The sequence below is a fragment of the Pectobacterium sp. PL64 genome (assembly GCF_022477975.1).
GTDB lineage: Bacteria > Pseudomonadota > Gammaproteobacteria > Enterobacterales > Enterobacteriaceae > Pectobacterium > Pectobacterium jejuense.
In genome coordinates this window covers 692055-807397 of record NZ_CP092070.1, presented here as the reverse complement: position 1 = coordinate 807397, position 115343 = coordinate 692055, and the positions used below count along the sequence as shown (strand labels likewise).

At 52.6% G+C, this 115343-nt stretch carries 89 protein-coding genes, 1 other RNA gene and 6 pseudogenes (1 of these 96 only partly in view); 45 read left to right on the top strand and 51 right to left on the bottom strand.

The genetic code is table 11. The annotated features are described in order from the left end of the window. From HP572_RS03475 to HP572_RS03450, 6 genes are all read left to right on the top strand, one after another. A protein-coding gene (locus HP572_RS03475) for a MotA/TolQ/ExbB proton channel family protein (protein WP_240584787.1) crosses the window boundary here: on the top strand, positions 1 to 413 show its 3' portion. Its footprint begins 328 nt before the window's first position; only the last 413 of its 741 coding nucleotides appear in the window; its start codon lies beyond the left edge, outside the window; its stop codon occupies positions 411 to 413. 12 nt (positions 414 to 425) lie between these two features. Beyond that, positions 426 to 848 carry a biopolymer transporter ExbD gene (locus tag HP572_RS03470; protein WP_205552675.1) on the top strand — a complete coding sequence of 141 codons (423 nt, stop codon included), beginning with the start codon at positions 426 to 428 and terminating at the stop codon, positions 846 to 848. Positions 849 to 1007: 159 nt separating this feature from the next. Further along, positions 1008 to 2375: a metallopeptidase TldD-related protein gene (locus HP572_RS03465; protein WP_240584786.1), complete on the top strand. Its 1368-nt coding sequence runs from the start codon at positions 1008 to 1010 to the stop codon at positions 2373 to 2375. A 34-nt stretch (positions 2376 to 2409) separates the two neighbouring features. After that, positions 2410 to 3855: a metalloprotease TldD gene (gene tldD / locus HP572_RS03460; protein ID WP_240584785.1), complete on the top strand. Its 1446-nt coding sequence runs from the start codon at positions 2410 to 2412 to the stop codon at positions 3853 to 3855. 70 nt (positions 3856 to 3925) lie between these two features. Next, on the top strand, positions 3926 to 5191 hold the full coding sequence (gene trxA / locus HP572_RS03455) for a thioredoxin (RefSeq protein WP_240584784.1): 1266 nt from the start codon (positions 3926 to 3928) through the stop codon (positions 5189 to 5191). Between the two features lie 187 nt (positions 5192 to 5378). Then, on the top strand, positions 5379 to 5750 hold the full coding sequence (locus tag HP572_RS03450) for a hypothetical protein (protein WP_240584783.1): 372 nt from the start codon (positions 5379 to 5381) through the stop codon (positions 5748 to 5750). A gap of 33 nt (positions 5751 to 5783) precedes the next feature. Here the strand turns inward: HP572_RS03450 and HP572_RS03445 are convergent, their stop codons facing one another. The 7 genes from HP572_RS03445 to HP572_RS03415 all read right to left on the bottom strand — a co-directional run bounded on the left by HP572_RS03445 (position 5784) and on the right by HP572_RS03415 (position 12816). Further along, entirely contained in the window at positions 5784 to 7868 is a 2085-nt protein-coding gene (locus tag HP572_RS03445) for a tRNA(Met) cytidine acetyltransferase TmcA (protein ID WP_240584782.1), read from the bottom strand. A 17-nt stretch (positions 7869 to 7885) separates the two neighbouring features. Next, positions 7886 to 8338: a DUF441 domain-containing protein gene (locus HP572_RS03440; protein ID WP_010286516.1), complete on the bottom strand. Its 453-nt coding sequence runs from the start codon at positions 8336 to 8338 to the stop codon at positions 7886 to 7888. Between the two features lie 218 nt (positions 8339 to 8556). Then, positions 8557 to 9270, bottom strand: a complete 714-nt coding sequence (purC, locus tag HP572_RS03435; protein WP_010286515.1) for a phosphoribosylaminoimidazolesuccinocarboxamide synthase — start codon at positions 9268 to 9270, stop codon at positions 8557 to 8559. Between the two features lie 147 nt (positions 9271 to 9417). Next, the gene (bamC, locus tag HP572_RS03430) at positions 9418 to 10455 is read right to left on the bottom strand and encodes an outer membrane protein assembly factor BamC (RefSeq protein ID WP_240584781.1); all 1038 of its coding nucleotides are present in this window, start codon (positions 10453 to 10455) and stop codon (positions 9418 to 9420) included. Between the two features lie 16 nt (positions 10456 to 10471). Beyond that, positions 10472 to 11350: a 4-hydroxy-tetrahydrodipicolinate synthase gene (gene dapA / locus HP572_RS03425; protein ID WP_010286511.1), complete on the bottom strand. Its 879-nt coding sequence runs from the start codon at positions 11348 to 11350 to the stop codon at positions 10472 to 10474. Between the two features lie 214 nt (positions 11351 to 11564). After that, positions 11565 to 11927, bottom strand: coding sequence for a cupin domain-containing protein (locus HP572_RS03420; RefSeq protein ID WP_240584780.1), 363 nt, complete (start codon positions 11925 to 11927; stop codon positions 11565 to 11567). Positions 11928 to 12003: 76 nt separating this feature from the next. Next, positions 12004 to 12816 (bottom strand): AraC family transcriptional regulator, encoded by an 813-nt coding sequence (locus tag HP572_RS03415; protein ID WP_205594585.1) that lies wholly within the window; start codon positions 12814 to 12816, stop codon positions 12004 to 12006. Positions 12817 to 12975: 159 nt separating this feature from the next. Between HP572_RS03415 and HP572_RS03410 the strand changes: the two genes are divergently transcribed. The 4 genes from HP572_RS03410 (at position 12976) to arsC (ending at position 16096) form a co-directional block, all read left to right on the top strand. Then, positions 12976 to 13527: a glycine cleavage system transcriptional repressor gene (locus HP572_RS03410; RefSeq protein ID WP_010286503.1), complete on the top strand. Its 552-nt coding sequence runs from the start codon at positions 12976 to 12978 to the stop codon at positions 13525 to 13527. 75 nt (positions 13528 to 13602) lie between these two features. After that, entirely contained in the window at positions 13603 to 14070 is a 468-nt protein-coding gene (bcp, locus tag HP572_RS03405) for a thioredoxin-dependent thiol peroxidase (RefSeq protein WP_039356343.1), read from the top strand. 197 nt (positions 14071 to 14267) lie between these two features. Then, entirely contained in the window at positions 14268 to 15704 is a 1437-nt protein-coding gene (locus HP572_RS03400) for a M48 family metalloprotease (protein WP_371745317.1), read from the top strand. Between the two features lie 14 nt (positions 15705 to 15718). Continuing rightward, positions 15719 to 16096, top strand: coding sequence for an arsenate reductase (glutaredoxin) (gene arsC, locus HP572_RS03395; protein WP_240584778.1), 378 nt, complete (start codon positions 15719 to 15721; stop codon positions 16094 to 16096). Between the two features lie 64 nt (positions 16097 to 16160). On the opposite strand, the gene hda is transcribed toward arsC, so the two are convergent. The 3 genes from hda to upp all read right to left on the bottom strand — a co-directional run bounded on the left by hda (position 16161) and on the right by upp (position 19237). Beyond that, a complete protein-coding gene (gene hda / locus HP572_RS03390; protein ID WP_005976214.1) occupies positions 16161 to 16868 on the bottom strand; it encodes a DnaA inactivator Hda in 708 nt (235 codons plus the stop codon). A 100-nt stretch (positions 16869 to 16968) separates the two neighbouring features. Then, positions 16969 to 18258: a uracil permease gene (uraA, locus tag HP572_RS03385; RefSeq protein ID WP_010286494.1), complete on the bottom strand. Its 1290-nt coding sequence runs from the start codon at positions 18256 to 18258 to the stop codon at positions 16969 to 16971. Between the two features lie 352 nt (positions 18259 to 18610). Next, the gene (gene upp / locus HP572_RS03380) at positions 18611 to 19237 is read right to left on the bottom strand and encodes a uracil phosphoribosyltransferase (protein WP_010286492.1); all 627 of its coding nucleotides are present in this window, start codon (positions 19235 to 19237) and stop codon (positions 18611 to 18613) included. Positions 19238 to 19574: 337 nt separating this feature from the next. On the opposite strand from upp, the gene purM reads away from it, so the two are divergent. From purM to speG, 5 genes and pseudogenes are all read left to right on the top strand, one after another. Further along, entirely contained in the window at positions 19575 to 20612 is a 1038-nt protein-coding gene (gene purM, locus HP572_RS03375) for a phosphoribosylformylglycinamidine cyclo-ligase (RefSeq protein ID WP_240584777.1), read from the top strand. After that, positions 20612 to 21251 (top strand): annotated as a pseudogene (purN, locus tag HP572_RS03370) (phosphoribosylglycinamide formyltransferase). Before purM ends, purN begins: the two are co-directional and overlap by 1 nt. A 281-nt stretch (positions 21252 to 21532) precedes the next feature. Next, positions 21533 to 22639 carry an ABC transporter substrate-binding protein gene (locus tag HP572_RS03365; RefSeq protein ID WP_240584776.1) on the top strand — a complete coding sequence of 369 codons (1107 nt, stop codon included), beginning with the start codon at positions 21533 to 21535 and terminating at the stop codon, positions 22637 to 22639. After that, entirely contained in the window at positions 22632 to 24773 is a 2142-nt protein-coding gene (locus HP572_RS03360; RefSeq protein ID WP_240584775.1) for a TonB-dependent siderophore receptor, read from the top strand. Before HP572_RS03365 ends, HP572_RS03360 begins: the two co-directional genes overlap by 8 nt. 168 nt (positions 24774 to 24941) lie before the next feature. After that, on the top strand, positions 24942 to 25517 hold the full coding sequence (speG, locus tag HP572_RS03355; RefSeq protein WP_039288008.1) for a spermidine N1-acetyltransferase: 576 nt from the start codon (positions 24942 to 24944) through the stop codon (positions 25515 to 25517). A 397-nt stretch (positions 25518 to 25914) separates the two neighbouring features. Here speG and ybbP read toward each other — a convergent pair. Together ybbP and ybbA are read right to left on the bottom strand one after the other, a co-directional pair. Then, positions 25915 to 28348: pseudogene (ybbP, locus tag HP572_RS03350) on the bottom strand (putative ABC transporter permease subunit YbbP). After that, positions 28345 to 29076, bottom strand: coding sequence for a putative ABC transporter ATP-binding protein YbbA (ybbA, locus tag HP572_RS03345; protein ID WP_010284146.1), 732 nt, complete (start codon positions 29074 to 29076; stop codon positions 28345 to 28347). The pseudogene ybbP and the gene ybbA overlap by 4 nt, the downstream one beginning before the upstream one ends. On the opposite strand from ybbA, the gene tesA reads away from it, so the two are divergent. The 3 genes from tesA to HP572_RS03330 all read left to right on the top strand — a co-directional run bounded on the left by tesA (position 28999) and on the right by HP572_RS03330 (position 31452). Further along, on the top strand, positions 28999 to 29682 hold the full coding sequence (gene tesA / locus HP572_RS03340) for a multifunctional acyl-CoA thioesterase I/protease I/lysophospholipase L1 (protein ID WP_095701874.1): 684 nt from the start codon (positions 28999 to 29001) through the stop codon (positions 29680 to 29682). The two genes, ybbA and tesA, sit on opposite strands and share 78 nt — an antisense overlap. Positions 29683 to 29710: 28 nt before the next feature. After that, the gene (locus HP572_RS03335) at positions 29711 to 30481 is read left to right on the top strand and encodes an SDR family oxidoreductase (RefSeq protein WP_109411882.1); all 771 of its coding nucleotides are present in this window, start codon (positions 29711 to 29713) and stop codon (positions 30479 to 30481) included. Between the two features lie 110 nt (positions 30482 to 30591). Next, entirely contained in the window at positions 30592 to 31452 is an 861-nt protein-coding gene (locus HP572_RS03330; protein ID WP_039516482.1) for a co-chaperone YbbN, read from the top strand. A 488-nt stretch (positions 31453 to 31940) separates the two neighbouring features. Here the strand turns inward: HP572_RS03330 and HP572_RS03325 are convergent, their stop codons facing one another. Then, complete coding sequence (locus tag HP572_RS03325) at positions 31941 to 33134, bottom strand: nicotinamide mononucleotide deamidase-related protein YfaY (RefSeq protein ID WP_240584774.1); 1194 nt, start codon at positions 33132 to 33134, stop codon at positions 31941 to 31943. Positions 33135 to 33355: 221 nt separating this feature from the next. Here HP572_RS03325 and tyrP point away from each other — a divergent pair, with 221 nt between their 5' ends. Further along, positions 33356 to 34564, top strand: a complete 1209-nt coding sequence (gene tyrP, locus HP572_RS03320; protein ID WP_039312270.1) for a tyrosine transporter TyrP — start codon at positions 33356 to 33358, stop codon at positions 34562 to 34564. Between the two features lie 356 nt (positions 34565 to 34920). On the opposite strand, the gene HP572_RS03315 is transcribed toward tyrP, so the two are convergent. Next, entirely contained in the window at positions 34921 to 35460 is a 540-nt protein-coding gene (locus HP572_RS03315; RefSeq protein WP_039494163.1) for a YfaZ family outer membrane protein, read from the bottom strand. A gap of 249 nt (positions 35461 to 35709) precedes the next feature. On the opposite strand from HP572_RS03315, the gene HP572_RS03310 reads away from it, so the two are divergent. Next, positions 35710 to 35922 carry a catalase gene (locus HP572_RS03310; protein WP_240584773.1) on the top strand — a complete coding sequence of 71 codons (213 nt, stop codon included), beginning with the start codon at positions 35710 to 35712 and terminating at the stop codon, positions 35920 to 35922. Position 35923: 1 nt separating this feature from the next. Here the strand turns inward: HP572_RS03310 and menE are convergent, their stop codons facing one another. The 6 genes from menE to menF all read right to left on the bottom strand — a co-directional run bounded on the left by menE (position 35924) and on the right by menF (position 43256). Further along, positions 35924 to 37408: an o-succinylbenzoate--CoA ligase gene (gene menE, locus HP572_RS03305; RefSeq protein ID WP_240584772.1), complete on the bottom strand. Its 1485-nt coding sequence runs from the start codon at positions 37406 to 37408 to the stop codon at positions 35924 to 35926. Continuing rightward, on the bottom strand, positions 37396 to 38367 hold the full coding sequence (menC, locus tag HP572_RS03300; protein ID WP_240584771.1) for an o-succinylbenzoate synthase: 972 nt from the start codon (positions 38365 to 38367) through the stop codon (positions 37396 to 37398). The genes menE and menC overlap by 13 nt, the downstream gene beginning before the upstream one ends. Next, positions 38367 to 39224 (bottom strand): 1,4-dihydroxy-2-naphthoyl-CoA synthase, encoded by an 858-nt coding sequence (menB, locus tag HP572_RS03295; RefSeq protein WP_010284115.1) that lies wholly within the window; start codon positions 39222 to 39224, stop codon positions 38367 to 38369. Before menB ends, menC begins: the two co-directional genes overlap by 1 nt. A gap of 5 nt (positions 39225 to 39229) precedes the next feature. Then, a complete protein-coding gene (gene menH, locus HP572_RS03290) occupies positions 39230 to 39991 on the bottom strand; it encodes a 2-succinyl-6-hydroxy-2,4-cyclohexadiene-1-carboxylate synthase (RefSeq protein ID WP_240585682.1) in 762 nt (253 codons plus the stop codon). A 41-nt stretch (positions 39992 to 40032) separates the two neighbouring features. Continuing rightward, positions 40033 to 41715 (bottom strand): 2-succinyl-5-enolpyruvyl-6-hydroxy-3-cyclohexene-1-carboxylic-acid synthase, encoded by a 1683-nt coding sequence (menD, locus tag HP572_RS03285; RefSeq protein WP_240584770.1) that lies wholly within the window; start codon positions 41713 to 41715, stop codon positions 40033 to 40035. A gap of 218 nt (positions 41716 to 41933) precedes the next feature. Then, positions 41934 to 43256 carry an isochorismate synthase MenF gene (menF, locus tag HP572_RS03280; RefSeq protein ID WP_240584769.1) on the bottom strand — a complete coding sequence of 441 codons (1323 nt, stop codon included), beginning with the start codon at positions 43254 to 43256 and terminating at the stop codon, positions 41934 to 41936. Between the two features lie 342 nt (positions 43257 to 43598). Here menF and HP572_RS03275 point away from each other — a divergent pair, with 342 nt between their 5' ends. The 3 genes from HP572_RS03275 to rcsB are packed head-to-tail and all read left to right on the top strand — an operon-like array spanning position 43599 to position 48128. Then, complete coding sequence (locus HP572_RS03275; protein ID WP_205552721.1) at positions 43599 to 44768, top strand: MFS transporter; 1170 nt, start codon at positions 43599 to 43601, stop codon at positions 44766 to 44768. 16 nt (positions 44769 to 44784) lie between these two features. After that, positions 44785 to 47469: a phosphotransferase RcsD gene (gene rcsD, locus HP572_RS03270; RefSeq protein ID WP_240584768.1), complete on the top strand. Its 2685-nt coding sequence runs from the start codon at positions 44785 to 44787 to the stop codon at positions 47467 to 47469. Between the two features lie 8 nt (positions 47470 to 47477). Next, the gene (gene rcsB, locus HP572_RS03265; protein ID WP_005976164.1) at positions 47478 to 48128 is read left to right on the top strand and encodes a response regulator transcription factor RcsB; all 651 of its coding nucleotides are present in this window, start codon (positions 47478 to 47480) and stop codon (positions 48126 to 48128) included. Positions 48129 to 48172: 44 nt separating this feature from the next. Here rcsB and rcsC read toward each other — a convergent pair whose 3' ends face one another. Both rcsC and gyrA read right to left on the bottom strand, forming a co-directional pair. Then, on the bottom strand, positions 48173 to 51019 hold the full coding sequence (gene rcsC / locus HP572_RS03260) for a two-component system sensor histidine kinase RcsC (RefSeq protein ID WP_240584767.1): 2847 nt from the start codon (positions 51017 to 51019) through the stop codon (positions 48173 to 48175). Between the two features lie 115 nt (positions 51020 to 51134). Next, entirely contained in the window at positions 51135 to 53774 is a 2640-nt protein-coding gene (gene gyrA, locus HP572_RS03255; protein ID WP_240584766.1) for a DNA topoisomerase (ATP-hydrolyzing) subunit A, read from the bottom strand. A gap of 268 nt (positions 53775 to 54042) precedes the next feature. On the opposite strand from gyrA, the gene ubiG reads away from it, so the two are divergent. The 6 genes from ubiG (at position 54043) to HP572_RS03225 (ending at position 60426) form a co-directional block, all read left to right on the top strand. After that, entirely contained in the window at positions 54043 to 54762 is a 720-nt protein-coding gene (gene ubiG / locus HP572_RS03250) for a bifunctional 2-polyprenyl-6-hydroxyphenol methylase/3-demethylubiquinol 3-O-methyltransferase UbiG (protein ID WP_240584765.1), read from the top strand. Positions 54763 to 55111: 349 nt separating this feature from the next. Continuing rightward, positions 55112 to 57397, top strand: coding sequence for a class 1a ribonucleoside-diphosphate reductase subunit alpha (gene nrdA / locus HP572_RS03245; RefSeq protein WP_240584764.1), 2286 nt, complete (start codon positions 55112 to 55114; stop codon positions 57395 to 57397). 123 nt (positions 57398 to 57520) lie between these two features. After that, positions 57521 to 58651 (top strand): class Ia ribonucleoside-diphosphate reductase subunit beta, encoded by a 1131-nt coding sequence (gene nrdB / locus HP572_RS03240; RefSeq protein ID WP_014700796.1) that lies wholly within the window; start codon positions 57521 to 57523, stop codon positions 58649 to 58651. Between the two features lie 3 nt (positions 58652 to 58654). After that, positions 58655 to 58915, top strand: coding sequence for a class I ribonucleotide reductase maintenance protein YfaE (gene yfaE / locus HP572_RS03235; protein WP_240584763.1), 261 nt, complete (start codon positions 58655 to 58657; stop codon positions 58913 to 58915). A gap of 141 nt (positions 58916 to 59056) precedes the next feature. After that, on the top strand, positions 59057 to 59971 hold the full coding sequence (locus tag HP572_RS03230) for an SPFH domain-containing protein (protein WP_240584762.1): 915 nt from the start codon (positions 59057 to 59059) through the stop codon (positions 59969 to 59971). After that, on the top strand, positions 59971 to 60426 hold the full coding sequence (locus tag HP572_RS03225) for an NfeD family protein (RefSeq protein ID WP_014914568.1): 456 nt from the start codon (positions 59971 to 59973) through the stop codon (positions 60424 to 60426). The genes HP572_RS03230 and HP572_RS03225 overlap by 1 nt, the downstream gene beginning before the upstream one ends. Before the next feature lie 38 nt (positions 60427 to 60464). Here the strand turns inward: HP572_RS03225 and cueR are convergent, their stop codons facing one another. Further along, the gene (cueR, locus tag HP572_RS03220) at positions 60465 to 60872 is read right to left on the bottom strand and encodes a Cu(I)-responsive transcriptional regulator (RefSeq protein ID WP_205552735.1); all 408 of its coding nucleotides are present in this window, start codon (positions 60870 to 60872) and stop codon (positions 60465 to 60467) included. 117 nt (positions 60873 to 60989) lie between these two features. Here cueR and copA point away from each other — a divergent pair, with 117 nt between their 5' ends. The 3 genes from copA to ybaK all read left to right on the top strand — a co-directional run bounded on the left by copA (position 60990) and on the right by ybaK (position 65253). Beyond that, complete coding sequence (gene copA / locus HP572_RS03215) at positions 60990 to 63710, top strand: copper-exporting P-type ATPase CopA (RefSeq protein ID WP_240584761.1); 2721 nt, start codon at positions 60990 to 60992, stop codon at positions 63708 to 63710. Positions 63711 to 63884: 174 nt separating this feature from the next. Beyond that, positions 63885 to 64703 (top strand): TraB/GumN family protein, encoded by an 819-nt coding sequence (locus tag HP572_RS03210; protein ID WP_240584760.1) that lies wholly within the window; start codon positions 63885 to 63887, stop codon positions 64701 to 64703. A gap of 70 nt (positions 64704 to 64773) precedes the next feature. Beyond that, on the top strand, positions 64774 to 65253 hold the full coding sequence (gene ybaK / locus HP572_RS03205; protein ID WP_014914564.1) for a Cys-tRNA(Pro)/Cys-tRNA(Cys) deacylase YbaK: 480 nt from the start codon (positions 64774 to 64776) through the stop codon (positions 65251 to 65253). A gap of 108 nt (positions 65254 to 65361) precedes the next feature. Here ybaK and HP572_RS03200 read toward each other — a convergent pair whose 3' ends face one another. From HP572_RS03200 to ushA, 9 genes and pseudogenes are all read right to left on the bottom strand, one after another. Continuing rightward, complete coding sequence (locus tag HP572_RS03200) at positions 65362 to 66744, bottom strand: glycoside hydrolase family 28 protein (protein WP_039466799.1); 1383 nt, start codon at positions 66742 to 66744, stop codon at positions 65362 to 65364. Between the two features lie 281 nt (positions 66745 to 67025). After that, on the bottom strand, positions 67026 to 68012 hold the full coding sequence (yjiA, locus tag HP572_RS03195) for a GTPase (protein ID WP_205552741.1): 987 nt from the start codon (positions 68010 to 68012) through the stop codon (positions 67026 to 67028). 16 nt (positions 68013 to 68028) lie between these two features. Continuing rightward, the gene (locus HP572_RS03190; protein WP_005976130.1) at positions 68029 to 68232 is read right to left on the bottom strand and encodes a YbdD/YjiX family protein; all 204 of its coding nucleotides are present in this window, start codon (positions 68230 to 68232) and stop codon (positions 68029 to 68031) included. 145 nt (positions 68233 to 68377) lie between these two features. Next, positions 68378 to 70532: pseudogene (locus tag HP572_RS03185) on the bottom strand (carbon starvation CstA family protein). Between the two features lie 527 nt (positions 70533 to 71059). Then, positions 71060 to 73198, bottom strand: a complete 2139-nt coding sequence (locus tag HP572_RS03180; RefSeq protein WP_205552743.1) for an SGNH/GDSL hydrolase family protein — start codon at positions 73196 to 73198, stop codon at positions 71060 to 71062. Positions 73199 to 73638: 440 nt separating this feature from the next. Beyond that, the gene (locus tag HP572_RS03175) at positions 73639 to 75636 is read right to left on the bottom strand and encodes a discoidin domain-containing protein (protein WP_240584759.1); all 1998 of its coding nucleotides are present in this window, start codon (positions 75634 to 75636) and stop codon (positions 73639 to 73641) included. 178 nt (positions 75637 to 75814) lie between these two features. Beyond that, a pseudogene (locus tag HP572_RS22975) lies at positions 75815 to 77653 on the bottom strand (discoidin domain-containing protein). A gap of 178 nt (positions 77654 to 77831) precedes the next feature. Beyond that, a complete protein-coding gene (locus HP572_RS03155) occupies positions 77832 to 79856 on the bottom strand; it encodes a discoidin domain-containing protein (RefSeq protein WP_240584757.1) in 2025 nt (674 codons plus the stop codon). A 210-nt stretch (positions 79857 to 80066) separates the two neighbouring features. Beyond that, on the bottom strand, positions 80067 to 81716 hold the full coding sequence (ushA, locus tag HP572_RS03150; RefSeq protein WP_240584756.1) for a bifunctional UDP-sugar hydrolase/5'-nucleotidase UshA: 1650 nt from the start codon (positions 81714 to 81716) through the stop codon (positions 80067 to 80069). A gap of 668 nt (positions 81717 to 82384) precedes the next feature. Between ushA and ybaL the strand changes: the two genes are divergently transcribed. Further along, positions 82385 to 84070: a YbaL family putative K(+) efflux transporter gene (gene ybaL / locus HP572_RS03145; protein WP_205552754.1), complete on the top strand. Its 1686-nt coding sequence runs from the start codon at positions 82385 to 82387 to the stop codon at positions 84068 to 84070. Positions 84071 to 84174: 104 nt separating this feature from the next. On the opposite strand, the gene hemH is transcribed toward ybaL, so the two are convergent. The 8 genes from hemH to HP572_RS03105 all read right to left on the bottom strand — a co-directional run bounded on the left by hemH (position 84175) and on the right by HP572_RS03105 (position 92817). Beyond that, positions 84175 to 85137, bottom strand: a complete 963-nt coding sequence (gene hemH / locus HP572_RS03140; RefSeq protein ID WP_107332486.1) for a ferrochelatase — start codon at positions 85135 to 85137, stop codon at positions 84175 to 84177. 418 nt (positions 85138 to 85555) lie between these two features. Beyond that, positions 85556 to 86200 carry an adenylate kinase gene (adk, locus tag HP572_RS03135; protein WP_205552759.1) on the bottom strand — a complete coding sequence of 215 codons (645 nt, stop codon included), beginning with the start codon at positions 86198 to 86200 and terminating at the stop codon, positions 85556 to 85558. Positions 86201 to 86462: 262 nt separating this feature from the next. Next, entirely contained in the window at positions 86463 to 88346 is a 1884-nt protein-coding gene (gene htpG, locus HP572_RS03130; protein ID WP_240585680.1) for a molecular chaperone HtpG, read from the bottom strand. Between the two features lie 181 nt (positions 88347 to 88527). Beyond that, positions 88528 to 89133: a recombination mediator RecR gene (gene recR, locus HP572_RS03125; protein WP_014914551.1), complete on the bottom strand. Its 606-nt coding sequence runs from the start codon at positions 89131 to 89133 to the stop codon at positions 88528 to 88530. Then, a complete protein-coding gene (locus HP572_RS03120) occupies positions 89133 to 89462 on the bottom strand; it encodes a YbaB/EbfC family nucleoid-associated protein (protein ID WP_010286242.1) in 330 nt (109 codons plus the stop codon). Before HP572_RS03120 ends, recR begins: the two co-directional genes overlap by 1 nt. Before the next feature lie 40 nt (positions 89463 to 89502). After that, positions 89503 to 91575: a DNA polymerase III subunit gamma/tau gene (dnaX, locus tag HP572_RS03115; protein ID WP_240584755.1), complete on the bottom strand. Its 2073-nt coding sequence runs from the start codon at positions 91573 to 91575 to the stop codon at positions 89503 to 89505. A gap of 74 nt (positions 91576 to 91649) precedes the next feature. Beyond that, positions 91650 to 92204 carry an adenine phosphoribosyltransferase gene (gene apt, locus HP572_RS03110; RefSeq protein ID WP_117590688.1) on the bottom strand — a complete coding sequence of 185 codons (555 nt, stop codon included), beginning with the start codon at positions 92202 to 92204 and terminating at the stop codon, positions 91650 to 91652. Between the two features lie 217 nt (positions 92205 to 92421). Further along, positions 92422 to 92817 carry a DUF454 family protein gene (locus HP572_RS03105; RefSeq protein WP_039551575.1) on the bottom strand — a complete coding sequence of 132 codons (396 nt, stop codon included), beginning with the start codon at positions 92815 to 92817 and terminating at the stop codon, positions 92422 to 92424. Positions 92818 to 93025: 208 nt separating this feature from the next. Between HP572_RS03105 and priC the strand changes: the two genes are divergently transcribed. Both priC and rsmS read left to right on the top strand, forming a co-directional pair. Then, positions 93026 to 93562 carry a primosomal replication protein PriC gene (gene priC / locus HP572_RS03100; RefSeq protein WP_205552763.1) on the top strand — a complete coding sequence of 179 codons (537 nt, stop codon included), beginning with the start codon at positions 93026 to 93028 and terminating at the stop codon, positions 93560 to 93562. A gap of 40 nt (positions 93563 to 93602) precedes the next feature. After that, positions 93603 to 93773 carry a pleiotropic regulatory protein RsmS gene (gene rsmS / locus HP572_RS03095; RefSeq protein ID WP_240584754.1) on the top strand — a complete coding sequence of 57 codons (171 nt, stop codon included), beginning with the start codon at positions 93603 to 93605 and terminating at the stop codon, positions 93771 to 93773. A 57-nt stretch (positions 93774 to 93830) separates the two neighbouring features. On the opposite strand, the gene acrR is transcribed toward rsmS, so the two are convergent. Further along, positions 93831 to 94472 (bottom strand): multidrug efflux transporter transcriptional repressor AcrR, encoded by a 642-nt coding sequence (acrR, locus tag HP572_RS03090; RefSeq protein WP_205552767.1) that lies wholly within the window; start codon positions 94470 to 94472, stop codon positions 93831 to 93833. Positions 94473 to 94637: 165 nt separating this feature from the next. On the opposite strand from acrR, the gene HP572_RS03085 reads away from it, so the two are divergent. The 6 genes and pseudogenes from HP572_RS03085 (at position 94638) to HP572_RS03060 (ending at position 100857) form a co-directional block, all read left to right on the top strand. Next, on the top strand, positions 94638 to 95831 hold the full coding sequence (locus tag HP572_RS03085) for an efflux RND transporter periplasmic adaptor subunit (RefSeq protein WP_205552769.1): 1194 nt from the start codon (positions 94638 to 94640) through the stop codon (positions 95829 to 95831). A gap of 28 nt (positions 95832 to 95859) precedes the next feature. Beyond that, positions 95860 to 98989, top strand: a pseudogene (locus HP572_RS03080) (efflux RND transporter permease subunit). Positions 98990 to 99222: 233 nt separating this feature from the next. Beyond that, positions 99223 to 99471 carry a type B 50S ribosomal protein L31 gene (locus tag HP572_RS03075; RefSeq protein WP_240584753.1) on the top strand — a complete coding sequence of 83 codons (249 nt, stop codon included), beginning with the start codon at positions 99223 to 99225 and terminating at the stop codon, positions 99469 to 99471. Between the two features lie 17 nt (positions 99472 to 99488). Continuing rightward, complete coding sequence (ykgO, locus tag HP572_RS03070) at positions 99489 to 99632, top strand: type B 50S ribosomal protein L36 (protein WP_005976091.1); 144 nt, start codon at positions 99489 to 99491, stop codon at positions 99630 to 99632. 598 nt (positions 99633 to 100230) lie between these two features. Continuing rightward, a complete protein-coding gene (tomB, locus tag HP572_RS03065) occupies positions 100231 to 100599 on the top strand; it encodes an Hha toxicity modulator TomB (RefSeq protein WP_010282247.1) in 369 nt (122 codons plus the stop codon). Positions 100600 to 100653: 54 nt separating this feature from the next. Beyond that, on the top strand, positions 100654 to 100857 hold the full coding sequence (locus HP572_RS03060; RefSeq protein ID WP_005976087.1) for an HHA domain-containing protein: 204 nt from the start codon (positions 100654 to 100656) through the stop codon (positions 100855 to 100857). Between the two features lie 441 nt (positions 100858 to 101298). On the opposite strand, the gene ffs is transcribed toward HP572_RS03060, so the two are convergent. Then, positions 101299 to 101395: signal recognition particle sRNA small type (gene ffs, locus HP572_RS03055), an RNA gene on the bottom strand. A 185-nt stretch (positions 101396 to 101580) separates the two neighbouring features. On the opposite strand from ffs, the gene HP572_RS03050 reads away from it, so the two are divergent. Continuing rightward, entirely contained in the window at positions 101581 to 101901 is a 321-nt protein-coding gene (locus tag HP572_RS03050) for an MGMT family protein (RefSeq protein ID WP_010282239.1), read from the top strand. 19 nt (positions 101902 to 101920) lie between these two features. Here the strand turns inward: HP572_RS03050 and HP572_RS03045 are convergent, their stop codons facing one another. Next, positions 101921 to 102502, bottom strand: a complete 582-nt coding sequence (locus HP572_RS03045; RefSeq protein ID WP_240584752.1) for a YbaY family lipoprotein — start codon at positions 102500 to 102502, stop codon at positions 101921 to 101923. Between the two features lie 212 nt (positions 102503 to 102714). On the opposite strand from HP572_RS03045, the gene tesB reads away from it, so the two are divergent. Beyond that, complete coding sequence (gene tesB, locus HP572_RS03040) at positions 102715 to 103578, top strand: acyl-CoA thioesterase II (RefSeq protein ID WP_205552777.1); 864 nt, start codon at positions 102715 to 102717, stop codon at positions 103576 to 103578. Between the two features lie 138 nt (positions 103579 to 103716). Here the strand turns inward: tesB and amtB are convergent. The 5 genes and pseudogenes from amtB to HP572_RS03015 form a co-directional block, all read right to left on the bottom strand. Then, a pseudogene (amtB, locus tag HP572_RS03035) lies at positions 103717 to 105004 on the bottom strand (ammonium transporter AmtB). Positions 105005 to 105043: 39 nt separating this feature from the next. Next, the gene (gene glnK / locus HP572_RS03030; protein ID WP_205552781.1) at positions 105044 to 105382 is read right to left on the bottom strand and encodes a P-II family nitrogen regulator; all 339 of its coding nucleotides are present in this window, start codon (positions 105380 to 105382) and stop codon (positions 105044 to 105046) included. A gap of 360 nt (positions 105383 to 105742) precedes the next feature. Further along, positions 105743 to 107521: a SmdB family multidrug efflux ABC transporter permease/ATP-binding protein gene (locus HP572_RS03025; RefSeq protein ID WP_240584751.1), complete on the bottom strand. Its 1779-nt coding sequence runs from the start codon at positions 107519 to 107521 to the stop codon at positions 105743 to 105745. Continuing rightward, positions 107514 to 109283, bottom strand: coding sequence for a SmdA family multidrug ABC transporter permease/ATP-binding protein (locus HP572_RS03020; protein ID WP_240584750.1), 1770 nt, complete (start codon positions 109281 to 109283; stop codon positions 107514 to 107516). The genes HP572_RS03025 and HP572_RS03020 overlap by 8 nt, the downstream gene beginning before the upstream one ends. Before the next feature lie 78 nt (positions 109284 to 109361). Then, positions 109362 to 109823 (bottom strand): Lrp/AsnC family transcriptional regulator, encoded by a 462-nt coding sequence (locus tag HP572_RS03015; protein WP_039511030.1) that lies wholly within the window; start codon positions 109821 to 109823, stop codon positions 109362 to 109364. A 368-nt stretch (positions 109824 to 110191) separates the two neighbouring features. On the opposite strand from HP572_RS03015, the gene HP572_RS03010 reads away from it, so the two are divergent. Both HP572_RS03010 and queC read left to right on the top strand, forming a co-directional pair. Further along, positions 110192 to 111268: a PLP-dependent cysteine synthase family protein gene (locus HP572_RS03010; protein ID WP_305852613.1), complete on the top strand. Its 1077-nt coding sequence runs from the start codon at positions 110192 to 110194 to the stop codon at positions 111266 to 111268. Between the two features lie 159 nt (positions 111269 to 111427). Then, positions 111428 to 112123: a 7-cyano-7-deazaguanine synthase QueC gene (queC, locus tag HP572_RS03005; RefSeq protein WP_240584749.1), complete on the top strand. Its 696-nt coding sequence runs from the start codon at positions 111428 to 111430 to the stop codon at positions 112121 to 112123. Between the two features lie 94 nt (positions 112124 to 112217). Here the strand turns inward: queC and HP572_RS03000 are convergent, their stop codons facing one another. The 3 genes from HP572_RS03000 to ppiD all read right to left on the bottom strand — a co-directional run bounded on the left by HP572_RS03000 (position 112218) and on the right by ppiD (position 115106). Then, positions 112218 to 112616 (bottom strand): thioesterase family protein, encoded by a 399-nt coding sequence (locus HP572_RS03000; protein ID WP_039485489.1) that lies wholly within the window; start codon positions 112614 to 112616, stop codon positions 112218 to 112220. A gap of 105 nt (positions 112617 to 112721) precedes the next feature. Beyond that, positions 112722 to 113087 carry a helix-hairpin-helix domain-containing protein gene (locus HP572_RS02995; RefSeq protein WP_014914531.1) on the bottom strand — a complete coding sequence of 122 codons (366 nt, stop codon included), beginning with the start codon at positions 113085 to 113087 and terminating at the stop codon, positions 112722 to 112724. Positions 113088 to 113225: 138 nt separating this feature from the next. Continuing rightward, positions 113226 to 115106, bottom strand: coding sequence for a peptidylprolyl isomerase (gene ppiD / locus HP572_RS02990; RefSeq protein WP_240584748.1), 1881 nt, complete (start codon positions 115104 to 115106; stop codon positions 113226 to 113228). Positions 115107 to 115343 lie beyond the last annotated feature (237 nt).

Genomic DNA, 115343 nt, shown 5'->3' with positions numbered 1-115343 from the left:
GCGGCCTGAGCAACACGCTGGACACTAACGCCGGGAAGCTGCAATCCGGCCTCGGAACGCTAGCATCCATCGGCAGCACCGCGCCGTTTATCGGCCTGCTGGGCACCGTATGGGGGATTTTCCACGCCCTGCAAACGATCAGTACCATCGGCCAGCCCGACCTGGCACAGGTGGCAGGCCCGGTCGGCGAAGCGTTAATAATGACGGCATTTGGTCTGTTTGTGGCGATCCCCGCCGTATTAGGGTTTAACGCCATCAACCGCCGCAACCGCATCGTGCTGCATGCCATGAACCGCTTTGCGCACGATCTCCACGCCTACCTGCTGACGGGCGCACGCGTCGACACCAGCCTGACCGACCTGAATAGCACTACGCGGTATGAACCCACTCACCCCGTTGAGCGATCCGCCTAAGAGGAACACGCCATGAGTATGTCATCCCCGTTTGAAAGTCAGGACGACGCGCTGCTTAACGATATCAACATGACGCCGTTTATCGACGTCATGTTGGTGCTGCTGATCGTGTTTATGATTACCCTGCCGGTGATTAACCACGCCGTCAAAGTGGATCTGCCGCGCGCCAGCGTCGAGAAAATCAAGAAAGATCCGCAAGCGGTGGATATCGCCATTACCGCGACCGGGCAGATTAACTGGAACAAAGAAGCGATTGATGATGCGCAACTGATCGCCAAACTCGATGCCGCTTCAGCAGAAGGCACTCACCCGAATATACGGCTGTTTGCCGATCAGGCCGTCGAATATGGTCGGGTGGCGTATGTCATGACCAGCGCCCAACAGCGTGGCCTGAGCAAAATCGATTTCGTCCTGCAACCCGTCAAAGCCCCCTGATCTCCCCTTCCGTACTGGTGCTGGTTCCATCGCCAGCATCAGCCCATAAAAAGCCGTGTCATATAAACATATAAACATATAAAAAAGTTTCGCCGCACGCTGACGCTTTTCTTTTCTCGTTGCACATCATGAGTAGAACACTGCCACACATGGATACCAATGATGCCTTCTCTTGATGAATCCCCCGTTCTTGCTACGCCACACATCGACACCCTTCAGTCGCTGGCCGGTGACGTGCTGGACTTCGCGGCCGCTAAAGGCGCGAGTCAGGCGGTTGTTAGCGTCTCGCAAGGAAACCGCCGTACGATCCGCGTCAGGAATGGTGATATTGATACACTGACGCAAAACCAAAGTCGCTTTCTGTCCGTCACGGTCTACTTCGGCCAGCGGGCAGGGAGTGTGTCCTCCACCTTATTTAGCCGCGAAGCCTTGCGGGATACAGTTGACGCCGCCAGCACGCTGGCTAAATACGCAGATGAAGATCCCTGTAGCGGCCTGCCGGAACCACAGCATTTCGCTCGTGATATTTACGATCTTGCGCTACACAGCACCGACGCGCTGACGGTTGAGCAAGCGCTGTCGTTGGCATTGCGTGCCGAGCAAGCCGCCAATACCACGCACGAACACGGTTACAGCGAAAGTACGGAAATCACCTCGCAGCAGGGTGACTTTATTCTGGCGAACTCCGCTGGCTTTTCCGCAGGCTACCCGACATCGCTGCACACGCTGTGGAGCCATGCGATTGCCCGCAGCGCCACGCAGCGTCAGCAAGGTTTTTGGCACACCGTTGGTCGTTCACCTTCACGACTGGCCGCGCCGGAAGCGATCGGACAAGCCGCAGCCCAACGCGCAACCGCGCAGTTAGGCGCACGAAAACTGTCAACCCGCCGCTGCCCGGTGGTATTTGAAGCCCCCGTAGCCCACAGTTTAATTCATCATCTGGTCAACGCCCTAAGCGGCGCGGCGCTCTATCGCTCCACATCATTTCTGGGGAAGTGCCTCGGCGACACCATCACCGCCCCACATCTCAGCCTGTATGAAAACCCGTTTATTTCTGGCGCACTGGCCAGCGCCTGTTTTGATACCGAAGGCGTCGCCGCAGTTCCGCGTCATGTCATCCACGACGGCATCGCACAAGGCTATTTTCTCTCAAGCTACAGCGCCCGACGATTGGGGCTAACCACGACTGGACACGCCGGTGGGGCTTATAACCTGAGCGTTAGCAGCAGCCAGAAGCACACCGAGGATGACTTGCCGACGCTACTGCGCCGTATGCACACAGGGCTGCTGGTTACCACGCTGCTGGGGCACGGGCTGAACCCCATGACGGGCGACTATTCTCAAGGCGTGGCAGGCTTTTGGGTCGAAAACGGCGACATTCAGTATCCGGTCGAAGAGATCACCATTGCAGGTAACCTGAAAACGTTGCTCCTGCAATGCGTGGCGCTCGGCGCGGACATCCACACGCAGGGCAATCTCTCCTGCGGTTCTCTATTGATTGAAGAGATGCAGATCGCCGGGCAGTAATCCCCCATCGCGTCACAGATACAGGATCACCATCATGGCAATACACGCCACCACGACATCAGTTTCATCGGTGCTATCGGAATTTTCGCTGGAAACGGCGGAGATATCGCATGCGCTGAACCACATCATGCAGCGTCAGGTGGACTATGCCGATCTCTATTTTCAGCGCCGCCAACAGGAAGGCTGGCAGGTAGAAAACGGCATTGTGCGCCCGACGGGGTTTAGCCGCGATCAGGGCGTTGGCGTCCGCGCCGTTAGCGGTGAGAAAACCGCGTTCTCCTACACCAACGACTTGCGCCCGCAGGCCATTCTTCAGGCCGCCAGTACCGTACGAGAAATCAGCCGTCAGGGGCAGAACGCCAGCGTGGCGTTACCCGCATCGCTACCGCCCAACGCCACGACGCTCTATCCGGCAGACAACCCTTTGCTTGCCGTCACAGAAGAACATAAACGCCAGCTGTTATTGGCTATCGATCGTCAGGCTCGCGCCCGCGATCCACGGGTAACGCAGGTCACGGCTTATCTGAACGCCTCGCATGAAACCATTCTCATCGCCCGACATGACGGCCAACTCGCCGCCGACGTTCGCCCGCTGGTGAATTTGGTCATCAATGTGGTGGTCGAGCAACAGGGTCGCCGTGAGAATGGCTCCAGCGGTGGCGGACGGCGGCTCGATTATGGATTTTTTACCGAAGAAACAGTCAGCCACTGGGTTAATCAGGCAGTCGATCAGGCGCTGAATAATCTGGATGCCAGCCCGTTTCCCGCAGGCACCTACAGCGTGATCCTCGGTGCAGGTTCACCCGGAATTCTGCTACATGAAGCCATCGGACACGGGCTGGAGGGTGACTTTAACCGTAAAGGCAGCTCCGCATTTTCCAGCTTATTGGGTGAACGGGTTGCCGCGCCGGGTATTACCGTCGTGGATGACGGCACGCTCGTGAATCGTCGGGGTTCGCTGCATGTGGATGATGAAGGCACGCCGTCGCAGTGCACGACGCTCATCGAGAACGGCATCCTGCGTGGCTATTTGCAGGACAGTCTCAACGCCAGATTGATGAATACCGCGCTAACGGGCAACGCACGTCGGGCGTCCTACTCCACGCTGCCGCTGCCGCGTATGACCAATACCTACATGTTGGCAGGACAGTACCCCGCCGAAGAAGTGATAGCGTCTGTCAAAAACGGGCTCTATGCCGTCGGCTTCGGCGGCGGGCAGGTGGATATCAGCAGCGGGAAGTATGTCTTCTCCACCACGGAAGCCTACCTGATTGAAAACGGGCGCGTCACCCGTCCGGTGAAGGGCGCGACACTGATTGGTCACGGACCGGAAGCGCTGCTGCACGTCGCCATGGTCGGCAACGATCTGACGCTGGATGACGGCAATATTGCATGTACCAAGGAAGGTCAATCCCTGCCCGTCAGCGTCGGCCAGCCAACGCTTCGCATCGACAACATGACCGTAGGCGGCTCGCAATAAGCCGTGTCGTTACGGTTCATAGCTCGCGCCTTGTTTATTTACTTACGACTTTTCTCTGAATGGAGACACCATGTCCGACGCCATTATCACTGCTAGCGATACCTCGCTGGAGGAATTACTCAATCATAACGACAAGCCCATTCTGCTTGACCTGTGGGCCCCCTGGTGCCAGCCGTGTAAAACACTGGCACCGCTGCTGGATACCATCGCGGATAACACGCCAGATAATCTGACCGTTGCCAAGCTGGATGTGGAGCAATATCCGGCATTGATGCAACGTTTTGGCGTTCGCGGCATTCCAACGCTGCTGCTGTTTAAAAACGGGCAGGAAATCTCCCGGCAAATCGGCGTAAAAACGCTGGCGCAGCTACGCGGCTGGTTGGAATCACACCAGATTACGATACAGAACACCGTCCAGCCGCTGGCAGATACCCGCGTGACGTGGGGGGCGTTCTATGGCGATGCGTCGCTACGCGATTTTCTCCACCAGCGGCTAAGTCAGCATGCGACAAACGGCGATATTGAACACGCCTTTTCCCCTTACTGGCAGGACAATAAGGGCTCGGTCTCTGCGGTACTGGCGCACAGTGCTGACATTCACATCTTCGAACGCATCAGTGGACTGCCAGCCGCACTCGGCCTACTGCTGGAAAAACTGCCGAGCACCACGCCAGCGCAGGTTGACGCCCTCTTTGCCGCCATCGCTCCCGGAAAAGCCGTAGACGGCGTCGCGCTACAATGGCTACAGCAGTGGTTAGATGACGCGGGCAATCCGTGGTCAGACTGGCTGGCAGATAGCACGGTAGACAGCCTGCGCCAACAGTGGATTAGCGCGATTTCGCGGTTGTTGGCAGGTGAAACCGTAGCGGAAAGCGTATGGACGACACTGCATCAGCAGGCGATCAGCTGGGAGGAGAAAGCCTCTGGTGAACTTGGTCTGGAAAAAAACATTGCGTCAATCATTGCCAGCCTATCGCCGCCACCTGCTGCGTCCGACGCGAATAGCTGGCAAAGCGTGAGTACCACTCTCGGCTTCGCGCTGGCGCAGATCCTGCAAATTGACGATGGATGGAGCAGAGAAGAACGGGCAACGCCTGACGAACGCTTCCGCTGGTTTAAGAAACAGGAAGAAGCAACACCCAACAAGCAACTCACGGATGAGCAAATTACTGCGCTACGTGAACAATGGCTTCAGGAGAACCCAGATTTTTCAGCGAAAGAGGACGCTTTTTATCAGCGCTATCCGCAGTTGTTAGAGCAGCAGACAATCCGCTTGCAAGAAACGCTGTGGGAATTGCTGCGCCGCGCGCCTGCTTTCAAATTCCAGTTAGACTAACACCGTAGCCTGCGTCTCAAGGATGAGACGCATCAATCGTTTGACCAGTATTCCTCCCCACTACCGCCAGCATTTCAGAAGCGATCTCTGGCAGCATCTCAAGCGATAACGGGCAAAGCCTGCTAGAATTCGCCGCTCGAACCCGATGGTGCAAAGTCGGACTGTTGCGAAAATAAGGACATCAGAGATGACGGATGACAGAGATGATATTTATCGGCTTGCGGGCGATCTATTAAGGGGCATCCAACATGGCGATCCCGCGACGTTATTGGATTTTGGTGTGAACCCTGCGATTTACGAAGAGATTCTTGAGGAGTTGGATAGCGCGGGGGAAAACCTGGCAGATTTGACCATTCCACCTTATGACGTTGCCTTTACCCCCGACAAAACAGGCCGGGTTCCTCTGTGCAGCTACGCAACAGACGCCGAACCTCAGCGCAAAAGAGTGGAATGTCAGCTCTGGTCTGGAAAACAAAAGACCGACCTCACGTTAATTGCCGACTATTCTGACAAACAGGGGAAAAACCCGCTGATTTTCCGACTGTTAGAGACACAGTAATCCGCCCATACTCAACGTGCCAATTGAGTATCCCTATGGCCGTCTTGGCACATCGAATACGTCATTCGGTGGTGTTAAAATTACAGCGCCCTTCACGCGCTCACACCGCTGCGAATCGAGATCGACCAGCGCAGCGGCAGTTTCTTCGCGCCAGCGCTTCAGAAGTGTTTTCCTGCCGGTCAGCCCCAATGTAGTCGCTATCTGTTCGCCTTCTACCGGCTTTTCCACCAGCAAGCGTAGCGCAGGCAGCGGCAACGAGGTGTGGATGTGCAGACGACAGATCGCAGCGAAGCTGGCCTCCATCGGCCGATGCGCAAACGCAAAACCCGCCAGCTCATGCCAGTCGTCTTCGTTCAGCTCGACATTTCCTGTCTGCGGCAGCGCGAGGTTCAGCGGAATCAGGCGCTGTAACCAACGCCAGTCACGCGCTAGCTGTTGGCTTCCCTGCTCCACCAGTTTATGCCCCGCTTCACTTAGCGGTAGTATCGCCATCGCGCTGTAACAGCCGCTGCTGGCTTCAAGATGGCTGCCGATGCGAACTAATTGAAACCCACACGACTGCCAGAACGCCCACAAGTCTGGCTGATAGCCAAAGCTAACCGACAGATAATCCAGCGCCTGTCGCTGTGCCTCGCGCATCTGTTCGGCAATGAGCGCCCGACCAATCCCCTGTCGGCGACATGACGATGCCACTGCAATCCGGCTCACGCGGCGCGCACGCAGCGTCGGCGCATGCCATAAACCCGCATGTGCCGCCAGCGACTGTGCCACCAGATTACCGCGTGGGCGCCGCCGTCCTGCCCACACCTCATGAGCCATCGAGGCTGACAGTCCGCCTTCCTCCACGAGCCACAGCACACCACACATCTCGCCCGCCACCTGTGCGCTGGCAATATGCATGCCCGGCGCATCCATCAGGCGGCGCAAATCCAGCGGCGAAGTACGGTAATGCGCGCTGCACAAAAGCGCGTAGCACCATGCCAGTCGCTCAGGGTGCGTCAGCCAGTCGTCGGCACGTTCGATTCGACTTTCCAGCGCAGAAGAGGGAATCAGTCGATCGGGCTGCTGCGGTGAATACAATGCTTCGGGCTCGTTAAATAACAGCGCCCGATCCAACACCCGTTCCAGCGGATCGTTCGCGACCCAGCGCAGAGGCTCGTCCAGCTTAAACGCCCGCCACTGCGGCAGCGTCGCACAAAACTTCAGTAGAAATCCCCGTCCGGTGCCTTCATACCCTTGCACCGTAGTGGTCATCAGAATACGGGGAAAATGCGGCAACAGCGCGGAGAGCACAGAAGACGGGATCGCCGCCGCTTCATCAATTAACAACCAGTCGATATTGGGTGAGCCATGAAGGCGACAGTGTGCCAGCAGCGCATCCGGTGCCCAAAACTGCGCAACAGCATGCGCGTGCTGTTGCAGAATATCCGCCGCCGCACGGGAAGGTGCCGTGATCCAGCAGGCTCCGCGACTGCGCTGCGTCAGCATTCCCGCCAGCGCTGATTTCCCCCGTCCGCGCGGTGCGGTAATCACAAACACACCAGATTCTGCGACATTCAGCTCATGAAGAATGTGCTGCTGCTGCGCTGTCGGTTCACCGTTCGCAGGCTGCCAGTCAGTGCGTTCGCCCAATGGACGAATCACGAATGTCTGATCTTGCTGCCAGAGAACAACGTCCTCATCGGCCAACAGCTGGCGCTGAAAATGTTGAATAAAGTGCGGGGTGGCAATCGGCTGTTCTTGTTCGCTCCAGCGCAGGCTGTCTTGATCCGGCAGCGTAGGCCATTGCTGCCACGACGGCACCAGCATGATCAGCCAGCTACCGACCTGTAGCGTGCCTGACAGCATCGCCAGCGCCTCGACGTCCACGCCTTTGCGCGCATCAAACACCGCGTGAAGAAACTCCCGCCCCAGTAGCGTCCGCACTCGACTAGCTGGCAGCGCGGTGACGGAATCAGGTGCGGACTCGCCGATCCACAGCCAGTCGCCAGACGATTGGCAGCTGAGCGCCAGCGCCTGTTCTTCACACCAGCTCGCCTCACCGCTTAGCACCAGTAATCGCCGGACGCCATATCGCTGCTGCTGGCGTTGGCTGTGGAGAAAATCACGCAACATCATCACACGCGCCGGATCAATCAAGTCTTGCCAATCAGCAGGGAAAGCAATCCTGCGGCGATCAGCGGCCCAACGGGAACGCCGCGAAACAGCGCCACGCCCATGACCGTGCCCACCAGCAGCCCCGCCACCACGGAGGGCTGATTGCTCATCAGCGACACGCCGCGTCCGCCAAGCCAGGACACGGCAACGCCAATGAGAATCGCCAGCAGAGATTTCCAGTGCAGGAAGGAATGCATGACTTCACTGGCGGTAATTTTTCCACTGGCAATCGGTGCCATCACGCCAATCGTCAGAATGACGATACCGATGCTCAGGCCGTATTTTTCTACCCACGGGAAATAGCTGTTCAACGGTGTGATGCGTACCGCCAGCAGAACCAAAATCGCCAGCGTGACGGTCATGTTGTGACTGATGATACCCAGCCCCGCCAGGACGAGCAGAATTAACAATGTTGGATCGAGATAGGTCATGGATGTGAGTCTGTCGAAAGTAGTCGGATTGAGCGTTAAGCAAACCGCGATGATAGCATTAATCAGGACCAGGGGCAGGAATCGAAGTCAGGGCCAAGTGAGCAAATCATTCGGCAGAGACGAGAAGAGAAAGGCAGCTTTTCGCGAGGAAAATAGGCAAAACATTCAGGCCGGCAGCCTATCGCCGACTGGCGACCTGAACGTAAACGATTGCGCAGTTAGTCTAATTTTACGCCGATACGGTGCGCAACTTCTTCATACGCTTCAATCAGGCCACCGAGGCTCTGACGGAAACGGTCTTTATCCATTTTGTTCAGCGTTTCTTTGTCCCACAGGCGGCTACCGTCTGGTGAGAACTCATCACCCAGCACGACTTCACCTTTAAACAGACCGAACTCCAGCTTGAAATCGACCAGAATCAGCCCGGCGTCACCAAACAGTTTGCTCAGCACGTCGTTCGCTTTGTAACTCAGCTCTTTCATGCGAGCCAGATTCTCTTCATTCACCCAGCCGAACGTCTTGCAGTAAGATTCGTTCACCATCGGGTCATGCATCTCGTCGTTTTTCAGGAACAAATCGAACAACGGCGGGTTCAGCTCGATGCCTTCTTCGATACCCAGACGTTTTACCAGCGATCCCGCCGCGCGGTTGCGCACGACACACTCGACCGGCACCATGTCCAGTTTCTTCACCAGCACTTCATTGTCAGACAGCAGGCTCACCATTTGGGTTGGGATTCCAGCTTCTTCCAGTTTGCTCATGATGAAATGGTTGAACTTGTTATTCACCATTCCTTTACGGTCAAACTGCTCAATGCGTGCACCGTCTCCTGCTGATGTATCATTGCGGAACTCCAGCACCAGTAGATCGGGATCTTCGGTGGTGTAGACGGTTTTCGCCTTTCCACGATACAGCTCAGCTAGCTTTTGCATCTTTAATTACTCCACACAGTGAGGGTCAACAAGTACGACCCGATATTTAACGCTTCCCCGAACGGTTGCCGATAGCGCCCGTCAATTCGGGTAGAGATTGTTGAATGAAGAAGGGCCGGATAATCCGACCCTTGGTTTACTTATGCGTTATTTACTGAACGCCGCCTGGAATACGGCCACCAGTGCATCGTTCTGAGACTGGGTTAGCGTATGCCCTTTGGAGTCGATAAATTGCAGACTGCTGCGGTTATCTAAATCGCCGACCTGCAATTTGTAATCGCCGTTAGGCAGTTCAGGATTTTTCGCACCCAGGTCATCCCAGGTTCCGCCGCTCGGCGCACGATACGTCACGGCGACAGAGCCCTGCGGACGGCTGCGATCGTTAACCTTCATGCCGATTTTGTCCAACGCGACAGGCAGACGATCCCACACCACGGTATACGGGCCACGCACAATCAGCAGTGGCAAGCCAGTGTCATCCGCCCCACTCTGCACATCCAGCGAACCAATAGTGCGGTTTGCCAGCGCGTTTTCGCGTGCGGTTGCCTGAGAATCCAGACCATTGCTAAGCGCATTCAGCATCAGGCCGGTGTAGCGCTGAGCCTGATCGCCCGCCGTCACCGGCTGACCGTTCAGCTGTAATCCCAGCAGTTTCACGACCAGTGCGACCTGATAACCCTGCTGCTGCACGGAAATCTGATAACGCCCTTGATACGGGACGTCTTCATCTTCACGCGGCCATGAGATCCAATCAGTCGTCAGCGTTTGGCTGGCATCCTGACGGCTAGCAATGGTGAACGCTTTGTCTTGCAACACGCGGATAACCTGAGACCAGAGCTGGCTGTTTTGCGAGCTGTTTTCTAACAACAGCGTTGCCGTATCTCCTGAGATCTGGGTACGGGAACCATTCAACAAAGCCAATGGCTGCACTGGAGGACGGATATCCAGCTCCTTGCCGACCGCACCATTCAGGGTAACTGGCGGTATATCATAATCCCCGTTCTGCACCGGTAAAATCATCCCGGCAGGCGTATTCAGCGCGTGCAGCGCCGGTGCCTTCAGATAGGATTCATCGCCACTGACCTGACGCTTATAGCGCTGATCGCTGGAACAAGCCGCCAGCAACATCACGAGTGATATGCCAACAACTTTCGCCACCATCGACTTTTGTAATGAATAACTCATTAAATCTCCCTAACGATTACAGCAAACCCGCTTGCTTAAGTGCTTGCCCCATCACCGTACGACCGGAATCGGTCAGCGGTGTCATCGGCAGGCGCAGCGTATCGGTCGCCATGAGTCCCAATTCCTTACAGGCCCACTTCACCGGAATAGGATTGGGTTCAACAAATAATTTCTGATGCAGTGGCATCAGGCGCTGATTTAAACGGCGCGCTTCGACAAAATTACCCTGCGCCGCCAGCTTGCAAAGTTCCGCCATTTCACGCGCAGCAATGTTCGCCGTTACGGAAATCACACCGTTACCACCAAGTTGCATAAAGTCCAGACCGCTGGCGTCATCGCCGCTCAGCAAAATGAAGTCTTCACTAACCAGCTCTTGGATCTGGCTTACCCGACTTAAGTTCCCCGTCGCTTCTTTAATTGCGACAATATTTTTCACTTCGGACAAACGGGCAACGGTTTCCGGCAGCATGTCACAGCCGGTGCGGGAAGGTACGTTATACAGGATTTGCGGCAGATCGGTATGCTCGGCAATCGCTTTGAAGTGCTGGTACAGGCCTTCCTGCGTTGGTTTATTGTAGTACGGTGTGACCGTCAGGCAGCCAACAACGCCAGTGCCATGAAAGCGTTTAGTCAGTGAAACACCTTCAGCGGTAGCATTCGCACCGGTTCCAGCGATGACAGGAATACGTCCGTCGCTCAGTTCCAGCGTCAGCAGCACGACATCGCCATGCTCGTCGTGGCTCAGCGTGGCGGATTCCCCCGTCGTGCCGACAGAGACAATCGCCGATGTACCGCTAGCGACATGATAATCAATCAGTTTTTTCAAGCTCGCCCGATCGACAGCGCCTTTGGCGTCCATCGGCGTAACTAGCGCAACAATACTTCCCGTAAACATTGGCCATCCCCTCCACAAACAAGTGCTTCATGGTACTTTTGACTTCTATGCAAAAGCAAGCGGACAAGGGCGTTGTAGGTGCCTGACGCAGGTTTTTTTATGACGCAGTAAACGAAATTAAAAATGCTTCTGATGTTTTGGTACAAAAGCAGCCCATTTACTGCGGCTTATCCGTCACTCGCGGGACGTTTCAGGTTGTTTTTTACTCAGCCGATCAAATCCAAATATCATTTTCAGCCGTCCGCTCGCCGCCTTCATGACCCGTATTCAGCACGCCTTTGGGTTCAATAAGCAGCATTTTTACTTCGTGTTCTGCATAAGGCTTATGTTCAACGCCGCTTGGGACAACGTACATTTCCCCAGCATTGATGTGCACATCGCCATCACGAAAATCGATTCTCAGTTGGCCTTCCAGCACGATGAACGTTTCGTCCGTTTCAGGATGGCAATGCCAGATGAAATCGCCCTGAATTTTAACGATTTTAAACTGATAGTCATTCATCTCAGCGATCACTTTCGGCTGCCAGCGATCGTCGAATAACGCTAACTTTTGGGCAAAATTAATGGATTTATACATATCGTCTCTCCTTATGATGACGCCCTCAGGCTAGCGAAGCAGAGTACCGATTGTATTGAACGATTGTGCAAACAGGCTAAAGCGCAGTGAACATGCGCTGCCAGTGACCGGGAGAAAGACCAAATGCCTTCACGAAATGGCGCGTCATATGGCTTTGATCGGCGAAACCGGCTTGAGCAGCAATATCGACAAGGCTGCCACCGGCCAGCATGAGCCGCCGGCAGTGTTCGAGACGGCGCATGGTGACGTAGCGGTACGGCGTCGTACCGAAGAGTGCGCGGAAATCGCGTGTCAGGCTCCAGCGGTCCCGACCGCTCACCTGTGCCAGCTCATCAAGCGTAATGGTTTTATCAAAGGCATCATGAATATATTCACGCGCCCGCTCGGCAGCATGATAGTCGAATAAACGCCGCGGATGCCGCTGCCCACCCACAGCCGATAGCGCCTGCGCCAGATCGTAAAGCACATCGTCTTCTTCCAGCTCATCAAACGCTTCTTCCATCGCTCTGAGCAGCGGTTCTGTTGCCGTAAACAGACGTGGATCGTTGGAGATACCGCCGTTAATGAAGGGCAAAGGTTTACCACCGAGTATTTTTTGAATCAGCGCAGGCTCAACGTAAATCATGCGGTACTGAAAGCCGTCGACAGAACCCGCTTCGCCATCATGAATCTCATCAGGATGAAGCACCAGCGTTCCCCCCGGCACGCTATTGCACAGGCTGCCGCGATAGTGAAAACGCTGCACGCCGGATAACGTCCGTCCAATCGCATAGGTATCGTGCCGGTGAGGATCGTAGCCATGACCACGGAAAAAAGCCTCAATTCGTTCGAACGAGGCGGGATGCTGAGCCTGTTTTACCCAGTCGTTATTTATTTGATGGCGTCGCATGATGAAAGGCGCTTATCTCCAATGACCAATGCTTACCTTAGCGCGGATTGTCCACAATCACGAAATATTGTCTGATATACCGCAAGCGGCGTTAAAAATTGCTCCAGGCAATTTTTTATGTTTACCATGTGATTAATGGGAAAAAAGACAGGAAGCATGATGTTGCCAAGCTCACAAGAACACTATCTGGTTATTACCGCGCTGGGAGTCGATCGCCCCGGTATTGTCAATGCGATTACCCGCCACGTCAGTAGCTGTGGCTGCAACATCGAAGATAGCCGTCTTGCTATGCTAGGCAAAGAGTTCACCTTCATCATGCTGCTGTCCGGTAGCTGGAACGCAATAACGCTGATTGAATCCACCCTGCCGCTCAAAGGCGCAGAGATGGATTTGCTGATCGTGATGAAGCGGACGGAGTCACAGGCCAGCCAGCCAACGCCTTCTACCGTCTGGGTGAAGGTTGACGTGGCCGACTCCCCTCACATCATCGAGCGCTTTACCGATTTGTTCGATTCTCACCAGCTAAACATTGCTGAGCTGGTTTCAAAAACCCAGCCTGCCGAGGGTGACAAGCCGCCGCAGCTGTATATTCAGATTGCCGCACACAGTTCTGCCACGCTGGATAGCTCAATTATTGAGCCAGCCTTTCATCAGCTATGTACAGAATTGCACGCACAAGGCAGTATTAGCGTCGTTAACTATGCCCAATAGCATAACGCTGCCATTATTATTGCAAGTAGCATGGGTATATCCACAGCATGAAGAGAAACAAGACGGAGAGTCGTGATGAACACACTGAAAGCCGGTGATATTGCACCGAAATTTAGCTTGCCCGACCAAGATGGCGAACAAGTAAATTTAACCGACTTCCAGGGACAGAAAGTGTTGGTGTATTTCTACCCTAAAGCGATGACGCCAGGATGCACCGTTCAGGCCTGCGGCCTGCGCGATAATATGGACGATTTGAAAAAACATGGCGTTGAAGTTCTCGGTATTAGCACGGACAAATCAGAAAAGTTGTCCCGCTTTGTCGAGAAAGAAGTCTTAAATTTCACGCTGCTTTCTGATGAGGATCATCAGGTTTCAGAAGGATTTGGCGTTTGGGGAGAAAAAACCTTCATGGGGAAAACCTATGACGGTATTCATCGTATCAGCTTCCTGATCGATGAAAACGGTAAGGTGGAGAAGGTGTTTGACGACTTCAAAACCAGCAACCACCACGACATCGTTCTCGATTATCTGAAAAGCGCCTGATTCACGGTTTTCAGATGTTCCACCGGCACCGTCATACGTGCCGGTTTTTCCCTGCCATTCTCCGTCTTCACCACGTTTTTCCCGCTCGGGCATTTCTTTGTCTGCCATCGCTGGCTAAGATAGTCAGCAGAATGTTTTCACGTTAGCTGTTGATAAGGTTATCTTCCGTTATGTCTATTCGGTTAAGAAAAACGGTCATGTCCGTCCTGTTTGGGGCGTTACTGGCTGGCAACCTGCTTCCTGCTCAGGCCGACACGCAGGATCGGCTGCCAGATATCGGCACCACCGCAGGCGGTACGCTCAGTATCAATCAGGAGCTGGCCATGGGCGATTTTTACGTCCGCCAGCTGCGGGCTGGTGCGCCGCTTATCAACGATCCGCTGCTGTCCAATTACATTAACCAGCTCGGCAACAGATTGGTCAAACAGGCTGATTCGGTGCGTACGCCGTTCCATTTTTACCTGATCCGTAATGACGACATCAACGCCTTCGCCTTCTTCGGCGGCAACGTAGTGCTGCATTCCGCGCTGTTCCGCTATGCCGATAGCGAGAGCGAGCTGGCCTCGGTGCTGGCGCATGAAATCTCTCACGTTACCCAGCGCCATCTGGCACGTAGCATGGAATCACAACAGCGTAGCGCCCCACTCACCTGGGTCGGCGCGCTCGGCTCGATTCTGCTGGCGATGGCCAACCCACAGATGGGGATGGCGGCGCTCAGCGGTACATTGGCGGGTGCGCAGCAGGGCATGATTACGTTCACGCAGTCGAATGAACAAGAAGCAGACCGTATCGGTATTCAGGTGTTGCAGCGCGCGGGCTTTGATCCGCAGGCCATGCCGAATTTCCTGCAAAAGCTGGCGGATCAATCTCGCTATGCCTCCAGACCGCCGGAAATGTTACTGACTCACCCCTTGCCGGAAAGCCGCCTGTCCGATGCCCGCAACCGCGCCAACCAGATGCGCTCCACGCCGGTACAATCTTCTCAGGATTTCCTGTTCGCCAAAATACGCACCTTTGGTATGTATGGTTCACCGGAGCGTCCGCTGAACAACGATCTGCTGGAGCAATGGGAAAAAGGCAACGTGCGGGAGCAGCTGGCCGCGAAATATGGCCGCGCGATACAGTTTTATCAGGCGAAGAAGTACGATGAGGCGCGTAATGTGCTGCAACCGCTGCTAAGCAGCGCGCCTGAAAATCCGTGGTTTCTGGATATGATGACAGATATCGATATAGGACAAAGCCGCGCGACACAGGCTATCGCCCGTTTACAAAACGTGCCTGGAATGCAGGCGAATCCAGTACTTCAGCTTAATCTGGCGAATGCTTATGTGGAAGGGAAACAACCTGCTGCCGCCAGCAAAATACTGTATCGCTACACCTACGCGCACCCTGACGATTCGAACGGCTGGGATCTGCTGGCACAAGCCGCAGCAGCACAAGGACAGCGGGCAGAAGAACTGGCTGCACGAGCGGAGAGTCTGGCACTCAGTGGTCAGCTCGATCAATCTATTCGGTTACTGAGCAATGCGAGTTCACTGGTTAAATTGGGGAGTCTGGAACAGGCGCGTTACGACGCCCGAATTGACCAGCTCCGCCAGTTGCAGCAGCGCTTCCGCCAGTACCAGAAATCCTGATAAGGAGCATGACGATGACACAGTCTTCACCCCAACCCGCCGTGACGATTTACCACAACCCACGCTGCTCCAAGAGCCGCGAAACGCTGGCGCTGCTACAGGAACACAATATTACGCCCGACGTCGTGCTCTATCTCGACACGCCGCCCGATGCTGCGACGCTGGCTCAGCTTATTAAGCAGTTGGGCTTGACTAGCGCGCGCGAATTGATGAGAACCAAAGAAGAGATTTATCAGCAGTTGGGGCTGTCCGACACTGCACTAACAGAAGCGCAGCTGATTCAGGCGATGATAGATAATCCGAAGCTCATCGAGCGCCCTATCGTCGTGGCACAAGGTCAGGCTCGTATTGGCCGTCCGCCGGAACAGGTGCTAGAAATACTGTCGTTGTAAAAAATAGCGGTAAACGATAGCCGTAAGCGATCCTCAACGACGATCTTTTAACAGCGATCGTCAACTACAGACCGAGGATCTCTTTCACAAAAGGAATGGTCAGCTTGCGCTGTGCAGTGATGGAAGCATGGTCTAGCTGATCGAGCGTCATAAATAACGTACGCATTTCCCGATCCAGACGCTTAAGCAGAAAACGGCTGACGTCTTCCGGCAATTCGAACCCGCGCAGTCTGGCACGCAGCTGTAGCGCTTCCCCTTTCTCGTCATCCGACAGCGGCTGCAGCTTGTAGATTTGTCCCCAATCAAGGCGAGAAGCCAGATCGGGCAGACGTAAATTCAGCTGACGCGGCGGACGATCGCCAGTAATCAACAGCCGGGCACGCCCTGTTTCCTGAATGCGGTTATACAGATTAAACACCGCCATTTCCCACTCTTCATCGCCCGCGATAGATTCGATGTTATCGATACACACCAGCGCCAGTTGCTCCATCCCTTCCAGCACATCTGGTACAAAGTAGGCACGTTTATCCAGCGGCACATAGCCCACCGCACGTTCCTGACGCGACAATTCGGCGCAGGCAGCATGCAGCAGATGGCTGCGCCCGCCTCCTTCGCGTGACCAGAAATAGATGTAGCTGCCATGCTCCTGATACAAAGCATTATTGACGGCGGCAAGAAGAGACGCGTTTTCACCCGGATAGAAACTGGCAAATGTTTCGTCATCGGGTAAGTAGAGTGGCAATGAAAGCTGTGCCGGCGTGTTCAGAATCACCTCAAGTAAAACGGGCAGGAAATCGGATCGAGTTTATCACAGAAACCAGCCCCTGTTGAGGACGCGATATGCACAGCCTCAATAGGGGGAAATGACGCGGTTATGAACGCGCGTCGTTCTCTTCCGGCGCATCGAGGATCTCTTCCTCTTTGCGGAACAGGCTGATGACCTTAAACACCAGACTCATGCCGATACCAACAACCGTCGCCAGCGCCATGCCCTTCAGTTCGGTCGAGCCCAGATGTACTTTCGCGCCGCTGACGCCGATGATCAGAATCACGGAGGTCAGGATCAGGTTTTGCGCTTTGTTGTAATCCACTTTGGATTCAATCAGCACGCGAATACCAGATGCACCAATTACGCCGTACAGCAGCAGCGACACGCCCCCCATAACAGGAACCGGCACAGCCTGAATTGCCGCAGCCAGTTTGCCCACGCAAGAGAGCAGAATCGCGAGGATTGCCGCACCGCCGATCACCCAGGTGCTGTACACTTTGGTGATCGCCAACACGCCGATGTTTTCACCGTAGGTTGTGTTCGGCGTAGAGCCAAAGAAGCCGGACAGCACGGTAGAAATGCCGTTGGCGAACATGGAGCGGTGCAGCCCCGGTTCACGCATCAGGTCTTTCTTCACGATATTCGCCGTCACTACCAGGTGACCCACGTGTTCCGCAATCACCACCAGCGCCGCAGGCAGAATCGCCAGAATGGCAAACCATTCAAAACGTGGCGTATAGAATGTCGGCATCGCGAACCAGTGCGCTTCACGAATCGGAGTCAAATCCACCACGCCCAGCGCGAACGACAGCGCATAGCCAGCCAGTACCCCGATCAGAATCGGGATGATCGCCAGAAAGCCGCGAAACAGAACCGAACCCAGAATGGTGATCGCCAGCGTCGCCAGTGAAATCGTCACAGCGGTAGAATCGACAGAAGTGCCATCGGCAGGCAGCAGCCCGGCCATTCCCGCCGCGACACCCGCCAGTTCAAGACCGATAACGGCGACAATCGCCCCCATCGCCGCAGGCGGAAACAGCACATTCAGCCAGCCGGTGCCCGCTTTCTTAACAATCAGCGCCACCAGACAGAACAACACGCCGCACATGATGAAACCACCCAGTGCAACTTCATACCCCAGCGGCAACAGCAGTAAAACCGGGGAAATAAACGCGAAGCTCGATCCCAGATATGCGGGAATTTTGCCCTTACAAATGAATAAATAAAGCAGCGTACCCACACCGTTGAATAACAGTACGGTAGCCGGATTGATCTTGAACAGAATGGGTACCAGAACGGTAGCGCCAAACATCGCGAACAGATGCTGGAAACTCAACGGGATGGTTTGTAACAAGGGTGGTCGTTCACTTACCCCGATGGCGCGACGAGTCATCTTCAATATCCTCTGTAGTGTTGTTATCTAGTGTTGCTATTTATGTGTGCAGGTAGACCCGCACTTATTATCACAGCCAGACGTATCCCGCCCCACCGTAGTGAAGCAGAATCATGTTGACTGCTGATGTATAAAAGAACCGCGTGTGACGTAACACAGGCTGTGGCGCACTATAGGCAATACCGATACCCTAAATAATTCGAGTTGCGTGAAGGCGGCAACCGCACGAATCTCCAGGAGCTTACACAAGTAAGTGACTGGAGTGAGTAAGGGCGGCCAACGCACAAGCAGCTTGAAGTATGACGGGTATGCTTGCGCCAAAAAAAAGCCGACTAATAAGTCGGCTTACCTGTTATTTCGTACCAAATATTTTATCGCCCGCATCACCCAGGCCCGGCATGATGTAACCCTGCTCGTTGAGGCCTTTATCGATGGATGCCGTGTACAGCTCGACATCTGGGTGGGCTTTTTCCAGTGCAGCAATCCCTTCTGGAGCCGCAACCAACACCAGCACCTTAATGCTGTGACAACCCGCTTTTTTCAGCAGGTCGATCGTCGCGATCATTGAACCACCGGTTGCCAGCATAGGGTCAACAACCAGCGCCATGCGCTCTTCGATATTGGAAACCAGCTTCTGGAAATAAGGAACAGGCTCCAGCGTCTCTTCATCACGGTAGATGCCGACAACGCTGATACGCGCGCTAGGGACATTTTCCAGCACGCCTTCCATCATTCCCAATCCTGCACGCAGAATCGGTACGACGGTAATCTTTTTGCCTTTGATCTGATCGACTTCAACCGGACCGCACCAGCCATCAATGGTGACTTTTTCGGTTGCCAGGTCAGCCGTCGCTTCGTAAGTCAGCAAACTTCCGACTTCGGACGCCAGCTCACGAAAACGCTTCGTGCTAATATCGTTCTCACGCATCAAACCCAGTTTGTGTTTGACGAGTGGGTGTTTCACCTCGACGATCTTCATCATTATCTCCCCATCGGCTAGTGGACGGACAAAAACGCCAAACGCGTTTTTAAACACCGCTTGCGGCGGCCCGCAGGGCGGCGGGCACAAGAGCCCGTCGTAAAAAAAATCGCGGGATTATACCGCCTTTTTTACTTAGCGCCATATGATTAAGCCTGATCCAGATCAACCGAGGGGAGAAATTGTCGCCATTAACGAAAAATAGCCAGCCGATGACTCATCACTCGCAAACGATTGCCTACACTGTTAGAATTAGCGCGCATTATTTTTACCACAGTATGTTTTCTAAATACCGTGTTTTCTGAATACGACCCGTAACCTTCGTGGGGACTCAGCAGTGACCGACAAAACCTCTCTCAGTTATAAAGACGCAGGCGTGGATATCGATGCGGGTAATGCATTGGTAGACCGTATCAAAGGTGTAGTGAAACAGACCCGTCGCCCGGAAGTTATGGGTGGATTGGGTGGTTTCGGTGCCTTGTGCGCCTTACCGCAAAAATACCGCGAACCGATTCTGGTTTCCGGCACTGACGGAGTCGGCACCAAACTGCGCCTGGCGATGGACCTGAAACGCCACGATACGATTGGTATCGATCTGGTTGCAATGTGTGTGAACGACCTGGTCGTTCAGGGCGCTGAGCCGCTGTTCTTCCTCGACTATTACGCCACGGGCAAGCTGGATGTCGACACCGCTGCCAGCGTGATTACCGGTATCGCGGAAGGCTGTAAGCAATCAGGCTGTGCGCTGGTCGGTGGCGAAACCGCCGAAATGCCGGGGATGTATCACGGCGAAGACTACGACGTTGCTGGCTTCTGTGTCGGCGTTGTAGAAAAATCAGAAATTATTGACGGCAGCAAAGTGCAGAACGGCGATGTTCTGGTTGCCCTCGCTTCCAGCGGCCCGCACTCAAACGGCTATTCGCTGGTGCGCAAAGTACTCGAAGTCAGCAAGACCGATCCAGAGCAGTTCGAACTGGAAGGCAAATCGCTGGCCGATCACCTGCTGGCCCCAACCAAAATCTACGTGAAATCAATACTGTCCCTGATTGAGAAAGTCGATGTCCACGCCATTTCTCACCTGACTGGCGGCGGCTTCTGGGAAAATATCCCGCGCGTACTGCCAGAAGGCATGCAGGCGACGATCGACGAATCCAGCTGGCAATGGCCTGCCGTTTTCAACTGGCTGCAAAAGGCCGGTAATGTCAGCCGTCACGAAATGTATCGTACTTTCAACTGCGGTGTTGGTATGATCATCGCACTGCCAGCCGAACAGGCAGACGAGGCCGTTGCATTACTCAACAGCAGCGGCGAAAACGCATGGAAAATCGGCGTCATTACTCAAACCGATGCCGGAGACGCAGTGGTTATTAACTGATGAAAAACATCGTTGTGCTGATTTCAGGTCATGGCAGCAACTTACAGGCGTTGATTGACGCCTGTAAGAACGGACGCCTCAAAGGAAAGATCGCCGCCGTATTCAGTAATAATGCGGAGGCTTACGGGCTAGAACGCGCACAGGATGCGGATATTCCTACGTGCGTCCTGAACCCTGAAGACTTTGCCGACCGTGCTGCATTTGATGCCGCACTGGCAAACGAAATTGAGCAATATGAACCCGCGCTGGTGATCTTAGCCGGCTACATGCGGATTCTTAGCCCAGAGTTTGTTGCCCAGTTTGCTGGCAAAATGCTGAACATTCACCCTTCCCTGCTGCCCAAATATCCCGGCCTGCATACGCACCGCAAGGCGCTGGAAAATGGCGATCAGGGAACATGGAACATCCGTTCATTTCGTCACCGATGAACTGGACGGCGGCCCGCTGATTCTGCAAGCGAAAGTGCCTGTATTCAGTGACGACACGGAAGAAAGCCTGAGCGAGCGCGTGAAGACGCACGAGCACACGATTTATCCGATGGTAATCAACTGGTTCCTGAACGGCAGACTGGTGATGCGGGATAATGAAGCCTGGCTGGACAGCGTGCGTATTCCACCACAGGGCTACGCTGCCGAGTGATGTTGTCAGCGCATCGCTTCATCATAAAGTAAGGCTCCCCTGCGGAGCCTTACTTTTTATTACGTCTTCTTATCACGTCTTTCTTTCCACACCTCATCGATCATCACTCTTTTCCCTTCCCTCTCTGCGCTTTAAATATTTACTAATCTTTACGTAGTAATCACTAAGACTCAGATAAAAAAGAACATTTCTATCAACCGACATTACACGCACTCTTCATCGGTTGAAAACGAAAATGACAATGATTATCTTTCCCCATCTTAAATTTTGTGAACTCCATCATGCGCACCGTCTTACTACTTTGCCTGCTTGTTCTCAGCCCGCTCTTGCAGGCAAAAACCGTCACCGACATTTTAGGCCGACAGGTGGCGATCCCAGGCAATCCTCAGCGCATCATTCTGGGCGAGAGCCGCATGCTGTATACGCTGGCGTTGCTCCAACCTGATAACCCAGCAAAGCATGTCGTCGGCTGGCCGGGAGATATGGCGCGCTACGATGCGCAGAGCTGGTCACGCTATACCGAAAAATTCCCACAACTGAGCCAGATCCCCCAGTTAGGTAACGGCAGCCTGCAAGCGATGAATGCAGAAATGCTGCTGCCGTTAAAACCCGATCTGGTCATTCTTCCACGGCTGGCAAAAAATGCGGCTAATGAAGACCTCCTGCAACAGACGCTGACTCGTGCGGGTATCCCGTTTATTTACGTCGATCTGCGTATCGATCTGCTTAACAACACATTGCCCAGTATTCATCTGCTCGGTGAGGTTCTGAATCAGCCCCAGCGCGCTACCGCCTTCAGCAACTTCTATCAGCAGCATATGGACGTGATTCGCCAGCGTATCGCGCAATACCATGGCAAAAAACCGACGGTCATGCTGCATCTGCATCTGGGTAGGCGGGACACCTGCTGCACCACGGCGGTCGGCGGCAGCCTGGGCGATCTGCTGACTTTTGCTGGCGGCGAGAATATTGCCAGCGGCACCATCAATAGCGTTTACGGAGAACTAAGCCCGGAGCGCGTGCTGGCCGCCAATCCCGACGTCTATATCGCCACAGGCATGGCAGGACCGGAGGGAAAACGCTTCTCCAGCCTGATGCTCGGACCTCAGGTTAATGCAGAACAGGCGAAAGAGAGCTTCGACACGCTTATCCGTCAGGAACCTATTTTGTCTCACCTGCGTGCCGTGCAAACAGGCCATGCCTGGAGTATGTGGCACAACTTCTATCTCAGCCCGTACCACGTCGTAATGGTCGAGATGTTTGCCAAGGCGCTCTACCCAGAGCGATTTGCCGATATCGATCCGCAACAAACACTACAACAGCTTCATCAGCAGTTTTTACCTATTGAGTTTTCAGGGATTTATTGGAGTCAGATTTCGCATGAATAAGTTTTTTATAAAAAAGGCCACGTTCCGTCACGGCTGGCCGCTGCTGGCGCTGTTGCCGTTTAGTATTCAGGCTGCCATTGTTGATAACAAAACTGTTGATGGCAAAGCAGACACCATGGTGGTAAATGCCACCTCTGGCGATCAGGCAGGAAAAGAGACTGGCTATCAGCCGCATAAAACCGTGACGGGCACCCGCACCGAAAGCCGTCTGCTGGATGTCCCACAGGCCGTTAACGTCGTCCCGACTCAGGTGCTCGAGGATCGTGCAGTGCGCAACATTGATGAAGCGCTGTATAACGTCAGCGGCATCACCCAGTCCAATACGTTGGGCGGCACGCAGGATGCCATCATCAAACGTGGCTTCGGCGATAACCGCGACGGTTCGATCTTTCGTGATGGCGTGCGCTCTATTCAGGCGCGCAACTTTACGCCCAGCAGTGACCGCGTCGAAGTGCTGAAAGGTCCGGCGTCCATGCTCTACGGCATGGGCGAACCCGGCGGCGTCATCAATATCATCAGTAAAAAACCGGAACTGGTACAGAAAACGCACATTGAAGGCTGGGGAAGCAGCTTCAAAGGTGGCGGCGGGCAGTTGGATGTCACCGGCCCGTTAGGTACGTCCGGTCTGGCTTACCGTATGGTGGTCGATCACGATGAAACCGACTACTGGCGCAACTTCGGGCGTAACCGCCAGACGACGGTTGCCCCGTCTTTGATGTGGTATGGCGAAGACACCACCGTGCGCGTAGCCTACGAACATATGGAATACCTAACACCTTTCGATCGCGGCACCCTTATCGATCCGAAGACGGGCAAACCGGTTAATACGCCGCGCGACCGCCGCTTTGATGAAAGCTACAATGCGACACGCGGCGATCAGGACAGCGTCACTATGCAGGTTGACCGTAACCTGAATGACCGCTGGAAAAGCAGCCTGACCTACTCGTACAACCGCAACCGCTACAGCGACAATCAGGCACGCGCCACGAAGTACAATGCCAACACGGGAGTCCTGACGCGCCAGCCAGACGCTACGGGTTACGCACATAGTCAGGCACAAATCGTCCAGCTCACGCTGAACGGCGATGTGGACTGGGGGCGTATCAATCACCAGTTACTGTTTGGGTTTGATTATGAAGCAGATAGAACATTCCGTGGCGATATGATTCGCGGCACAGCGACTTCAGGGTTCAACATCTATAACCCGGTATACGGCCAGTTGCCTGCCTCTACCACCGTCAACGCAAAAGACAGCGACCAGCGCGAGAATATCGACAGCAAAGCGCTCTTTATGCAGGATGCTATCCGCCTTAACGACCGCTGGCAGTTGTTGGGCGGTCTGCGTTATGACACGTTCGATGTCATGGCAGGTAAAGGACGACCTTTCCTCACCAACACGGACAGCTCATACCACCGCGTCGTACCACGTGCAGGCATCATTTACAGCCTGACGTCGTACTCATCGCTCTATGCCAGCTACAGCGGGTCATTTAAACCCAACAGCAATATCGCCAATAACATCGGTGCCCTGCCGCCTGAAATCGGCAAATCTTACGAAATTGGTGCCAAGCTGGATCTGCCCAATCGTATTACCGGTAACGTAGCCTTGTTCGACATTGAAAAACAAAACGTGATGGTCAAGGTCGATGACAATCTTTACCGCACAGCAGGGAAAGTACGCTCACAGGGAGTTGAACTCGATCTAGCGGGCAGCCTCACCGATTCATTGAGCCTGATCGGTTCTTATGCCTACACCGACGCCCGTGTCACCGCTGATCCAGAAAACACCGGTAAACGCATGCCTAACGCTGCGCGCCATACCGCATCGCTGTTCCTGACGCAGGACTTCGGCAACATTGGTTTGGCGGCTGGTGACGACCTTCGTGCTGGCGCAGGCGCGCGCTACGTCAGCCGTCGCGCGGGTGACGCAGCAAACACCTTCTATCTGGATGATTACACTGTCGCCGATGCCTTTGTTGCCTATAGTCTGCCGCTCAACGGTTACAAGGTGAAATGGCAGCTCAACGTGAAGAACCTGTTCGACCAGACCTATTATCCATCCAGCGGTAACAATCTGCGCGTCGCCGTCGGTGAACCGCGTCAGGTGGTGCTGCGCGCCAGCGTCGATTTCTGATGCACTTTCGCCCCGCGTCTCACCGATGCGGGGCACCTTACCGTGTTTGATTCCACATTGAGAGTTCAGCACCCGCCTCCCCGCCGCTATACTAGCGTTGGCATACTCATGCCAGCGTGACCTCAGTAACAACGGTTCACGTCCCTTTATATCAATTAAGGATTCACTATGTCCGGTACGAGCAATTCCGTTCGGCTACGACCGCTGGAGCGAGACGATCTCACTTTTGTCCATCAGTTGGATAACAATGCCAGTGTGATGCGTTATTGGTTTGAAGAGCCTTATGAGGCCTTTGTCGAACTCAGCGATCTGTACGACAAGCATATTCATGACCAGAGCGAGCGGCGCTTCATTATTGAACACGAGCAGACCAAAGTAGGTCTGGTTGAACTGGTAGAGATTAACCACATCCACCGTCGCGCGGAATTTCAGATCATTATCGATCCCGCGTATCAAGGCAAAGGTTACGCCAGCGCGGCGGCCAAGCTGGCGATGGATTACGGCTTCTCGGTGTTGAACCTCTATAAGCTATATTTGATTGTGGATAAGGAAAACCAGAAGGCGATCCACATCTACAGCAAGCTGGGGTTTGAGGTCGAAGGCGAACTGATCCACGAGTTTTTCATCAACGGTGAATATCGCAACACGATCCGCATGTGCATTTTCCAACATCAATATCTGGCGAAGCACAAAACCGTGACGGGAACTGGCGGCGAAGCGCCGGGAAGTTCAATCAGCCAGTAAGATAAAAAGGCCAGCTCGCTGGCCTAAAGCGATTTACTTCTTCTTTTCGCACGTCTCTTAAGCCCGTTTTATGTAGGCTTGGAGACGGTTTCGTGCGCAACAATACCGCTATTCTTATGCTACCTCGTAGCACGCGCCCGACGCAGGGCGCTCAGTCGCCGCCGCCCTGCGAACCCTGGCTTTCCGGCTAAATTATGCCGCTTTGCGGTGCCATCGGTGTTCATGACCGTTAATCGAGCCGCCAGTGACGCGCTCCAGACGCGGCACTGGTTTTCGCGACGTCCTGTCGCTCACTCGACGTTCATGCCCACCGCTGCATAATTTTTTACGCCGGATGATGGGCAAAATCATCACGCTATTGTGTTTATTGCCTGAAGGTAACTCAGTAAATACATTTTTATCCCGAAAACTGCCGGAACAACGCTTTACCGCGTAAGAGTCGTAGCCCCAGCCAGCCGCCGCAGAGCGACAGCAGGAACGCCGCGATATTAACGGGAGCGTTATCCACATCGCGATATTCGGTTCCCAGGCAAAGTTAAAGACCTTACGCTGCAACAGCCACAGCGCCGACTCTGCGCCAATCGCCGCCGCCGTTCCCGCAACCAAACCCAGCACCGCAAACTCACACCACAGCGTGGTGCGCAGCAGGCGTAGCCCGGCTCCCAGCGTGCGGTATACCATCAATTCCTGACGTCGCTGGCGCATCCCGACCTGAATCTGTGCCAGTAACAACAGCACGCCACAGAACAGTACCAGAATGACCATAATCTCCAGCGCACGGCTTACCTGCTGTAAGACCTGCCCCACCTGACGCAGAATACTGCCAATATCCAGTACGCTCACCGTCGGGAACTGGCGATTCATCTGCGTAATCATCTTCTCATCACCATCGTAGCGGAAGCTGGTCAGCCAGGACTGCGGCTGGTTATCCAACGCCCCCACAGGGAAAATGAAGAAGAAATTCGGACGCAGGCTTTCCCAATCCACCTGACGGAAACTGGTCACCGTGGCGCTAAATGGCTGCGTGTCGCCGGTGAAGGTCAGCGTATCGCCAATCTTGATCCCCATCTCTTTGGCTTCTTTCGCTTCCATCGAGACTTCACCCGCCTTCGGCGCTTCACCTTCCACCAGCACATTGTGTTGCGGGATACCGTTCATCCAGGTCAGGTTCAGTTCACGGTTTACCGTGTTGCCGCCCGGATCGTCTTCGTGGATCACTTCCGTAGCGACCTGCTGATTAATCTCCGTCAGGCGCGCACGAATAATTGGGAAGAACTGCTCCGGCATCACGTCATGCTGAGAGAGGAAATCCCTTATCTGTGGCACCTGTTCCTTCGTGATATTCAGCAGGAAATAGTTCGGGCTACCCGGCGGTAATTGCTGTTGCCAGCGTTCCAGCAAATCACCGCGCATCACCAACAGCAGCGCCAATAGCATGAAGGACAGCGAAAACGCGGCCAGTTGACTGAGCGTCGACCACGGCTGGCGCTTAGCAGGCGATTAATCGCCAGACGCAATGCCAGCCGTTTAACCGTCAAACGCCGTAACAGCAGCAGACCGCCCCAGCCAATGACACCCAGCAGTAGCGACAGCACCGCCACGCCGCCGAGCAGCGACCACAGCAGCACGCCGCCACCGGACAACACAGCCAACAGCCCGACGACAATAATCAGGACGATCGGCAGGTAATAGCGCAGCGGCCATACGTTCGCCACCACATCCTGACGCAGCACGCGCAGCGGCTGTGTCGCCAGAAGCAGTCGATAAGGGCGTAGCCCAACCAGCAGTGAGATCAGCACCAGCGATCCCAGCGCCCATACCCACGGCCACAGCCCGGAGGCAGGCAGTGTCGCAGGCAGCACCGGTGCCAGCATTTTCATCAACAGCGCCTCAAAACCCAGGCCGAGCACGCTACCGCAAACTGCCGCCAGACCAAGCACAGAAAGCCACTGCCCGATGATTAATCGCCTCAGCGCCTGTTTGCCTGCCCCCAGCGTTTTTAGAATAGCGACCAAATCATAGCGGCTGCGGCAGTAGTGCCCCATCGCCACCGCGACCGCGGCGATAGACAGCAACAGCGTCAGCAGCGCCGACAGCAACAGGAACTGCTGTGACCGTTTCAACGACTGGCTCAGCGCACCTTCGGAATCCTCCATGCCATACCAGCGCTGATCGGGCTTGAGCTGTGGCTTGATGAAGTTACCAAATTCACTAATCTGCTTCTCATCACCGGAAAACATGTAGCGCCAGGTAATGCGGCCTCCCGGCTGAATCGCCCCCGTTTTCTCGACATCATCCAGATTCATCAGAATACGCGGCGCGGTCTCAAACGGATTGAAGCCGGAATCCGGTTCCTGAATCAGTTCGCCGCTGATGCGCAGCGAGGTATCGCCGACATCCAGCATGTCACCAACTTTCAGCCCAAGTAACGCCAGCAGGCGCGGCGCCACCAGCACCGTTCCCGCTTCCGCATGCAGCCCTTCAGGACGCGTCTGCAAATTGCCATACAGCGGATAACGTTGGTCTGTCGCTTTAACCTGTGCCAACTGCGGTGTATCGCCCGCAAACGTCATGGTCATGAAAGAAATCTGGCGGCTAAGCGTCAGCCCGCGCTGCTCCGCTTCCTGAAGCCAGGTATCCGCGACAGGCCGCGACGCACGCAGCACGCGATCGCCCGCCAGAAAATCACGGCTCTGCTGGCTGAGCCCTTTTTCCATGCGGTCGCTGATCGTGCCCAGCGCCAGCACGCAGGCGACGGCCAGCGTTAGCGCTAGCCAGACAATCAATAAGGAAGGAGAGCGCCATTCGCGCCAGAACCACCGCCAGATCATGCGTCCTCCCGCAGCTTGCCGTCGACTAACCGCAGACGTCGCTCGCAGCGTGCCGCCAGTTGTTCATCGTGCGTCACCAGAATCAGCGTCGTGGCATAATCGCGATTGAGGGAAAACAGCAGATCAACGATGCGTTCACCGGTTTTACGATCCAGATTCCCGGTAGGTTCATCGGCAAACAAGACGTTAGGACGACCGCTAAATGCGCGTGCCAGCGCCACACGCTGCTGTTCACCGCCGGAAAGCTGAGCGGGAAGATGATGTAAGCGCTCACCTAGCCCGAGCTGCTGTAAAAGCTGTTCAGCCTGTCCACGACTGTGGCTGTCACTTTCACCGCGCAGCAACGCGGGTAATTGCACGTTCTCCAACGCATTCAGCGTCGGCACCAGCATGAAGGACTGGAAGACAAAACCAACATGCTGAGCACGCAGCGCCGCACGACCTTCTTCGTCCAATGCGTTGAGTGATTTGCCCATCAGGCTAACGTCGCCTTCGGTGCCATCATCCAGCCCGGCCAGAATCCCCAACAAGGTTGATTTCCCCGAACCAGATTCCCCAATCAGGGCAATTGTCTGCGCAGGTTTGACAATGAGCTCAACTCCGGTAAGGATGGAAAGCCGATTTTCTCCCTGACCAACGTGCTTACTAAGATGATGAACTTCAAGAATGTTTTCTACGTGCGCAGTTTCGCTTGGCGTAGCACTCGCTGGGCTGGTCTTCGCAAACATGTTTTCGTCCTTTTGCTTCTGGGATTATGCAGCGTACGCGCTTTCGCCGCTGACACATTATTAATTCTGGGCGATAGCCTCAGTGCGGGCTACCAGATGCCGGCCGCTAACGCGTGGCCAACGCTGCTGAACACGCAGTGGCAGACGCAGAAAAAAGGCATCGCGGTGGTTAACGCCAGTATTAGCGGTGACACCACCGCACAAGGGCTGGCGCGTATTCCTGCCCTGCTGAAACAGCATCAGCCACGTTGGGTGTTGATTGAACTGGGCGGCAATGATGGGCTTCGGGGTTTTCCGGCAGCCAATATCGAGCAGGATCTGACGAAAATCATCACGCTGGTCAAACAGGCTAACGCTCAGCCGCTGCTCATGCAGATCCGTTTGCCGACCAACTATGGCCGCCGCTACACCGAGTCATTCAGCAATATCTACCCCAAATTGGCGGAGCAGTTTGCGCTTCCGCTGCTGCCTTTCTTTATGGAGCAGGTGTATCTTAAACCGGAGTGGATGATGGAAGATGGCATCCATCCAACCCGGGATGCCCAACCGTTTATCGCAGAATGGATGGCGAAGCAGCTGGAACCCTTAGTTAACCATGAGTCTTAATAAATAGGCTTTTGAATTAGGTAAAGTTATGCAAAAAACGGTCTTCATTACGGGTTGCTCCAGCGGTATTGGCCTGATTGCCGCTCAGGATCTGCAAAAGCGCGGCTATCGTGTGATTGCAGCCTGCCGCCGCGCAGAGGATGTTGCTCGCCTGACCGCGCTCGGTCTGGAAGCGATTACGCTCGATCTGGATGACAGCGCCAGCGTGGAACAAGCCGCGGCGGAGGTGATCAGACTGACCGATAACCGCCTGTACGGTTTGTTTAATAACGCTGGATATGGTCTGTATGGCCCGCTGAATACAATTTCGCGCCAGCAGCTTGAACAGCAGTTTTCCAGCAACCTGTTCGGCACGCATCAGCTCACGCAGCTGTTATTGCCTGCGATGCTGCCGCATGGTGAAGGCCGTATCATCCAGACCAGTTCCGTGCTGGGGCTGGTGTCAACGCCGGGTCGCGGTGCGTATGCCGCCAGCAAATATGCGCTGGAGGCCTGGTCAGATGCGTTGCGTATGGAATTACACGGCAGCGGCCTGCACGTCAGCCTGATCGAGCCCGGCCCAATCAGTACGCGCTTTACCAGCAACGTCGCACAGACGCAGACGGACAAACCGGTTACCAACCCCGGCATCGCCAAGCGCTTCACGCTGCCGCCGGAAGCGATATTGCCGAAGCTCCATCATGCGCTGGAAAGCTCACGGCCTAAATTACGCTATCCCGTGACGCTGGTGGCTCACGCCTTAACCTGGCTGCGTCGTTTGCTACCGGGGTGTCTTCTGGATAAGGTATTACGAGGATAAGGTCGCAGAGGGCGATGTATTGCGCACTCACCTCTCCACGAGGCTTGTAAGTGACACCGACAGGCCCCATCTAAGAGTCAAATGAATTCAAGAAGTAAGAGAGACTACTCATGTTAGAACAACAAGCGACTATCGTTGACGTCAATGAATCCAACCTGCATCAGGTATTGGAACACTCCACGACACTGCCAGTCCTGTTTTACTTCTGGTCGGGGCGTAGCCAGCACTGCCTGGAGCTGGAACCGGTGCTGGACAAGCTGGCGCAGGAATACGCCGGGCAGTTTGTTCTGGCGAAGGTTGACTGTGATGCCGAACAGCGCGTAGCCGCCCAGTTTGGCCTGCGCTCAATCCCAACCGTGTATCTGTTTAAAGACGGGCAACCGCTGGACGGTTTTCAGGGGCCACAGCCGGAAGAAGCCATTCGTGAATTGCTGAAACGCGCGCTGCCGAAAGAAGAAGAGCTGAAAGTCGCACAGGCGCAGCAGCTGATTCAGGAAGACAAACTGCCGGAAGCGATGCAACTGCTGAAAGACGCCTGGCAACTCAGCCAGCAGCGCAGCGACATCGGTCTGATGCTGGCAGAAGTGCAGATTCAGATCAACCGCAGTGAAGATGCGGAAGCCGTGTTGGCCACAATTCCTTTGCAAGACAGGGATACCCGCTATCACAGCCTTGTTGCCCAGATTGAATTACTGAAACAGGCAGCAGATACGCCGGAAATTCAGCATCTACATCAGCAATTGGACGCCGATCCGCAAAATGCGGAGCTGGCGGTACAGCTGGCGCTGCAACTGCATCAGGTTGGGCGTAACGAAGAAGCACTCGAACTGCTGATGGGATTCCTGAAGAAAGATCTGACCGTTGCTAACGGCAGTGCACGTAAAACGCTAATGGACATCATGGCTGCCCTAGGCACCAGCGACGCCCTCGCCGCTCGCTACCGTCGGCAGCTCTACTCATTGCTGTATTGATTCTCTTGTGAAAAAGGCCAGAACGTTGATTCTGGCCTTTTTCTTTGCAGGCAGGTATAGCCATCGGCTTATCGGCTTATGCTAGATTGATGTGATGGTTTCGGGCGTGCTAACCCGGCGTAAAATTGCGCTGAGGTGATCGTTACCGCCGAGTGAGCGGCATGGACGCCGCGAAAGCCAGTGCGCGTCGGACAAAAACGTCAGAGACGTTTTTGAACAGCACTTGTGCTGGCCCGAAGGGCGAGCCCCATTTATGGGGCGAGTAAACGTGTCGCAAGCGGTCCGTTAAGCCTGATATCTGCGAAGGCACCGCACAGCGGCGCAATTCACGCCAAAAAGCCTGGGGTCACGGGGCGAGCGGCGCTTGAGCCGTCCCGTGTCGGGCGCGTGCTACGAGGTAGCATGAAAATAACGGTATCATCGCGCACGAAACAGCCTCGATAGCGGCATAAAAATGCGATTCAGAGGCAGTCTTGGATCCCCGCGAACTAAAGCGTCTTCAACACCGTGATCCAACCGTGTCCGCCATACACTGACCAGCCGTTTAGCCAGCGGCGCAGCATGTTCATCGCCAGCATCGCAACGACTTCCTGATGCGTTTTCAGGCTGTAGCGCTGTACGTTGAACTGTATCGTTTGGGCGAAAGATCCCTCCGGCGTATGCAGCGCCAATGACAGCTCCGCATCGTTCCGATTCCCCACGACCAGCGCTAACGACGCACCCTGACGCTCCGCCAGATGGCGAGCGTAGTCCGCTAGCCCAGACAGGTTGGTATCCTCAACGTTTGCCAGCAGTTCTCCTCCCGCCAACCGGGTATTTGCCGACTGGAGCTGCCAGTTGAGTAATCCCGCCGTGAAGTGTTCACTCACTGCCAGCGTCATATCACGTTCAGCCAGACGCCGTGCCAGCTGTGCCGGTAACCCTTCGGTTCCTTCAAAGATGGTATTTTCCCCAGCCACGGTGCGCACCGTTTCCCACAGTTGCTCCATATTTTCCTGCTGGGCAGCAGGGCCGGTTAGCTTCAGCTCGATAATCGGCATAGACGAGCGGTAGCCCAGCACCACGCCAGGCGGTAACGCCATACCGTCCAACTGGCTTGCCAGATCGCTCTCGGATCGGCCAAAGGTGGTCAGGCGCAGGCACAGCGGGGCATCTGCGACAGCAAAACGCTCGCGCAGGCGCGGCATAATTTGCTGATCGACCATGACCTTAAACTCAGACGGCACGCCCGGCGTAAAAAACATCAGGCACTTGTTCAGTTGCAGTGCGAAACCACAGGCGGTGCCCACTGGGTTATCGACCATTTCCGCGCTAGCAGGAATTTGCGCCTGCTTGCGGTTGCTCGGTGCCATCACTCTGCCACGTTCGGCAAAGAACGCTTCCATACGTGCCAGCCATTCTGCATGCTCAACCAGCCCTTCTCCTGCGGCGGTGGCCGCTGCCAACGCGCTGAGATCGTCGCTGGTCGGCCCTAAGCCACCGTTCACAATCAGGATATCGGCTATCTGGCTACGCTGCGTTATCGCAGTCACCAGCGCATCGAGATCGTCCCCCACCGTCATCCGGCTGGTCATCGGTAATCCCTGCTGAAACAGATAATCCGCCAGCCAGGCCGCATTGGTATCAATAATCTGACCATGCAGCACTTCATCGCCGGTACATAACATCTCGACCCTAAGCATTTTTTTATTCCTCGTGACGATCCTGAAACCACTTTAAAAAGTCGGATGAACAAACACAATATTTCTTTCAGCCCGCCCAAAAATACGCCACCGCCGACGAGCCTCACTCCAGTGTAAATATAAAATTACACCTCTCGTAACGGCGTTTTGACAGAAATCACTGAATACTCTACCCTGCTGCCAAAAATATCTGGATAGCCACGCTATTTATAGAGGAATAGGTGAAAAATCGTACTCTTGGCAGCATTTTTATCGTTGCAGGCACTACCATTGGCGCGGGAATGTTGGCGATGCCGCTAGCCACCGCTGGCGTCGGGTTTGGTACTACATTGATGATATTAATCGGTTTGTGGGCACTGATGTGTTACAGCGCCTTATTGCTGGTTGAGGTGTATCAGCATCAGCCGTCGCACACCGGACTAGGCACGTTGGCAAAAATCTACCTTGGCCGCTGGGGACAGTGGATCACCGGCTTCAGTATGCTATTTCTGATGTATGCGCTCACGGCAGCGTATATCAGCGGCGCAGGCGAACTGCTCGCCAGCAGCATCAGCCAGTGGAGTGGCTACTCACTTCCATTGTCCGCAGGCATTCTGCTCTTTACGTTGGTTGCCGGCGGCGTCGTTTGTATCGGCACATCCTCCGTCGATTTATTTAACCGCATCCTGTTTAGCGGCAAAGTCCTGATGCTCGTCATCATGCTGGCCGTCATGGTGCCGCATATTCAGCGCGTCAACCTCTTAACGCTGCCGCTGCAACAAGGTCTGACGCTCTCGGCATTACCCGTCATTCTGACCTCATTCGGCTTTCACGGCAGTATCCCCAGCATCGTGCACTACATGGGTGGAGACAGCCGTAAGCTGCGCCGCATATTCCTTATCGGTAGCGTGATACCGCTGATTGCCTATATTTTCTGGCAGCTCGTGATGTTGGGCAGCCTCAGCTCTTCAACATTCAACGCTATTTTGGCCGATCAGGCGGGATTGAATGGGTTGATGCAGGCTATTCGCACGCTGGTTGCCTCTCCGCACGTTGAACTGGCCGTCCACCTGTTTGCCGATCTGGCACTGGCGACCTCTTTCCTCGGCGTGGCGCTTGGATTGTTCGATTATTTAGCCGATCTGTTTAAACGTAAAAATAGCATCATCGGGCGTGCGCAAACGGGCTTGCTGACCTTTATTCCCCCGCTGGTGTTTGCCCTCTTTTATCCGCAAGGGTTTGTGATGGCGCTAGGCTATGCGGCGATTGCGCTGGCTGTACTGGCACTGCTTATTCCCGTTCTGCTGAGCTGGCAGGTACGCAAACAGCGCCCTGAAATACGCGCAACACGCGGTGGCGCGCCGGTACTGGCACTGGTCTTCGCCAGCGGCGTAGCGATTATCCTGATCCAACTGGCGATGGTGGCAGGCTGGCTACCGTCAATCAGCTAACCTTACGTGCATAAAAAACGCAGGGAGCGTTTTTCAACGTCGCTTGCGACGGCCCGCAGGGTGACGGACAAGGATGTCCGTCATAAAAAAACGCAGGGAGCGTTTTTCAACGTCGCTTGCGACGGCCCGAAGGGTGACGGACAAGGACGTCCGTCATAAAAAAACGCAGGGAGCGTTTTTCAACGTCGCTTGCGACGGCCCGAAGGGTGACGGACAAGGACGTCCGTCATAAAAAAACGCAGGGAGCGTTTTTCAACGTCGCTTGCGACGGCCCGAAGGGTGACGGACAAGGACGTCCGTCATAAAAAAAGAGCGTGAACTCAGCATTCACGCTCTTTTTTATTTCGAACCAGCGATTAGAAGTTCAGACCAACGCCAATATAGGCAGAATCCGCCAGTCTGTTATCCGGGCCGTTCTCACGCGCCATATTGATGTAGCGGTAGCCGACATCAACGCTCAGCGGTGCAAACACCTGCCAGCGGACGCCTGCTTTCCCTTCCACATAGTGGTCGACATGGCTGGAGAAGGCATCCGGTGAATAGTAACCTTCACCATACAGCGAGAACTGACGGCTCAGCGGCCACTGCACGCCACCGCCCAGTGCGACGCCATAGCCATCATTGCCGTGATCCTGATTCAGGTACAGCGCTTTGCCACCCAGAGTCAGCTTGAGTGGACCAACAGGAATGGTGTATCCCAGACCGAAGCCGTATACATCATTGTTGTTGTCGCCGTGGGCATAGCTCACATTGCCCGCAAGCCCAGGAATGCCCAGACCGAAACCCGCACTGGCACCAGCGTAATCGCGACCTGCTTCCCCGGAAAGGCTAATGGCATGTACAGAAGCACTTGCAAGTAACAAGCTTCCCGCACAGGCAATCACAAACTTTTTCATTTTCAATATCCTTAAAAACCGTCGTTAAACGCGCGTGTAAAGGTGTTATCGTTGCCGATTCTACCCGAAACGCCCCCTCACTCCAGCATGAAATTGCCCTGAGCAGCGATTTATTCTTTTAATAATCATGAAAGTTTGCCTTCAGTGCTGCTGACAATAGCAGCAATAAGCGCCGCCTATTTGCTCAAAAAAGACAAAGTGAACAATAGTAATCATCACGGATGACGATAAAACAGGCAGAAGGAAACGATGATGAGAGAAGGAAAATCAGCCACAGAAAAGCGCGCTACGGCGATGGATACCCCTCACACGGAGAGTGCCGGCAGGCACAGCCCGATGCGATTTCAGGACATGTGGTTTCTGGAGAAGCTAGCGCTGTTTGATCGTGAAACCAGCGCCAATAATCAGACCAATCATCCGCGAAAGGTGGCGAAATCCGGCACCAGCGCACCGGACAACTAGCCTACGACCGCGCTGCGCGGCCTGTTGTGCTGGGCGAATGGTGCATTGCATTGACCCAGCTTTTCACCTGCTGGCGAGAAAGCTTAATCCCACCATTTTTCAGTTCAGCGGGCAGCGCATAATACGCGACCGGACGCTGAAATCCGGCAAGCTGTGGCTGTAGCCAATCGCGTATTGCATCAAGCGTCGTGGCTTGTGCCACCTCCAATACCGCAACAGGACGGTGGCCGAACTCCGCATCGTCAACAGGCACAATGCAGGCCTGTTGAACGTCAGGATGCGCCAACAGTACGGCTTCAATATTCTCGGGTTGAATCCCTTCTCCACCGCTGAAGAATTGGTTATCCAGACGCCCCAGAATGTGCCACTCGCCCTCGGTAAATAGCCCGCGATCCCGCGTGTGGAACCAGCCGTCATCATCGGCGAGTGGAATCAGTTTTCCGTCACGCCAATAGCCAGCGGCCAGCGTACTGCCACGCAACAGAATTTCCTCCTCCACCAGCCGGATCTCTCGCCCGTACAGCGGCATGCCGACGCCCGAACGCCCGTCAGCACGTTTTGCGCAGACCGTGGACGCCAGCTCCGTCAGACCGTAACCACACCAGCAGCTAACGCCTCGCGCTTCTGCCTGTTGCGTCAGCGCCTGCGGAATCATCGCGCCGCCGAGCAATACGGCCTTCAATGCCGAAGGGAATGTCCCCTCTGACAGCAGTCGCCACAGTTGTGTTGGCACCAGAGAAGCATGAGTGCAATCGCGCAGTGCGCGATCCAGAGGCTGATGTGCTCGGACAACGAGCGTTGCCCCAGTCGCAAGCCAGCGCCAGACAATGCCCTGCCCGGAAACGTGAAAGAGCGGAAGTGACAGCAGCCAGCTGTCGCTAGCGGAAAACGCCATCATCTGCACCACACCTTCCGCGCTGGAGAGATAGGCAGCAAATGAATGCACCGCGGCTTTTGGCATCCCGCTGGAGCCGGATGTCAGCGTCAGCGTCGCCAGCCGGTCGGCCTGCCAGCGTACTCGATAGATGCTGTGACTTTCTTCGGTATCGCCTGATGGCGAAGCGTCTGATGACAAAGAAATAGGCGGCAAAGAAAGCGTGCGTATCGTATTCGGCCACGGTTTATCATTCAGGCACAGACCATGCACCACATTCAGCGCAGGCAGCAGCGCCTCGGTGAGTGCATCAGGTAACTGTGGATTCAGCGGCAGCACGCGCACGCCGCACTGTAATAGAGCCAAATAGCTGAACAGCATCTGGACGCTATTTTTCCCACGTAGCGCGACCGTACTGTCGACCGTCACGCCCTGCTGTGTGAAATGCTCTGCCAAATGATCCACCCGCTGGGCAAGCGACTGCCAGCTCCAGCGGATTTCGTCGTCAATCAATGCGATTGACTCATTCAACGAAACAGGCGTATTCAACGAGACAGGCTGGGACGTCTGGTTAGCCCAGTGTCGCCACGGCCAGTCAGTCAGGATTGCCATACCACGTCCAGTTGCTCAGCAGCCAGCAGCGGTAACGTGCTCTCCGGCCAGCGTTGAATAACCTGCGCCTGCATCAGATCCAACGTGTCCAGCCCTGGGATCGTGTCCGGCGTCAGCCAGTGTGCCAGACGTGCCAGCTGCGTTAAGCCCAAACTGGATTCGATGCTGGAGCTGATCACCGCCGTTAATCCAGCCTGATGCGTTTCCTGCACCAGCTGCTGGCAACGTGCGAGGCTGCCGACTAGCGTAGGCTTGATCACAATTGCGCTCACACCCGGCTCGGCTTCTACCCGAAAATCCGCATCGCGCACGCTTTCATCCCAGGCAATGCTGATGCCCGTTTCCCGCGCAAACTCGCGAGATTCTTCACGGGTTTTGCAAGGCTCTTCGAGAAAGGCAATGCGCGAACGCAATGACGGCGCGACGTAGCGGGCAAAGCCGTCGGCTTTGGCTCGCGTCCAACTGCGATTGGCATCCAGACGAAGTTTCAGATCCGGCAAGGCTTCCAGCAGCACGTTAACGATCATACCGTCACGCACCGCTTCATACAGACCGACTTTGATCTTCGCCACTTTCTCGCCCGGCATCGCCTGTAGCATGTCAAACAGCTCGTCAGGATCGCCGCTGCACAATGGCGCTTTGCGATAGTCCGCCGCCTGCGGCAGACGCTGATCCAGTTCGGCCTGCGCACAGCTCAAACCAAAGGCAACAGAAGGCGGAAGCTCGTCAGAAAATGCCGCCCCTGCCGCCCACGATTTTAGCTGTTCAAGCGCGACTGATTCCGCCTCTACCAGCGTTTCCACGCTGAATTCTGGCAGCGGCGCAATCTCGCCCCAGCCCAATCGCTCGCCGTCTAGCAGGCGAACGATAAGCCCATCGCGGGTTTTCAGACGCTGATTGCGCAGCACCACTCCAGCTTCCATCGGCACGCTGTAACGATAGAGAGTGACCTGACGCATTATGGATTCCGTTTGAATTTGCTGAAGTCAGGCTGACGTTTTTCGTTGAACGCATTACGGCCTTCCTGCCCTTCGTCCGTCATGTAGAACAGCATGGTGGCGTTACCCGCCAGTTCCTGCAAGCCAGCCTGACCGTCGCAGTCTGCGTTCAGTGCTGCTTTCAGGCAGCGCAGCGCCATCGGGCTGTTTTGCAACATTTCACGGCACCAGCGCACCGTCTCTTTCTCCAGCTCTGCCAACGGAACCACGGTGTTAACCAAGCCCATATCCAGCGCTTGCGCCGCATCGTACTGGCGGCACAGGAACCAGATTTCACGCGCTTTTTTCTGACCCACGATGCGCGCCATGTAAGAAGCGCCCCAACCGCCGTCGAAGGAACCGACGCGTGGACCCGTTTGACCGAAGATGGCGTTCTCTGCCGCAATCGTCAGGTCACACATCATGTGCAGAACGTGTCCGCCACCGATGGAATAGCCCGCAACCATCGCAACAACCGGCTTCGGACAGGTACGGATCTGACGCTGGAAATCCAACACGTTCAGGTGATGCACACCGCTGTCATCCTGATAACCGCCGTAGTCGCCGCGTACTTTCTGATCGCCGCCGGAGCAGAATGCCTTATCGCCCGCGCCGGTCAGAATGATCGTCCCGATACCGTCGTCGTGACGGGCATTATCGAGCGCCTGAATCATCTCTTTTACCGTTTGTGGACGGAATGCATTGCGAACCTGAGGACGGTTAATCGTGATTTTGGCAATACCATCGATGGATTTATGGTAGAGAATATCGGCGAAGTCGCCGCTGCAATCGTGCCATTCAATCGGTGCGTAAAGCAGATCTTCACTCGGATAAAGCATAGTTATCAATCCTTAACGTGATGCAAAAGAAAAGAGCGAACCCGCTCGGCATAGGCCGTTGGATTCGCCTGATGAGCATTATGACCCGCCTGAGCTACGCTCAGTAACGGCAGGCCGTATTGCGCCGCCAGCGTTTGAAACTTCACGTCGCTGGCACCGCATAAGTAAACAAAAGGTATCGACAGTTGCCGGAGGCGTTCCGCTAAAAAAGGCTGTCGCCCCAGCGAGGTCGCTTCCAGCATTGCCGCAACGGACGCCCCCTGATTCGCGCTGCGACGCGCGATCAACTGTTCACGCTGCGCTGAATCCAGATCGGCAAACACCGCCTGCTGATACCAATCCTGCAGGACCGCTGGCAACGGCTCCTGACGAAAGCGCTGCGCCCAGCGTGCATCATGGTCGATACGCTCCGTACGCAGCTCCGGCGTTGCCAGACCGGGATGACCGCCTTCGACCAGCAGCCCCAGCATGCCGTCATGCTGTCCGTTGCAAGCGTGATACATCGCGATACGCCCACCGAGCGAATAGCCTAGCAGCCAGTAATTCTCAATGCCTTGATCCAACAGCGTCTTACTTAACTGGCGGCTGACATCGGCAAAATCTGTTGTGGAAATCGTTCGCGATGCACCGTGTCCGGGTAAATCCACCAGCAGCACCGGCCAGTCACGACAAAACGGCAAAACAGGCAGCCAGTCTTCGCCGCAGCCTAATAAACCATGCAGACACACCAGCCACGGCTGCCTCGGCGCCACCGCGCCATGCGTCATTTTCCGGCAGCTTAGCCCCTGAAAACTTGGCCTCTGAAACTCTAGTGCGCCCACGTCGCCACCTGAGCGACCAGTTCATTGAGCGTCTCCGCACCGTCTTTAGGCTCAACCACCACTTCCAACAGCGTGACGCCGCCCTGAGTCCAGCAATTCGTCACCGTATTCGCCAGCTGTTCCCAGCTCTCGGCGCGTACGTAATTCAGGCCAAACATCGCGGCCGCGTGGCCGAACTCCACATTTTGTGGCATACAGTAAAACGCTTCGCGCTGTGCAACCGGCGTCGGCAGCAGGGAAAATATCTGGCCGCCATTATTGTTCACCACGATCAACACCAGCGGCGCGGGAGCCTGACGCAGCAGCGCCAGCGCGTTCAAATCGTATAACGCAGAAAGATCGCCGACGATGCCCAGCGTGGCTTTTGATGTGGCACGCTGTACACCAGCCAGCGTGGAGATCAGGCCATCAATGCCGCTGGCCCCGCGATTACCGTACACCGGATATCCCTGTGGGAGCTGCGCCAACGCGTCGATCAGGCGCACCACGAGGCTGTTGCCGACAAATAGCTGTCCGTCCGGCGGCAACAGCGCCGGTATGCGCTGCGCCAGCTGCGCTTCACCAAAACGGGAAGCAAGATGCACGTCGATCTGCCGCTGCGTTTTGTCGGCAATATCCGCCAACAAATCCGCCCACGGCGCTTGTTTATGTGCCGGATGCGCAGACAGCCATTCGCCCACGTCCGCCACCAGACGACGCCCGCGATGATGCGCCGGATCCAACCGTCCCGGCAAATCGTCAATTAACCAGAATTCTTGCGGCTGGCACTGTTCCTGCCATTGCAGCAGGCGCTTACCAGTCAGGCTACCGCCGAACTGCAGGACAATCTCCGCCTGCCGCAGGCGAGCCGCCGCGTCAGGATGCGCCAGCCAAATATCCGCACAGGGCAACGGCTGCCCGCTTTGCGACAGGACATCACCAATCAGCGGCCAGCCCAGTTCGTTCGCCCACGCAGCGAGTCGCGCACCTTGTTCTGGCGTCACACGACCGGCGAGAACAACGCCCCGCTTCTGTCGCCACTGCGGCCAGTCCGGCTGCACTGCCAACGTACTTTGGCGCATTTCACGCAGCCAGGGTTCACGGCTGTTCCACCAGTCACCCAGCGTCATTAACCAGTCCTGATACGCCGTGCCGTCATCGGCACCGTACAGCGGTTCGGCAAAAGGGCAATTAATGTGCAGCGCGCCGTGCGTCAGTCGCGCCATTGCGCTATCCACAGAGGAAACCAGCCAGCTAGCCGGAATGTCGGGCGTGGGGCGCGGTAAATCCAGCGCCAGCGTAGGGTGTGAAGCATACAGTGCATGTTGGCGAATCGCCTGATTCGCACCGCAGTCAATCAGTTCCGGCGGGCGATCGGCCGTCAGAACCACCAGACGTTCGCCGGTCAGCCCCGCTTCGATGATGGCTGGATAAAGGTTCGCCGCAGCAGTGCCTGACGTCACGATAATCGCAACCGGCTCACGCGAGGCTTTTGCCAGCCCCAGCGCCAGATGCCCAAGCCCCCGCTCATCGAAATGCGTGTGGCAAATCAGTGCGTGATTGTCCGCCGCAGACAGCGTCAATGGCGTAGAGCGCGAACCAGGCGCGATGCAGACATGCCGGACACCGTGGCGGGTCAGCGATTCCAGCAGTAATGTAGCCCAGCGGCGATTAAATACACTTGTTGACATGTTGTACTCAACAACTCAGGTTGCAGGTGATACCCGTTATGCTTCAAGTCGCCTTCACGCAACTCGAATTATTTAAGGTATTAAGCAAATAATAATGATCAAACTGTTGTCGGCCTGGTTGCCCTTCAGCAAACATCGAGATCAGCCTTATTATATTTTTTTTTATCACGCTGACTTTGATATAAACCAGTACCTCGCACAACAACCATAAAACAAAACTATGACATATCACCGTCTAACAGGGATCTTAACCCTGCTGCTTTGTTTTCTAACTCCTGCCATTCTTGTTCTGGATCAGAAGCCGCCACAATTCCAGCACCGGCATAAAGCGTTAAAACATGATCCCGCACTTCGGCCGAACGTAGCGCCACGCTGAATTCAGACTGCTGACGCGAAAGGTAGCCTGCGGAACCGGCATACCAGCCGCGTTCAAACGGTTCATGTTCAGCAATAAAACGGCGAGCCTCTTGCCTCGGTAGGCCCGCGACGGCTGCCGTGGGCTGTAACGCATTCAGGCACGCGCTATCAGATGCGGTGCGCAGCGTGGCGTGAATGGTACGGCGCAGATGCTGTACTTTACGCAGGCGCACAATTTCCGGTGGCATCACATCCAACGACAGCGCCGACTGCTGTAGCCGCTGACAAATATCATCCACCACCAGCATGTTCTCGCACTGATTTTTGGTGTCATTCATCAGCCAATCGGCCAGTTCCGCGGCTTTGCGCGCATCGCGATCGCTTGCCACCGTCCCTGCCAGCGCCTCGGTTTCCAGTTCGCTACCCCGACGGCGATAGAGCCGCTCCGGGCTGGAACCGAGAAATGCATGACGCGCATCGTGCGCCAACATGAAATGGAAACAGTGGTGATTGGCCGCTCGGCTGGCAGCCATAAAGGTGGTGGCCTGCAGCGGCTGCGTCAACGTTAGTGTGGTCGCCCGCGCCAGAACCACTTTTTCCATCAGCCCGGCATTGATGTCATGCAGCGCTCGCTGGAGCAAATCGATCCACCCCTGACGCTCCGGCTGATGTCCGACGGACTGCACTTCCGCATGCAAAAGAGGCTGCGGAGCGGGTGGCAGAAGCAGGTTAATAAACGCCGAGGCTTCAATGGCATCCTGCTGCAATGAGGTGTCACTGAACAGGTTAATACTCAGGCTGAGCATCTCACCCTGACGCCGCAGTTCCGCACGGGGCAAAAACAGGTAGCCGGGTGAAGAAGCACCGTCCTCTTTCGTTTGATTAAACGCGTTCAGCCCCCAAATGCGCACATCGGGATCGCACTGCTGCTGAACAAGGAATGTCTCTGCATCCTGAATGTGGCGAAATCCGTACACGTTGCCGCACACGGCTGCTTCTTCACGATCCTGACGATGCTGCCAATAGAACTGGGGGTACACTGGCTGAGTCGCCAGCCACGGCAATAGCTCAGACGCGTCGCTGAGGGTCAACGAACGCGTTATTTGTCTGAAACCTGCGCGTTCAGGCTGTGGCTCGCGCAAATCCTGCTGCAGATGCCGCAGCAAGTCGGAAAGTTGTTTCACCGTTACCCCGGAGACCTAACATAAAGTAGGGGATTATACGGGAAAAAAACACGCCGTGGGTGAGAGGTTACGTAAGACCATAACGGCGAGCACAGGCTGAAATCGCACCAAACGGCAAAACGGGTCGCGCGTATCGCTTTAAAATCCCACTCCATCATCATTATTGCTTCAATTGACCGATTCTTTTGCCGATTATCTAATCGGCATTTTTTTGCCCGCTCCACTGCCCCACCTCTCCCTTCTTCCCTCTCGCCAAAACCGTATACCAGGATTCTTTCCATTCAGACCGCTAACTATGGTAAAAATAGGCCTTTGTTACGTCGACCGGATAGCTTCATCAGGATGAGTACAACACTGAATTCCAACCCGTTATGCATTAATCAGAATCTGCCAGGCAAGAAAGCACAGGCAGCCACGCGCATCGTTTTCTTTGTTGCGGGCTTTGCTATGGCTTCCTGGGCACCGCTGGTACCCTTTGTCAAAACGCGGCTGGCTATCAGTGATGCCTCTTTGGGGATGTTGCTGCTTTCTCTCGGTATTGGCTCGCTCCTAGCCATGCCGCTGACCGGTTTTCTCACCAGTAAACTGGGGTGCCGCAGCGTTATTTTGCTGGCAAGCGCACTGCTTTGTCTGGTATTGCCCGCGCTGACGCAGGCAGAAACACTGCCTCTGATGGCGATCACGCTGCTCTTTTTCGGCGCGTCTATGGGGATGATTGATGTCGCGATGAACATTCAGGCTGTCATCGTCGAACGGGCCAGCGGTCGGGCGATGATGTCCGGTTTTCATGGTTTCTTTAGCATCGGGGGAATTGTCGGCGCAGGCGGCGTCAGCGCCCTGCTGTGGCTTGGCCTGTCTCCGCTGATGGCAATTCTGGCGATTGTCGCCCTCATGCTGATCGCTATGGCAACGGCGCATAAACACCTGCTGCGCACCACAAATCAAGATGAGGGCGGCCCGTTGTTTGTCATCCCGCGCGGCTGGGTGATGTTTATTGGCTCACTGTGCTTCATCATGTTCTTAGCAGAAGGGTCCATACTGGACTGGAGCGCCCTCTTTTTAACGGTTGAACGCAACCTGAGCGGCGCGCAGGCGGGCATGGGCTATGCGGCATTTTCCGTCGCGATGACGCTAGGCAGACTGAACGGCGATCGCATCGTTAATGCACTCGGCCGCTACGCGATTCTGACCGGTGGCAGCCTCTGCGCCGCACTTGGTCTGGTATTAACGATCAGCATTGATAATCCGATCACCGCCATTCTTGGCTTTGTGATGGTGGGTATCGGTGCATCGAATGTGGTGCCGATCCTTTTCAGCGCTGCGGGGAATCAAAAGATCATGCCGCCGAATCTGGCCATCGCCTCCATTACTACCGTAGGCTATGCAGGTATTCTGATCGGCCCGACCATTCTTGGCTTTATTGCACAGTTCAGCAATTTGGCTACCGCATTCGGGTTTGTCGCACTGCTCTTGCTGGGCGTTAGCGCCAGCGCCCGTGCCGTTATCCGCTAATCAGGAGCGTTAATTGATGCCAGCCATGATCCTGCGTTATTTTTCACTCCTTACGGTGCTCTCGCTCCTGATTACCGGAACGTTTGGCTATAACTACATCAACGATTTGCTGACGGACAAAAAACATTCGCTGACGACCATCGCTCAGGGCATACAAAAACGCGTCGATACCTATCGTTTTTTCACCTATCAAATTTACGGCAGTCTGAACAGCGAACCAGCGGCTAGCGACACCAACATTACCGCCATTAATTTAATGCCGAATGTTTTCTACGTAGAAAAAAACGGTCAGAAAACGGACGCGCTGATTTTTGGGCAACACGATAAAAACACACTGACCTCGGTTCGCCGGATATCACGTTATCTTGATATTCTCTGGGGAGCGGAAAATAGCGTCTATTCCATGTATTACCTGAATGGTATCGACAACAGCCTGACGATGATTTCCACGCAGACGCTGAAAGATATCTCCTCGCAGTTCCGTGGTAATTATATTACGGTCATCGCCGAAGCCCGCCGGACGGAAATGCTGCAGCAGGCGAATGTATTAGACGAACGCGAAAGTTTTTCCCCCCTGCGTAAATTACGCTTCTATAACGACTACTATTTTACGCTGCGCACCACATTCAATCAGCCGGGTCATCTGGCGACGATTCTGGCGTTCGATTTACCGATTAACGATTTAATCCCAGACACCATTCCACGTGAGCATCTTATGCTGAAGCCAGATACGCCGGCGGCCAGCAATATGGACAACAATAATGGCGAAGGTACGGCTGACGTTCAGCTTCATGGCTCGAATCTTGAAATCTCCGCCACGCTCGTGAATGCACCGATAAAAATCGTTTTTCAGATGCCTGTAAAAGCTCTGATTATTGATTCATTGCGTAATAACATCTGGCTTCTGCTGCTGAATCTGGTCCTGCTGAGTTTGTCCATCGTCGGCTTTTATCTTTTCCGTCGGCAGTATGTGCGTCCCGGCGAGGATGTCTCTCGTCAGTTGGAAAAGACGCTGGATGTTTACCGCGAAACAACGGGCAGAATCCCGATGGGCGTGCTGCTTTATGATTTCAGCAGCAATAAAGTCGTCATACAGAATGAGCGCGCTGAGCAGTTGCTTCCGCACCTGAGCCTGCAAAAAATCACCAATATGGCGGACGAGCATCAAGGGGTCATTCAGGTCACAATTAATAATGAGATGTATGAAATCCGCCAAATCCGCAGTCAATATTCGCCTGACTATTGCCTCTTCCTGCTGCGTGAGCAAGATAAAGAGATTCTGGTACAGCGTAAACTGCTGCTCGCCCAGCGTGAATACGAAAAGAATATTCATGCCAGAAAACGGTTATTCCAAAACCTGCTCAGCGAATTCAAACAGCCGCTGATTTCACTACGGCAGCATATTCATGCGCTACGCCACAGCGATACAGCAACCGTACCGGCACCCACGCTGGATCAGCTAACAGCGGATACCCGCTGCGCTATCGAGCTGCTGGAAAATATCGCCTTGCACGAAAAGCTGGAAGCGCAGGAATGGAATGTGGTCAACGAGAGTTTTTCACTGCTGACGGCTATCGATCATGTTCTCCTTGAGCTGCTGCCGCGATTAAATCAAAAAGGTCTGACCCTATTCCATCACTACAATCTGGATATGAATCAAACCTACGTGGGCGATGTCGAGCTGTTGAAAAAGACGCTGGCGCTGCTGCTGAATTATTCGGTGACCAATACGGATTACGGCAAGATTACGGTATCGATTGATAGAAAAAATAATGAGTCGGATACGCTGATTATTCAGATCAGCGATACGGGAACGAATGTTTCAGGCAAAGAGCAGGAAAATATTCGACACCCTTTCCTGCATCCTGCGACATCCGATCGTTTCGGACAAAATTCAGGATTGACCTTATTTTTGTGCAATCAACTCTGTAATAAACTGGGCGGTGCGTTAACGATCAACAGTAAGGCCGGATTAGGTACACACTATATTCTGACGCTAAAACTGGAGCCGGAAGCGCTTCCCGTTGAGGAAGAAAAACTGCTGGATGGTATTACCGTTCTGCTGGATGTGACGTCTGATGAAGTACAGCATATTGTCGGCAATATGCTGACGGGCTGGGGTGCGAATTATCTGGTTAGCGATGAACGCCAGATTAATCAGGAAGCAGATATCTGCATGACTGACGACCCGGAGAAAAAAGCAGATTTTACGCTGCTGTTGAGTCATGACGATGACACAGTAACGCCTTTGGGCCCGCGCCGTTTGCGGGTGAATTATAATATCAGCCACCTCCTGCTGGAGGCATTACTTAAGCTGATTGAGCTACAACTGGAAACATCACCCGATGCGCTACAGGAAGGGGAACCGGATAATGTCGAATTTTACGCCGCGCAATTGGCAGCAAGCGACTATTATTCGCTGTTCGTGGAGACAGTACCGGATGATTTAAAGAGGCTGTATACTGAAGTGGAAGCAGGCGATTTTCCGTCGCTTTCGCAGACGGCACACCGGCTGAAAGGCGTGTTTGCCATGCTTAATCTGCATCCTGGCAAACAGTTGTGTGAACAGCTTGAACAGCATATTACCGCGCATGATAGTGAACAGATTGAGGCTAACCTTCATGAAATCGAGAGGTTTGTCAGTGCATTACTATCCCCAGAAGAACCTAAAGGGCAGCAAGGTAGCCAACAAGATGAGTAACCAAAACGATGAGTAACTTAAACGTAATTATTGCCGACGACCACCCTATTGTCCTTTTTGGCATCAAAAAATCGCTTGAGCAGATTGAATGGGTCAATGTGGTTGGCGAATTTGAAGACTCAACAGCACTGATCAATAACCTACCTAAGCTGGACGCTAATGTTTTAATCACCGATTTATCCATGCCAGGCGATAAATACGGCGACGGTATTACCCTCATTAAATACATTAAGCGCCATTTTCCTCACCTTTCTATTATTGTTCTTACCATGAACAATAATCCGGCCATTCTGAGCGCGGTGCTGGATTTGGATATCGAAGGCATCGTACTGAAACAGGGTGCGCCGACCGATTTACCCAAAGCGCTGGCTGCCCTGCAAAAAGGGAAGAAATTCACGCCGGATAGCGTATCCAAAGTGCTGGAGAAAATCAGCGCCAGCGGCTACGGCGACAAACGCCTGTCCCCGAAAGAAAGCGAAGTATTACGTTTGTTTGCAGAAGGCTTTTTGGTTACCGAAATCGCCAAAAAACTGAATCGCAGTATCAAAACGATCAGTAGCCAGAAGAAGTCAGCGATGACCAAGCTGGGCGTCGAGAACGATATCGCCCTGCTGAATTACCTGTCCTCCGTTAACGGCGGCGCGACGCAGGTAGACTAAGCCTTTCTTCACCTGCACCAGCAGCCGCTGGTGCAGGTTATTCCTCAGAGGTTCGCCTGACGCACCACGTTACTGTAATGCGCCAACGACTGCTGTAACGTATCCAGCGTAACCGGTTTTGACAAACAGTGGTCCATCCCAGCCCCGAGGCAACGCTCTCTTTCTTCCGCCAACGCATTTGCCGTCACGCCGATAACCGGGAAACGTAACCCCTGCTCGCGCATACGTCGTGTGAACAAATAACCATCCATATTCGGCATGTTGACATCCGTCAGCACGATATCAATATGGTTTTTACTCAATACGCCCAGTGCATCTACGCCATCATTCGCCGTCATCGCCTGATAGCCCAGAGAATTGAGCTGGTCCGCCAGCAGTCGACGGTTGATGGGGTGATCGTCAACCACCAGAATCATAATGTCGCCATTCTCAGCCCGTACATAGCTGGTCAGCGGCGGTGAAATTTCGATGCGATGTCTATCCTCGCTTTCTGAGCGATAGATTTTCTCCAGCAAATCCGGCAGATGTTGAGGTGTGGACGTCCCTTGCACCCAGTGGCCGCCGCTCACTTCCTGTGCTAACCCGGTATGCGAGCCACTCATCACGATATGCGCCCGAACGTTAACGTCCTCTTCTGACGCGTAATCGCTAATCATCACATCATCAGGTGACACGGTTTGATTCTGATAACGTGCCACCTGGAGCCCCTGATCCTGCAACAGCGTCAGCAAATAAGCTTCCAGCCGGGCATTGCGTATCCTCAGCCAGCATGTCTTCCCTTGCAGGCTGGCGTTGATCGCCGCTGGAGCATAGCGCGCTTTATACAGCGGAATCCTGACGCCAAACAGGCTGCCGAGCCCAGGTTCCGACTCGATGGTAATGTCTCCATCCATCAGATTCACCAGCTTTTCACAAATCGCCAGCCCTAAGCCCGTGCCCTGAAAATGCCGCTGGACACCGCTTCCAGCCTGGAAGAACGGGTCAAACAGCTTCACCGCCTCGCGAGGTTGAATACCCACACCGGTATCACGCACTACAAATTCCAGATAGCCATCGCGGCAGCCGACTTCGAAAATGATGCAGCCCGTGTCCGTAAATTTGATGGCATTGCTCAGCAGGTTAGATAACACCTGCTGCAAACGTACGGGATCGCCGAACAGGCTGACCGGCACATTGGGATCGATAAAGCAGTACAGCGTCAGGCGTTTCTTGACCACCAGCGGGAGGTAGTTGCTGGTGATGTGGCTGATGACTTCATGCGGCGCAAACTCACACGCCTCGATCTTCAACTGCTCCGACTCAATCTTGGAAAAATCGAGGATATCGCTGATGATTTTCAGCAGAAGTGAGGAAGAGTTGTTCATCGCGGCAACCAGACGATTGGCATCCTGCGGCAGCGATTTGGTTTGCAGTAAATCGAGGTTACCGATAATCCCGTACAGCGGCGTACGCAATTCATGGCTGACGGTGGCAAGGAACATCGATTTAGACTGGCTTGCCTGCTCGGCGGCATTCGCCATTTCCTGTAGCGACTCTTCCATTTTTACGCGCGCGCTGACGTCCAGCAGCACACAAATCGCCACGTTTTCATTACGATAGCGCGAATGGACAAAGCTGATTTGCAGGTGATGATTGCGGCTGGTCATGACATCCACAAACTTGGACTGCTGCTCGCAAATGATACGGGTAATGCGCAGCCTATCCTCGTGCGTAAGCAGGTTGAGATAGTTATGCGCCAATTCGTTACTGAGGATGTTCGTGCCGTCATTAATCCGCAGGATACAAATGCCTACCGGTGCCGATGCGACAATCTTGCGGTTGAATTGCTCGTTTTCTTCCAACTGGAACGCATTCACTTCCGCTGGCAACAGCATTTTCCGCTCAAACACCAGCGCCAGTACAAACAGCAAGATAGCCGATAACATATTCAGCACCAGCATGTTGATCATCAAGGCGCTGATATGGGAGAGCAGCACCTTCAACGGCAGCGAATACACGATGCTGAATGACGTCGGCGGCAGCGACTTCTTCAGAATGAGTTCATCATACCCATTCACATAGCCAAAATAGTTATGATCGGAGGGATAGCCGTCTACCGAAGACGCGTAACGCTCTTTATCATCGGAAAACTGCAAAACAACCTGATTGTATTGATCCAGCAGCCGGGCACTGATCGGAAATTTACCCATGGTGACGAAGTCATCCAGACGGATCGTCTGTTCAATCCCCATGATGACTTCCAGCTTGTTATCCACATAAATCGGCGTCAGCGCATATAAATAGCCGACATCGGGGATCGACGCTGGGGTAATCCAGTAGATCGTTTCATCGCGTCCGTTTTGGGTGCGACTCTTCTTCTGATCCTGAAACCGATCCTGCACATTTTTAAGCAAATTATCACGGTCGAGTGACTGGTTACGGATGCCGAAATCAACCATACAGCGCCGATCGCCACCGACAAAAAAGACCCGGTTAAGATCGTAGACAGCAGAGAAATTATCCTGCCAACCGTTGAAAAAATGGCTCAATGAGAGCAGCGCCGCATTTCCACCATATTGCGTGGAACAGGTTGCGCCGGGAGCCAGCGCATAAACGGAGACACCGGGGCCCCCTTCCGCTGGCGGCTCTGCCTTTTCTCTTGCCAGCATCAGGCGATTTGCCGCCAGATACTGGAGTTCACGCACAATATCCGACGCGTGTCGGATGTAACCCTGCGACTGATCAAAGCTGAGGTTATACTCCTGCCGCAGCTCTGATTCTTTTTCATTCAATACTTTAGTGACATAAAAAACGGATATCAGCGCACCCAATACCCACAGCATGACCGCCAGAACCCGAAATAAATAGCGGGACACCTTTAATGTGGTCTGGAATGAGGCGAGATATTTCAAATGGATACCGTTGAATAATGGAAGAACCAGTTGGCTGATACACTACCGAGAGTCGATAAAAAAAGCCAGCGCATCGCGCTGGCTTACTCTACTCATTCCGGTTTAATGAAAAGGCTTATTCGTCATCTTCAGCGATATCATCATCGCCATCAATGTCGTCGATAGCATCATCGTCTTCGGCAACTTCGCCTTCAACTTTGACCACGCCATCCAGCTCTTCATCTTCTACCGGCTCGGCAACGCGTTGCAGGCCGACAACATTTTCATCTTCCGCCGTACGAATCAGCGTCACACCCTGCGTGTTACGGCCAACAATACTGACTTCAGATACGCGAGTACGCACCAGCGTTCCCGCATCGGTGATCATCATGATCTGGTCTGCAGCATCGACCTGAACCGCGCCAACCACTTTACCGTTACGTTCGCTGACCTTGATAGAGATAACCCCTTTCGTCGCACGCGACTTGGTCGGGTACTCGCTCACGGCGGTACGCTTACCAAAGCCATTTTGCGTGACGGTCAGGATATCGCCTTCGCCGCGAGGAATGATCAGAGAAACGACACGATCTTCGCCTTGCAGATTGATACCACGGACGCCCGTTGCCGTACGACCCATGGAACGTACCGCCTGCTCGGAGAAGCGAACCACTTTGCCTTCCGCAGAGAACAACATCGCTTCATCGCTACCGTCGGTCAGGTCGACGCCAATCAGCTCGTCACCCTCGTTCAGGTTAACTGCGATGATGCCCGCACTACGTGGACGGCTGAATTCCGTCAGCGCCGTTTTCTTCACAGTACCGCTCGCGGTTGCCATGAAGATGTGGCGGCCTTCTTCGTATTCACGTACCGGCAGAATCGCGGTGATACGTTCATCCGCTTCAAGCGGCAGCAGGTTAACGATCGGGCGACCACGCGCGCCACGGCTGGCTTCCGGCAGTTGGTACACCTTCATCCAGTACAGACGACCCCGGCTGGAGAAGCACAGAATCGTATCGTGGGTGTTCGCCACCAGCAGACGATCGATAAAATCTTCTTCTTTTATACGTGCGGCAGACTTACCTTTGCCCCCACGGCGCTGTGCTTCGTAATCGCTCAGCGGCTGATACTTCACGTAACCTTGGTGAGACAGCGTAACAACAACATCTTCCTGGTTGATCAGATCTTCGATGTTGATGTCAGCGGTGTTCGCCGTGATTTCCGTACGACGTTCGTCACTATACTGCGTTTTAATCGCTTCCAGCTCTTCGCGGATGACTTCCATCAGGCGCTCAGGGCTATTGAGGATATAAAGCAGCTCGGCAATTTCCGCCAGCAGCGCTTTATATTCATCCAGCAGCTTCTCGTGCTCCATGCCGGTCAGCTTCTGCAAACGCAGATCCAGAATCGCCTGCGCCTGCTGTTCCGTCAGGTAGTAGCGACCGTCACGGATACCGTATTCCGGCTCCAGCCACTCTGGACGCGCAGCATCATCGCCCGCACGTTCCAGCATCGCAGCCACGCTGCCTAGTTCCCACGCCTGTGCAATCAGCGAGGCTTTCGCTTCAGCAGGCGATGGAGCACGGCGAATCAGTTCGATAATCGGATCGATGTTCGCCAGCGCAATAGCCAGACCTTCCAGGATATGGGCGCGGTCACGGGCTTTACGCAGTTCAAAAATGGTACGACGCGTCACCACTTCGCGGCGGTGGCGCACAAACGCAACCAGAATATCCTTCAGCGGCATGATCTTCGGCTGGCCCTGATGCAGAGCGACCATGTTAATGCCGAATGACGTCTGAAGCTGCGTCTGGGAATACAGGTTATTCAGGACCACTTCGCCCACGGCGTCACGCTTAATCTCGATGACGATACGCATACCGTCTTTGTCGGATTCGTCACGCAGTGCGCTAATGCCTTCGATACGCTTATCTTTGACCAGCTCGGCAATTTTCTCGATCAGGCGCGCTTTGTTCACCTGATACGGAATTTCATGCACGATGATGGTTTCACGTCCGGTTTTCGCGTCCGCTTCCACTTCTGCACGTGCACGGATATAAATTTTGCCGCGCCCTGTGCGATAAGCTTCTTCAATGCCGCGTCGGCCATTGATGATCGCCGCCGTCGGGAAATCTGGGCCTTTGATGTGTTCCATCAAGCCTTCAAGGCTGATGTTTTCATCATCGATATACGCCAGACAGCCGTTCACGACTTCCGTCAGGTTGTGCGGTGGAATGTTCGTTGCCATCCCGACTGCGATACCGGAAGAACCGTTAACCAGCAGGTTAGGAATACGCGTAGGCATGACGTCAGGAATCTGCTCGGTGCCGTCATAGTTCGGCACAAAATCGACCGTCTCTTTTTCGAGATCGGCCAGCAGTTCATGAGCAATTTTCGACATGCGAATTTCGGTATAACGCATCGCCGCCGCGGAGTCGCCGTCAATCGAACCGAAGTTGCCCTGACCATCAACCAGCATGTAGCGCAGTGAGAAAGGCTGCGCCATACGCACGATGGTTTCATAAACGGCAGAGTCGCCGTGTGGGTGGTATTTACCGATGACATCCCCGACGACACGGGCGGATTTTTTATACGGTTTGTTCCAATCGTTGCCCAGTACGCTCATCGCATACAGTACGCGGCGGTGTACCGGTTTAAGTCCATCACGAACATCTGGTAATGCACGCCCGACAATAACGGACATCGCATAATCCAGATACGAGCTTTTCAGCTCTTCTTCAATGTTGACCGGTGTGATTTCTCTGGCAAGGTCGCTCATGGAGCCGCTATCCCTCTATTTAGGCATCTACCCGTGTTCAGAAAAGTGAACCGTTCAGATAAGGTGAACTGTTCAAAAGGTGAAAAATTATATCACAAAGCGCCGTTTCGGGGGAAACTCCCTTCCGCTCTGAACAGACTGTTTTCCCAGTGGGCAATTACCTTGTAGAGAAAAGTACCTTACAGAGAAAAGCGACACCGCTGCACGTTGCAGCGCGAAGGGAGTATACTCGCGGCAGTATAAAGATGACGAAAGGCAGTGATGACACATGAATGTAGAAAATCAAACTCCGAACGTTGACCATCAGGAGATTGCCAAATTTGAAGCTATCGCCTCACGCTGGTGGGATCTAGAAGGTGAATTCAAACCATTGCACCGCATTAATCCGCTGCGTCTGGGCTATATTTCGCAGCACTCGGAAGGCCTGTTCGGCAAGAAAGTGCTGGATGTCGGCTGCGGCGGCGGCATTTTGGCCGAAAGCATGGCGCGTGAAGGCGCGGACGTCACCGGGCTCGATATGGGCGCAGAGCCGTTGCAGGTCGCGCGTTTGCATGCATTAGAAAGCGGTGTCGCCGTCGATTACGTGCAGGAAACGGTAGAAGCGCATGCACAGGCTCATCCGGGTCTCTACGATGTCGTCACCTGTATGGAAATGCTGGAACACGTTCCCGACCCACAATCTGTGGTGCAGGCCTGCGCCAGATTGGTCAAACCCGGCGGGCACGTCTTTTTCTCCACCATCAACCGCAATGCGAAAGCGTGGATGATGGCCGTTATCGGTGCGGAGTACGTGCTAAAAATGGTGCCGCGCGGCACGCACGACATTAAGAAGTTCATTCGACCAGCAGAACTGATGCACTGGGTTGACAGTACACCGCTGCGTGAAAAGCATATCACCGGGCTGCACTACAACCCGCTGACGGACCATTTTAAACTGGGTCCAAACGTGGACGTGAACTACATGCTGCACACTCGCCACGACAAATAGAACCGATTAAGAATACTCTTAAAAATTGCGTGGTTTTTCACCGCGCAATTTTCCAGGTTTTACCTGAAAAACCAACAAAATGACTACGACTTATTTTTTTTACAGAATATTGACATCCTCTTAGCCCTTACAAAATCAGGATTTCGAGAAACCAACGGTTCGGCAACCTGAAATTAACACCAAAATCAAGCCTTGTACTCAAACGAATCCAGACTAGAATACTCACCATGTAGTAGCCATTTATTAAAAAATATCTATATCTAGTATTTATCCACAGAGTTAGTCACAGAGGCGTTTCTGTGAATAAACAGGGGATATTTTTTATTTTCACCAACAGGTAAATCCCAACATGAACCAGAGCTTGCTCGTTACCAAACGCGATGGCAGTAAAGAAAAAATCAATTTGGATAAAATCCACCGCGTCATTACCTGGGCCGCAGAAGGTTTACACAATGTCTCCGTTTCTCAGGTCGAACTGCGTTCACACATTCAGTTTTATGACAGCATCAAAACCTCTGATATCCATGAAACCATCATTAAGGCTGCCGCCGATCTGATCTCTCGCGAAAGCCCGGATTATCAATATCTGGCTGCGCGTCTGGCTATCTTCCATCTGCGTAAGAAAGCCTACGGCCAGTTTGAGCCGCCTGCTCTGCTGACTCACGTCACCAAGATGGTAGAACTGGGCAAGTACGACAAACACCTGCTGGAAGACTATAGCCCGGAAGAATTCGCCCAGATGGACGCTTTCATCGATCACTGGCGTGACATGAATTTCTCCTATGCGGCGGTAAAACAGCTGGAAGGGAAATACCTGGTACAAAACCGCGTCACCGGTGATATCTACGAAAGCGCCCAGTTCCTGTACATTCTGGTCGCCGCCTGTCTGTTCTCCGGCTACCCACGTGAGACGCGTCTGGATTACGTTAAACGTTTTTATGACGCAATCTCTACGTTCAAAATTTCTCTGCCGACGCCAATCATGGCGGGCGTACGTACGCCAACGCGTCAGTTCAGCTCTTGCGTGCTGATCGAATGCGGCGACAGTCTGGATTCCATCAACGCGACCTCCAGCGCGATCGTAAAATACGTTTCCCAGCGTGCCGGTATCGGCATCAACGCGGGCCGTATTCGTGCGCTCGGCAGCCCAATTCGCGGCGGTGAAGCATTCCACACCGGCTGTATTCCTTTCTATAAACACTTCCAGACAGCGGTGAAATCCTGCTCTCAGGGCGGCGTACGCGGCGGGGCTGCCACGCTGTTCTATCCGCTGTGGCATCTGGAAGTGGAAAGTCTGCTGGTGCTGAAAAACAACCGTGGCGTAGAAGGCAACCGCGTTCGTCACCTCGACTACGGCGTACAGTTGAACAAACTGATGTATCAGCGTCTGGTAAAAGGTGAAGACATCACGCTGTTCAGCCCGTCTGACGTACCCGGACTGTACGACGCCTTCTTCGCCGATCAGGATGAGTTTGAGCGTTTGTATGTGCAATATGAGCAGGATGACAGCATCCGCAAACAGCGCATCAAAGCGGTCGAACTGTTCTCCCTGATGATGCAGGAACGTGCTTCTACGGGCCGCATCTATATTCAAAACGTTGACCACTGCAACACACACAGCCCGTTCGATCCGCAGATTGCGCCCGTTCGCCAGTCCAACCTGTGTCTGGAAATCGCGCTGCCGACCAAGCCGCTGAACGATGTGAATGATGAAAACGGTGAAATCGCGCTGTGTACGCTGTCTGCTTTCAACCTCGGCGCCATCAATAGCCTAGACGATCTGGAAGAGCTGGCGACGCTGGCCGTGCGTGCGCTGGATGCCCTGCTGGATTATCAGGATTACCCGATTACAGCGGCAGAGCGTGGCGCAATGGGTCGCCGCACACTGGGTATCGGCGTGATCAACTTCGCATACTATCTGGCGAAAAATGGCGTGCGTTACTCCGATGGCAGCGCCAACGGCCTGACACACAAAACGTTTGAAGCTATTCAGTACTATCTGTTGAAGGCGTCGAATGTGCTGGCACGCGAACAAGGTGCTTGCCCGTGGTTCAATGAAACCACCTATTCGCAGGGTATTCTGCCTATCGATACCTATAAGCGCGATCTGGATGCGATCTGTAACGAACCGCTGCACCTCGACTGGGAAGCGCTGCGTAACGACATCAAAGAGTACGGTCTGCGTAACTCCACGCTGTCGGCGCTGATGCCGTCTGAGACGTCATCTCAGATCTCCAACGCCACCAACGGTATTGAACCACCGCGCGGCCACATCAGCGTCAAAGCATCCAAAGACGGCATTCTGCGTCAAGTGGTGCCAGAGTACGAAACGCTGAAAGATGCTTACGAACTGCTGTGGGATATGCCAAGTAACGACGGCTATCTGCAACTGGTTGGTCTGATGCAGAAGTTTGTCGATCAGGCGATTTCGTCTAACACCAACTACGATCCGTCACGTTTCCCATCAGGTCGAGTACCGATGAAACAGCTGCTGAAAGATCTGGTCACGGCCTACAAATTCGGTGTTAAAACGCTGTATTACCAAAACACCCGTGACGGCGCTGAAGACGTACAAGATGACCTGTTAGCAGAACCACAGGACGACGGCTGCGAAGGCGGCGCGTGTAAGATTTAAGCCAATTAATGAAAGGCTGCCGATGCAGCCTTTCATCTTTTATAGCAGGCGTCGCAGCCCGCCCCTTATGGGCCTTCACAAGCGGCGTTAAAAAATGCTCCCGGCATTTTTTTGGAGAGACTCATGGCCTACACCACTTTTTCACAGAACAAAAATGACCAGTTGCTAGAACCGATGTTTTTCGGTCAGTCCGTTAACGTGGCGCGTTTCGATCAGCAAAAGTATGAAATCTTCGAAAAGCTGATCGAAAAACAGCTGTCTTTCTTCTGGCGTCCAGAAGAAGTCGACGTGTCCCGCGATCGCATCGACTATCAGGCGCTGCCCGATCATGAAAAGCATATCTTCATCAGCAACCTGAAATATCAAACGCTGCTGGATTCTATTCAGGGACGTAGCCCGAACGTGGCGCTGCTGCCGCTGATTTCTATCCCTGAGCTGGAAACCTGGGTGGAAACCTGGGCGTTCTCGGAAACCATTCACTCACGCTCCTACACACACATCATTCGTAATATCGTGAACGATCCGTCGCTGGTGTTTGACGATATCGTAACGAACGAAGAGATTCTGAAACGTGCCAAGGATATCTCCGGTTACTACGACTCGCTGATTGAGATGACCAGCTACTATCATCTGCTGGGTGAAGGGACACATCAGGTTAATGGCAAGACCGTGACCGTAAATCTGCATACGCTGAAAAAGCAGCTGTATATCTGTCTAATGAGCGTAAACGCGCTGGAAGCGATTCGCTTCTACGTCAGCTTTGCCTGTTCCTTTGCTTTTGCAGAACGCGAACTGATGGAAGGCAACGCCAAAATCATCAAGCTGATTGCCCGTGATGAAGCGTTGCACCTGACCGGCACGCAGCACATGCTAAACCTGATGCGTTCCGGCCATGACGACCCAGAAATGGCGCAGATTGCCGAAGAGTGTCAGCAAGAGTGTTATGACCTGTTTGTGCTTGCTGCTCAGCAAGAAAAAGAGTGGGCTGAATACCTGTTCCGCGACGGCTCGATGATTGGTCTGAACAAAGATATTCTGTGCCAGTACGTGGAATACATCACCAACATCCGTATGCAGGCGGTTGGGCTGCCGCTGCCGTTCCAGACGCGCACCAACCCAATCCCGTGGATCAACGCCTGGCTGGTGTCCGATAACGTGCAGGTTGCGCCGCAGGAAGTCGAAGTCAGCTCCTATCTGGTCGGTCAGATCGATTCAGAAATCAGCGACGACGATCTGAGCGATTTCCAACTGTAATCGATGAGCAATCCAACGATCACGCTGCGCACATCCGGTGCGCAGTTTTCCTGTACAGATGACGGCCCTTCCCTGCTGGATGTGCTGGAATCCAACCGCGTCAGCATTGAATATCAGTGCCGCTCCGGCTATTGCGGTTCCTGTCGGCTGCGTCTGGTAAAAGGCAGAGTGGCGTATCGGCAAACCCCGCTGGCCTGCATCCAACAGGATGAAATCCTCCCCTGCTGCTGTATGCCTCAGGGCGATATCGAACTCGATATCTAGCCCCGTTATTCCCCACAGGCTAATTCTCCTCTCGCTCTCGCTGGCAGGTACATTTCCTGCCCGCATTCATACTTAAGTAAGTTACACTATCCGCTGAAATCGTCTTTTGACTGAAATAAAACAACCTGGAGGTTTTAATACATGTTTACCGTCATTCCTATTTTGATCTTTGTTGCACTCATCATCGTCTGGTCAGGCATCAAAATCGTACCTCAGGGATATCAATGGACTGTGGAACGGTTTGGTCGCTATACCAAAACACTGATGCCGGGGCTTAATCTGGTCGTGCCGTTTATGGATCGCATCGGCCGCAAAATTAATATGATGGAACAGGTGCTGGATATTCCTTCACAGGAAATCATTTCGAAAGATAACGCCAACGTCACTATCGACGCCGTGTGCTTTATTCAAGTTATCGATCCGGCACGCGCCGCCTATGAAGTCAGCAATCTGGAACAGGCTATCGTCAATCTGACGATGACCAACATCCGTACCGTTCTGGGTTCTATGGAGCTGGACGAAATGCTGTCTCAGCGCGATAGCATCAATACTCGCCTGCTGCACATCGTGGACGAAGCGACCAACCCGTGGGGCATTAAAATCACCCGTATTGAGATCCGCGACGTCCGTCCGCCGACAGAGCTGATTGCCGCGATGAACGCGCAGATGAAAGCAGAACGTAACAAGCGTGCCGATATTCTGGAAGCCGAAGGGGTACGTCAGGCCGCGATCCTGAAAGCCGAAGGGGAAAAACAGTCGCAGATCCTGAAGGCGGAAGGTTTGCGTCAGTCCGCGTTCCTGGAGGCCGAAGCGCGTGAGCGTGCGGCGGAAGCGGAAGCACAAGCGACCAAAATGGTGTCCGAAGCCATCGCAGCAGGCGACATTCAGGCCGTGAACTACTTCATCGCCCAGAAATATACCGACGCGCTGCAACAGATTGGTTCTTCCAATAACAGCAAAGTCATCATGATGCCGCTGGAAGCCAGCAATTTAATGGGCGCCATCGGCGGGATTGCAGAACTGGTTAAAGACAGCAAAGAAAGCCGAGGTAAATAATGGGCATTGAACTGGTGATGGAAAATGCGCACTGGTTCTGGCTGTCGCTCGGCGGCCTGCTGTTAGCCGCCGAAATGCTGGGCGCCAGTGGTTATTTACTGTGGAGCGGCTTATCGGCGGTATTGGTTGGGCTACTAACGTGGGTCATGCCGATGGGCTGGCCATGGCAGGGAACAATTTTTGCCATCCTGACGATCGTCACGGCGCTGCTCTGGTGGTATTGGCTACGTAAACGGACGCTGTCACGCCCACAGTCAACGCTCAACCAACGCGGGCAGCAGTTGATTGGCCTGCGTGCTACGCTGACTGACCCGGTGATCAACGGTTTCGGGCGGGTAAACATCGGTGACAGCAGCTGGCGCGTGAAATCAGAACAGGATCTGCCGGTTGGTACGCATGTTGAAGTGATTGCCATTGATGGCATCACGCTGCATGTGCGACCGGTTGAACGCTAACATAACGCATTATTTAGGGGGAGCTTGTCTCCCCTTTATCACTCTTTTCTCGTTTGACAACAGCCCGCCAGATTATTGATTATCGGACAGTCTGCGCCTCCATCCCCCGGACACTGTTCTGCCAGCGCCAGTAAATGTTCACGCATCGTTTTCAGCTCTTCGATATGCATCTCGATTTCCTGCACTTTCTGCAAGGTTCGCGCTTTTACATCCGCGCTTCGCCGCAGCGGATCGTTAAATAACGTAACCAGCTCTCGGCATTCATCCAGATTAAAACCAACCTGACGCGCCTGACGCAGCAGCGTCAGCTCTTCAACGTGATGATCATCGTAGCTACGGTAACCATTTTCAGAACGCAGCGGCGTAGTCAGAAGTTCTTTCTCTTCATAGAAGCGAATGGTTTTACTGCTAAGACCGGTTTTTTTTGCAACATCACTGATATTCATGATTTCCCCCTTGACCCTCCCCTTGCTAGAAGGTTTACCTTACCCAATAACTAGTAGAAATCAGATGGCCGGTCAACGTCTTTCGCCGCCGGCTGTGATCACGGGAGAAAAATTACTATGTCACAAACCGTCTTGTTGTCATTGCAGGGACTGACCTGCGGACACTGTGTCCAACGCGTTAAAAAAGCACTGGACGCGCTACCTGCGGTCGAACAAACCGACGTCACCCAACAGTACGCCAGCATCAGCGGCGACGTTGATGCCCAGACGTTGATCGACACCATTGAGCAGGCTGGCTACGAAGCACAGCTTGCTACTACGCCGGATGTGTCTCTCCAGCTTTCCGGTCTGAGCTGCAACCACTGCGTCGCCGCTACGCGTAAAGTGCTCGAAGCCATTCCCGGCGTCGTGGCGACGGATGTCACCAAAGAACAGGCAACCGTGTATGGCAACGTTGAGGCCACGACACTAATTAGTGCCATTGAAGAAGCCGGCTATCACGCCAGCGTGCAGGAGAACGTTCACCCAAAAACTGAGCCGCTGGCACAGGTAGCGACGACGCCGGAAGCGCTGCCAGCGGCCGAAAGTATTCTTCCGGCAACAACATCATCCACTAGCGATGACGACAGCGTGCAGCTCCTGCTTCAGGGCATGAGCTGCGCCAGCTGCGTAAACCGCGTACAAACGGCGCTGCAAAACGTCAGTGGCGTCACACAGGCACGCGTCAATTTGGCCGAACGTAGCGCGTTGGTCAGCGGTCATGCCGAGCCAGAAGCACTGATTGCTGCCGTTGAGCAAGCGGGCTATGGCGCGGAAATTATTCAGGACGAAGAAGAACGCCGCACGCGCCAGCAGCAAACCTCTCAGCAGGCTATTCGCCGTTTCCAATGGCAGGCCGCGCTGGGATTACTGCTTGGTGTTCCACTGATGCTGTGGGGCGTGCTGGGCGGCAGCATGAGTCTGACGCCAGAAAGCCAAACGCCGTGGCTGGTCATCGGTATTTTGACGCTGGCGGTGATGGTGTTCGCGGGCAGTCATTTTTACCGTAACGCCTGGCGCAGCCTGAGAAATGGCACGGCTACCATGGATACGCTGGTCGCACTGGGAACGGGTGCCGCCTGGCTTTACTCGATTACCGTTAACCTGTGGCCGGATCTTTTCCCGATGGCGGCGCGTCACCTTTACTACGAAGCCAGCGCGATGATCATCGGTTTAATCAATCTCGGTCATGCGCTGGAACAGCGCGCTCGTCAACGCTCTTCGCGGGCGCTGGAGCGACTGCTGGATCTGACGCCGCCGACTGCCCGCGTCGTGACGCCGGAAGGTGAGAAATCCATTCCGCTGTCCGACGTGCAGTCCGGTATGACGTTACGCCTGACAACCGGCGATCGTATTCCTGTCGACGGTGAGATTTTGCAAGGTGAAGTATGGGTGGATGAAGCCATGCTGACCGGGGAACCGATCCCGCAATCCAAAACGGCTGGCGATACGGTTCACGCAGGCACGTTGGTTTCCGACGGCAGCGTCCTCTTTCGTGCAGATGCGATCGGCAACCAAACCACCCTATCGCGAATCATCCGACTGGTCAGGCAGGCGCAAAGCAGCAAACCCGCTATCGGCCAGTTGGCAGATCGCATCTCTGCCGTGTTTGTTCCCGTCGTCGTGGCTATCGCACTTCTCAGCGGCGCAGTCTGGTTCTTCGTCGGGCCACAGCCGCAGATTGTCTACACGCTCATTATCGTCACGACCGTTCTGATCATTGCCTGCCCCTGTGCGCTTGGGCTGGCAACGCCAATGTCGATTATTTCCGGCGTCGGACGTGCCGCGGAGTTTGGCGTGCTGGTGCGGGATGCCGATGCCTTGCAGCAGGCCAGCAAGCTGGATGTGCTGGTATTTGACAAAACCGGTACGCTAACCGAAGGACAGCCGCGCGTTGTGGCGGTTTATACCTTCGGTGACGTGACGGAAGCACAGGCGCTGACCTGGGCGGCCTCGCTGGAGCAAGGCTCAAATCACCCACTGGCAAAAGCGATTCTTGAACGAGCAGAGAATTTGGCGCTCACGCCAACCGAGCAGTTCCGTACGCTGCGTGGTCTCGGCGTCAGCGGCAAGATTGGCGACGCCGACCTGCTGCTGGGGAATCCGGCGCTGCTCAAACAGCATCAGGTCGATATCACCGCAGGCGAAGCACTAATCAACGAGCAGGCTCAGCGTGGTATTACGCCCGTGTTGCTTGCAGCAGATGGTCACATCATTGCGGTGTTTTCCATCCACGATCCGCTGCGAGCAGATAGCGTCAGCGCCCTGCAACGTCTCCACCAGCAAGGTTACCAGCTCGTCATGCTAACGGGAGACAACCCGCTCACGGCGAAAAGCATCGCGAAAGACGCGGGTATCGATCAGGTGATTGCTGGCGTGCTGCCAGATGGCAAAGCGGAAGCCATCAAAAAGCTACAGGCTCAAGGCAAGCGCGTGGCGATGATTGGCGACGGCATCAACGATGCGCCAGCACTGGCGCAGGCCGATGTCGGCATTGCGATGGGCGGCGGCAGTGATATTGCGATTGAAACCGCCGCCATCACGCTGATGCGCCACAGCCTACACGGCGTCGCCGATGCGCTGGCGCTGTCCAATGCCACGCTGCGCAACATGAAACAGAACCTGCTGGGCGCGTTTATCTATAACTCGCTGGGGATCCCAATTGCCGCAGGCGTGCTTTACCCGCTGACTGGAACGCTACTCAGCCCAGTGGTAGCCGGTGCCGCTATGGCGCTCTCCTCCATCACAGTCGTCAGCAACGCCAACCGCCTGCTGCGTTTTAAACCTAAAAGTCAGTAATGCAAACGCGGCGCGCCTCAACAACGCGCCGCGTTTTCCTTTGCCGAACTTCGTCACGATTTTTATCGCTGGCAACCAGACCCATTCAACCGCGCTTACTCCAGCTTCGGTATACCTTGTATTGTTCCGCATCTAGCGTTTAGCATAGTTCTTCCACATCAGGAGACGGAATCAATGGGGCAACTGCTGCGTAGAATCGCGACTTTTCTTGGCTTTATCTCACCGCTGGCTTATGCCTACCCGGCGATAGACGTTCAGCTTGCCAATGAACGGCAGCTGCATCTGGTCGGCAGTATTCACATGGGTAGCAAAGATATGGCACCGCTGCCCGATACGCTGCTGCAACAGCTCCGGCAGGCGACCGCACTTATCGTCGAAGCCGATATATCCGATTCGCATTCCCCCTTCGGCCACAGTGACGCCGAGCCACCGCTCGTACAGCGCCTCAGCCCGGAAAACTACCACCAACTGCAAAAAATCTGCGAGTCGCTCTCTTTCGATGAGAGCAATATCAGTACGCTTCCTGCCTGGCAGGCCGCGCTAATGCTGCAAGCAAGACAGGCACAGCTGCTGGGCCTACGCCCCGACTATGGCATTGATTATCAGTTGATTAACGCCGCGAAATCTCACGGTATTGAGATTATCGAATTGGAAGGACAGCAGACGCAGGTTGATTTGTTACAACAATTGCCGCAGGGCGGCCTGCTGTTGCTGGAAGATACGATTAAACACTGGCGCACCAACGCGCATTTACTACAAACGATGGTCGGTTGGTGGCTGGACAGCAGACCCGGCAAATATACGCCGGATATCCCCGCAACGTTCAGCAACGAAATGACCGACCTGCTGATGGGTCAGCGTAACCGCCGTTGGCAACATCAGCTTCAGGCGTTGCCACCCGGAAATTATGTTGTGGCCGTCGGCGCACTGCATCTGTATGGCGATGAGAATTTACCCACGCTGCTCAAAAACGGTCATACCGCAATCCCATGAAAAAACACGTTATGGCGCGTAGCCGCGTCCGCAAGATCAAGCCCGCAACAGGGTTAAGGATAGTGAAATCATGACACCCGCAGTCAATCTGCTCGAAAAGAACAAAGTCGCCTTTACGCTACACAGCTACCACCACGACAGCGACGAAACCAACTTTGGCGAAGAAGCAGCCAGAAAGCTGGGACTGAATAAAGAACAGGTGTATAAAACGCTGCTCGTTTCTCTGAATGGTGATGCGAAAAATCTCGCCGTGGCCGTCACGCCCGTCGCTGGCATGCTGGATCTCAAGAAAGTCGCTCGCGCACTGTCGGCTAAAAAAGCGGATATGGCCGATCCGATCATCGCTCAGCGTGTCACGGGTTATCTGGTAGGTGGAATCAGCCCGCTGGGGCAGAAGAAACTGTTGCCGACCGTAATTGATGAACCGGCGCGCCAGTTCGGTACTATTTTCATTTCCGGTGGCAAACGTGGGTTGGATATTGAGCTGTCGGCTGACGATCTGGCACGCCTGCTGCGCGCCACTTTTGCCGATATCGCCAAGCATGATTAATGTTCGCTATTAAACGAACATAACCAGCTAGGCGATGTAGCATCAAAGCGAAGCAGATAGCAGAGGACTCCACGGCCAGTGTGTCCCCTGCTACCGCTTCATGATCGATTACTGATCGACTTTCGCCCCTTTATCCAACTGCATCACCGGGCCTTCTTTCACATTCAGCGTCAGGCCTTTGGTTTGCAGCTCCGCATTCCTCACGCGAATGCCTTTATCCGCATCGATACGCACATTATCAAAGTGGAAACCACTGAGCGGCGCTTCTGGTACGCCGATAATATATGCGGCGGCCTTGGTCTTACCGGTCGACTCCAGATTCTCGATCGTCACATTGCTGAAATGCGGCGTCTTGTACTGATCAAACGGCTGTTCTGGATCGGTATCCGGCGGGTAAATCTGCTCGCCCATCGTGAAGCCACCTTCGGCCAGCATCTTATCTACTTCAGCCTGCACAATCGGCGCGGCTTTGTAGTAAGCGGCAAATACCAGCGGGATTTCGACATCTACCATTTTGGTATTACGGTAGGTGATGTTTTTCACTTCGCCGCCTTTACCACGATGGGTTTTAATGCGGATACCGTACATGGAACCTTCGAACTGGTTATTTTCCACCAGCACGTTATTCACGCCACCGGAGGTTTCGCTGCCGATAGAGATGCCGCGCCCCTGCTTCAGGATGTTGTTGGCGATATAGATGTTATCCACGACGCCATTCGGGAAGCGGCTATCCGGCTTCTCGGCTTTTATCGCGATGTGGTCGTCATTACAGTCGATATAGTTGTTGGTAATACGGATATTCTGGCTGTCGATCGGGTCGATAGCGTCGGTGTTTGGCGCATGCCACGGCGACAGAATCCGAGTACCGTTCACATCCACATCATGTGAGTAACGCATCACAACATGGAAGCTCGGGGAATGTGTCAGCGTGACGCCGTCCACCAGCACGTTACTAGAGCTTTTGATATAAATCAGACGTGGACGATCGGTGCCGCCTTTCTTACCGGTTGCACGAATATTCTCGCGCCAGCGCTCCCACCAGACAGCACCTTGTCCATCAATCGTGCCCTGGCCAGTGATAGCCACATTCTGTGCATCGGCAATACTGATAAAGGGAAGCCAGCCATTTTCCGCTTCAGCGTACTTGGTTTTTTCCGTCGCGCGATACGCCGCTTCTTCGGTCGACGCAACGATGGTCGCATCTTTTGCCAGGTCCAGTCTGATGTTACTTTTCAGGAACAGCGGATCGACCAGATAGTTACCGCGAGGAACGTGTACCGTTCCGCCGCCAGCCGCAGCACAATCATCAATTGCCTTCTGAAAAGCCTGGGTATTCAGTGCGATCTGTAGGCGGTGGCCTTCGGCCCCGTATTGCGTTACGTCACAGGTTTTATCGGGAAACTTCACTGAACTGGCCGCTTGTGCGGTACCCGCTTGAATACCCAACGTGATGCAGGAAGCCATTAATGACAGGGCAAGACCACTACGCATACTTAACCTCACTAAAAAATGAAATATCGTTTTAATAAAATACCATTCCTATTCCATTAAAAAGCGAGAGGCGATCACGTTTTAGATGTATTCGTAATAATTACAATAAGGTAGGATTTTTTTCGTGCAATTGCCCTATTCCACCCAGAAAATTTACACATGACAGAGGCCGCCCTTGTCAGGCAGTGCATCGCGTAAACAGTGCACGGGAGGCAGAAGAAAGTAGGACCGAGGGGGAATCGTGCTGGCCTGAGCGACCAGCACAGAGAAGATAAATGGCGTTATGCCGTCAGGCGAGCAAAAGCGTCACGGATTTCCTGTTCAGGTAAATCCACACCGATAAACACCAGCACGCTCTTTCTTTCTTCATCAGGCTGCCATTCTCTGTCCCAGTCGGCGCTATACAAGCGCTGAACGCCCTGAAACAGCAGGCGGCGGTCATCACCGTTGATGGCCAGAATACCTTTATAACGCAGCAGATTATCGGAGAATTGCAGCAACAGGTTTTCCATCACATCGGAAACAGACTGAAGCTCAACCGCCTTATCGAGATACACAACAATCGATTGCACGTTATTTTGCGTAGGAGCAACAAAGCGAAATACGGGTGTTTTCACGTCCAGCTTATCGCTGAGAACAAAACCGTCGATGTTAAACAGCACGCTCAGATCGATATCGCCATGTACCACAGGGTAGATCGGTGCACGCGCATTGATACGCTGAAGGCGCGGTAGCAGCGTGTCGTCTTCGGTTGCCACGTCGGTTTTGGTTAGCAGTATGCGGTCGGCATAGCCAATCTGCGACTGGGCGATGGTGAACTGATCGAGCTGTTGCTGCGCATGTACTGCATCCACCAGCGTGATAATTCCGTCCAGAACAAAGCGTTCACAGATAACTTCATGCGAGAAGAAGGTCTGTGCCACCGGCCCCGGATCGGCCATACCGGTGCATTCAATGATGACGTGATCAAAATCCAACGTGCCGTTATCCACGCCATCAATCAGATCGAGCAGCGCATCGGCCAGCTCATTGGACTGCGTGCAGCAGATGCACCCGTTGCTCAGCGTCGTAATCTGGCTAGCCCGTTCGCCGATTAACGTATTATCAATCGGGACTTCGCCGAATTCGTTTTCAATCACGGCAATCTTGTAGCCGTGCTCGGCATTCAGAATATGCCGTAATAAGGTCGTTTTTCCTGCACCAAGAAACCCGGTCAGAATGGTGACATACACGGGTTTCGTCACATCAGAGGATAAAGGTTGAGTCATAACAGGTCCCAAGTCGTTAACAGCAGCGCATCCCGCCTTTGCCGTCTCCACCATAACGCGCCTGCTGGCGTTCGCGGAAGAATTCTTCGTACGTCATCGCAGGTTTATCCGGATGATTAGTCTGCATATGCTGCACATAGGTATCATAATCTGGCATACCGACCAGCATACGCGCCGCCTGGCCCAAATATTTTCCTGCTTTTCCCAGATTGCCAAACATCATTACCTCCAGACCATCGCCTGCAATAGCGGCTAGATAAAAAATACCCTGTATAACGTTATACATTATACAGGGTATCTGTACCCGTCATCTTTCACGTTCAGCCTTGCTAGCTGTCTCGCAAAATCTGACGGGCGCGAATCACTTAGTGGCCGGAAGAGACTTTCACGCCACCTTCAGGAACCGGAACATACGGGGTTTCCTGATCGGTACGTTCAGCCACTTTACGTGCAGCCAGTGCCGCTTTAATACCGTACGCAATAATGCTGTACACCACGATCAGGAACAGAATGCTCAGACCGGCGTTGGTATAGTTGTTAGTCACGATATGGTTCATGTTCGAAATCTGCTGCGCGCTCAGATCGGCACCGCCTTCCGCAATTTTGCCCTTGAACATGTTCGCCATGTAGAAGAAGCCTTCCAACTGAGGATTGTCGCTGAACAGTTTCAGGCCCAGCGCCCAGGTAGTACAAATCAGCAGCCAAATCGCCGGAAGCAGCGTTACCCAGATGTACTGCGTACGCTTCATCTTAATCAGGATAACCGTACCCAGTACCAGCGCTACCGCAGCCAGCATCTGGTTAGAGATACCGAACAACGGCCACAGGCTCTTCACACCACCCAGCGGATCAACCACGCCTTGATACAGCAGGTAGCCCCACAGACCGACGCAGCCAGCCGTACCGATCATACCAGCAATCAGAGAGTCGGTTTTCTTCAGGAACGGAACGAAGTTACCCAACAGATCTTGCAGCATGAAGCGACCCGCACGCCGTACCCGCATCCAGTGCTGTCAGAATGAACAGTGCTTCAAACAGAATACCGAAGTGATACCAGAAGCCCATGTTGGCACCAGGAATGATCTGGTGGAACACGTGTGCGATACCAACAGCCAGCGTAGGTGCACCGCCTGCACGGTTCAGAACGGAAGGTTCACCGATATCTTTCGCCGTTTGCAGAATCTGCTCAGGAGAAATCACGAAGCCCCAGGAGCTAACAGTAGCCGCCGCATGAGCGGATACGTCCTGCAGCTGTGCCAGAATCATCGGCGCATCTGCTGTGCCCAGACGGTGCAGATCCGGCATCGTAATACCCAACGCCGCAGGCGGGGTATTCATCGCGAAGTACAGACCCGGTTCGATGATAGACGCCGCAACCAGCGCCATCACTGCCACGAAAGACTCCATCAGCATGGCGCCGTAACCGATGAAACGTGCATCGTTTTCGTTAGCCATCAATTTCGGCGTAGTACCGGAAGCAATCAGCGCGTGGAAACCAGATACGGCACCACAGGCGATAGTAATAAACAGGAACGGGAACAGCGTACCTTTCCAGACCGGACCGGTGCCATCCACAAACTGCGTTACCGCTGGCATTTTCAGGTCAGGATTCAGAATTACGATACCAATCGCCAGACCGACGATGACACCAATTTTCAGGAAGGTTGCCAGATAGTCACGCGGTGCCAGAATCAACCATACTGGCAGCAGTGCGGACACAAAGGCATAACCAATCAGCGTATAGGTGATGGTCGTATCTTTGAAGGTCAGCGCCGGGCCCCAGTACGGGTCATGTGCCACTACGCCACCAAACCAGATTGCCAGCACCAGCAGCACGATCCCGATCACCGAGATTTCACCGACTTTACCCGGACGGATAAAGCGCATGTAGACGCCCATAAACAGCGCGATCGGCACCGTAGAACACACGGTAAAGACGCCCCACGGGCTTTCTGCCAGTGCTTTCACCACGATCAGCGCTAACACGGCAAGAATGATGATCATGATCAGGAAGCAGCCGAACAGCGCAATCGTACCCGGTACCGGGCCTAATTCTTTCTTAACGATTTCGCCTAACGACGCGCCGTTACGACGTGTCGAAATAAACAGAACCATGAAGTCCTGCACGGCCCCCGCCAACACCACGCCGCCCAGCAGCCATAAGGTGCCCGGCAAGTAGCCGACCTGCGCGGCCAGTACCGGCCCAACTAGCGGGCCTGCACCAGCGATAGCGGCAAAGTGGTGCCCGAACAGGACGTTACGGTTCGTCGGTACATAGTTAAGACCGTCGTTATTCACAACGGCAGGAGTTGCTCTGGTCGGATCTAACTGCATGACTTTTTGTGCGATATACAGGCTGTAGTATCGATAAGCCACGAGGTAAACGGCGACAGAAGCAACAATAATCCATAATGCACTGATATGCTCACCGCGACGTAGTGCGACTACGCCGAGGCAGGCAGCCCCGATGATTCCAAGAATCATCCAGGGGATGTGTTTAAGAATGGAACTGCTCTTCATAAGACATCCTTCAATTAAAAATCACAATCGTTTGATTTTGTTAGCTTTAGAAAAATAAACCCTGGTAATGCGTCGTGCGATAACGCGGGTTATCGCGTATTTCAGATAAAGGAAAATAGTGGCGGCACATTACGCCATCGCGTACGCGCGTGGAGCGGGTATTTGGGTAGGCGGCAGAATAGCGAACTAAGCGGTTAGAATGACGCAGTAAGTGGCTGGAGATAAATTGGGCGGTATAAAACGAAAAGGCCGCGACGTTCGCAGCCTGAAGTATTGGATGTGGTGAACGATTACGTGTTACGGCAACACGTACCTTGCCGTTGCCCGTCTGCGTTGCGGTTAGCGTTGCGGCATTAGTCGGTTACCATGAGCCAGCTGATGTTAATAATTTCTGAGTTACTGGCTGTGCTAATGGAGTATATATTGTACGCACACTAATCTGATGCGCCGCGCGATAAATGCGGCACATCAGGCGAGATAAATTACAGATAGATTTATTTCACATACAGAAAAGGAATTACAGATTTCTAGCGACCGCCGATGACTGTAACTCTGAACGATGTCGGATTGATGAGTGCATTTGCCGCATTATAAAACAGAATCCTGAACGAGTTCGTCGTCTTAAATACCACTCTATGGATGATGAACGATGCGTCTTCCGTATATTCCACGTCAACTCTATAGTTATCAGTAACGAGATTGGCCATGCTTACATTGAATTGGCCAACAGCTTCAGTTGTGCATCCTGTAATGAAACCAGTAACCGTGTTACTAGAATCCCTTCTGAACAACGTCCCCACCACCCCGCCGTTGATGTCATTATTTTTAACGTTAGACCAGCTATCGCAGACCAGCCCCTCTAATGACACAGGCCCAGCATTCTGTCCTGATGCGAATGTAATCATGTGCCACCCCGCCGTTGTCACATGCAAATAGCCTGCTGTTGCGAGTTGAGAAAATCGCTCAGTAGCCCGGTTTTTTGATGTGTCACCCGAAATCGAACGCCTAGAAACAATGTAGTCTGGGTTTTGTAAAATGGTAGGGATTTCAACATTTGACGGATACAACGGCTGACGTGCGCCATTATTCAGAATCATGTCAACCATCCACGGGCCTTTTGCATGAAATGACGGAAAAATTAATGAATTATCGTCCTTGATATAAACCGCGATTGTCACGGCACCGCCAACAGGGTCGTTGGGTAACATAACCCCGACAGCCTCTGGCTCGTCAGCAGCACCGAGAAAAGGCGGTGAGGTGCCGTTAGTAAATTCGTTCCTCTTCAATGTAACGTTAGACGATACAGGGGCATAAAATATGTGAGGAAGGACTACAGAACCCTGCCGCATGACGCACGGTCTTTTGTAATCCTGTTGCATAAAGACAGCGGCCAGCTTCTTACCCATTATCGATAAGAATTCTTCACGTAGATGAACACCATCAAACGCCGATTCGCTCAAACCATACTGCCGAATAACGTCCCGCTTGGTATCAATAAACATACATCCGAATTCATTCGCGACCGATTTAACCGCTGAGTCATATACCCATGAAACATAGCCCTCTGTCAAATTACCCATCGGAGAGATATTTGCACCACCGACAAACTGTGTAGTGCCCAGCAATACTACACATCGGCGACGTAACAATTCTCTCGCGACAAACTTACGCATGACTACAGAAAAATTTTTACCGCTATAGAGAGAATCGCCGTCTACATTTTCGGGCACATTGCCATTATTGGTTGCGGCTTTAATATCATTGATGCCCAACATAATTGTTGAAATATCACCGTCCGAACCATCATTAATCGTTCGGATATAGTGGACTAATGCTGTATCCCCTGCATGCGCCTGATTCTGAGACGTCCATACTGACTGCGTTAATGACGACATCACCTCTGCTATCACAGCGGGGTACGTCACAGACATTTGCCCGCCTCCTGGTCCTTGCGCCCATGTGATGCTGTCTCCATAACTGATCATTTTGATGGGTTTATTAGTCCGCAACTTGGCTTGATATTGTGTATAGCTGAGATTTTCTAACTCATTTAGTTTGCCGTAATCGTCAAACTCTAACATCCCACCATTCGAGACTAACTTATGCAGTTCATCGTCAGATGTGATTTCCGAGCCTGCATGACCGGGGATAATATTTCGCGATGAGTTATACACAAATGTATAACCGACATCCGTTAAGTAAACCCGCTGGCCATCAATAAACCGCTCAAATGTTTTTGCATTCGCCAATGTGAGACGAATGACTTGCAGGCCACCGACCATTAAAAACCCTGTAGGTGCGGCCAGCTCGCTTCGTAGCGCCACATCGCCAACGTTAACGTTAATCCAGTTGCCATCATCGTCCGGGGATGCCTCAGAGATAAAATGAGGTTCATCAAAATTACCTGCGTAGCGATACCATGAACCCTGATAGCTCACAATCTGGGTCGGCAATGAGATTTCCAGACCTATCTCCCATATCCCTAATTGAATCCACCCCAGACCATCAAAGGCTGTGTTGAATTTCTGATACAACCAGCGCGTTCTATTTGCCAGGTCTCTTAACGGTTTATTCGCAGTACCATCCGGTCCACCGCCAACGGGGTCGTTACGCTCTATTTGATAAACGCCTGCTGTCCATTCTGGCGATTCAGGTAAATTAGCCATTTTTTCTCCTAGTATATTAATACACGAACTTGTGTTCGTCGTTATAAGTGATGGCGCGGAATTCATTAATCATTAAGATGTACCCGAGCATGCCCAGTTCTATTGACGTTTTTTTGCAGATCGGGCAATGTTAATGACGTAATTTCTAATCCGACGAGGTTATTGCCTGTATTAATCAGCTCTAACATGCCAACTGGATCGATATTGACGCGGTAGAGTTAGATCAGCGTTTTCCTGCTATTTTCTGCCAGATTGAGAGGCGTACTAAGTTCGGACTCTTAGAGCCCTCTCTTCACAGTTCATGCATAGAGAGTATCATTTATTTTTTATAAACATTATTTTAAAGCGATTTAATAAATTACTGCTTCATGTTCTGTAAAATTCAGAATAAAAAAAGCCGCGATATACGCGGCCATTTGAAAATGTCATCGGGAGAAAAATTATGGAACCTGATACGCTAGTTTGTAATTACCTGCCGTTGCTGTGCGGAATGTCACACTGTCCGTGCGCCAGCGAATCTCCACTTCCGCGGGGGATTGAACTTTCCAGTTGGACGCATCGTTGACGTTCAGCACCAGTCGGTCAATAGCCGCGACATCTGCCGCGGGATCGGTAATATCGAGTGCAAGCGCAAACGCGATTGAGTCCGGCACGCCGTTATTGGATGAGAACAGCTGCGTCCACTGCGCCGCCGTAATACCACCGAGCTCAGTTGGCGTCATACCGTCCGCAATCAGTGCTTCTGCGCCTGCGGTATCGGCTGAGAGCGTACCAACATCAACCCACGCCCCGTTCCGCAAGACATGCCAGTTCACTAAATCCCGCGTCACGGCGACACGCACTTTGCCATTACCTGTCTGTGTAGCTGCTAGCGTTGCGGAATTAATCTGTGACCATACTGCGGACGTCAGTGATTTTTGAATGGCTATTTCTGAGTAAGGTGCGTATTTCACTGACACCTTCAGCTGAGATGTGGACACAATAGATATCGGTAATTTTCCAACCAGCTGTGATGCCATAATTTTCCCGCTATCGGAAAATCCATTAAATGGTTTTAATTCAGCCGAAAATAACATACCGTTACTCGCCGTAAAATATTCTCCTGTTCCTGTTTTTATCAGAACACTATCATTAGCTGAAAGTAATTCCAGGCCTCCAATTTGGACAAAATTACCACTACCATTGCTATCGGTTATATTAAGCCTAAAGTAAATATACGCTTCACTTTTGGGGAATGACCACTCTCGCAGCTGTTGATTACCATTTCGACTATCATTAACTACTGAATATATTTCATCCCAATTTGCCCCATCATTACTCCCTTGTAATAGAAATGACTTTGGTGATGCCAAGTCATTGGCATACGGAGTATTCATGTTGGTTATTCGTAACCCATCAGTCTTGGTTGGGTTCGGGCATTTCACCTGTATCCATTGGGGAAATTCTGATGTTGGTTTTTTTGATGACCACCACGCATCAAGATTATTTATTGTTGTTCCATTCATAGCCTTATATGCTGGTGAATTTTCATTTAATTGACTACTGGATGCAGCACTAAACCCTTCGTAATCATTTGCAGACATTGTAGGGATAATATTACTTTTAACATCAGGTAGCTCGATCGAGATAAATCTCCCATCCGCGTGAACTGGCGATGAATAAAACTCACCGTCTTTTTCCAGCTGTACCGATACACCGGTGTAAAGATGTAGTAGATCACCAAACATAACCGCATTCGTCGCGTTATAACCTTGTTCACTCGACGCATTGAAATCATCAACCACATAAGTCTGATTCGCCGCGCCTGCGACTTCTTTCAGCGCGTATGCTGCGAGATTAAACGTACTTTGTGGGCTAATGCTGAATGCATGATTTTGTCCCGCTGTTGCACCCTGACGATCTGCAACAATATAGCCATAACCGCCTGTGCCCGAACCACCAACCGCGCTGATAATGGTTTTCTCATCCACCGGATCATAGCTCAGCGTCACGCCCACCCCGGCTTCCAGCGAGGAATGGATAAGCTGCTTCGTTTTTTGCGTGTAGTCAGTGATTTCCGCGGTGGTGTGCGAGTGATCCGCGGCCGCAACGCCCATTTGCGCTGGTGTCGGTGAAACATCACCGCTGCCCAGCAACGACTGGCCAAAGAGCGTACGGATAGTGGTGCCAGAGAGTAATGCATCCTGCTTTGCATTCCAGGCCGCCTTTTCATCCGGTGTGGCAAATTTTCTGGTAGCGGTTTCGGTAATCTGATCGGCTGTATAGTCGCCTGGCTGTGCAGTGACAACACCGGTACGCCCGAATACTGATGTAACGCCGGAGACGCCGGGTTCTTGATTGCCGCCATTATCTGAATGGCAGCAGGTATGAGGATGAACGGCACATGTTGATTTGCCTGTACTGTCACAAACATTGATTTCAATATTAATGTCTTTCATGGTGTTGATGACTCCGTTAATAAAAGGCACAGGGAGTATCAATTATTTGACCGGGGTATTATTTTAAAGCGCTTTACTAATCTACTGTTTCCTTTTCTATAATTTATTTTTCTATAAAAGCCAGAATAAAAAAAGCCGCGATATACGCGGCCAATAGAATAGAGAATCAGGAGACGAATTACGGCACCTGATACGCCAGTTTGTAATTACCTGCCGTCGCAGTGCGGAATGTCACGCTGTCGGTGCGCCAGCGGATCTCCACTTCCGCCTGAGTCTGCACTTTCCAGCTTGAGGCGTCGTTGACGTTCAATACCAGTCGGTCAATGGTCGCGACATCTGCCGCGGGATCGGTGATATCAAGCGCAAATGCGAACGCCAGAGAGTCTGGCACACCGTTGTTTGCAGAGAACAGTTGCGTCCATTGTGCCGCCGTAATACCGCCGAGCTCGGCTGGCGTCATACCGTCCGCAATCAGCGCCGTTGCGCCTGCCGTATCGGCTGACAGTGCACCAATATCAACCCACGCCCCATTCCGCAAGACATGCCAGTTCACCAAGTCCCGCGTCACAGCGATACGCACCTTGCCGTTGCCCGCCTGCGTTAGCGTTGCGGCATTGATTTTTAGCATCATCTCCGCTAAGAGATGCGGATGAAACCCCAATTTTATCAATCAACTCAGGTGTAACAGTATCCGTTATCTCACTGAGTGTTCCATTTACGACAGTGTAAAATTTATCAGCATAGCGCATGACAAATTTACTTTCAGGAGGGGATAACTTAAGTTCTGCAATTACAACAAAATTTTGAGTGCCGTTAACACTGGTGATAAACAGTCTGTAATGTTGATATGCAACAATTTTATCTAACTTAAATGATTTAATAACTCGAGTGTCATTTCTAGTATCATTCGTTACCTTATGCAAATCATGCCAATCAATTCCATCATCACTGCCTTGAAAAATGAAATCTCTGACTGAAGCAACATTATTACCATATGAATCAATAAATCTAGAGAAAATAGTATATCCAGAAACTGGAAGTTTATTCGGTAAATCTATACGTAACCATTGTGGTGCTTGTTCAGTCGGGCGGGCATTAGAAATCCATGCTTTCTGATTTGTTTCAGTTACGCCATCAAAACTGTAATATGCGTTAAACTGTTGGAACGTTATCAGATGTCATTTTGGGGATTATGGAGTCCGTTACAACACTAATATCGACAGAATGATACCCATCATAAAACCCGCTTCTCTGCTGCCACGTATTATCCTCCATCAAAAATAACATCATCCGTTGCATCATAATTTGCTTTACTGGATGAGTCGAAACCATCAACAACGTAAGTCTGATTTGCTGCACCGGCTTCTTCTTTCAGCGCGTATGCCGCAAGATTAAACGTGCTCTGTGGGCTAATGCTGAACGCATGATTTTGCCCCGCCGTTACGCCCTGACGATCGGCAACGATATAACCCGAATCGCCCGTACCCGAACCCGAACCACCCACTGCGCTGATAATGGTTTTCTCATTGATCGGGTTATAACTCAGCGTCACGCCCGCCCCCGCTTCCAGCGAGGAATGGATGAGCTGCTTCGTTTTTTGTGTGTAGTCGGTGATTTCCGCTGTGGTGTGCGTATGATCTGCGGCCGCAACGCCCATTTGCGCTGGCGTCAGTGAGATATCACCGCTGCCCAGCAACGACTGACCAAAGAGCGTGCGGATAGTAGTGCCAGAGATTAATGCATCCTGCTTTGCATTCCAGCCTGCTTTTTCATCCGGCGAGGCAAATTTTCTGGTGGCAGTTTCGGTAATCTGATCGGCCGTATAGTCGCCGACTTGTGCAGTAACAACGCCAGTCCGTCCGAATACGGAGGCAACGCCGGAGACGCCGGGTTCTTGAGTGCCGCCATGATCTGAATGGCAGCAAGTATGGGGATTAACCTGAATTGGAGGGTGAACGGTACATGTTGCTTTGCCTGTACTGTCACAAACATTGATTTCAATATTAATGTCTTTCATGGTGTTGATGACTCCGTTAATAAAAGGCACAGGGAGTATCACTTATTTGACCGGGGTATTATTTTAAAGCGCTTTACTAATCTACGGTTTCCTTTTCTATAATTTCTTTTTCTATAAAGCCCAGAATAAAAAAAGCCGCGATATACGCGGCCAATAGAATAGAGAATCAGGAGACGAATTACGGCACCTGGTACGCCAGTTTGTAATTACCTGCCGTCGCAGTGCGGAATGTCACGCTGTCGGTGCGCCAGCGGATCTCCACTTCCGCGGGAGACTGTACTTTCCAACTGGGCACGTCATTAACGTTCAGCACCAGTCGGTCAATGGTCGCGACATCTGTTACCGGATCGGTGATATCAAGCGCAAATGCGAACGCCAGAGAGTCTGGCACACCGTTGTTTGCAGAGAACAGTTGCGTCCATTGTGCCGCCGTAATAGCGCCAAACTCAGCAGGCGTCATACCGTCGGCGATCAGTTTCGTTGCGCCCGCCGTATCTGCTGACAGTGCTCCCACATCAACCCACGCCCCGCTCCGCCACACATGCCAGTTCACTAAGTCCCGCGTGACAGCGACACGCACTTTACCGTTGCCCGTCTGCGTAGCTGTTAGCGCTGCGGAGTTGATTTGTGACCATAACGCCGCACTCGCCAGGGTTTTCTGTATGGCAATTTGAGGATGCGGTGTATATAGCACTTTTGCATCAATATTTTTTGATGAAAAAATCGTTACTGGCTGTATTCCTGACAAAGAGGATTCGGAGATTACGCCAGATGACAAAAAACCAGTCTCATAAAAATCTTCCGCCACAGATGGTGCTGGGACCGATGTTAATATCCCATTGTTCGCTGAATACCATTTTCCATCACTGCCGTTAATCAATAATCGCTCGCTGCGGAATATTTCAAACTCCCCAATTTGGACATGCGGGCCAGCATTTTGCTCGGTTATTAAAATACGGAATGATGAATACGGCGTGTCATTGGTGAACGTATATTCTCGAACCGCCCCCCTCCAATCACGAGTATCATTAGATACCGTATGTAACGTATTCCACGTTGTACCATCATTACTCCCCTGAAACATCCACGATTTCGGGCTGAGTGGCCCAGCATTCAGGTTTTCGTTTGTTATTCTGTATGTATCAATCAATACAGGAGCCGCCATAGTAATACGCAACCAATGTGGGTTAGCCACTGTTGGTACGGTTTTGGATGCCCAGTATCGATTTAACGTTCCGTTGAATGCTGTCCACGCCGCGTATTGCGTTGAATACTCGGACGATGAGTCAACCGTGTAGCCAACTGAACTATTATTTGCTGTCATCACAGGAATCAGTGTTTTATTAACAGCATCAATTTCAATGCTTTCACCGTCTGATTTGATTGATGACGAATAAAAATTACCGGATTGCGCCAAGTTATATAGCTTTCCGACATAGGGACGTAATGTGTTATCAAACACAGCAGCATGAGTTACGATGTAGTTCCCTTCGCTAGACACGCCGAAATCATCCACCACATAAGTCTGATTCGCCGCGCCTGCGACTTCTTTCAGCGCATACGCCGCGAGATTAAACGTATTTTGTGGGCTAATGCTGAACGCATGATTTTGCCCCGCCGTTGCGCCCTGACGATCGGCAACGATATAACCCGAGTCGCCCGTACCCGAACCCGAACCCGAACCACCAGCCGCGCTGATAATAGTTTTCTCATTCACCGGGTTATAACTCAGCGTCACGCCCGCCCCCGCTTCCAGCGAGGAACGGATGAGCTGCTTCGTTTTTTGTGTGTAGTCGGTGATTTCCGCTGTGGTGTGCGTGTGATCTGCGGCCGCAACGCCCATTTGCGCTGGCGTCAGTGAGATATCACCGCTGCCCAGCAACGACTGACCAAAAAGCGTGCGGATAGTGGTGCCAGAAATTAATGCGTCCTGCTTTGCATTCCAGACTGCTTTTTCATCCGGCGTGGCAAATTTTCTGGTGGCAGTTTCAGTGATCTGATCGGCCGTATAGTCGCCGGGCTGTGCGGTTACGACACCGGTACGCCCGAATACGGAAGCAACACCGGAAACACCGGGCTCCTGACCACCACCATTGTCTGAATGGCAGCAAGTATGGGAATCAACTTGAATAGGGGGATTAACAGCACATGTTGATTTTCCCGTGCTGCCACAGACGTTGATTTCAATATTTACGTTTTTCATAGTACCGACTACTCCGTTAGTTAGGGTGCATCAGGAGTATCGCGTATTTGGCAGGTCGGTTATTTTAAAGCACTTTACTAAACATAAGATTATTTAATCAATTAAATGGTTTACATGCGGCATGATTATCTCAGGATAACACCAAAAAAATGGCGGTTTATGTCATCAGTGCAGAGACACAACCGCCATCACTATTTGTTATTTAATTTGTTACTTATAAACGATCTCACCTTTCGGCGCGTAGGCTTCCGCATCCAGCGGAGAATGCTTCTCGATATACTGCTTCAGCACCTCAGCGTCGACAAAACCGGTGTTCACATAGCTCGGCAGATTATCAAGGCGCGGATAACCATCGCCACCCATCGCATTAAAGTTCAGCGTTGCCATACGGTAAACTTTATCTGCCTGCAACGGCTCACCTTTGATTTTCACGTTTTGCACACCTTGCCCGTCTGCCGTCAGGCTGACGTTGAGGAATTGCGCATAGGCACCGGAATCCACCTTTTTATTTGCCGCGACAGCCAGGTACTTCTCAACGTCGCTGCCTTTCATATCCACATAAACCAGCGTGTTGGCAAACGGTTGAACCTTCAGTACATCTTTATAAGTGATATCACCGGATTCGATCGAATCGCGTACACCGCCGCCGCTCATGATGGCGAAATCAGCCCCTGCACGCTCAAGCTGTGCAGACAGCAGCACGTGCGCCAGATTGGTCTGACGGAAACGCACCTGATTGCGATCGCCTTCCAGCTTACCTTTCACGCTACCGATCTTGATCCCCAGCTGTGCCTGCCCTTTTTCCTGGAACGGCGTCAGCATTTTCATGACGTCAGGATCTTGCGTGATTTCATGCGTATAGAAAACACGCTCGGTCTTGCCGTCTTTCTCTACCTTTTTCTTCAGGTTGATCGGAATCAGCTGGTAATGCTCAAGTTTCAATTCACCATTGCGGAATGTGAAATCAGCACGACCGACATATTTACCCCACTCATGTGCCTGAACAATCCAGGTGCCGTTCTGACGATCGGGAGCACAAGGCGTGCCCGGCACATAATCCACCTGCTTTTTATTTTCCTGCGCCATACAGACCGGATCCTGCGAGTGGCCGCCGACAATCATGTCCAGATATCCAGCTGGCAGGCTACGCGCCATTTCCACATCACCCGGCGCATTAGAACCGTGATTACCGTCGTCATAGTGCCCCATGTGCGTCGCGGCAATAATCACATCCGGCTTTTCACTCTTCCGCAACTGCTCAACAACCTGCTTCGCTTCTGTTGAAGGGTTACGGAATTCGATATCGGTAAAATACTCAGGATTGCCTAATTTGGCCGTATCGTCCGTTGTCAGGCCGATAACCGCGATTTTCACACCTTGCTTGTCGAACAGGGCATAAGGCTTAAATAAGCGCTGACTCGTACTTTTTTGGTAGATATTGGCCGATAACAGCGGGAATTTCGCCCATTTCTCCTGCTGACGCAGGACAGACAGCGGATTATCGAATTCGTGGTTGCCGAGTGCCATTGCATCATAGCCGACCATGTTCATACCGCGGAAATCTGGCTCTGCATCCTGCAAATCGGACTCAGGCACGCCGGTGTTAATATCACCGCCAGAAAGCAGCAGTACGCTGCCACCTTTACTTGCCACTTCCTGACGGATCTGATCGACCAGCGTTTTTTGCGCCGCTAACCCATATTCACCGTGGTCGTTATGCCAGAAGTGGCCGTGATGGTCATTGGTATGCAAAATAGTGATAGCGTATGTTTTGTCTTTTTCCCAAGCCATTGACATTACAGGTGTTAGCGCGAGCGATACCGCCATCGCACATCCCAGAGCTTTTACTGAAAAGCGCATGATAAATCTCCGTTTATTTTAAAGACCCAGTGGAACCACTGAGAAATTCACCACACAAATTAGCACAGCAAGATGAACAATGCGCGAAGCGCATTCTCGCTATCCGTCAGCAATGTGCGGTAGCCGACAAAATCAGATGAGATATAGCAGCGGGAGCGATATCACGCTGGCTTGGCACTGTCGTCACGCCGTCACGAACTCTTGCTAATATGAATGCTTCATCGGAATAATCCAGCATCACACCGTTTATCCTCTGTTTTCCGGCATTTTACGCCGGTGGATAAAATTATTCCGCTGAATACACAGGAAAGCAGTAAGGCATTACTGCCAAGAACATCACGCTATCAGAATAATTACGCATGTTTATCAATGCTTATCGCGAGAAACCATCCCTAAATCTGTGTTACACTACCTTTAACTGGAGAAACTGATATTTTTCATAAAATACCACTTTTATCCAAGCAACATTTCGCTATATGCAATAGAATTTGTGTATACCCAGAATAATTGGCGTTGCAGCCAGACAGCAAACGAACGAATCCCAATACGCTTTTCGGTACATAATAAGAGTGATAAGGGTACGTAAGCGCCGCTAACCACGCTGTAACTTCAAGGCAAGAAGGGTAAATCCGCTCAATTACGTTTCACCTATGGCACAAGGAGTTGGGATGCATGCTGCAACACCGCTAATTTCTACTATCGCTGGGGGGCTGGTTCTTGCTTTCCTCCTTGGTATTCTGGCAAACCGCCTGCGTATCTCTCCCCTTGTTGGTTACCTTGCCGCAGGCGTACTTGTCGGTCCTTTTACCCCCGGCTTCGTTGCCGATACCTCACTGGCATCAGAACTCGCTGAACTTGGCGTCATCCTGCTGATGTTTGGCGTTGGTCTGCACTTCTCGCTGAAAGATCTCATGGCGGTAAAGTCCATCGCCATTCCCGGTGCGATAGCCCAGATTGCCGTGGCAACGCTACTTGGAATGGGATTATCCGCCATGCTGGGTTGGAGCCTGGCGAGCGGCCTGGTTTTCGGCCTTTGCCTCTCAACCGCCAGTACTGTAGTGCTGCTACGTGCGTTGGAAGAACGACAGCTTATTGATAGTCAGCGTGGTCAAATCGCCATCGGTTGGCTCATTGTCGAAGATCTGGCGATGGTCCTTACGCTGGTTCTGCTACCAGCCTTCGGCGACATGATCGGCTCTGAGCATGCCGACACCAGCAAACTGCTGACCGATTTGGCCTGGACCATCGGTAAAGTGATTGCGTTTATTACGCTGATGATTGTCGTTGGTCGCCGTTTGGTGCCGTGGGTGTTGGCAAAAAGCGCCAGCACCGGCTCACGTGAGCTTTTCACGCTGGCGGTGTTAGCCATGGCACTGGGTATCGCCTTTGGTGCGGTGAAACTGTTTGATGTTTCCTTTGCACTGGGCGCATTCTTCGCTGGTGTGGTACTGAACGAATCTGAACTCAGCCAGCGTGCGGCGCACGATACACTGCCGCTGCGCGATGCCTTCGCCGTACTGTTCTTCGTTTCCGTCGGTATGCTGTTTGATCCGATGATTCTGCTGAACGACCCGATTTCCGTGCTGATCACGCTGGCTATTATCGTGTTCGGTAAGTCAGCCGCTGCTTTCATACTGGTTCGGCTCTTTGGCCACTCCAAGCGGACAGCATTAACGATTTCCGCCAGTCTGGCGCAGATCGGTGAATTTGCCTTTATTTTGGCTGGGCTCGGTATTGTACTGGGACTGCTGTCCGAAGAAGGACGGAATCTGGTACTGGCCGGTGCCATTCTCTCCATCATGATAAACCCTCTGCTGTTTACGCTGCTTGAACGCTATCTGGCGAAGAACGAAACAATAGAAGAACAGATTGTGGAAGAAGCGATTGAGGAAGAGAAACAGATTCCTGTCGATATGTGCAATCATGCGCTGCTGGTCGGCTATGGTCGCGTGGGTAGCCTGATTGGTGCCAAATTGCATCAGGCTGGCATTCCCATCGTGGTCATTGAGAATTCCCGTACCCGCGTTGATGCCTTACGTGAACAGGGGATTAAAGCGGTATTGGGTAACGCGACCAAACCTGAAATCATGGACATTGCGCGTCTGGACTGTGCCCGCTGGTTATTGCTGACGATTCCAAACGGCTATGAAGCTGGGGAAATCGTCGCGGCAGCCCGTGAGAAGCGTGCCGACCTGGAGATTATCGCGCGTGCGCACTATGACGATGAAGTCAGCTACATTACCGAGCACGGTGCCAACGAAGTGGTAATGGGTGAGCGGGAAATCGCCAACAGCATGATCACGCTGTTGAAGTTGGATGATATCCCACCTGCACCTCAGGCATGCCCCATCTAAGTGGCCACACGCTGAATACGAAAATGGCGGGCAAATATAAGCCCGCCATTTTTTACGTTGTACGATATACCCGCCAAACGTTGCCAGATAAAAACTATCTTGCCCTATTCTGCTTTACTCACTAACTGTTCCAGCAGATCGATGTGCAGCGGATCGTCATTGAGCGCAGGAATATAGTGGAATGCTTCTCCACCAGCATGCAGGAAGATCTCACGGTTCTGTTCCTGAATCTCTTCTAACGTTTCCAGACAGTCAGCGGAAAAACCGGGGCACATAATCTGAATGTGTTTGATTCCCTGCGCAGGCAGCCCCTGCATAGTTTCATCCGTATATGGCGTCAACCAGGGCTCACGGCCAAAACGCGACTGGAAGGTCATCATTATTTTGCCTTCCGGCAGCCCCAGCGCGGCAATGAGCGCCTCTGTGGTCGCCCGACAGCGTTGCGGATAGTCATCCCCTTCATTGGCATACCGCTCGGGGATGCCGTGATAGGAAATCACTAATCTGTCGGGTTCGCCGTGTTCAGCAAAAGACTGCTCGACACGGTGCTTCAACGCCGCAATATAAGCAGGATGCTCGGCGTAATCGCGGATAAAGCGAATCGCAGGCAACTGACGATTATCACGCAGCTGCGCGGCTAACCCATCCCACACGGCTGCGGTTGTTGAGCAGGAATATTGCGGATACATCGGCAAGACCACCAGCTGCGTGACACCCTGCGCCAGTAACTTATCCAGCGCCGAACGCAGGCTAGGTGAACCATAGCTCATCCCCAGCTCAACGGGCGTTTCCGGCATGCGTGCAGCCAGTGCCTGCTGTTGTCGACGGCTAATCACCAGCAGCGGCGATCCCTCTTCCATCCAAACCGATTGATAGAGCTTCGCCACTCGCGGTGAGCGGGTTGGCAGGATGATGCCGCGCAGCAGCGGCCACCATAGCAGACGCGGCGTATCCACTACGCGTCGGTCGCTTAGAAACTCCGCCAGATAACGCCTTACCGCCTGCGGCGTCGGGGCATCGGGTGTCCCTAAGTTCACCATCAGCACGCCGTATTTCTCTTGTTTCATCGCCGTCTTCCTTTTATGGAGAAGCAGGCTTTCTCTCAGCCCACCAGTGCGTAACATCAAATTCCCATACACTAAATAATTCGAGTTGCAGGCAGGCGGCAACCGCACGAATCCCCAGGAGCTTACTCAAGTAAGTGACTGGGGTGAGCAAGGACAAATTGGCTTAGCCAATTTGAACGCCGCTTGCGGCGGCCCTTCGGGCGAGGCTCAGAAATGGGCCGAGTATTGCCAACGAACATGCAGCTTGAAGTATGACGGGTATATTGTAGCGAAAAAAAGCTAAACAAATACGGGTAGATAGCAGGGATAACGCCGATGCTATCAATAGAGGAAACAAAGCAAACGACGATATCAGAACGAAAAAATGCCAGACAATCGTCTGGCATTCAGCTGTTTGGGTATGATTCGTGTAGAAAAATTAGCCCAGAATGGTTTCCAGTTCTGCGCGAACTTCTTCCACTTTACGCGTGCCTTCCACTTTGAAATAGCGCGTGTTACCTGCTTCCGCTTCTTTCTGGTAGTAGGAAACCAGTGGAGCAGTCTGCTGATGGTACTCAACCAGACGTTTACGTACGGTATCTTCCTGATCGTCTTTACGAATAGTCAGATCTTCGCCCGTCACGTCGTCTTTGTCTTCAACTTTAGGCGGATTGAATTTTACATGATAGACACGACCGGACGCCGCATGAACGCGACGGCCAATGATACGATCGATGATCAGTTCGTCAGGAACTGCAAATTCGATAACGTAATCCACATTGATGCCTGCATCTTTCATCGCATCAGCTTGTGGAATGGTGCGTGGGAAGCCATCCAGCAGAAAACCGTTACGGCAATCCTCCTGGGCGATGCGCTCTTTAACCAGAGCAATGACCAATTCATCAGTGACCAGCTTACCTGCGTCCATGATTTCTTTAGCCTGCTTGCCCAATTCAGTACCCGCTTTTACCGCTGCACGCAGCATGTCACCTGTGGAAATCTGCGGAATACCGTATTTCTCCATGATGAATTGAGCCTGAGTACCTTTGCCTGCGCCCGGAGCGCCCAGCAGAATAATACGCATCGCGTAAATCCCCTTGCTATGTAATATTTATAAAATAAATTTGAAAAACGCTAAACCATACCATTCCAGACGCTTATGCTCAAGGAACGGGCTCGCTTCAGCAACGCGCAGGCAGATGAAAAAAAGCAAGATACCTAAAAATACGGTTTGCCGTCTGCCCAATGTTGCCATTCAGTGTAGACGAAGAAACGCCCAATAACGGAAGGAAACGTAAAATCGGGGGAAGACCCCGGTTGGCACCGGGGTCTGGAGGATATCAATATCAGGCACTTAACAGCTGATTCATACGGCGGATGAACAGGTTCGGATCGTCCAGCGTACCGCGTTCGGCCAGCAGAGCCTGATCCAGCAGCAGCTCGACCCACTCGCCAAACTCAGCGTCATCAGATACGTCAGCCGCACGTTTAATGAGCGCATGCTCCGGGTTCAGTTCAAAAATGTACTTCACTTCCGGTGCTTGCTGGCCTGCCGCAGCGAACAGTTTCGCCATCTGCGTGCTCATCTCGTCCGCATCCGTCACGACAATCGCAGGCGTATCGGTCAAACGGTAGGTGAAACGCACATCTTTAACGCGCTCGCCCAGCAGGTTTTTCACACGCTCAACAAACGGCTCCAGCGCTTTCTGTGCTTCTTTCTGCGCATCATTTTCTTCATCAGCCAGTTTATCCAGCGTCTCATCCGCTTTGCTGACTGACTGGAAGGATTTACCGTCGAACTCGGTCAGGTAGCTCATCATCCATTCGTCAATACGCTCGGACAACAGCAATACCTCGATGCCTTTCTTACGGAACAGCTCCAGATGTGGGCTGCTCTTCGCCGCCGCATAACTGTCTGCGGTGATGTAATAGATCTTGTCCTGACCTTCCACCATCCGGCTAACGTAGTCTTCCAGCGATACCGTCTGTGCAGAGCTGTCGGATTGCGTGCTGGTAAAGCGCAGCAGTTTCGCGATCGCTTCGCGGTTGCTGCCGTCTTCCGCCGGGCCTTCTTTCAACACCAGACCAAACTGTTGCCAGAACGTCTGGTATTTTTCCGCATCGTCTTTCGCCAGTTTATCCAGCATTTGCAGCACGCGTTTAGTCAGCGCATTACGCAGGTTTTGCGTCACACGGCTGTCCTGCAAAATCTCACGGGAAACGTTCAACGGCAGATCGTTGGAATCAATCAGGCCACGGACAAAACGCAGGTAGTTCGGCATGAACTGCTCGGCGTCATCCATAATAAAGACGCGCTGAACGTACAGTTTCAAGCCATGTTTATGATCGCGGTTCCACATATCCCACGGCGCACGCGCTGGAATGTAAAGCAGGCTGGTATATTCCTGCTTACCTTCCACACGGTTGTGGCTCCAGCTCAGCGGATCGGTAAAGTCATGGGAGATGTGCTTATAAAACTCGTTGTACTCTTCATCGCTGACTTCTGATTTGCTGCGCGTCCACAGGGCCTGTGCCTTGTTAATTTTTTCCCAGCTAAGAGTGGATTCACCGCCTTCTTCTTCGCTTTCCGTCCGGGATTCAATTTCTACCGGCAACGCGATATGGTCGGAATATTTGCTGATGACGGAACGCACACGCCAGTCATCCAGGAATTCGTCTTCACCTTCACGCAGATGCAGCGTAATTTCCGTTCCGCGGTCATCTTTGGTGATGTCGGCGATGGTGTAATCACCTTCCCCGGCAGATTCCCAGTACACGCCCTGATCGGCATTCGCACCCGCAGCACGGGTGCGTACGGTCACTTTATCCGCCACGATGAAGGCGGAGTAGAAACCCACACCGAATTGGCCAATCAGTTGGCTATCTTTAACCTGATCGGAACCCATAGATTCCAGAAAAGCCTTGGTGCCGGATTTCGCAATCGTACCCAAATTATCAATCACTTCGTCACGGCTCATGCCGATACCGTTGTCAGAAATCGTCAGCGTACGTTTTTCTTTATCCGTAGACACCCGCACGCGCAGGTCGCCATCGCCCGCATACAGTTCTGGTGCGGACAGCGCACGAAAACGTAATTTGTCTGCCGCATCGGAGGCGTTGGAGATCAATTCACGCAGAAAGATTTCTTTGTTGGAATAGAGCGAATGGATCATCAAATGCAGGAGTTGCTTAACTTCGGACTGGAACCCGCGAGTTTCTTGGCCTTTCATACTCATTGTTGCTTACCTCAATCCTAATATTATTCAGGCTGATTAAACTGACGATAAGTAGCAAGTGGGGATAAACCAAGGTGATTTCAAGGGGTAAATTTCAGCGAAAAAAGAAAACGGTGAGATGAAAGAGAAAAACAAGACTGCGGCTGCCAGATACATGATGCTGGCAGCCGACAGATTAAAACCGGAAAGGCTGACGACCTGCAAGCGAATGGGAAAGTGTGGTGCCATCGACCATTTCCAGCTCACCGCCAACGGGAACACCATGTGCAATGCGGCTGGCCATCACGCCGTGTTGCGCGCACAGTTCAGCGATATAGTTTGCCGTAGCATCACCTTCTACCGTCGGGTTAGTAGCCAGAATCACTTCGCTTATCGATTCCACCTGCAGACGCTCTTCCAGCCGCCCCAAACCGATATCGTCCGGGCCAATGCCATCCAGCGGCGACAAATGCCCCATCAGTACAAAGTACCGACCGGCAAACTGCCCCGTCTGTTCAATGGCGTGAATATCAGCCGGGCTTTCTACCACGCAAATCTGCCCGTTTTGCTGGCGGCGCGGATTCGAGCAAATCGCACAAACGTCCTGCTCGGTGAATGTCCGACAATCGCTACAGTGACCGATTTCGGACATCGCCCGCGTCAACGCCTGCGCCAGACGCATACCGCCACTGCGGTTACGTTGCAGCAGTTGAAACGCCATGCGCTGCGCCGACTTGGGCCCAACGCCCGGCAGGCAGCGCAGCGCTTCCATCAATGACTCAAGAAGCGGACTGGTCTGCATCAGAACGGCATCTTGAAGCCCGGCGGCAGTTGCATGCCGCTGGAAACCGCTGCCATTTTCTCTTTCTGCGTTTCTGCGATACGACGAGCGGCATCGTTGAACGCCGCAGCGATCAGGTCTTCCAGCATCTCTTTGTCGTCTTCCATCAGGCTTGGATCGATCTCAACACGGCGGCAGTTATGCGCACCGTTGATCGTGATTTTCACCAGACCTGCACCCGATTCGCCCGTGACTTCCAGATTCGCCACTTCTTCCTGCATCTGCTGCATTTTTTCCTGCATCTGCTGGGCTTGCTTCATCAGGTTGCCAATTCCACCTTTACCAAACATAGTTTTCTCTCTATCACGTCGTGCTGCGTACTCGCAGCGGTTAAACAGGGCGGATACTTTCTTCGTCCAGTTCCGCATCAAAGAAACGCCGCAGCGTTTGAATCGTTGTATCGGCCAGAATTGACTGACGCGCCTGCGCCAGCTTCTCTTCATAGATGGCCTGACGCCACTCCAGCGGCGTCCGCACCGCCGGATTGTCGTCTTCCGTAATCAGTAATTCTACAGGATGCCCGTAGTGAGCCGTCAATGCGTCCGCCAGCGTCTTTTGCGCCGCAGGCGAATTCAAATGCCGTTGGGATGAACGCAGATGCAAATGAACCTTGCCTGCCTCTTCGCTCTCTTTAAACGCATTAAGTGCCAGCTGTTGTACCAGCTTTGGTAGCGTCAGGCGATGGATTTCCGCCGCCCAGGCATCTCGATCCAGTGACTCTTCCGCCAGTCGTGCCACCAGTTCCGGCGTTTTTTCGTGCTCTAATGCCGAGCGCAGCGCTTTTGGCGTTGCGACGTCGACCTTCTCTTCTTCGACTTTATTCTGCGCACGCCAACGATACGCTTCCGGCTTTTTAGGCTCGGAGGGAGACGTCTTCGCGTTTTGCCGTTGAATGCTGCGCTCAGTCACCGAAGCCAATCGCTCCAGCGCTGAGGTTGCCGGCCGCGTGTTGTCAGACGCTGCCGGATCAGCCTTTTTTGGTGGCGTACTCCCCTGTTTTCGCAGGAGCTGGCTGCGAGCCTGTAACAGTTGAGAAGTCGCATCAGGCAACTCGCTCTCACCATATTGATCCGCAGAACCCGTTGAAGCAGGCATTTCCCCTAGCGGCGGCGCATACGCAGAGGCATCCATCGGCGGTTCGGGAGAGTAAGATGGCGGCTGCACGTCTTCATGAGGTTCACTGCGTTGCTGAATTGGCGCGCGAACCGTCGCCGATGCGGTAGCACCGGGCTGCTGTACAGGAGGCTGAAGAGAAGGCGCACGCGCAGCTTGAGCAGGCGCGGCACTTACGGGGGCCACTGGTTCAGCGATAACCTGACTGGGATGAAACGCCAGCGCCCTCAGTAGGGTCATTTCAACGCCCATCCGACGATCGGGCGCAAAAGGCAATTCTTTGCGACCAATGAGCATCGTCTGGTAATAAAGCTGCACGTCCGCTGGCGGCAGCGCACGTGCCAATTCTCGCATACGGGCTTCAACCGCAGCGTAATCATCACTCAGCGCAGCAGGCAGCAGTTGAACCATCGCAATGCGATGCAACAGCGTTTGAGTTTCTACCAGCAGCGATTCCCAATCCACACCCCGAGCCGCGACTTGGTCTAGCAGCGACATGACCTGTGCCCCATCGCCTTTAGCCAGCGCTTCAATAAGTGCCAGCGGTTGCTCATCGTCCAGCGTGCCCAACATTTGGCTGACTGAAGCGGTCGTGACCTGCCCCTGCCCCATGGCAATGGCCTGATCGGTCAGACTCAGCGCATCACGCAAGCTCCCATCGGCAGCACGCGCCAGAAGTTGCAGCGCACGCGGCTCACTAACGAGGTTTTCCGCCTGTAGTACCTGCTCCAAATGCGCACGAATTTGTTCGACATCCAGCGCTTTGAGATGAAATTGCAGGCAGCGCGACAGAATGGTCACAGGCAGTTTTTGCGGATCGGTGGTCGCCAGCAGGAATTTAACGTGCGGAGGCGGTTCCTCCAGCGTTTTCAGCAGCGCATTAAAGCTGTGACGCGATAGCATGTGTACTTCGTCGATCAGGTACACTTTGAATCGCCCACGCGCAGGAGCGTACTGCACATTATCCAGCAGATCGCGCGTGTCCTCGACTTTAGTGCGAGACGCAGCATCGATTTCGATCAAATCGACAAAACGGCCCTGCTCGATTTCACGGCAGTTGTCACACTGACCACAGGGCGTTGCCGTCACGCCCTGTTCGCAATTCAGTCCTTTTGCCAGCAAACGGGCAATCGACGTCTTCCCGACACCGCGGGTGCCAGAAAACAAATACGCGTGATGAATTCTGCCTAGGGAAAGGCCGTTAGCCAACGCGGTCAGGACATGTTCCTGACCGACAACTTGGGTAAAGGTTTGGGGACGCCACTTACGGGCAAGAACCTGATAGCTCATCAATACCGCAACAGTCGAGTTATTGAGGCGATCATGCTAACACAGCCACGCCGCTATCGGCGAGACTGTTATGATTAATGTCCGGGGAAGTCAACCAGGCTATAGCAGGTGACGCCCATCTCGGTCAGACGCTGCTCGCCACCCAGATCGAACAAATTGATGATAAACGCAGCATCACTGACTGAACCACCCAGACGACGGATCAATTTCACCGTGGCTTCGAGCGTACCGCCAGTTGCCAACAGATCGTCAATCACCAGCACATTATCGCCAGCGGAGATCGCATCTGCATGAATTTCCAGCGTATCTGAACCGTATTCCAGTTCATAGCTTTCACTGATAGTCGGACGTGGCAGCTTGCCCGGTTTACGCACGGGAACAAAACCTACTCCCAGCGCCAACGCAACCGGAGCGCCAAACAGGAAACCACGTGCTTCCGTACCAACAACCTTCGTCACACCGGTGTTGCGGTAACGGTTTGCCAGCATCTCAATACTGGCTGCATAGGCCACAGGATCTTCCAGCAGGCTGGTGACATCACGGAACAGTATGCCCGGCTTTGGATAATCGGGGATGCTTTTGATACTGTTTTTAATTAATTCTGCCTGCTGCTGGGCTGTTACGGTCATCATAGTTGTGCCTGATAAAACGTTCTGAACATACAAATGCCGGTCACCACAAGGCTTTCATCATCGCATGAGGTGATGAAGAGGCATTATGACAAAGAGGAAAATGGCGACCCGCGCACGAAAACGGTCAAATCTAGTCAAAGTGACGGATAAATGCAACCATCCACACTCTGGGTGCGTATTTTTTGTATTCTCGTCACAGAGGCCACCGCTTACGCTATCTTTTCGGATCCGCGCCCTGCGTTTGTTGTTCTGGATCAATCACGGGTAAACGAAGCATGAAGGTCAGCAAAATAGCCAAAATGACCAACAGCAAGATCCTGACCCAGACGAGCTTAACCAGCCAAAGCGACAGCGCGAACGTTAACAGAATCATGGTGACAGCCTTCCATTTTGCCCCCGGCGGCAACGCCCGATGTTGCTGCCAATGACGCAGATAGCTGCCAAACCAGGAACGGTACAGTAGCCAATTATGGAAACGCGGGGACGAGCGGGCAAAACACCATGCGGCCAGTAGCAAGAAAGGCGTTGTCGGTAATAAAGGCAACACGACGCCCAACGTTGCCAGCACAACGGAAACCCACCCCAATATCATCAGCAACACGCGATACATATTCACCTTTATACTTTGTTCACGACCACTATGCGTTGTCTACTCAATATGTTTTGTCTACGAGAACATCCATCACACTTTATCACCACCTTGCCCGATGAATTAGTTAAGATATCCTCATGCAGTGTAGTAAGGCGACGTAGACTCACTGTGCCGATCTACCACGCGCCGACTCGCTGAATCATCAGCCTTACCGTAAGGGAAAAAAGTGAACACGCATCGATTGCTACAGGCGCTTGAACACCAAATTAACACGCTGGCGAAAGAGCTTGAACCGCTGGCGGATAAAGCCGTACCGCAATCACGCTTTGATCGTCAGCTTTTTAGCAGCTACGGCACCCGGCTACGTGACTATCGCGCCGAAGTTGAACAAAACCTGCACGCGATAAAGCAGTTGGTCGCAGAACAGCGCACCGATCGCGTGGCGTTTCTGGCTGAAAAGCTAGTCAGCCAGATAGCCGCATTGCAGCGTGAGCTGGCGACGCAGTCATTACGCAGGCAGGAGCAAAATGCAGCCCCACAGCCGGAAGATGTGTATCACAAGCTGGCAGAACATCAGGATTATGAACGCCGTTTACTCTCCATGATTCAGGATAGAGAAAGCCTGCTCACCACGCAGACGCTCTTCAGCGAACAACAGCGATTACAGAAAGAGCTGGCGGCGCTGGAAGGACGGCTGTCACGCTGCCGTCAGGCGCTGTCGCGACTGGAGCGTCAGATAGAACGCCGGGAACAAGGACTATAGCGCGGCGGTTTCACCGAAGAAGAAAAAGAGGAACGGGTTCATGTCACTTGAAAACGCCCCACCCGATGTCAAGCTGGCGGTCGATTTGATTATGCTGCTGGAAGAAAACCAGATCGAACCGCGTATTGTGCTGGCCGCGCTGGAGATCGTACGTACCGATTTTGAGAGAAAGCTCTCGCAAGAAGAGAGTAATGCTCAATCCTCAGCCTAAGACAAAAAAACTCAGGTGATATAGCGGTAAGAAGCGTTAGTGCCGGCGAGCAACGGCTTACCCTGCGGGTTTACGTAGCGCGGGACTAAAGTGCAACATATCGATAAAGGCATCCACCAGCGCCGGGGCTTCCCGATCGAGATCGAAACTTTCCGGCATAAATAACCAGTTCTCCATCACGCCGGAAAAATAGGCACGCATCGCAATCGCTGCACGACGAGGAAGAATATCCGTCGGCAACATTCCCAGGCGGATGCACTCAATCAAATTTTCTTCAATATCGACATAGCAGGAAAGATAAAGCTCTTTGCGCGCATTGTAAGATTGCAACATTTCACCGACAAACTCACATTTGTGAAACGCGATTTCCATAATGGAACGCCAGTGCGTATCACTAACCGTTAAACGCAGCATATAAATCAATAATTCACGCATCACACGAAGTGGATTATCAGGAAATTTTGTCTGATACTCTATTTCAAACTCATCTATTTTTGACTCTGCCAACGCCCAGATTCCGTCAAAAATTTCGGCTTTGTTTTTAAAATGCCAATAAATAGCACCGCGGGTCACACCAGCAGCGGTGGCAATGTCAGACAATGAAGTCGCGGACACACCATGCTCAGAGAACACTCTTAACGCAGTATCCAGTATATGTTGTCGGGTTTCCTGAGCCTGTTTTTTGGTTTTTCGTGCCATGATAATTTGGTTTTTCGTGCCATACCGCTGTATTTGAAGGAAAGTGAGATTTACATACATTCAAGTATGTATGTAACATAGCACGAACATAAGACTATAGCAGCAATGGGTTTTTGAGCTTGTGATCCATTGGTCAATTTCAAATCGGACACTTGAGGTTTATCTATGAACAAAAACAGAGGGCTAACGCCTCTGGCGGCAGTTCTGATGCTTTCCGGCGGCTTAATGCTCGCAGGATGTGATGACGGCAACAACCAGCAAGGCGGCGCACAGCAGCAGATGCCTGAAGTAGGTATTGTTACGTTGAAGACGGAAGCACTGAATGTGATGACCGAGCTGCCGGGCCGCACAAGTGCTTACCGCATTGCTGAGGTTCGCCCACAGGTTGGCGGCATTATCCTCAAACGCAACTTCGTTGAAGGGTCTGACGTTAAAGCTGGCGCATCGCTGTATCAGATCGATCCTGCGACATACCAGGCAAGCTACAACAGCGCCAAAGGCTCACTCGCTCAGGCTCAGGCTCAGGCAGAAATTGCCCGTTTGACCGTTAATCGTTATAAGCCGCTGCTGGGCACCAACTACGTCAGCAAGCAGGATTACGATCAGGCCGTTGCCACTTCTCGTCAGGCTGATGCTGCCGTTCAGGCTGCCAAAGCAGCAGTGGACACCGCACAAATTAATCTGGCTTACACCAAAGTTAATTCGCCAATCGAAGGCCGTGTAGGTAAATCAACGGTAACGGAAGGCGCATTAGTGGCAACCGGGCAAGCAACAGCATTAACGACCGTTCAACAGCTTGATCCGATTTATGTTGACGTCACGCAGTCCAGTAATGATTTCCTGCAGCTGAAGAAAGAGCTGGAAAACGGTACGCTGAAACAAAATGAAGGCAAAGCCAATGTCCGTCTACTGTTGGAAAACGGTAGCGAATACGCTGAAGCAGGTACATTAGAATTCTCTGATGTCACGGTCGATGAAACCACTGGTTCCATCACGCTGCGCGCCATTTTCCCTAATCCACAGCACAACCTTCTCCCCGGAATGTTTGTACGCGCTCGCCTCGATTCCGGCGTTAACCCAACGGCCTTGTTAGTACCGCAGCAGGGCGTCACCCGCGATCCACGTGGTCAGGCCACGGCGATGGTGGTTGGAGAAGGCGATAAAGTAGAACCACGCACGCTTAAAACCAGTAAGGCAATTGGTGACAAATGGTTGGTTACCGAAGGCTTGAAAGCGGGCGATCGCGTTATCGTCACTGGTCTGCAAAAAATCAGACCTGGTGCGCAGGTGAAAGCTAAAGAAGTCGCTCAAGAAAATCAGCAGGCGCAACAAGCGTCAGCAGAACCCGCGAAGTCTTAAGACGTTCTAACAGGAGCCGGTATAATTCATGGCTAAGTTTTTTATAGATCGACCCATTTTTGCATGGGTGCTCGCCATCATGGTGATGCTGACGGGGCTGCTGGCAATTGTTAAATTACCGATTGCCCAGTATCCAACGATCGCACCACCCGCGATTGAAGTAACAGCAACGTATCCAGGGGCCGATGCATCAACGCTGCAAGATTCCGTGACGCAGGTTATCGAACAGAATATGAACGGTATCGATAACCTGATGTACATGTCATCAAGCAGTGACTCTTCAGGTACCGTGCAGATTACGCTGACCTTTGACGCAGGTACGGACGCGGACATCGCGCAGGTTCAGGTGCAGAACAAACTGCAACTGGCTATGCCGCTGCTGCCGCAGGAAGTACAGCAGCAAGGGGTTAACGTTCAGAAATCAAGTAGCAGCTTCCTCATGGTTGCCGCCTTCATCAGTGAAGACGGTAAAATGTCGCAGGAAGATATCGCTGACTACGTGGCGGCTAACGTTAAAGATCCTATCAGCCGTACATCCGGCGTAGGTGACGCGCAGCTGTTTGGTGCTCAGTACGCAATGCGTATCTGGCTGGATCCAAACAAACTGAACAACTATCAGTTAACTTCAGGCGATGTCACCGCAGCAATCAGAGTCCAAAACAACCAGATCGCAGCAGGACAGTTGGGGGGAGCTCCACCCGTTCCCGGCCAACAGCTGAACGCATCTATCATTGCCCAAACCCGACTCAACTCAGCAGAGGAGTTTTCTAAAATCCTGCTGAAGGTTAATGCTGATGGGTCTCAGGTTCGTCTTAAAGATGTTGCCCGCGTTGAGTTGGGCGCAGAAAGTTATGACACGATTGCACGTTTCAATGGTCAGCCCGCTGCTGGTATCGGTATCAAACTGGCAACCGGTGCGAACGCACTGGATACCGCGACCGCAGTAAAAAATTCATTGACCAAGCTGGAAGAGTTCTTCCCTTCTGGCCTGAAAGTGGTCTACCCGTATGATACAACGCCCTTCGTTAAGATCTCGATCAACGAAGTTGTGAAAACGCTGGTGGAAGCCATCGTACTGGTATTCCTGGTGATGTATCTGTTCTTGCAGAACTTCCGCGCCACGCTGATCCCAACCATTGCGGTGCCGGTCGTCTTGCTGGGGACGTTTGCTATTCATCTCCGCGTTTGGTTATTCCATTAACACCTTGACGATGTTCGCGATGGTTCTCGCCATCGGGCTTCTGGTGGATGACGCCATTGTCGTCGTGGAAAACGTGGAGCGTGTCATGGCGGAAGAAGGTCTACCGCCTAAAGAAGCGACAAAACGGTCCATGGAGCAGATCCAAGGCGCGTTGGTCGGTATTGCGCTGGTTCTGTCCGCGGTATTCGTCCCGATGGCGTTTACCGGAGGTTCAACAGGGGCAATCTACCGCCAGTTCTCCATCACAATCGTTTCTGCGATGGTGCTGTCGGTTCTGGTTGCATTGATTTTGACACCAGCGCTTTGCGCAACGCTGCTAAAACCCATCGCCAAAGGCGATCACGGTGAGAAGAAAGGCTTCTTCGGCTGGTTCAACAGACTGTTCGAGAAAAGCACTAATCACTACACCGACAGTGTGGCAAATATCCTGCGCAGCACAGGCCGTTATCTGGTCATCTATCTGCTGATTGTTGTAGGTCTGGCATTTCTGTTCTTACGTTTGCCGACCTCCTTCCTGCCAGACGAAGATCAGGGTGTTCTCCTGAACATCGTTCAGTTGCCTTCAGGGGCAACGCAGGAAAACACGCAGAAAATCATGGACAGAATGACGCAATACTATCTCGAAAATGAGAAAGGTAACGTCAAGTCTGTGTTTACCGTGACAGGCTTCGGGTTCTCTGGTCGTGGGCAGAATGCCGGTCTGGCCTTCGCAAGCCTGAGTGACTGGAGTGAACGAAGCGGCGCAGAAAATAAAGTCCAGGCGATTGCAGGCAGAGCTAACGCCGTCTTCAGCCAGTACAAAGAAGCTATCGTGATTGCAGCCAACGTTCCTGCGATTATCGAACTGGGTACGGCAACAGGTTTCGACTTCCAGTTGATTGACCAGGCTAACCTTGGGCACGCAAAACTGACTGAAGCACGTAACCAACTGCTGGGTATGGCGGCACAACATCCTGATACGCTGGTGCAAGTTCGTCCTAACGGGATGGAAGATACTCCGCAATTCCGTCTCGATATCGATCAGGAAAAAGCACAGGCGCTTGGTGTGTCACTGTCGGATATCAGTTCAACATTGGCAACCACGCTGGGTGGTTCTTATGTAAATGACTTTATCGATCGCGGTCGTGTGAAGAAAGTTTACGTTCAGGCCGATGCGCCTTTCCGTATGCTGCCGGATGACATCAAAAACTGGTACATCCGCGGTAGCAACGGACAGATGGTGCCATTCTCTGCATTCACGCAGAGCCACTGGGAATATGGCTCACCGCGTCTGGAGCGTTATAACGGCCAACCATCCATGCAGATCCAAGGTGAAGCCGCGCCAGGTAAGAGTACCGGTGAAGCCATGGCATTGATGGAAAGCTTCGTGACCCAATTACCGCAAGGTATCGGCTACGAATGGACGGGTATGTCCTATCAAGAGCGGTTATCAGGCAACCAGGCACCTGCAATCTATGCCATTTCACTGATTGTCGTGTTCCTGTGTCTGGCAGCGCTTTATGAGAGCTGGTCAATACCGTTCTCCGTCATGCTGGTGGTTCCATTGGGGATCATCGGTGCGTTGATTGCAGCGAATATGACAGGTCTTGAAAACGACGTTTACTTTAAGGTGGGCCTGCTAACAACCATAGGGCTATCGGCGAAGAACGCCATATTGATTGTCGAATTTGCTAAAGATCTGATGGAGAAAGAAGGGAAAGGACTGATTGAAGCAACGCTTGATGCCGTTCGTATGCGTTTGCGTCCAATCCTGATGACATCACTTGCCTTTATCCTCGGTGTAATGCCGCTGGTTATCAGTAGTGGTGCAGGCTCAGGTGCACAGAACGCCGTTGGTACTGGCGTAATGGGCGGGATGATTACAGCAACCGTGCTGGCTATCTTCTTCGTTCCGGTGTTCTTTGTTGTTGTCCGCCGCCGTTTTGGCAAAAAAGTAGACGACACAACAGCGCACTAAGTCTGAACATCCATCGATACCCCCTCTAAAAGGCCGCCTAGCGGCCTTTTTTACTTTTCCTGCCCTTTCCTCTCAACTCATTCTCACCAAACGAGCACAGTACCGTTTGTATCTTTATCCGCCGCTATAGTGACTTAGCGCATGCTGCAGCCTTGCAACAACATAATGGTTGATCCTGATGTCAAAAAAGCGCAACATAATAGATATGTTATAACATAACAAATGAGGCAACTATGAAAGCAGGTATTCATCCTGACTATCGCACGGTGGTGTTTCATGACACCAGCGTGGATGTTTATTACAAAACGGGATCAACGATTAAAACCGATCGAACTATTGAACTGGAGGGTACCAGCTACCCTTACATCACCATTGACGTTTCTTCGGCATCGCATCCCTATTATACCGGGAAGCAAAAAGAATATTCCAAAGAAGGCAGCACAGCGCGCTTCCAGCAGCGCTTTGGCAACTTCTTCAAGTAATCAGAGAGGGCTGTAAAATGCAGGTGCTTAGTTCGCTACGTTCAGCAAAGAATCGTCATAAGGATTGTATTGTGGTCCGCCGTCGCGGGCGAGTTTACGTTATATGCAAATCCAACCCGCGCTTTAAGGCCGTACAAGGCGGAAAAAAGAAAAAAGGTTAATCTTTCTCGACTTCATCCCGATACAGTCGGTGTTATGACGCTAACAAGACTGCACGGGATGATTCGCGTGAAAAAACTGCTGAAACAATAAGATAACGAGTACCAAAAGCCCTTATCCTCTGAGCAATCTCTTCGCATTCCTTCTGCCATTTCTCATATTTTCAGATAGAAATAATTAAATAAGCCGCAGACAAGTTTATTCTATGCTCATTGTTACAACAAAAAAATCTGAGGATTAATCAAAATAAATAGCAGTGAAAACCTTACCTATTATCCGCGAATTTTACGAACGTTTTTGCTATAGTCATATATAGAATGACGTAACCGTAACCAACATGGTATAGCTATACTTAAGGTTAAGTCATGAGATGTTGGTATTTACGCCAACCCTATTTCGCGACATAGTAGATACCAGGAGGGACGATAATCACTGTTTTCTCATTCATTACAGAACAAATCACAATGGTTCAACGCCCTGTCTGTAACAACATGAATACGAAACAACGTTAACGTTTTATCTTGTAAGTTTCATCAGTCTACCTGTTTACCAGGTGTTAACCGCAGTAACACTGAATAACGGCTTAACGGAGGGATTGATATGGATGAGTACACACCAAAACATTATGATATTGCCCAACTCAGATTCTTATGTGAGAATCTGTGTGACGAAAGCATAGCGACGTTAGGCGATAGCAGTCACGGCTGGGTCAATGATCCAACATCTGCGATCAATCTCCAATTAAATGAACTTATTGAGCATATCGCTACGTTTATTCTCACATTTAAAATAAAATACCCTAACGAAAGTGAGCTTTCAGAGCAGGTTGAAAAGTATTTGGATGATACTTACGTCTTGTTTAGCAACTATGGTATTAATGATGCTGAACTACGGCGTTGGCAGAAGTCCAAAGCAAAATTATTCGGAATGTTCTCAGGGGAGAACATCTGTACGCCTGCTAAAACTTAAGCAATAATTTATTTATATTTTTTTAACCACCAGGTACTGCTTGCATAGGCCATTATGAAAAAAATCGACTATTTGATGCGTTTGCGTAAATGCACAACCATTGACACTCTCGAACGCGTTATTGAAAAAAACAAGTATGAACTCTCTAATGATGAATTGGAGATGTTCTTTTCCGCAGCCGATCATCGCCTGGCAGAACTGACGATGAACAAACTCTACGACAAAGTCCCTACTGCCGTATGGCGCTACGTTCGTTAATTCCTAACGAAACGTATACAAAAACTGACATTAAATACACTGCGCCGATAATATTATCGGCCTTTGTTTTTATTATCTTTTTAACGTATTAATTGCGTAAGACTTGTAACAAATTGTATTTTTTATATTAAGTAAAAATGAATTCCTCCTCACACTTTACGCTTATTTCCCCGACACTCATCGTTTATAACAATCGCATTGATAGCATCCACGAATACTATATCCAGTGATGAAAACAGAGGTCGTAATAATTACCGCAATTATTACTCGCTAAGTAAACATACAAACTCATCTTCTCGAAGAAACAGAGATCGGTAAATGACATCTCTCGAGCAGAAAGTGGGGGCTCGGCTGTTATGTATGTCAGAAACGGGTTTATGGCAGAGAATGTAGTTTATATGCAGGAGATGAAGCGGCTAACGAGGGCAGAAATGGTGGAGGCCCTGCCAGCTACATCCCGGCACACACGTCTCCTGCTGCGGCTGCTTCCTTCCGGACCTGACCGAATCCACAGGTTAGTGTTGCGGGAGAACCGACAGGGCCTCCATTGACGACTTTATAACGGCTTGCACATGATAATCGCAACGTGTCACAAAGCGGTGGGCATTATCGGCGATGGGATAGGCAATTGCAAGCTAACACCGACTAACCGTTGTTTTCTTACCCACCCCACTGTGCCACTATGATGTTCAATCGGTTTAGGAACAGCAGGAATATCCGCGGATGTCAGAAGAAAACGATAATTTCCGCCAGCGCGTTTTTCAAATCGTCGCGGCAATCCCTTACGGAAAGATAGCGACCTATGGCGACATCGCGCAGCTTGCTGACTCGCCCAGAGCATCCCGACAAGTCGGCGGAGTATTAAAACGTCTGCCGAAAGACAGCAAACTTCCCTGGCATCGGGTAATCAATCGTAAAGGCGAAATATCGCTGGTCGGTGGAGACTATGTGCGTCAAAAGTCAGCACTACAGGCGGAGGGCATCATTTTCAATCGTCAGGGAAAAGTTGATCTTGCGAAATATCGCTGGCAATACGCGCCATAACGGCGCGTATCCAGATGAATTACCAGATGGTCTGTGGTGCCATAGATGATGAGTCAGGCTGCCCCTGAAGCATATGAGGAGTCTGATTTGTCGGGTTAGATATCATTGATCCCTGATTTTTCGCCGGTAAGGGAACAGAGGCGACAGGTACCAGCACCAAATCGGCGTTATTTACCCCGTTGCTAATAACCGGCAAGACGTTTTCCGTCACCATCACGATACGATTATCGATCGCAACGGCTGCACTGAGTAAGATACGCGCATTGGGCTGAATATCAGCCGGGTTATACGGTAACTCGAATCGGAAAGGTGCCTGCTTTCCTTCTGTACGCGTCACGCGCTGAGAGATCACTTTTGAAGGAGCATCGGCCAGCGATGCATCAGACACCGTAACGGTTAAAACGGCGTTGTGAGGGAGTGCAATGCGCTGACGAATATTCACCGTACCGGTTACCGCTGGCATTGCAACAGCGGGGCGCTGTGAAGAAACAGAGGTGACAGGTGCACCCGTTTGAGGAGAAACGCCATAATCACCCCTCTGTGCACATGCAACCAGAGTCATCGATAACGTGATACCGCCTAATATATGCCATAATTTCATTCGGTCAGTCTCCTTTATTATTGTCAGACTACCGGTATCGAAAACCGGCACTCATAAATAGTATGATTCACCCAACACAATAATGATGGTGCAAAATTCTGATATTTTCCTGAAATCCACACATTCATTGCAGTAAAAACCCATAAGAAAATATTTTACACCTTACAAAACAAACAGATAATTATTTATTCGCATCCATTGGGGCCGATACCATGAGTCAACCACTACAACACCTTCTCGACCTCCTGCATTTAGAGAAACTCGAAGAAGGGCTATTCCGCGGACAAAGCGATGATTTGGGGCTGCGTCAGGTCTTTGGTGGGCAAGTCGTCGGCCAGGCCATGTCGGCTGCCAAACAGACTGTCCCCGTCGAGCGCAACATTCACTCTTTCCACAGCTACTTTTTGCTACCCGGCGATAGCCAGAAACCGATTATTTATGACGTTGAAAACCTGCGCGATGGCAACAGTTTCAGCGCCAGGCGCGTTAGGGCTATCCAGAATGGTCGCCCTATTTTTTATATGACGGCCTCATTTCAAAGTCATGAAGAAGGGTTTGAGCACCAAAATGTGATGCCAAACGTCACACCACCAGAAGATCTGAAATCCGAGCAGGAAATCGCACAAGACATGCAGCACCTTCTGCCGCCCCGCTTTCACGATAAATTTATTCAGGCCAGCCCGATTGAGATACGCCCGGTTAAATTCCATAACCCACTAAAAGGCGAAGTAGACGAGCCAGTGCGACACGTCTGGTGCCGTGCCAGCAGCCCGCTGCCGGACGATAAGCGTATTCACCAATATCTGCTCGGCTATACGTCTGACTGCAATTTCCTACTTACGGCCTTGCAGCCTCACGGCGTTGGCTTTTTGGAGCCGGGTATGCAGGTCGCCACCATCGATCACTCAATGTGGTTCCACCGTGATTTCCGGCTGGATGACTGGCTGTTATATACCGTAGAAAGCACATCTGCATCCGGTGCGCGTGGTTTCGTTCGTGGGCAATTCTATACTCGGGAAGGCGTGCTGGTTGCATCCAGCGTGCAGGAAGGTGTCATACGTCGCCGCCAGCCGTAAACCTTGCAACAGCCTCGTAATGTAAAGGACCATCTCATCCGGGGTGGTTAGTTTAAGACTGATAATAAAACAGGCGTGGAGTCTCCCCCACGCCTGCTTACTGTATTCTGACTATCTCACGAATTAATTTACGCGTTCTTATTGGTTGTAAGCGCTCTCGCCATGGCTGTTGACGTCCAGACCTTCGCGCTCTTGATCTTCAGGTACACGCAGGCCGACAACCATGTCCGCGATCTTGAAGGCAATAAATGCCACCACGCCAGACCACACCAGACAAACAATCACGCTGAACAGCTGCACCCAAATCTGGTGTGCCATCGTCACGCCTTCCGCATAGCCAGTACCGCCCAGTGATGCAGAAGTGAATACGCCAGTCAGGATACAGCCAACGATACCGCACACGCCGTGAACACCGAACACATCACACGGTGTCATCCACACGCAGCCATCTTTTCAGTACCGTTACGCCCCACAGACCTGCAACACCACCGGCCAGACCGATGATCAGTGCGCCACCCACGCCAACCGTACCCGCTGCTGGCGTGATTGCCACCAGACCCGCGATACAACCAGAGCATGCGCCCAACAGAGAAGGCTTACCGCGGACCATCCACTCACCGCCAACCCATGCCAGAATTGCAGCAGCAGTCGCGACAACGGTGTTCAGGAAAGCCAGAGCGGCAATACCGTTCGCAGCACCCGCAGAACCCGCATTGAAACCAAACCAGCCGATGTACAGGATCGCCGTACCGATAAACACCATCGGCAGGTTATGCGGCTTGAAGGCTTCTTTGCCAAAACCAGCACGTTTGCCCAGCAGGTAAGCACCAACCAACCCAGCAACTGCGGCGTTGATGTGAACCACCGTACCACCAGCAAAGTCCAGCGCGCCATCCGCAGCCAGATAGCCACCACCCCATACCATGTGCGTCATCGGCAGGTAGGAGAACGTCAGCCACAGCGCAACAAAGATCAGTACAGCAGAGAAACGGATACGCTCAGCAATCGCCCCAACAATCAGCGCAACGGTGATACAGGCAAAGGAAGCCTGATAAGCCACGTGTACGAACTGATAGAAGGTGCCACTGATGGATTCAATCCCGATGCCTTTCAGCATAAAGGTGCTGAAACCACCGAAGAAGGCGTTACCTTCGCTGAAGGCCAGGCTATATCCGTAAACGACCCACAGGATACAAACCATCGCGAACGTTACGCTCACCTGCGTCATCATGGACAAAACGTTCTTAGAACGAATCAGGCCGCCGTAAAACAATGCGATGCCCGGTATAGTCATAAAGAGTACCAGTGCGGTACAAATCATAATAAAAGCGTTGTCCGCTTTATCAATCGTCGGTGTCGCAGCCATTGCCCAGGACGGGAGTAATGCCGCCACACCGAGACCTAATGAAGAGAGTAATTTTTTCATTTTCATCCATCCCTATTTACGTATCTACGTTAGGTGTTGTTAAAGTGCGGATTCGTCAGTTTCACCCGTACGAATACGGATAACCCTTTGCAACTCGGCGACAAAAATTTTGCCATCACCAATTTTTCCGGTGTACGCAGCTTTGCTGATGACGTCGATCACTTCATCCAACTGGTCGTCTGCAATCGCGATATCAATTTTTACCTTAGGTAAAAAATTAACGCTGTATTCTGCGCCGCGGTATAGCTCCGCGTGCCCTTTCTGACGACCAAATCCTTTCACCTCAGTGACGGTGAGTCCCTGGACGCCGACAGAAGATAACGCTTCACGTACATCTTCCAGCTTGAATGGTTTTATCACCACAGTAACCAGTTTCATTTATCTTCCCCCTAGCCATTACGTTCAGGCTTTCGCCCGTCACTTGTTCGATTACATGCTCTATGAAGTAGGTCTACGTCATGACTAAAGCAAAGGGTGTGCCATAAATGATTTATCTGGCACAAATCAGGAAAGAGAACGCGATTAACGATAAGAAAGGGCAAAAAGAAAACCCGGTGGGAAAGAAATGCAGGAAGAATTGGGCAAGAATTGCACTAACTTGGTGCACGAAGAGTATTTTCAGTGCAGTGCGGGGGAAAACCAGAATCACGATGCTTATTGATGGTGCGAAGCCATGAATAGACTGTCAGTCTGCACCAAACAAGGCGGTGCAGACCGAGAGACTATCCCAGATAAGTCTTAGTGCGCAGGATCAGGCTCAGTGCTGGTGGCTGCAAGATCCTCTCCAGCGAGCTGCAATTGATACATTTGATAATAGCGCCCCTGCTGTTGCAGCAGTTGCTCATGCGTCCCCCGCTCAACGGTTTGCCCATGATGGAGCACCATAATCGTGTCGGCTTCAACGATAGTGGAAAGCCGATGGGCGATAATAATCAAGGTTGTCTGTTCCCTGATAATGCGCAGCGCCTTTTGCACCGCCTGCTCCGTACCCGAGTCAATATTCGCCGTCGCTTCATCAAGAATCAGGATCTTAGGCGTTTGCACCAGTACCCGCGCAATCGCCAACAGCTGCTTTTGTCCGGTAGACAGGTTATTCCCCTGCTCGCCAATGCGCGTATGCAATCCTTCAGGGAAAGCCCGAACCAATTCAGCAAGCTGCACCACTTCCAGTACGCGCCAGACGGACTCTTCACTGATATCACGCCCCAGCGTCACATTCACAAACATGGATTCCGCCAGCACAACCGGATCCTGTTGCACCATTGCCACATTTTGGCGCAACACCGCATGAGAGAGCGTCGACAGCGGGCGGCCATCAAGCCGAATCTCCCCCTCATCCGGCGCGTAATATCCCATCAGCAAACTGGCTAGCGTACTTTTCCCGCTGCCAGTATGCCCGACCAGCGCGACGAATCCGCGCTCTGGTATCGTCAGCGAAATATTCTGTAGCACGCGTTTTTCTGTGCCATACGAGAAAGAGACATCGTCAATATCGACACGCCCCGTCGCCAGCGGACGCTCATCATCACCGTAGCGCTGCTTTTTGCCATCCATCAGTTCGAAGATACGCTCACCGGCGACAACCGCCTGCTGCAACATCGTTTGCTGAGTTGTCAGTTCAATCAGCGGTTCATTCAGACGGCCCAAATAGTTGATAAACGCGTACAAGACCCCGACGCCAACCGATCCCATTGAGCTGAAACCGAATTGGATTAACAAGCCACACAGCACCAGCGCGGCAAACAGGCTCAGCAACGGCCGCAGCAGGAAACCTTCCAGACGCAGGGCCTTCATCCGAGCTTCATAGTGCTCATGGCTAGAGGCCCCCAGTTTCTTGCCAAAGCGGGCCTGCTGGCGAAACTGCTGAATCACGCCCATACCATTAATCACTTCGTTGAAGCCATCATTAATGTCAGCCAGATAGCTCCGCACCTTGCGCACAATCGGCGTACTAAAGCGATGGTACAGCACCATGACCGTCGCTACCGCAGGGAAAATCATCAGTGCAACCAGCGCCATCTGCCAGTTAAGGCTGAACATCGCCACCAGCATCGCACCAACCAGCGCCGCACTGCGTAATACCGTTGACACCACCATGACGTACAGGTCTTTAACCACCTCGGTGTCATTGGTAACACGTGAAATCAGTTGCCCGACAGGTTGCGTATCAAATGTACTCAACGGCTGGCGCAACGCCGCATCCATCACATCAATGCGCAGTTGCTGGACGACACCAACCGCAACGCGGTTGAACAGCAGCGTCTGGAAATAGTGCAGCGAGGCCGCCAGAATTTGCAGCAGGATATAGGCCATTGCCAGGCCCGCCGCAATCGCCAGCGGGAACTGGCCTTTTGCTACCAAATCGTCAATGAAATAGCTCACCAACACAGGGCCTGAGACTTCAGCAATTGCAGCAATCCACAGCATCAGGACGCCCTGTAACAGCGGTTTTCGCCAGGGGGAACCATAGGCCAGCAGGCGTTTCAGGGTTGGCCAAAACTGTTGAGGGCTATTCATTTTTCGTTCCTTCCAACTGAGGCACATCATCCAGTGCCGCCTCCAGCTGTTGATAACGGTACATATCCCGATACCAGCCAGGTTGTGCCGCCAGCGTCCGGTGTGTGCCACGCTGCACCGTTTGTCCTTGCTGCAACACCACGATTTCATTCGCTTCGGTTAGGGCTGACAGGCGATGTGCGCTGATGATCAGCGTCCGCTTTTCGCCCCAGGTTTTGAGATTCTGCAAAATCTGGTGTTCCGTACGCCCATCAACCGCAGACAGCGCATCGTCCAGCACCAAAATTTCAGCATCCAGCAGCAGCGCACGGGCAATCGCGATGCGCTGTTTTTGACCGCCAGATAACATCACACCGCGCTCACCAACTTCAGTCTGGTAGCCCTGAGGTAAACGCAGAATATCGTCATGAACGCTGGCAAGCTGTGCCGCCTGTTCTATCTCTTGCTGGGTAGCATCAGGCCGACCCAGTGCGATGTTTTGCGCCACCGTATCGGAAAACAAAAAAGGCATTTGCCCCACAACGGCAAAACGGCTGCGCAGTTCATCCAACCGAATGGCGCTCAATGGACGATCGTGATAACGAATCTCTCCTGATTGGGTATCGAAATGACGCAATATCAACGCCAGCAGCGTACTTTTCCCCGATCCTGTCGGCCCACATAGCCCCAGCATATTGCCCGGCGCCAGCGTAAACTGAATATGTTGTAAAGCATCACGGGTATTATCCGGGTAGCGAAACGCGGAGATATTTACTTCCAGTACGCCCCGCTCGGCAGGCAGTGATTCCTCACCGTCTTTCACCACGAGATCTTCCGCAAGCAGCTGTCGAATACGGCTATATGCCGCGCTACCACGCTCGACAATATTAAACATCCAGGCCAGTGCCAGCATCGGCCAGATCATCAATCCCAGATACATGACAAAGCTGGTCAACAAGCCTAACGTCAGCGAACCGTTAATCACCATCCAACTGCCGCCGCCAATCGCCAGTAAATTCGACAGCCCCACGGCAATATAAATCGTGGGATCGAAGCGGGCATCCACTCGAGCAACATGCATATTTTTGGCACCAGCATCCGCCGCAGCTTGCGCAAAACGCGCGGACTGATAGTTTTCCAACCCGAAGGCTTTAATCATCCGAATGCTGGTCAAACCTTCCTGCGCCTGATCGTTAAGCGAAGAAAACGCGGCCTGTGCGGATTTAAAACGGTTATGTAATTGGGTGCCGTAGCGTTTGATAAAAATCGCCATGACCGGCATAGGAAGCAGCGCCAGCAGGGTCAGTTCCCAACTGATTTGAGTACACATAACAACCAGTACGGCACACCCCATCACCATCGAATCGACCAGCGTCAGCACGCCTTCTCCGGCGGCAAAGACCACGCGATCGACATCGTTAGTCGCACGCGCCATCAGATCGCCGGTACGGTGACGTTGGTAAAATGCCGGATGCTGACGGCTCAGTTGACGATAAAAATCCTCTCGTAGCTCAACCGCCAACTGGTATGACGCACCAAACAGAAATACTCGCCACACGTAGCGCAGCAGATAGACCATGACGGCAGTCAGCAGCATCACGCCAATCCACTTCATCATTTCGGTCATCGACATGCCGTGCTGCGTCACGCCATCGACGATCACGCCGACCAATTTAGGAGGCAGCAATTGCAGGATGGCAATCGCAATCAATAGCGCAACAGCACCCAGATAGCGCCGCCATTCGCGGCGAAAATACCAACTCAGTTGAGCAAAAAGTCTCACGCGGTTTTCATTCCAATAGCCAGACGGGTCATGACAGACTCAGACAAGTGATTATACAAAAGACGGATGGATGATGAATCACAGGGATAAGGGCAGTGCCGTGGTATGTTTGATTCGTTCCATAGCAAAGCTAGATGTTACATCGACCAGCCCGGGAATTCCATTCACCAGCCGCTTATAGAAATCATCATAGCTTTTCATATCAGCGACCTGAACCTGCATCAGGTAATCGTATTCGCCAGCCATACGATAGAAAGCCAACACCTCCGGCATGTCGGATACTACGCGGGTGAAGGTCTGATACCAGTCGCGGTTGTGCTGCTGCGTCTTCAATAAGACAAACGCCGTCAGCCCTAACCCCAGACGCTCATTATCCAGTAGCGCCACCTTAGCCCGGATGATCCCTTCTTCTTCCAGACGCTTCAGCCGTTTCCAACACGGCGTGGATGTCAGATTAACCGCATCGGCCAGCGTCTGTAGCGAAAGCGTGCAATCCTGTTGCAGCATATTCAGCAGTGTGCGATCAATTTTATCTAACATAGTTATACCTAATATGGTTTTATCTAATGTAGTTTTACCTAAAAATAGCGCTACTGATAGAAAACTCCCCCTACTTTCCCCCATTAAGAGAGAAAAGTAATGTTCTTCCCGCCCAGAATCGCGGTGATAGCATTATTGGCAACATCGACATAGCGATAACCTTACTGGCCTTCGTTACATGAGCCCCGCCGTCACCATAATTTCTGAGATAGCGCCTCGCTATGCGCTTTACTAGAAAGATAACCCACACATAAAGAATAAAAGGGTAAATAATTCCCTTAAATTAGCTAAAGGGAGATAAAAAGGTAATTTTTTTATCCTGAAAACTCGTTACTCTATTCGCATCACTGCCTAACTGAGTTTTCATCATGACCAATGCCTGGGTTAAAAATGCCATCAGCGCTATCGAAGCAGATTTTCAGCGTTCGGCTGATACGCATCTTATCCGTCTGACCCTGCCGGATTATCCGGGTATCTATTTTTACCTCAAAGATGAAAGCACACATCCCAGCGGCAGTCTGAAGCATCGCCTGGCGCGTTCTTTGTTTCTCTACGGGCTGTGCAACGGTTGGATTAAAGAAGGCACGCCGATTATTGAAGCGTCATCCGGCAGCACCGCCGTGTCAGAAGCCTACTTTGCACGCTTGCTTGGCCTACCGTTTATCGCCGTTATGCCCTCCTGCACCGCAAAAAGAAAAATCGAGCAAATCGCTTTCTATGGCGGCCGCTGCCATTTTGTCGAACAGGCAGGACAAATCTATGCCGTATCCGAACAGCTCGCGCAAGAGATGAACGGCCATTATATGGATCAGTTCACCTACGCAGAGCGCGCCACCGACTGGCGTGGCAATAACAATATTGCCGACAGCATTTACCGCCAAATGGCACGTGAACCGCATACCGTGCCGGATTACATCGTGATGAGCGCAGGAACTGGCGGTACGTCAGCCACACTCGGACGCTACATTCGCTATCAGGGGCTGGATACGCAACTGGTCGTCGTCGATCCAGAAAACTCCGTCTTCTACGACTGTTACCAGAAGCGTGATCGTTCCATCACTGGCCCGTGCGGCAGTCGGATCGAGGGGATCGGCCGCCCGCGTGCTGAACCGTCTTTTATTCCTGACGTCATTGATAGCATGATCAAAGTGCCGGATGCCGCCAGCATCGCAACGCTGTACTGGCTGGAAAGCATGTTAGGCCGCAAAGCGGGAGCCTCTACCGGTACCAACGTCTGGGGCATGCTGCAACTGGCCAAAGAGATGGTGAAGCGAGGTCAAAAAGGGGCGATTGTGACTCTGCTCTGCGACAGCGGCGAACGCTATCTGGACACCTACTACAACAGCAGTTGGGTAGAAAAAAATATTGGTGACATTAGCCCTTATCTCAATACGCTGAACAACCCAGAGATATCTCACCTTTCCTCTGAAGCCAACCTGACGTGACGATAGCCTATTCAGCACGCAGCCGCAGCGCTGAATGCGGGCTACTTTTCAGATAACATGATTTTTCAGCTAACAGAGCTTTTCAGGTAAAATAGCGACTTTACACCGCTGTGCGTTACAGACGTATTGCGGTTAACGTCGCGTTAAGGTGAATGAAGAATGAAGCGTGCTGTTGTCGTTTTTAGCGGTGGACAAGATTCCACAACCTGCCTGATTCAGGCTCTGCAAGATTATGATGACGTCCACTGCATCACCTTCGATTACGGGCAACGCCACCGCGCGGAAATTGAGGTCGCTCAGGAACTCAGCCAGAAACTGGGGGCAACAGCGCATAAGGTTTTGGACGTCGGCTTGCTGAATGAACTCGCCACTAGCAGCCTCACGCGTGACAGTATTCCCGTTCCCGATTACGACGCCAATGCGCAAGGCATCCCCAATACCTTCGTTCCAGGAAGAAATATTCTTTTCCTGACGCTCGCCGCTATCTACGCCTACCAGGTTGGTGCCGAGGCCGTCATTACTGGTGTATGTGAGACCGATTTTTCCGGCTATCCTGATTGCCGCGACGAATTCGTCAAAGCCCTGAATCAGGCCATTGTTTTAGGTATTGCCCGCGATATCCGTTTTGAAACCCCGCTGATGTGGCTTAATAAGGCCGAAACATGGGCGCTAGCGGATTATTACCAGCAGCTCGATACTGTTCGTTACCACACGCTAACCTGCTATAACGGCATCAAGGGTGATGGATGTGGTCAATGTGCCGCCTGCCATTTGCGAGCAAACGGGCTTGCGCAGTATCAAAACGATTCCACGGCTATCATGGCATCGCTGAAGCAGAAAGCAGGGTTACGCTGAGACTTCACATCGCCATGCAGGCTCTACACGCAGAAACATCACACCATGTAAAAACAGCAGGCCATGCTTACAGGTAGTGGCCTGCTGCCCCATGTTAACGGCGAATCTCGTTTAGGTGTTCCAGTAGTTCTCCCTCCAGCGGCAGTGATTTTTGCGTCGATAAATCGATGCAGACAAACGTCAGCGTGGCATCAGCCACGTCGCTTTCATCAGACACTCGGGTTATCTTCTGACTGATCACGCCACTCTTCGTATTCATCTGCAGTAGTTCGCTATCAATACGCAGCACGTCACCGAGAACGGCAGGCTTGCGATAGTTGATATTGATGTTCACCACGACGAAAGCGATATTGTTGCTATGCATCCAGCCAAAAGCAGGCAACGTTTCCAGCCATTGCCAACGCGCCTCTTCCAGAAATTCCAGATAACGCGCGTTATTAACGTGCTGATAAACATCAATGTGATAACCACGAACGGTAATGAAAGTCTGCATAGCGGTAATACTCCTGTGACAAAACCAACAACTGGTATGACCTGGTAATTAGCCTAGCAGAGGTTCGCAACCCAGAGGAAGTGCTCGACTGGGCTGCGACTGACATCACAGTTTTAAACGAGAGAGATTTCGCTCAACCAACGCCGCCCCAATTCCTGGTACCTCAGTTAATTGATCGATCTGGGTAAAAGGACCATTTTGCTCACGATAGGTAACGATCGCTTCCGCCTTTTTAAGGCCAACACCATTCATTATTTCAGCCAAATCAGCGGCGCTTGCTGCATTAATGCTTACCTTATCCTCATCACCATCAGGCAGCGTTGCTTTTTCCGCTTTCTGATCTGCTGGCGCAGACTTCACCGCTGTTGCCGTACTGTCGGCGGCTTTAGGTGCCGCTTGACTCAGTAATGGCAACCCAGACAAGCTCATCCCAATGATTAAGCACAGTGCTTTTATTCCTGATTTTTTCATGCTGTTTCCTCCTTGTGTGTGACAGCACGGCTACCTTGCCGCAGACCCATCAACACCGCAAACAGCAGAATTTAAATGTGGAAAAGGCCGCGAAAGCGGCCTTTTGTTGTTGCAACGATTTGCAAATTTTTGCGGAGCTTATTGCTGTTCTTGCGCCGCATTGCCCATCTTGATTTTCGCTTCACTACGCAAGCTGGACAGCAGAGAATCAAACAGCGCGCCCAGAGAACCTTGCTGAACCTGGCTAGCAAACTGTGTTTTCTGCTCATCGTTTAGCTGATGTGGCGTCACGCTATCCAGCGCGACCAGCACGACATTACCGGCTTGATCCTGAGTAATCGCATAAGATGGCTTATCTTTCTCTGGATGCGGCATAGCAAAGATTGCCTCAGCCGTTGCATCACCCTGAGAGATAGAAGACATCGTTTTTGCCTCACCAAAGCTCAGACCCGCAGCTTTAAGCGCATCATCTTTACCTTGCTTCAGCTCAGCCAGAATTTTTTCAGCATCTACACGAGTCTGCTGTTCAGCCTTCTGACGTTTCAGCGTCTCTACGATCTCGGTACGAACCTGATCCAGAGGGCGAGTACTTTCAGGCTTGTGCTCAGTGATACGCAGAACGAAAGCACGATCGCCGTCGACGTTAATCACATCAGAGTTGTTGCCCGCAGCACCATTCTCGCCCAGCAGCGCACCGCTAAAGATAGCCTGCGTTACCGGTTGGAAGTTCAGCGCAGCAGGAACTTTCTCACGCGTAAACCACTCGGTCTGCGTTGCTTTCACACCGGCAGCTTCTTCTGCTGAAGCCAGAGACTCGTTGTCATTGCTGGCCGCTTCGCTGACTTTTTGTTGCAGCGCATAGTAGCCATCCTGCGCTTTCTCGTGCTTCACTTTCTCAGCGATCTCGGCACGCACTTCGCTCAGCGGTTTGACCTGCTGCGGCTGAACATCATCCAGACGCACAATCAGATAGCCAACAGAGGATTTAATCGCTGCGGAAACCTGACCTTTCTCTGTCAGTTTTGCCTGCTTCAGCTCATCAATCATGCTGTTTTCGTCCATCCATCCCAGATCGCCGCCGTTGCGGCGCGAGATAACGTCCGTTGATTTTTCTTTCGCCAGCGTAGCGAAATCACCGCCTTGCTTCAGCGCATCCAGAATAGACGCGGCATCGGCCTCATTCTTCACCTGAATAACGCTGAATTTCTTGCGCTCAGGTTGAGAATAGTCGCTCTTATTCTGTTCGTAGAAATCGTTGATGGCAGCATCGTCAACTTTCACGCCGTCCATGATGCTTGCCGCATCCAGCGTGATATAGCTGACTTTGAATTCTTCCGGTGCGATGAAATTCCCTTTGTTTTGATCGTAATAACTCTGGATCTCATCGTCAGCAACCGTCTGCGCTTTCGCCTTGGCAGCAATATCAATGGTTGCGACACGGACAACGCGATCTTGTGCAGCCAGTTTCACCAGGTTATCGATCTCCTGCGGCAGCAGGAATGCGGTATTCCCAAAGCCGCGAATCAGTTGCTGTGAAGTCAGTTGCTTACGCAGCATCTGAGCATACATATCCGGCGTTACGCCAAGGCGACGAACCTGATCCAGATACTTTTCATTATCAAAACGGTTGTTGGTCTGAAACGCGGGAACGTCAAAGATCGCCTGTTTGATTTGCTCATCACTGATGTTCAGTCCCAGCTTGTTGGCATACTGATCCAGCAAGGTTTCATCAATGAGTTGGGAGAGTGCTTGCCTACGCAATTGCTGCATGTAGCCGTCATTACTCGCCAGAAGAGAGAAATTCTCCCCCAAGGTTTCCTGCTGACGACTGCGTTCGTTCTGTACCGCCTGCTCAAGCTGTGCGCGGGTAATTTCCTGCCCGTTCACCTTTGCAGCGTAATCTCCTGAACCACCAATAAGATAATCACCAACGCCAGTTAGAACGAATGATGCGATGATCAAAGCAAGAATAATTTTGAGCACGACGTTATTCGCGGCCGTACGTAAATTGTCCATCATAATGTGACAACACTCCGCTGTAGAATGGATAAAACTCCCTGCGCTGGCCGGAGCCATGCATCCTTGCGATTGCTATAGCCCAATACAAGGCTAGGGCGCACTTAAGCTTATTGCCCGCCACGTCTGCCATGTGTCGGGTATGTATAGTCCTAATAAATAAAAGGCACATCATAAAATGATGCGCCTCGTATCTTACCCTACCAATATCATTGCGTCAGGTATTGTTTGGCGCCCAAA

Coding starts and splice junctions, on each gene's coding strand:
- acrR (WP_205552767.1), bottom strand. CDS start 94,472: ATGGCACGAAAAACCAAAAAACAGGCTCAGGAAACCCGACAACATATA.
- HP572_RS03335 (WP_109411882.1), top strand. CDS start 29,711: ATGCAAAAAACGGTCTTCATTACGGGTTGCTCCAGCGGTATTGGCCTG.
- HP572_RS03015 (WP_039511030.1), bottom strand. CDS start 109,823: ATGTTAGATAAAATTGATCGCACACTGCTGAATATGCTGCAACAGGAT.
- menD (WP_240584770.1), bottom strand. CDS start 41,715: ATGTCAACAAGTGTATTTAATCGCCGCTGGGCTACATTACTGCTGGAA.
- HP572_RS03325 (WP_240584774.1), bottom strand. CDS start 33,134: ATGCTTAGGGTCGAGATGTTATGTACCGGCGATGAAGTGCTGCATGGT.
- HP572_RS03230 (WP_240584762.1), top strand. CDS start 59,057: ATGTTTACCGTCATTCCTATTTTGATCTTTGTTGCACTCATCATCGTC.
- yjiA (WP_205552741.1), bottom strand. CDS start 68,012: ATGACTCAACCTTTATCCTCTGATGTGACGAAACCCGTGTATGTCACC.
- uraA (WP_010286494.1), bottom strand. CDS start 18,258: ATGACTCGTCGCGCCATCGGGGTAAGTGAACGACCACCCTTGTTACAA.
- tesA (WP_095701874.1), top strand. CDS start 28,999: ATGATGAACTTCAAGAATGTTTTCTACGTGCGCAGTTTCGCTTGGCGT.
- tesB (WP_205552777.1), top strand. CDS start 102,715: ATGAGTCAACCACTACAACACCTTCTCGACCTCCTGCATTTAGAGAAA.
- HP572_RS03310 (WP_240584773.1), top strand. CDS start 35,710: ATGATGAGAGAAGGAAAATCAGCCACAGAAAAGCGCGCTACGGCGATG.
- HP572_RS03470 (WP_205552675.1), top strand. CDS start 426: ATGAGTATGTCATCCCCGTTTGAAAGTCAGGACGACGCGCTGCTTAAC.
- nrdB (WP_014700796.1), top strand. CDS start 57,521: ATGGCCTACACCACTTTTTCACAGAACAAAAATGACCAGTTGCTAGAA.
- adk (WP_205552759.1), bottom strand. CDS start 86,200: ATGCGTATTATTCTGCTGGGCGCTCCGGGCGCAGGCAAAGGTACTCAG.
- HP572_RS03120 (WP_010286242.1), bottom strand. CDS start 89,462: ATGTTTGGTAAAGGTGGAATTGGCAACCTGATGAAGCAAGCCCAGCAG.
- trxA (WP_240584784.1), top strand. CDS start 3,926: ATGTCCGACGCCATTATCACTGCTAGCGATACCTCGCTGGAGGAATTA.
- HP572_RS03105 (WP_039551575.1), bottom strand. CDS start 92,817: ATGTATCGCGTGTTGCTGATGATATTGGGGTGGGTTTCCGTTGTGCTG.
- cueR (WP_205552735.1), bottom strand. CDS start 60,872: ATGAATATCAGTGATGTTGCAAAAAAAACCGGTCTTAGCAGTAAAACC.
- HP572_RS03085 (WP_205552769.1), top strand. CDS start 94,638: ATGAACAAAAACAGAGGGCTAACGCCTCTGGCGGCAGTTCTGATGCTT.
- HP572_RS03075 (WP_240584753.1), top strand. CDS start 99,223: ATGAAAGCAGGTATTCATCCTGACTATCGCACGGTGGTGTTTCATGAC.
- HP572_RS03045 (WP_240584752.1), bottom strand. CDS start 102,502: ATGAAATTATGGCATATATTAGGCGGTATCACGTTATCGATGACTCTG.
- HP572_RS03415 (WP_205594585.1), bottom strand. CDS start 12,816: ATGCGACGCCATCAAATAAATAACGACTGGGTAAAACAGGCTCAGCAT.
- HP572_RS03175 (WP_240584759.1), bottom strand. CDS start 75,636: ATGAAAGACATTAATATTGAAATCAATGTTTGTGACAGTACAGGCAAA.
- HP572_RS03465 (WP_240584786.1), top strand. CDS start 1,008: ATGATGCCTTCTCTTGATGAATCCCCCGTTCTTGCTACGCCACACATC.
- dapA (WP_010286511.1), bottom strand. CDS start 11,350: ATGTTTACGGGAAGTATTGTTGCGCTAGTTACGCCGATGGACGCCAAA.
- menB (WP_010284115.1), bottom strand. CDS start 39,224: ATGCTTTATCCGAGTGAAGATCTGCTTTACGCACCGATTGAATGGCAC.
- HP572_RS03180 (WP_205552743.1), bottom strand. CDS start 73,198: ATGGCTAATTTACCTGAATCGCCAGAATGGACAGCAGGCGTTTATCAA.
- HP572_RS03450 (WP_240584783.1), top strand. CDS start 5,379: ATGACGGATGACAGAGATGATATTTATCGGCTTGCGGGCGATCTATTA.
- HP572_RS02995 (WP_014914531.1), bottom strand. CDS start 113,087: ATGAAAAAATCAGGAATAAAAGCACTGTGCTTAATCATTGGGATGAGC.
- ubiG (WP_240584765.1), top strand. CDS start 54,043: ATGAATGTAGAAAATCAAACTCCGAACGTTGACCATCAGGAGATTGCC.
- ushA (WP_240584756.1), bottom strand. CDS start 81,716: ATGCGCTTTTCAGTAAAAGCTCTGGGATGTGCGATGGCGGTATCGCTC.
- HP572_RS03210 (WP_240584760.1), top strand. CDS start 63,885: ATGGGGCAACTGCTGCGTAGAATCGCGACTTTTCTTGGCTTTATCTCA.
- speG (WP_039288008.1), top strand. CDS start 24,942: ATGTCCGGTACGAGCAATTCCGTTCGGCTACGACCGCTGGAGCGAGAC.
- HP572_RS03360 (WP_240584775.1), top strand. CDS start 22,632: ATGAATAAGTTTTTTATAAAAAAGGCCACGTTCCGTCACGGCTGGCCG.
- HP572_RS03365 (WP_240584776.1), top strand. CDS start 21,533: ATGCGCACCGTCTTACTACTTTGCCTGCTTGTTCTCAGCCCGCTCTTG.
- HP572_RS03410 (WP_010286503.1), top strand. CDS start 12,976: ATGTTGCCAAGCTCACAAGAACACTATCTGGTTATTACCGCGCTGGGA.
- HP572_RS03445 (WP_240584782.1), bottom strand. CDS start 7,868: ATGATGTTGCGTGATTTTCTCCACAGCCAACGCCAGCAGCAGCGATAT.
- menC (WP_240584771.1), bottom strand. CDS start 38,367: ATGCGTCAGGTCACTCTCTATCGTTACAGCGTGCCGATGGAAGCTGGA.
- apt (WP_117590688.1), bottom strand. CDS start 92,204: ATGACCGTAACAGCCCAGCAGCAGGCAGAATTAATTAAAAACAGTATC.
- HP572_RS03275 (WP_205552721.1), top strand. CDS start 43,599: ATGAGTACAACACTGAATTCCAACCCGTTATGCATTAATCAGAATCTG.
- hemH (WP_107332486.1), bottom strand. CDS start 85,137: ATGAAACAAGAGAAATACGGCGTGCTGATGGTGAACTTAGGGACACCC.
- yfaE (WP_240584763.1), top strand. CDS start 58,655: ATGAGCAATCCAACGATCACGCTGCGCACATCCGGTGCGCAGTTTTCC.
- HP572_RS03010 (WP_305852613.1), top strand. CDS start 110,192: ATGACCAATGCCTGGGTTAAAAATGCCATCAGCGCTATCGAAGCAGAT.
- menE (WP_240584772.1), bottom strand. CDS start 37,408: ATGGCAATCCTGACTGACTGGCCGTGGCGACACTGGGCTAACCAGACG.
- bamC (WP_240584781.1), bottom strand. CDS start 10,455: ATGAGTTATTCATTACAAAAGTCGATGGTGGCGAAAGTTGTTGGCATA.
- rsmS (WP_240584754.1), top strand. CDS start 93,603: ATGTCACTTGAAAACGCCCCACCCGATGTCAAGCTGGCGGTCGATTTG.
- purC (WP_010286515.1), bottom strand. CDS start 9,270: ATGCAAAAGCTAGCTGAGCTGTATCGTGGAAAGGCGAAAACCGTCTAC.
- bcp (WP_039356343.1), top strand. CDS start 13,603: ATGAACACACTGAAAGCCGGTGATATTGCACCGAAATTTAGCTTGCCC.
- HP572_RS03315 (WP_039494163.1), bottom strand. CDS start 35,460: ATGAAAAAGTTTGTGATTGCCTGTGCGGGAAGCTTGTTACTTGCAAGT.
- queC (WP_240584749.1), top strand. CDS start 111,428: ATGAAGCGTGCTGTTGTCGTTTTTAGCGGTGGACAAGATTCCACAACC.
- HP572_RS03025 (WP_240584751.1), bottom strand. CDS start 107,521: ATGAATAGCCCTCAACAGTTTTGGCCAACCCTGAAACGCCTGCTGGCC.
- HP572_RS03060 (WP_005976087.1), top strand. CDS start 100,654: ATGAAAAAAATCGACTATTTGATGCGTTTGCGTAAATGCACAACCATT.
- nrdA (WP_240584764.1), top strand. CDS start 55,112: ATGAACCAGAGCTTGCTCGTTACCAAACGCGATGGCAGTAAAGAAAAA.
- ybaL (WP_205552754.1), top strand. CDS start 82,385: ATGCATGCTGCAACACCGCTAATTTCTACTATCGCTGGGGGGCTGGTT.
- ykgO (WP_005976091.1), top strand. CDS start 99,489: ATGCAGGTGCTTAGTTCGCTACGTTCAGCAAAGAATCGTCATAAGGAT.
- HP572_RS03190 (WP_005976130.1), bottom strand. CDS start 68,232: ATGTTTGGCAATCTGGGAAAAGCAGGAAAATATTTGGGCCAGGCGGCG.
- ybaK (WP_014914564.1), top strand. CDS start 64,774: ATGACACCCGCAGTCAATCTGCTCGAAAAGAACAAAGTCGCCTTTACG.
- HP572_RS03440 (WP_010286516.1), bottom strand. CDS start 8,338: ATGACCTATCTCGATCCAACATTGTTAATTCTGCTCGTCCTGGCGGGG.
- recR (WP_014914551.1), bottom strand. CDS start 89,133: ATGCAGACCAGTCCGCTTCTTGAGTCATTGATGGAAGCGCTGCGCTGC.
- dnaX (WP_240584755.1), bottom strand. CDS start 91,575: ATGAGCTATCAGGTTCTTGCCCGTAAGTGGCGTCCCCAAACCTTTACC.
- tomB (WP_010282247.1), top strand. CDS start 100,231: ATGGATGAGTACACACCAAAACATTATGATATTGCCCAACTCAGATTC.
- menH (WP_240585682.1), bottom strand. CDS start 39,991: ATGACGCATGGCGCGGTGGCGCCGAGGCAGCCGTGGCTGGTGTGTCTG.
- arsC (WP_240584778.1), top strand. CDS start 15,719: ATGACACAGTCTTCACCCCAACCCGCCGTGACGATTTACCACAACCCA.
- HP572_RS03225 (WP_014914568.1), top strand. CDS start 59,971: ATGGGCATTGAACTGGTGATGGAAAATGCGCACTGGTTCTGGCTGTCG.
- ppiD (WP_240584748.1), bottom strand. CDS start 115,106: ATGATGGACAATTTACGTACGGCCGCGAATAACGTCGTGCTCAAAATT.
- rcsB (WP_005976164.1), top strand. CDS start 47,478: ATGAGTAACTTAAACGTAATTATTGCCGACGACCACCCTATTGTCCTT.
- HP572_RS03000 (WP_039485489.1), bottom strand. CDS start 112,616: ATGCAGACTTTCATTACCGTTCGTGGTTATCACATTGATGTTTATCAG.
- copA (WP_240584761.1), top strand. CDS start 60,990: ATGTCACAAACCGTCTTGTTGTCATTGCAGGGACTGACCTGCGGACAC.
- HP572_RS03330 (WP_039516482.1), top strand. CDS start 30,592: ATGTTAGAACAACAAGCGACTATCGTTGACGTCAATGAATCCAACCTG.
- tldD (WP_240584785.1), top strand. CDS start 2,410: ATGGCAATACACGCCACCACGACATCAGTTTCATCGGTGCTATCGGAA.
- rcsD (WP_240584768.1), top strand. CDS start 44,785: ATGCCAGCCATGATCCTGCGTTATTTTTCACTCCTTACGGTGCTCTCG.
- glnK (WP_205552781.1), bottom strand. CDS start 105,382: ATGAAACTGGTTACTGTGGTGATAAAACCATTCAAGCTGGAAGATGTA.
- upp (WP_010286492.1), bottom strand. CDS start 19,237: ATGAAGATCGTCGAGGTGAAACACCCACTCGTCAAACACAAACTGGGT.
- ybbA (WP_010284146.1), bottom strand. CDS start 29,076: ATGTTTGCGAAGACCAGCCCAGCGAGTGCTACGCCAAGCGAAACTGCG.
- htpG (WP_240585680.1), bottom strand. CDS start 88,346: ATGAAAGGCCAAGAAACTCGCGGGTTCCAGTCCGAAGTTAAGCAACTC.
- HP572_RS03200 (WP_039466799.1), bottom strand. CDS start 66,744: ATGCGTAGTGGTCTTGCCCTGTCATTAATGGCTTCCTGCATCACGTTG.
- HP572_RS03155 (WP_240584757.1), bottom strand. CDS start 79,856: ATGAAAAACGTAAATATTGAAATCAACGTCTGTGGCAGCACGGGAAAA.
- HP572_RS03420 (WP_240584780.1), bottom strand. CDS start 11,927: ATGTATAAATCCATTAATTTTGCCCAAAAGTTAGCGTTATTCGACGAT.
- HP572_RS03400 (WP_371745317.1), top strand. CDS start 14,268: ATGTCCGTCCTGTTTGGGGCGTTACTGGCTGGCAACCTGCTTCCTGCT.
- gyrA (WP_240584766.1), bottom strand. CDS start 53,774: ATGAGCGACCTTGCCAGAGAAATCACACCGGTCAACATTGAAGAAGAG.
- HP572_RS03050 (WP_010282239.1), top strand. CDS start 101,581: ATGTCAGAAGAAAACGATAATTTCCGCCAGCGCGTTTTTCAAATCGTC.